95 protein-coding genes, 7 tRNA genes and 1 pseudogene (1 of these 103 only partly in view) are annotated in these 115343 nt (G+C 44.4%); 61 read left to right on the plus strand and 42 right to left on the minus strand.

What is annotated here, in order from left to right; all coding sequences use genetic code 11:
• Positions 1-12: 12 nt before the first annotated feature.
• The 6 genes from BUR09_RS02125 (at position 13) to BUR09_RS02150 (ending at position 7641) form a co-directional block, all read left to right on the plus strand.
• A tRNA-Met gene (locus BUR09_RS02125) sits at positions 13-89 on the plus strand.
• A 399-nt stretch (positions 90-488) separates the two neighbouring features.
• Complete coding sequence (gene ilvB / locus BUR09_RS02130) at positions 489-2165, plus strand: acetolactate synthase large subunit (RefSeq protein WP_074215303.1); 1677 nt, start codon at positions 489-491, stop codon at positions 2163-2165.
• Positions 2158-2469 (plus strand): acetolactate synthase small subunit, encoded by a 312-nt coding sequence (gene ilvN, locus BUR09_RS02135; RefSeq protein ID WP_074215304.1) that lies wholly within the window; start codon positions 2158-2160, stop codon positions 2467-2469. Before ilvB (BUR09_RS02130) ends, ilvN (BUR09_RS02135) begins: the two co-directional genes overlap by 8 nt.
• A 187-nt stretch (positions 2470-2656) precedes the next feature.
• A complete protein-coding gene (locus tag BUR09_RS02140) occupies positions 2657-4747 on the plus strand; it encodes a hypothetical protein (protein ID WP_074215305.1) in 2091 nt (696 codons plus the stop codon).
• 61 nt (positions 4748-4808) lie between these two features.
• The gene (locus tag BUR09_RS02145) at positions 4809-5813 is read left to right on the plus strand and encodes a glycosyltransferase family 9 protein (protein ID WP_074215306.1); all 1005 of its coding nucleotides are present in this window, start codon (positions 4809-4811) and stop codon (positions 5811-5813) included.
• Positions 5814-6018: 205 nt separating this feature from the next.
• Positions 6019-7641 (plus strand): sensor domain-containing protein, encoded by a 1623-nt coding sequence (locus BUR09_RS02150; RefSeq protein WP_074215307.1) that lies wholly within the window; start codon positions 6019-6021, stop codon positions 7639-7641.
• Positions 7642-7711: 70 nt separating this feature from the next.
• On the opposite strand, the gene nadD is transcribed toward BUR09_RS02150, so the two are convergent.
• Together nadD and BUR09_RS02160 are read right to left on the minus strand one after the other, a co-directional pair.
• Positions 7712-8395 (minus strand): nicotinate-nucleotide adenylyltransferase, encoded by a 684-nt coding sequence (gene nadD / locus BUR09_RS02155; RefSeq protein ID WP_074215308.1) that lies wholly within the window; start codon positions 8393-8395, stop codon positions 7712-7714.
• A 235-nt stretch (positions 8396-8630) separates the two neighbouring features.
• Positions 8631-9893: a glutamate-5-semialdehyde dehydrogenase gene (locus BUR09_RS02160; protein WP_074215309.1), complete on the minus strand. Its 1263-nt coding sequence runs from the start codon at positions 9891-9893 to the stop codon at positions 8631-8633.
• Between the two features lie 372 nt (positions 9894-10265).
• Between BUR09_RS02160 and BUR09_RS02170 the strand changes: the two genes are divergently transcribed.
• The 8 genes from BUR09_RS02170 to fliD all read left to right on the plus strand — a co-directional run bounded on the left by BUR09_RS02170 (position 10266) and on the right by fliD (position 21493).
• Positions 10266-10934, plus strand: coding sequence for a hypothetical protein (locus BUR09_RS02170; protein WP_074215311.1), 669 nt, complete (start codon positions 10266-10268; stop codon positions 10932-10934).
• A gap of 616 nt (positions 10935-11550) precedes the next feature.
• A complete protein-coding gene (locus BUR09_RS02175) occupies positions 11551-13134 on the plus strand; it encodes a sigma-54-dependent Fis family transcriptional regulator (protein WP_074215312.1) in 1584 nt (527 codons plus the stop codon).
• Between the two features lie 208 nt (positions 13135-13342).
• Complete coding sequence (locus BUR09_RS02180; protein ID WP_074215313.1) at positions 13343-13570, plus strand: anti-sigma factor family protein; 228 nt, start codon at positions 13343-13345, stop codon at positions 13568-13570.
• Between the two features lie 34 nt (positions 13571-13604).
• Entirely contained in the window at positions 13605-14303 is a 699-nt protein-coding gene (locus BUR09_RS02185) for a flagellar hook assembly protein FlgD (RefSeq protein ID WP_074215314.1), read from the plus strand.
• Between the two features lie 128 nt (positions 14304-14431).
• On the plus strand, positions 14432-16036 hold the full coding sequence (locus BUR09_RS02190; protein ID WP_074215315.1) for a flagellar hook protein FlgE: 1605 nt from the start codon (positions 14432-14434) through the stop codon (positions 16034-16036).
• An 87-nt stretch (positions 16037-16123) separates the two neighbouring features.
• The gene (locus BUR09_RS02195; RefSeq protein WP_074215316.1) at positions 16124-18166 is read left to right on the plus strand and encodes a flagellar hook-associated protein FlgK; all 2043 of its coding nucleotides are present in this window, start codon (positions 16124-16126) and stop codon (positions 18164-18166) included.
• Positions 18167-18181: 15 nt separating this feature from the next.
• Complete coding sequence (flgL, locus tag BUR09_RS02200) at positions 18182-19714, plus strand: flagellar hook-associated protein FlgL (protein ID WP_074215317.1); 1533 nt, start codon at positions 18182-18184, stop codon at positions 19712-19714.
• A 9-nt stretch (positions 19715-19723) separates the two neighbouring features.
• On the plus strand, positions 19724-21493 hold the full coding sequence (gene fliD, locus BUR09_RS02205; protein WP_074215318.1) for a flagellar filament capping protein FliD: 1770 nt from the start codon (positions 19724-19726) through the stop codon (positions 21491-21493).
• A gap of 555 nt (positions 21494-22048) precedes the next feature.
• Here the strand turns inward: fliD and BUR09_RS17145 are convergent.
• From BUR09_RS17145 to BUR09_RS02220, 3 genes and pseudogenes are all read right to left on the minus strand, one after another.
• Positions 22049-22702 carry a flagellin gene (locus tag BUR09_RS17145; protein WP_084539330.1) on the minus strand — a complete coding sequence of 218 codons (654 nt, stop codon included), beginning with the start codon at positions 22700-22702 and terminating at the stop codon, positions 22049-22051.
• A 357-nt stretch (positions 22703-23059) separates the two neighbouring features.
• Positions 23060-23482: pseudogene (locus BUR09_RS17120) on the minus strand (flagellin N-terminal helical domain-containing protein); the annotation flags it as partial.
• Between the two features lie 267 nt (positions 23483-23749).
• Complete coding sequence (locus tag BUR09_RS02220) at positions 23750-24349, minus strand: RNA polymerase sigma factor (RefSeq protein ID WP_074215319.1); 600 nt, start codon at positions 24347-24349, stop codon at positions 23750-23752.
• 278 nt (positions 24350-24627) lie between these two features.
• Here BUR09_RS02220 and BUR09_RS02225 point away from each other — a divergent pair, with 278 nt between their 5' ends.
• From BUR09_RS02225 to BUR09_RS02265, 9 genes are all read left to right on the plus strand, one after another.
• Positions 24628-25341, plus strand: a complete 714-nt coding sequence (locus BUR09_RS02225; RefSeq protein WP_074215320.1) for a response regulator transcription factor — start codon at positions 24628-24630, stop codon at positions 25339-25341.
• Between the two features lie 468 nt (positions 25342-25809).
• On the plus strand, positions 25810-26121 hold the full coding sequence (locus BUR09_RS02230) for a 4Fe-4S dicluster domain-containing protein (protein WP_074215321.1): 312 nt from the start codon (positions 25810-25812) through the stop codon (positions 26119-26121).
• Positions 26122-26123: 2 nt separating this feature from the next.
• Positions 26124-27269, plus strand: a complete 1146-nt coding sequence (locus tag BUR09_RS02235; protein WP_074215322.1) for a 2-oxoacid:acceptor oxidoreductase subunit alpha — start codon at positions 26124-26126, stop codon at positions 27267-27269.
• A 7-nt stretch (positions 27270-27276) separates the two neighbouring features.
• Positions 27277-28092, plus strand: coding sequence for a 2-oxoacid:ferredoxin oxidoreductase subunit beta (locus BUR09_RS02240; protein ID WP_074215323.1), 816 nt, complete (start codon positions 27277-27279; stop codon positions 28090-28092).
• A gap of 5 nt (positions 28093-28097) precedes the next feature.
• The gene (locus tag BUR09_RS02245) at positions 28098-28724 is read left to right on the plus strand and encodes a 2-oxoacid:acceptor oxidoreductase family protein (RefSeq protein WP_074215324.1); all 627 of its coding nucleotides are present in this window, start codon (positions 28098-28100) and stop codon (positions 28722-28724) included.
• A 75-nt stretch (positions 28725-28799) separates the two neighbouring features.
• Positions 28800-29090 (plus strand): hypothetical protein, encoded by a 291-nt coding sequence (locus BUR09_RS02250; protein WP_074215325.1) that lies wholly within the window; start codon positions 28800-28802, stop codon positions 29088-29090.
• 147 nt (positions 29091-29237) lie between these two features.
• Complete coding sequence (locus tag BUR09_RS02255) at positions 29238-29855, plus strand: TetR/AcrR family transcriptional regulator (protein WP_074215326.1); 618 nt, start codon at positions 29238-29240, stop codon at positions 29853-29855.
• Positions 29856-29867: 12 nt separating this feature from the next.
• Positions 29868-30953 carry an efflux RND transporter periplasmic adaptor subunit gene (locus BUR09_RS02260; RefSeq protein ID WP_074215327.1) on the plus strand — a complete coding sequence of 362 codons (1086 nt, stop codon included), beginning with the start codon at positions 29868-29870 and terminating at the stop codon, positions 30951-30953.
• A 9-nt stretch (positions 30954-30962) separates the two neighbouring features.
• Positions 30963-34007, plus strand: a complete 3045-nt coding sequence (locus BUR09_RS02265) for an efflux RND transporter permease subunit (protein WP_074215328.1) — start codon at positions 30963-30965, stop codon at positions 34005-34007.
• A gap of 66 nt (positions 34008-34073) precedes the next feature.
• On the opposite strand, the gene BUR09_RS02270 is transcribed toward BUR09_RS02265, so the two are convergent.
• On the minus strand, positions 34074-35882 hold the full coding sequence (locus BUR09_RS02270; RefSeq protein WP_084539293.1) for a DAK2 domain-containing protein: 1809 nt from the start codon (positions 35880-35882) through the stop codon (positions 34074-34076).
• Positions 35883-36285: 403 nt separating this feature from the next.
• On the opposite strand from BUR09_RS02270, the gene glpA reads away from it, so the two are divergent.
• The 4 genes from glpA to BUR09_RS02290 all read left to right on the plus strand — a co-directional run bounded on the left by glpA (position 36286) and on the right by BUR09_RS02290 (position 41359).
• A complete protein-coding gene (gene glpA / locus BUR09_RS02275) occupies positions 36286-37830 on the plus strand; it encodes an anaerobic glycerol-3-phosphate dehydrogenase subunit GlpA (protein WP_074215330.1) in 1545 nt (514 codons plus the stop codon).
• Between the two features lie 8 nt (positions 37831-37838).
• Entirely contained in the window at positions 37839-39122 is a 1284-nt protein-coding gene (glpB, locus tag BUR09_RS02280) for a glycerol-3-phosphate dehydrogenase subunit GlpB (RefSeq protein ID WP_074215331.1), read from the plus strand.
• Between the two features lie 61 nt (positions 39123-39183).
• Positions 39184-40695: a glycerol kinase GlpK gene (glpK, locus tag BUR09_RS02285; protein ID WP_074215332.1), complete on the plus strand. Its 1512-nt coding sequence runs from the start codon at positions 39184-39186 to the stop codon at positions 40693-40695.
• Between the two features lie 133 nt (positions 40696-40828).
• On the plus strand, positions 40829-41359 hold the full coding sequence (locus tag BUR09_RS02290; RefSeq protein ID WP_074215333.1) for a type 1 glutamine amidotransferase domain-containing protein: 531 nt from the start codon (positions 40829-40831) through the stop codon (positions 41357-41359).
• 79 nt (positions 41360-41438) lie between these two features.
• Here the strand turns inward: BUR09_RS02290 and BUR09_RS02295 are convergent, their stop codons facing one another.
• Positions 41439-42611 carry an MFS transporter gene (locus BUR09_RS02295; protein WP_074215334.1) on the minus strand — a complete coding sequence of 391 codons (1173 nt, stop codon included), beginning with the start codon at positions 42609-42611 and terminating at the stop codon, positions 41439-41441.
• A gap of 197 nt (positions 42612-42808) precedes the next feature.
• Here BUR09_RS02295 and BUR09_RS16780 point away from each other — a divergent pair, with 197 nt between their 5' ends.
• Positions 42809-42961, plus strand: a complete 153-nt coding sequence (locus BUR09_RS16780; protein ID WP_175565970.1) for a hypothetical protein — start codon at positions 42809-42811, stop codon at positions 42959-42961.
• A 105-nt stretch (positions 42962-43066) separates the two neighbouring features.
• Here BUR09_RS16780 and BUR09_RS02300 read toward each other — a convergent pair whose 3' ends face one another.
• The 4 genes from BUR09_RS02300 to BUR09_RS02315 form a co-directional block, all read right to left on the minus strand.
• The gene (locus BUR09_RS02300; RefSeq protein WP_074215335.1) at positions 43067-43669 is read right to left on the minus strand and encodes a 3D domain-containing protein; all 603 of its coding nucleotides are present in this window, start codon (positions 43667-43669) and stop codon (positions 43067-43069) included.
• Between the two features lie 327 nt (positions 43670-43996).
• Positions 43997-44416, minus strand: coding sequence for an rRNA maturation RNase YbeY (ybeY, locus tag BUR09_RS02305; RefSeq protein ID WP_074215336.1), 420 nt, complete (start codon positions 44414-44416; stop codon positions 43997-43999).
• 5 nt (positions 44417-44421) lie between these two features.
• Positions 44422-46713, minus strand: coding sequence for an HD family phosphohydrolase (locus BUR09_RS02310; protein WP_074215337.1), 2292 nt, complete (start codon positions 46711-46713; stop codon positions 44422-44424).
• Between the two features lie 11 nt (positions 46714-46724).
• Complete coding sequence (locus BUR09_RS02315; protein WP_074215338.1) at positions 46725-47723, minus strand: PhoH family protein; 999 nt, start codon at positions 47721-47723, stop codon at positions 46725-46727.
• Between the two features lie 263 nt (positions 47724-47986).
• Here BUR09_RS02315 and BUR09_RS02320 point away from each other — a divergent pair, with 263 nt between their 5' ends.
• The 6 genes from BUR09_RS02320 to BUR09_RS02345 all read left to right on the plus strand — a co-directional run bounded on the left by BUR09_RS02320 (position 47987) and on the right by BUR09_RS02345 (position 55196).
• Complete coding sequence (locus BUR09_RS02320; protein WP_074215339.1) at positions 47987-49087, plus strand: glycosyltransferase family 4 protein; 1101 nt, start codon at positions 47987-47989, stop codon at positions 49085-49087.
• Between the two features lie 111 nt (positions 49088-49198).
• A complete protein-coding gene (locus BUR09_RS02325) occupies positions 49199-50221 on the plus strand; it encodes a threonine aldolase family protein (RefSeq protein WP_084539294.1) in 1023 nt (340 codons plus the stop codon).
• 347 nt (positions 50222-50568) lie between these two features.
• On the plus strand, positions 50569-51507 hold the full coding sequence (locus BUR09_RS02330) for a DnaJ C-terminal domain-containing protein (protein WP_074215341.1): 939 nt from the start codon (positions 50569-50571) through the stop codon (positions 51505-51507).
• A gap of 37 nt (positions 51508-51544) precedes the next feature.
• The gene (locus tag BUR09_RS02335; protein WP_139296719.1) at positions 51545-51874 is read left to right on the plus strand and encodes a chaperone modulator CbpM; all 330 of its coding nucleotides are present in this window, start codon (positions 51545-51547) and stop codon (positions 51872-51874) included.
• Between the two features lie 54 nt (positions 51875-51928).
• Positions 51929-54544, plus strand: coding sequence for an ATP-dependent chaperone ClpB (gene clpB / locus BUR09_RS02340; protein ID WP_074215342.1), 2616 nt, complete (start codon positions 51929-51931; stop codon positions 54542-54544).
• A gap of 70 nt (positions 54545-54614) precedes the next feature.
• The gene (locus BUR09_RS02345; RefSeq protein ID WP_074215343.1) at positions 54615-55196 is read left to right on the plus strand and encodes a peptidylprolyl isomerase; all 582 of its coding nucleotides are present in this window, start codon (positions 54615-54617) and stop codon (positions 55194-55196) included.
• Between the two features lie 225 nt (positions 55197-55421).
• Here BUR09_RS02345 and BUR09_RS02350 read toward each other — a convergent pair.
• Positions 55422-55498, minus strand: a tRNA-Pro gene (locus tag BUR09_RS02350).
• 335 nt (positions 55499-55833) lie between these two features.
• On the opposite strand from BUR09_RS02350, the gene pnuC reads away from it, so the two are divergent.
• The gene (pnuC, locus tag BUR09_RS02355; protein WP_074215344.1) at positions 55834-56466 is read left to right on the plus strand and encodes a nicotinamide riboside transporter PnuC; all 633 of its coding nucleotides are present in this window, start codon (positions 55834-55836) and stop codon (positions 56464-56466) included.
• Complete coding sequence (locus BUR09_RS02360; protein WP_074215345.1) at positions 56451-57020, plus strand: AAA family ATPase; 570 nt, start codon at positions 56451-56453, stop codon at positions 57018-57020. The genes pnuC and BUR09_RS02360 overlap by 16 nt, the downstream gene beginning before the upstream one ends.
• A 199-nt stretch (positions 57021-57219) precedes the next feature.
• Here the strand turns inward: BUR09_RS02360 and BUR09_RS02365 are convergent.
• The 9 genes from BUR09_RS02365 to BUR09_RS02405 all read right to left on the minus strand — a co-directional run bounded on the left by BUR09_RS02365 (position 57220) and on the right by BUR09_RS02405 (position 61194).
• Positions 57220-57296 (minus strand) — tRNA-Pro (locus BUR09_RS02365).
• A gap of 233 nt (positions 57297-57529) precedes the next feature.
• A tRNA-Pro gene (locus BUR09_RS02370) sits at positions 57530-57606 on the minus strand.
• Positions 57607-57761: 155 nt separating this feature from the next.
• Positions 57762-58448: a DUF554 domain-containing protein gene (locus BUR09_RS02375; RefSeq protein WP_084539295.1), complete on the minus strand. Its 687-nt coding sequence runs from the start codon at positions 58446-58448 to the stop codon at positions 57762-57764.
• Between the two features lie 172 nt (positions 58449-58620).
• A tRNA-Pro gene (locus BUR09_RS02380) sits at positions 58621-58697 on the minus strand.
• Positions 58698-58887: 190 nt separating this feature from the next.
• Positions 58888-58964 (minus strand) — tRNA-Pro (locus tag BUR09_RS02385).
• A gap of 233 nt (positions 58965-59197) precedes the next feature.
• A tRNA-Pro gene (locus BUR09_RS02390) sits at positions 59198-59274 on the minus strand.
• Between the two features lie 62 nt (positions 59275-59336).
• Positions 59337-59840 (minus strand): cob(I)yrinic acid a,c-diamide adenosyltransferase, encoded by a 504-nt coding sequence (locus BUR09_RS02395; RefSeq protein WP_074215346.1) that lies wholly within the window; start codon positions 59838-59840, stop codon positions 59337-59339.
• Complete coding sequence (gene amrS, locus BUR09_RS02400; protein WP_074215347.1) at positions 59827-60867, minus strand: AmmeMemoRadiSam system radical SAM enzyme; 1041 nt, start codon at positions 60865-60867, stop codon at positions 59827-59829. Before amrS ends, BUR09_RS02395 begins: the two co-directional genes overlap by 14 nt.
• A gap of 6 nt (positions 60868-60873) precedes the next feature.
• Positions 60874-61194 (minus strand): hypothetical protein, encoded by a 321-nt coding sequence (locus BUR09_RS02405; RefSeq protein WP_074215348.1) that lies wholly within the window; start codon positions 61192-61194, stop codon positions 60874-60876.
• A gap of 89 nt (positions 61195-61283) precedes the next feature.
• Between BUR09_RS02405 and purM the strand changes: the two genes are divergently transcribed.
• On the plus strand, positions 61284-62339 hold the full coding sequence (gene purM / locus BUR09_RS02410) for a phosphoribosylformylglycinamidine cyclo-ligase (RefSeq protein WP_074215349.1): 1056 nt from the start codon (positions 61284-61286) through the stop codon (positions 62337-62339).
• A 144-nt stretch (positions 62340-62483) separates the two neighbouring features.
• The gene (locus tag BUR09_RS02415) at positions 62484-63413 is read left to right on the plus strand and encodes a hypothetical protein (RefSeq protein ID WP_074215350.1); all 930 of its coding nucleotides are present in this window, start codon (positions 62484-62486) and stop codon (positions 63411-63413) included.
• 70 nt (positions 63414-63483) lie between these two features.
• Here the strand turns inward: BUR09_RS02415 and BUR09_RS02420 are convergent, their stop codons facing one another.
• Positions 63484-63678, minus strand: coding sequence for a twin-arginine translocase TatA/TatE family subunit (locus BUR09_RS02420; RefSeq protein WP_074215351.1), 195 nt, complete (start codon positions 63676-63678; stop codon positions 63484-63486).
• A 155-nt stretch (positions 63679-63833) separates the two neighbouring features.
• Between BUR09_RS02420 and BUR09_RS02425 the strand changes: the two genes are divergently transcribed.
• From BUR09_RS02425 to BUR09_RS02470, 10 genes are all read left to right on the plus strand, one after another.
• Positions 63834-65459 (plus strand): rhodanese-like domain-containing protein, encoded by a 1626-nt coding sequence (locus BUR09_RS02425; RefSeq protein WP_074215352.1) that lies wholly within the window; start codon positions 63834-63836, stop codon positions 65457-65459.
• A gap of 3 nt (positions 65460-65462) precedes the next feature.
• The gene (locus BUR09_RS02430; protein WP_074215353.1) at positions 65463-65879 is read left to right on the plus strand and encodes a hypothetical protein; all 417 of its coding nucleotides are present in this window, start codon (positions 65463-65465) and stop codon (positions 65877-65879) included.
• A 12-nt stretch (positions 65880-65891) separates the two neighbouring features.
• Entirely contained in the window at positions 65892-66752 is an 861-nt protein-coding gene (locus BUR09_RS02435) for a hypothetical protein (RefSeq protein WP_074215354.1), read from the plus strand.
• Positions 66753-67015: 263 nt separating this feature from the next.
• Complete coding sequence (locus tag BUR09_RS02440) at positions 67016-67684, plus strand: HAD family hydrolase (RefSeq protein ID WP_074215355.1); 669 nt, start codon at positions 67016-67018, stop codon at positions 67682-67684.
• Positions 67685-67821: 137 nt separating this feature from the next.
• Positions 67822-68127: a YggT family protein gene (locus tag BUR09_RS02445; RefSeq protein ID WP_139296720.1), complete on the plus strand. Its 306-nt coding sequence runs from the start codon at positions 67822-67824 to the stop codon at positions 68125-68127.
• Between the two features lie 330 nt (positions 68128-68457).
• Positions 68458-68688, plus strand: coding sequence for a DUF465 domain-containing protein (locus BUR09_RS02450; protein WP_074215356.1), 231 nt, complete (start codon positions 68458-68460; stop codon positions 68686-68688).
• A complete protein-coding gene (gene ilvB, locus BUR09_RS02455) occupies positions 68689-70380 on the plus strand; it encodes a biosynthetic-type acetolactate synthase large subunit (protein ID WP_074215357.1) in 1692 nt (563 codons plus the stop codon). It abuts the gene before it with no gap.
• A gap of 11 nt (positions 70381-70391) precedes the next feature.
• Entirely contained in the window at positions 70392-70880 is a 489-nt protein-coding gene (gene ilvN / locus BUR09_RS02460; protein WP_074215358.1) for an acetolactate synthase small subunit, read from the plus strand.
• 110 nt (positions 70881-70990) lie between these two features.
• Entirely contained in the window at positions 70991-71980 is a 990-nt protein-coding gene (gene ilvC, locus BUR09_RS02465) for a ketol-acid reductoisomerase (RefSeq protein WP_074215359.1), read from the plus strand.
• 230 nt (positions 71981-72210) lie between these two features.
• Entirely contained in the window at positions 72211-72879 is a 669-nt protein-coding gene (locus BUR09_RS02470; RefSeq protein ID WP_074215360.1) for a cysteine hydrolase family protein, read from the plus strand.
• Between the two features lie 184 nt (positions 72880-73063).
• Here the strand turns inward: BUR09_RS02470 and BUR09_RS02475 are convergent, their stop codons facing one another.
• From BUR09_RS02475 to BUR09_RS02485, 3 genes are all read right to left on the minus strand, one after another.
• Positions 73064-73279: a hypothetical protein gene (locus tag BUR09_RS02475; protein ID WP_074215361.1), complete on the minus strand. Its 216-nt coding sequence runs from the start codon at positions 73277-73279 to the stop codon at positions 73064-73066.
• 71 nt (positions 73280-73350) lie between these two features.
• Positions 73351-73659: an IscA/HesB family protein gene (locus tag BUR09_RS02480; protein WP_074215362.1), complete on the minus strand. Its 309-nt coding sequence runs from the start codon at positions 73657-73659 to the stop codon at positions 73351-73353.
• Between the two features lie 185 nt (positions 73660-73844).
• A complete protein-coding gene (locus tag BUR09_RS02485; protein ID WP_175565971.1) occupies positions 73845-74162 on the minus strand; it encodes an IscA/HesB family protein in 318 nt (105 codons plus the stop codon).
• Positions 74163-74614: 452 nt separating this feature from the next.
• Between BUR09_RS02485 and pyrR the strand changes: the two genes are divergently transcribed.
• Entirely contained in the window at positions 74615-75154 is a 540-nt protein-coding gene (gene pyrR / locus BUR09_RS02495; protein WP_074215363.1) for a bifunctional pyr operon transcriptional regulator/uracil phosphoribosyltransferase PyrR, read from the plus strand.
• 129 nt (positions 75155-75283) lie between these two features.
• Here the strand turns inward: pyrR and glpT are convergent, their stop codons facing one another.
• A complete protein-coding gene (gene glpT, locus BUR09_RS02500; protein WP_074215364.1) occupies positions 75284-76627 on the minus strand; it encodes a glycerol-3-phosphate transporter in 1344 nt (447 codons plus the stop codon).
• A 911-nt stretch (positions 76628-77538) separates the two neighbouring features.
• Here glpT and BUR09_RS02505 point away from each other — a divergent pair.
• Positions 77539-78816 carry a double-cubane-cluster-containing anaerobic reductase gene (locus BUR09_RS02505; RefSeq protein ID WP_074215365.1) on the plus strand — a complete coding sequence of 426 codons (1278 nt, stop codon included), beginning with the start codon at positions 77539-77541 and terminating at the stop codon, positions 78814-78816.
• 2 nt (positions 78817-78818) lie between these two features.
• Positions 78819-79586 (plus strand): acyl-CoA dehydratase activase, encoded by a 768-nt coding sequence (locus BUR09_RS02510; RefSeq protein WP_074215366.1) that lies wholly within the window; start codon positions 78819-78821, stop codon positions 79584-79586.
• A 114-nt stretch (positions 79587-79700) separates the two neighbouring features.
• Here BUR09_RS02510 and yqeC read toward each other — a convergent pair whose 3' ends face one another.
• From yqeC to BUR09_RS02525, 3 genes are read right to left on the minus strand one after another with little or no spacing between them, the layout of a single operon-like run.
• Positions 79701-80498: a selenium cofactor biosynthesis protein YqeC gene (yqeC, locus tag BUR09_RS02515; protein WP_074215367.1), complete on the minus strand. Its 798-nt coding sequence runs from the start codon at positions 80496-80498 to the stop codon at positions 79701-79703.
• A 3-nt stretch (positions 80499-80501) separates the two neighbouring features.
• Positions 80502-81311 carry a selenium-dependent molybdenum cofactor biosynthesis protein YqeB gene (yqeB, locus tag BUR09_RS02520; protein ID WP_074215368.1) on the minus strand — a complete coding sequence of 270 codons (810 nt, stop codon included), beginning with the start codon at positions 81309-81311 and terminating at the stop codon, positions 80502-80504.
• 8 nt (positions 81312-81319) lie between these two features.
• Positions 81320-81946, minus strand: a complete 627-nt coding sequence (locus BUR09_RS02525; protein ID WP_074215369.1) for a nucleotidyltransferase family protein — start codon at positions 81944-81946, stop codon at positions 81320-81322.
• A 427-nt stretch (positions 81947-82373) separates the two neighbouring features.
• On the opposite strand from BUR09_RS02525, the gene BUR09_RS02530 reads away from it, so the two are divergent.
• The 6 genes from BUR09_RS02530 to BUR09_RS02555 all read left to right on the plus strand — a co-directional run bounded on the left by BUR09_RS02530 (position 82374) and on the right by BUR09_RS02555 (position 93425).
• Positions 82374-83243, plus strand: a complete 870-nt coding sequence (locus BUR09_RS02530; RefSeq protein ID WP_074215370.1) for an FAD binding domain-containing protein — start codon at positions 82374-82376, stop codon at positions 83241-83243.
• Positions 83244-83259: 16 nt separating this feature from the next.
• The gene (locus BUR09_RS02535) at positions 83260-83760 is read left to right on the plus strand and encodes a (2Fe-2S)-binding protein (protein ID WP_074215371.1); all 501 of its coding nucleotides are present in this window, start codon (positions 83260-83262) and stop codon (positions 83758-83760) included.
• Complete coding sequence (locus BUR09_RS02540; RefSeq protein ID WP_074215372.1) at positions 83753-86092, plus strand: xanthine dehydrogenase family protein molybdopterin-binding subunit; 2340 nt, start codon at positions 83753-83755, stop codon at positions 86090-86092. Before BUR09_RS02535 ends, BUR09_RS02540 begins: the two co-directional genes overlap by 8 nt.
• Before the next feature lie 412 nt (positions 86093-86504).
• Positions 86505-88754: a glycosyl transferase family protein gene (locus tag BUR09_RS02545; RefSeq protein ID WP_074215373.1), complete on the plus strand. Its 2250-nt coding sequence runs from the start codon at positions 86505-86507 to the stop codon at positions 88752-88754.
• Entirely contained in the window at positions 88754-92428 is a 3675-nt protein-coding gene (locus tag BUR09_RS02550) for a tetratricopeptide repeat protein (RefSeq protein WP_074215374.1), read from the plus strand. The genes BUR09_RS02545 and BUR09_RS02550 overlap by 1 nt, the downstream gene beginning before the upstream one ends.
• Positions 92429-92438: 10 nt before the next feature.
• Positions 92439-93425, plus strand: a complete 987-nt coding sequence (locus BUR09_RS02555; RefSeq protein ID WP_074215375.1) for a DUF4434 domain-containing protein — start codon at positions 92439-92441, stop codon at positions 93423-93425.
• A 134-nt stretch (positions 93426-93559) separates the two neighbouring features.
• On the opposite strand, the gene BUR09_RS02560 is transcribed toward BUR09_RS02555, so the two are convergent.
• From BUR09_RS02560 to BUR09_RS02570, 3 genes are all read right to left on the minus strand, one after another.
• The gene (locus tag BUR09_RS02560) at positions 93560-95578 is read right to left on the minus strand and encodes a DUF1365 family protein (protein ID WP_074215376.1); all 2019 of its coding nucleotides are present in this window, start codon (positions 95576-95578) and stop codon (positions 93560-93562) included.
• A complete protein-coding gene (locus tag BUR09_RS02565) occupies positions 95575-96876 on the minus strand; it encodes an NAD(P)/FAD-dependent oxidoreductase (protein WP_074215377.1) in 1302 nt (433 codons plus the stop codon). Before BUR09_RS02565 ends, BUR09_RS02560 begins: the two co-directional genes overlap by 4 nt.
• An 89-nt stretch (positions 96877-96965) precedes the next feature.
• Positions 96966-97415 (minus strand): DUF2062 domain-containing protein, encoded by a 450-nt coding sequence (locus tag BUR09_RS02570; protein ID WP_175565972.1) that lies wholly within the window; start codon positions 97413-97415, stop codon positions 96966-96968.
• Between the two features lie 141 nt (positions 97416-97556).
• On the opposite strand from BUR09_RS02570, the gene BUR09_RS02575 reads away from it, so the two are divergent.
• Both BUR09_RS02575 and BUR09_RS02580 read left to right on the plus strand, forming a co-directional pair.
• Positions 97557-98330, plus strand: coding sequence for an SDR family NAD(P)-dependent oxidoreductase (locus tag BUR09_RS02575; RefSeq protein WP_074215379.1), 774 nt, complete (start codon positions 97557-97559; stop codon positions 98328-98330).
• A complete protein-coding gene (locus BUR09_RS02580; protein ID WP_074215380.1) occupies positions 98330-98860 on the plus strand; it encodes a DUF3833 family protein in 531 nt (176 codons plus the stop codon). Before BUR09_RS02575 ends, BUR09_RS02580 begins: the two co-directional genes overlap by 1 nt.
• 225 nt (positions 98861-99085) lie before the next feature.
• Here BUR09_RS02580 and BUR09_RS02585 read toward each other — a convergent pair whose 3' ends face one another.
• Entirely contained in the window at positions 99086-100171 is a 1086-nt protein-coding gene (locus tag BUR09_RS02585) for a DUF6765 family protein (protein ID WP_074215381.1), read from the minus strand.
• A gap of 303 nt (positions 100172-100474) precedes the next feature.
• On the opposite strand from BUR09_RS02585, the gene BUR09_RS02590 reads away from it, so the two are divergent.
• Both BUR09_RS02590 and BUR09_RS02595 read left to right on the plus strand, forming a co-directional pair.
• Complete coding sequence (locus tag BUR09_RS02590; RefSeq protein WP_074215382.1) at positions 100475-101137, plus strand: HAD family hydrolase; 663 nt, start codon at positions 100475-100477, stop codon at positions 101135-101137.
• A gap of 326 nt (positions 101138-101463) precedes the next feature.
• Positions 101464-102768, plus strand: a complete 1305-nt coding sequence (locus tag BUR09_RS02595) for a radical SAM/SPASM family putative metalloenzyme maturase (protein ID WP_175565973.1) — start codon at positions 101464-101466, stop codon at positions 102766-102768.
• Positions 102769-102978: 210 nt separating this feature from the next.
• Here the strand turns inward: BUR09_RS02595 and BUR09_RS02600 are convergent, their stop codons facing one another.
• The 9 genes from BUR09_RS02600 to BUR09_RS02640 all read right to left on the minus strand — a co-directional run.
• Entirely contained in the window at positions 102979-104148 is a 1170-nt protein-coding gene (locus BUR09_RS02600; protein ID WP_217694162.1) for a UxaA family hydrolase, read from the minus strand.
• Between the two features lie 2 nt (positions 104149-104150).
• On the minus strand, positions 104151-104489 hold the full coding sequence (locus BUR09_RS02605; protein ID WP_074215385.1) for a UxaA family hydrolase: 339 nt from the start codon (positions 104487-104489) through the stop codon (positions 104151-104153).
• Between the two features lie 72 nt (positions 104490-104561).
• A complete protein-coding gene (locus tag BUR09_RS02610) occupies positions 104562-106115 on the minus strand; it encodes a BCCT family transporter (RefSeq protein WP_074215386.1) in 1554 nt (517 codons plus the stop codon).
• Between the two features lie 20 nt (positions 106116-106135).
• On the minus strand, positions 106136-107257 hold the full coding sequence (locus BUR09_RS02615; protein WP_074215387.1) for a mandelate racemase/muconate lactonizing enzyme family protein: 1122 nt from the start codon (positions 107255-107257) through the stop codon (positions 106136-106138).
• A 286-nt stretch (positions 107258-107543) separates the two neighbouring features.
• Positions 107544-108905, minus strand: coding sequence for a sigma-54 interaction domain-containing protein (locus BUR09_RS02620; protein ID WP_074215388.1), 1362 nt, complete (start codon positions 108903-108905; stop codon positions 107544-107546).
• 212 nt (positions 108906-109117) lie between these two features.
• Complete coding sequence (locus BUR09_RS02625; protein WP_074215389.1) at positions 109118-110170, minus strand: ABC transporter ATP-binding protein; 1053 nt, start codon at positions 110168-110170, stop codon at positions 109118-109120.
• A gap of 10 nt (positions 110171-110180) precedes the next feature.
• On the minus strand, positions 110181-111773 hold the full coding sequence (locus BUR09_RS02630; RefSeq protein WP_074215390.1) for an ABC transporter permease: 1593 nt from the start codon (positions 111771-111773) through the stop codon (positions 110181-110183).
• Between the two features lie 57 nt (positions 111774-111830).
• Positions 111831-112847: an extracellular solute-binding protein gene (locus BUR09_RS02635; RefSeq protein WP_074215391.1), complete on the minus strand. Its 1017-nt coding sequence runs from the start codon at positions 112845-112847 to the stop codon at positions 111831-111833.
• A 355-nt stretch (positions 112848-113202) separates the two neighbouring features.
• Positions 113203-115343, minus strand: the 3' portion of a protein-coding gene (locus BUR09_RS02640; RefSeq protein WP_084539297.1) for an HD domain-containing phosphohydrolase. 283 nt of this gene lie beyond the right edge of the window; the window shows 2141 of its 2424 coding nt (coding positions 284-2424); its start codon lies off the right edge, out of view; its stop codon occupies positions 113203-113205.

A 115343-nucleotide genomic window follows, 5' to 3' on the forward strand; every position in this document is an offset into this window, starting at 1 on the left:
TTCTCACGATGACGCGGGGTGGAGCAGCTCGGTAGCTCGTCGGGCTCATAACCCGAAGGCCGCAGGTTCAAATCCTGTCCCCGCTACCAAGAATATATAAGGTTCAGAAGTAATTCTGAACCTTTTTTTGTGTCCATTGTATGGGAGTGCGTACTGTTTGCTTGCTCAATATGTTAGATTCACTGAATAAAATGTATACCGTGTTGACAGGAGAAGGACATCTGGTTATCAAAAGGAATAACAACTTTGTAAAACTTGGAAAACAATATGTGCAACGCAACCACGACAAGATTTTTGATTGCAACTAGCAGCGCGCTGCTAGTCTCCGTCATCGTGGTCGTCGTCAACGTCGTGAGGAACGTCGTCGCGTTGTAACGGGTTTTGCATATTAGTGAAACATGACTCCGCCAGCGCTTCGGCCCCGGCGGATTTTTTTATGATCCAGAATCTCCGCCGGTTATGAACCTTGGATCAGGGCAGGAAGAACAATGCAAGAAATGACCGGCGCAGAATGTACGGTTCGCCTTTTAGAGCGGCAGGGCATCACGACTATTTCAGGTATCCCGGGTGGGGCTAACCTGCCATTGTACGATGCGTTATCACGTAGTGAAAAGATTACGCATATTCTTGCTCGGCATGAGCAAGGAGCTGGGTTTATTGCACAGGGGATGGCACGAACAACAGGAAAACCTGCGGTTTGTCTTGCTACATCCGGTCCCGGTGCAACAAACATTGTGACTGCCATTGCAGATGCTAAATTAGATTCCGTTCCTCTTGTTTGTATTACTGGGCAGGTACCGACTCCTCTGATTGGTACTGATGCATTCCAAGAAGTAGACACCTACGGGATGTCTATTCCCATCACAAAGCATAACTTTCTTGTACGCTCGGCTAAAGAGCTCCTTAGAGTAATCCCAGAAGCGTTCCGTATTGCTGCTTCAGGTCGTCCAGGTCCTGTTCTGGTTGATATTCCACGTGATGTTCAGCTGGAAGAGATTTCCATTGATGCGTTTCCAGAACCAGCCGTAGCTGATGAACCACCGGTAGTTGTGGATGCAGATATTGAAACAGCCGCTAAAATGATCAATAGCGCAGCACGCCCGGTGTTGTGGGTTGGTGGCGGTGTTGTAGCAGCTCAAGCGGATGTTATGTGCAAAAAGCTTGCTGAAAAGGCCTCAATGCCTGTGACTATGACCCTGATGGGCTTGAGTGTTATTCCTCGGGATCATGATTTGAATATCGGCATGTTGGGTATGCATGCTGAGCGCTACACCAATATGGTTATGGAAGGCTGTGATTTGATTATTGCTGCCGGTGTTCGGTTTGATGATCGTGCAACGGGTAAAGTAAACGAGTTCTGCCCGAACGCGAAAGTTATTCATATTGATATCGACCATTGCGAACTCGATAAGCTCCGTTCTGCAAGTCTTGGCATTCTTGGCGATATTCGTGACGTATTTTCAAGATTGCTTCCGCAAATTGATGCTAAGTCACGAAAAGAATGGATTGGGTACATTGCAGCGCTCAAGTCAGCTTTTCCTCCTCATGCCCCGTCTGATAGTGGTTTTGAGTCCCCGCAGAAATTTATTCGCCTTGTGGGTGAACTTGCCGATGACTCAACTATTGTTACAACGGATGTAGGGAAGCATCAGATGTGGACCGCGCAAAGTTATCCGTTTACCGGCGGTCGTCAGTGGCTTACATCCGGTGGCCTCGGCACAATGGGGTTCGGTTTGCCTGTAGCTATAGGAGCTGCGCTTGCGGCGCCGGATAAAAAAGTTATCTGCTTCAGCGGCGATGGAAGTATCTTGATGAATATGCAGGAGCTTGCGACCGCGGTAGAGCACAATGTTGATGTGACTATTGTTCTGTTCAATAATCAGTGTCTTGGCTTGGTACATCAGCAGCAGGAACTGTTCTTTAAAGGTAACTGCTTTTCATCTGAGTTCCCTGTTGCCTTGGATTATGTTGCTATCTTACGCGGGTTCGGCTGGCATGTTTGTGACTTGGCAGAAGAATGTAGTGAAGAGATTGTTGCACAGGCGTTAGCAACCCAAGGTCCTTGTCTTATTCATATGCCTGTAAGCAGGGAAGAGAAGGTTCTGCCTATGGTTCCTCCGGGAGCTGCAAACAGAATAATGATTGGAGGCGATACAAATGGCTAATCATGCACGTACTGTTTTAGATATTCATGTAAACAACCATCCTGGTGTGATGGCACATGTGACAGGCCTTTTTTCACGACGTGCGTTTAACGTAGAAGCTATTTTGTGTCTGCCGGTAGAAGATAGCACTACAAGCCGAATCTGGTTGTTGGTGAACGAGGATGGTAGGCTTGATCAGATGATGCGGCAGATGCGTAAGCTTCAGGATGTGTATGAAGTCAATGCAATAGCTGAGTATACTAAAGTTTTTTCTGATCTAGCTTCTGTGATGAGTACTGAATCGAACCAAGTTGTAACAGAATAATAGCTCAGTTGTTTTGTTCGAGTGCTGCACCGAAACGCATTCGAGCATTAAAATCCCGTGTATGAGAACCATCGTACGCGGGATTTTACTTTTCCATTTTGTTCTGAATGGATGAAACCTTCTGTTTGCTCAAGTTTGAGAACTTGGGTACATACTTGGCGATGCATTTTTATCTTCGGAGTACTTCATGCGAATAGGATCCAAGCTCGTCACCGGATACGTATTGTTGTTAGGGCTCATGGGAGCTCTTGTTTTTTTTGGAATTAGCGGTGAGCAGCGGTTATCAAAAAATTATGATGCGCTTGTCAGACTTTCCCAGTTGGAAAGCAGCATTGCTATGGTACATAAAGCATCTCTTTCCGGTGCAGGGCATGAGGCCTTGCTTGCGCTGAGTGCTGAACTTGCCAAAGAGCTTAAAGAATTTGATGTAAAGAAAAATTCAAATGAAGCAGCAGTAATACGACGAGCCCAACTAGCAAACATGGGGTACAAAGAAAAGCTGGAAGCACTAAAGACTCTTGAAGCAGGAATTAACCGCTATATTCAACTTTCCAAAGAGAATGTGCAAAATATCGCTGAAGATGTTGAGCGGATCGCAGGTATCATTGCTGAGCAAAATGTTTCCTTGCTCAGCGTCTCATCTCTGGAAGCGCAAAAAAAACGTAATGCGCGGCTTAAATCTATGCAGACGAGTATCCAGAACGTGCAGGTTGCGTTGCGGTTGATGGAAGCAACAAATACGAAGAAGGACTACGATACTGCGAAGGAAAATGCAGAGTTGCTTCTTGAGAATTGTACTGCATTGCGTAACAGCATGAAAGCTATGGATCTGTTGGTGCTAGATCGAGCTATTGTTGCTGCAAAAAATTTAAATACAGATTTTATTCAGCTTGGTCAGCTTTATAATAGAGCATTTGAAGTTGACACAGATATTGGCTCAGGCCTTTCGAATGTTAACGTTGCTATAAGGCAGCTTGCGGATTCTCAGCGGGACAAGCTGGCATTTGTACGTGAGTCATCCATTATTCCGGGCGTTGCAATTGTGGCTGGTGCTGTCATTGTTGCATTAATTAGTTATCTGCTTATGGTTAGAGCGACAGGGAGCTTTGTATCACGTGTTGAGCAGGCTACTGCTGGGCTGATGTCAGGTGACCGACCTCCATCTTTTAGTACAGTGCGTGGTATGTCTCCAGTGGAAGTTGCGCTCTGGGATGCGTGGAGTAACGTTACAGAGCAGACTAGGGCTTTAGAAAAAATTGCAGTAGGGGAGCCTGTCACAGATCTTGAAAACAATCTGGGGCTTGATGCATTGAGTCGCGCTATTGGTGATGTAGAAGTTTCTCGCCGTGAAGTTGAGCGCAGCTTGCGGCAATGTCTTGAATCTGTAAATATTCCCGCAAGTGGTAATGCATCTGATATGTTACAGGCTTTAAAAACATGCGTGTATGACTCGTCTACTTCGCTTGCGTCGATTACAGAGAAAGTTCAGGAGTTGCGCGAATCGGGCTTTAAATTGGAAAAAGGGATCACCCAGGCTACTAAACAGAGTGAACAGGCTTTCGCGACATTGCATCGTGTAAATACTTTTAGTGAGTTATCCTCGGCGGTATCCTCCGCGCTGGATGCCCTTGTAACACCAAAGGGTCTACCTGTTTCTACTATTGCTGAACTTAAATCACAGTTTTCAGAAATTGAACGCGCTGTGAAGGTAATAGGATGGCAGGTTGCAAGTTATGAAGACGTTGCACGTCACCTTGAAACACTGGCAATTAACGTCAATGTTGAGGCCGCCCGTATTGGTGCGGATACTACAGCAATGGGCACTATTGTTGATGAAATTCGCGGCTTGTCTGAAAAGTGTCGCCATGCAGCTGAGGCGAGTGACAATGGTAAAACCCTTGGTTCGCGAGCATTGGACCGAGTGTTTAATGGGTTAAGTACTCTGGAAAAACAAGATAAGCCAGATGTTGCCACCGTCGATAGTGATACTGTAAAGCGTGCTGCACAGGTGTTGAGTCAGTTGGAAAATGTCGAATTGGCATTAACTGCAATTTTTACAAAAGCCGGCGTTACTTGTTCTCAGTTTGTTTCTGAAACAGAAGCCCTTGTTTCGGTTGTGGAAAATGCCTCTGTAACATCTGCAAAGCTTTCTCAAGAATTTGCCGAACCGTCTGCAAGCGACACTAATTCTTTTTTGGGACAAGAACCTATCGAGTTAACAGATCAGGTTATTGAATTTGAAGATGACGCTTTTTCGCTTCCGAAACTTGATTTGTAATGATTTTTTTGGGTTGTTGGGAAATAGTTTCTGCCTGAACGATACGATATAGAGTGAACATATGAATGTACCTAATTCGTGGTTAGTTATGCGATTGAGTGCACTTGGGGACGTAGTGCTTACTACGGGTGTGCTCTCCTACCTGCATAAAAAATACGGGTGGCGTTTTACTTTTCTGACATTGGAGCCTTGGGCTTCTGTGTTGGAAGGTCATCCTGCTATCGACAGTATTATTTCAATCGATAAAAAACAGCTGCGTTCCAGTAGTGGCTATTCGTTTTTTAAACAGCTTGCCGAAGATAATGAAGGCAAAGGCCTGCTTGATCTGCATGGAACTATGCGCTCCCGATTCCTAGCCCTGTGCTGGAAAGGTGCTGTCCGTAGATATCCTAAATTTTCCTTACAGCGAAGACTGTTTCTTCAAACAGAAGGCAAACTTGGCGGTGAAAAATTACTGCGTTTTAATGTTCCGCAACGGTATGCTCTCGCTGTTGAAGAAGAAGCGCCTTCCCGTCTCGAACTTCTTCCGCAGATTTTTTTATCCGAAGAAGAAAAACAGTACGGACTTAATATGTGTAAGCGTATTGCAGGCGAAAAGCCAATAGTTGCGCTGCATCCGTTTTCAACGCATCCGAATAAAGCATGGTTTAATGACAACTGGCGTGACTTGACTGCAAAGCTTGCAGATGCTGGTGTACATGTTGTGGTTCTCGGTGTTGGCAATTCTCCAGTTGCAGAAAACGCTAACGTTACTGATTTAACAGGAAAAACAACCATTCGAGAAACCTGTGCAGTCCTTGCCTGTTCACAGGTTCTTGTTACTGGTGATTCTGGCCCTATGCATCTCGCGGGTGGTGTACAGACTCCTGTTGTTGCATTGTTCGGACCGACACATCGGGCGTGGGGATTTTATCCGGAAGGATTGTCCGATATTGTGCTGGAAGCTGATGAAGATTGCAGACCTTGTTCACTGCACGGCAAGAAAGTATGTGAAAAAGATCAGGCATGCATGCGGGCAATAACGCCGGACAGAGTGCTGCAAAGCGTACTTTCGCTGCTTATGTAATCTCTTCCATGTGTACAGTTATCAGTAGATTCGGGGGGCTAAATCTGTATGTTGATAACTGTGAGAAAATATTAAATAAATAATAATATCTGTCGATTAATACACTCGTGCTGTTGAAGACGTGATGATCTTCATGTGTCATGACGTAAGGTGTCTGTATGGTTGGGGCGCTTTAATGAGGGTAATGAATAATAGGGGATGCTTCATGACAGCCACAGACAACATAAAGAATTGTCTTTTAGTTTTAGAACATGATGCGGATGCTGTATTGGGGAATGCTGAGTGTTTGAATCAGCAGGAATATAATGTCTGTCAGTGTGGTGTTTCTATAGATCAGGTGTGTTCTGAGCTCAGGCAGAATCCATATTCTGTATTAATTGCAAATACAGATTGTGATGCTACTATTACGCTTTTGCACGAACTAGCTTTATGTCCGGAAGCTTCCAGATTACCGGTTATTTGTTGTTGTAACAACTTAAATGAAGTTGACTTTGATCGTGCAGGACATTTACAGCCATTTGCCTGGCTTCCTCTTTCTTGTCCTGCGCAAATGTTTGAATGCACAGTTAAATCGGCTTGTTCGTATAGTCGGTTAGATGCACGCCATGATCGTGCTATCGAAAAATATAAGCTTATTGCGCAAAATATACCTGAAAGTGTTGTGATGCTGGATGAAGCATGGCGAGTTGATTTTGCTAATGAACATCTTGGTAAGCTTGTAGGTGCTTCAGATTCTTTTGAGGGCACACATATCAGTACGTTACTTGATGCAGAGACGTTAATGCGTCTTCAGGCTGTGTGCAGTACTCTTGATGGAACTGCAAAACAGAATTTTCAAGGATATGTTGTTACCTTTGAAGAAGAGATGGTTCCTGTATGGTTTTCTGTAAGCAAGGTGGGGGCAAGTAATAATATACTTTGCGTTATGACCAACCTGGAAGAGAACCTACAAGCTGAAGCTGCATTGCGTGAAGCCGAAGCTAAATATAGAGCACTGTATCTTAATGCTGCTGAAGGGATGTTTCGCATTGAGGAGTCCGGACAAATTATTGAAGCGAATCCTGCTTTTAACCGTATTTTCGGTTTTGAAGTTTTGGACTGGGCATCTGCGACAGATATTCATAACTTTTCTGACCGGTTTGTTGCAAGAGATGACTTTATCAACTTGATGGAGCAGGTGCAGACAGTAGGGCGTCAGTCTAAATTTAATGCTCAGCTTATGAGGCGGGATGGAACTCCGATTTGGGGGGAAATCTCTGCACATTGGAGCATTGATCCAAAGAATCAGATTCCATATGTCGAAGGTATATTGTCAGATGTCACCGAGCGGAGGTGCGCAGAATTGGATTTGCAGCGAAGGGCAACGCTGGACTGTCTGACAGGCGTGTTTAGCCGGGGCTCTTTTTATGAAAAGCTGAATAGTATTCTGGCAACAGCTCGGTATGAACAAAGTGCCTTTGCTGTGCTGTATATTGATCTGAATGATTTTAAAAACGTAAATGATACACATGGGCATCATTGTGGTGATATCGTCATTAAGGAGTTGGCAAAACGAATCAATGCTCAGATACGTGAACATGATGTGTTTGGACGTATTGGTGGAGATGAGTTCTGTATTGTCCTTGAAAACGTGCGTTCCACCTGCGATGTAGACGTTGTTGTTCGAAAAATTCACAGGGTTGTGGATGTTCCAATTCGAATTTCAGCCACGCTCTCTGTCAGTGTTGGAGTAAGCGTCGGTGTGGCAATGTATCCTGAAGATGGCGATACGCCGGAAGTGTTGTTGCAGCGAGCTGATCAGGCAATGTATTTAGAAAAAAGAAGCTAGCAACACAGTAATGCTGCTAGCTTCTTTTTTGTGAGAAGTTTTATCAAGTTGCAGGTATTGTTTTTTTACATTACCTGCATTTTTTTTCGTCGCTCCAACAGGCAGAAATAATGTCTGCATAGTCATTCATAATCTTAAGAACGCTGTCTGGAACCAGGTATGAGATGTCACGATCCTGCATCCAGCGTTCCCTGATAAGTGTTGCTGAAACATCGATTCGTGGTTGTGGTAAAAAGTAGATATTGTGTTCACCGACAGTGTACGCAGATTCAATATTACCTGCTGGTGGAAGCAGTTCTAAGTCTGGCCAGTATTCGGGACATAATTTGTTGAACTCTTCGACGTCAGAATCAGAGCGTGCCAGCACGATGATGTTAGCATGCTTGATAAGTTCTAACCCCTTGTACCAGTCCGGGAGGGTTGGCAAGTCAATTGATCCCATAATGAAAAAGAGTTCACACTCGCCTTCAGCTTCTTTGTAGTTCTGAAGCGTGTCATATGTGTATGATGGACCGGAGCGTTCAGCTTCCAGCTCGTTAACCGTAAACTTAGGGTATCGGTTGATAGCTGCCCTGATCATGCGGTTACGTAGTTCGAATGAGAGAAGTCCGTTTTCTGCTTTGTGCGGTGGGGTTGCACAGGGAACAAAGTCGACACGGTCTAGGCTGAAAGCTTCTTCAACTTCAACCGCTGGACGAACATGCATGATATGGGTGGGGTTGAACGTTCCCCCAAGGATTCCAATACGTTTCATAACAAGCTTATCTTTTTAGAAGTTGTAAGGATTGTATACACAAACTAGTGTGACTATACCATGTGATTGCATACCGTGCCAAAGAAAAAAAACACAAATTCAGGCTACTACTGTTTAGAAGGATGGTTGTTTTCTTAAGGGATAGTCTGGCAGCAAAAAAGATTATTAGTACGTATCCAAAAAAAAGATGGAGCATAACTGCTCCATCTTTTTTATTAAGCGTATGTTAGTATGGCTACTGGCGAACTTGACCCTGACCAAAGATAACAAACTTTGTTGTAGTCAGTTCTCTTACACCCATTGGACCGTAAGAGTGCAGTTTAGAAGTACTGATGCCGATTTCAGCACCGAGTCCAAGCTGTCCACCATCGTTGAAACGTGTAGACGCATTTACGGATACGCATGAGGCGTCAACTTCACGCATAAATTTCAAAGCACGGTTGTAATCCTGAGTGCAGATGATTTCAGTATGGTTAGAGCCGTTTTCTGCTATGTAGTCCTGTGCTTCCTGCATGGAGTCTACAACTTTTACCAGCAGGATAAGGTCATGGTACTCAGTACCCGGATCAGAGTCTCTCATGGCAACAGCGGTTGCGCCGAGTAATGGGAAAGAGCGTGGGCAGGCGCGGAATTCAACATTGCGTTCTGCACCTAGTTCTTTTGCCACCATTGGTAAAAACTGTTCAGCAACATCTTTATGAACAAGCAAACCTTCCAGAGCGTTACAAACGCCAGGGCGTTGTGTTTTTGCGTTGATGATGATGTTGATAGCTTCTTCAAGATCGGCACATTTGTCGATGAAAGCGTGACAGACACCTTCGTAGTGTTTGAGAACAGGCATGGTAGCAAGTTCTACAACTTTACGGATAAGCGTTTCACCGCCGCGAGGAATTATTACATCGATATGTTCTTCCAGCTTGCACATAGCGGCAATTGCTTCACGGTCAGTGGTTGGTACAACCTGAACACACTCTTTTGGCAAGCCGGCGTACTCCAGTGCCTCGTGGAGGAGCCTTGCAAGTTCGAGGTTAGAGTGAATAGCCTCGGAACCGCCGCGAAGAATGATAGCGTTGCCTGCCTTGAGGCAAAGTATACCGGAGTCGATAGTCACGTTAGGTCGTGACTCATAGATCATAGCGATAACGCCAAGCGGAATACGCATTTTACCTACGAGCATACCATTAGGGCGTTGCCACTGTGTTTCGATGGCACCTACAGGGTCGTCCATGTCTGCAATAAATTTACATGCGTTTGCCATCTCGGCAATAGTTTCCGGAGTAAGACGCAAACGGTTAAGACGGGGAGCATCCAGCCCTTTTTCTTCAGCTTTTTCTAAGTCGATTGCGTTCGCAGCAGTAATTGCATCCTGCTTTTCAAGAATAAGCTCGGAAAGGCGCATGAGCGCTTTTGCTTTCATTTCAGGGCTTGCTGCAGTGAGTTTACGGGCTGCTGCAGAAGCTTTTTTTCCCATATCTTCTAATAGTTGATAAGTATCCATGTGTCCTCCGGCTATGCATCAGAAATAGCCTGTGTAGTGTCGATTTACCGAGTAATATTAGTTTCTTGCACTTTTGTGTGCATGAGCAATTTTCTGGTTCAGATGCTGTGCTTCGCGGTTGTGTCTGTTTCAGGTACAGACGCAATCTGCAGCAATGCAAAGAAATACCTTTTTGATGCTGAAACTGCAAGAGATGCGCTAGCTCGTATCAAAAGAGTATGTACTGTATTTCTAACAGAAATTGGGCGAATTATAATGATACTCGATACGATGTAGCGTTATAAAAAACAATATATTTTGACAATTTCGTAATGCAGGCTTACAAAAAAAGCGTTTTTTCAATTGGATACTGAGAACAGTGTAGGAGCGAATATGACTGAACAAAAAGAACCGCATTCCCCGTTATTAATGGACTCTCTGCAGCAAAGTGTTTCTAAGGAAGCAGCACCGTTACTGAATTTTGTTCTGAAGCATATAAAGATGATTGCCTTAGGACTGTTTTTGCTTATCAGCGCAATAGCTGGTGCCGGTATCTATAGTTATATGCATGAACAGAGTATTCTTGTTGCTCAGCAACAGTTGATGACTCTTTCTCAGGGGGCATCTACAGAAGCAAAACTTAATGAGTTAAGAGCGTTTGCCGAAGCAGCTCCTGAAGATATCCGTCCGGCAGCATTACTTGCTCTCGCCAAGGCTTCCTTACGTATTAAAGATTATGTATCCGCAGCCGATGCATGGGGTACATTACAGAATCTTGGTGCAGACAGCATGCGTGATCTTGCTGGATTGGGCAGGGCAGATGCATATGCCCGTATGGGGGACTACAAAAAGGCTCAAGAGGTTCTGACTCAAATGCTCCCGACAGCAGCAGAGGCTTATAAGTTGCCTGCAAAACATCAGTTAGCAATTATGGCTGAAAAGAGTGGAGACGTAGAGACTTCTGTGAAATTATATAAAGAACTTGAAGAAAATGTTCCGGAAGCGAATAAGGCTTTTTATGCTCATAAGATAGCTGCCTTGAATCTCAAGCTTAAAAAATAGTGACAATATTGAGCATGAGAACAATATGATGCAGCAGTAATGTTGTATGTTTAATTGTTTGATATTTCTAGAAGATATGAAAGAGGTTGATTGTTGGCTCTTGATGTATTTCGAATCTGAATTCCCTGTTGCCAATGCCTTGCCAGCCTGTCGGGGTTGACCTTGTGTTGGCTGCTGAGTAAGAGATGCAGGCGCAAGCTGTGTGGTTGATCACTTTAATAGCATTGAATAAAGCTTTGAAAGTGTCATGAGCGCAGAGTGCAATTGAAGAGCAATACAATAGATAAAATTTTCGACGATACACTTTTGGTAGGCTATACCTGCATAAGACCTGCATACTAAGCGGTAATAGAAACAGCACGTTTTTGTTTCCTGTTATGATGATTACTGTAGTTACTGCTTTTAAAAAAAGGTACACTCTATACGTAGGTGAATATCGAACAGAAGAGTGTCGTCGGTTCATATGCGCGGATGAGATGCGTCACCATGCACATCTTGTATTGAAGCAGATGCTACCCCCTGTCTGCTTACGCTGTAAGATAATTGCTGAACCCGTTCCGGACTGCTGTACAACACATGACAGCTGGGCATGACCGGAGCTTAGGAATCAAATTACATGAGTGTTACTACGAAAAAAGACGACAAACTGCAGCCATATATGGGAACCCTTCAGTGCATTGTTTCTGAGCTTGGTTCACAAAAACCGTTTCAAACGACGCTTAAGTCCCTGCTGCAAACTTTGTCGGAAAATCACAACTTCAAAAGACCACATATTGTGATCTTTGATCCGGAAACCCGCACCCTCAAGCTGACTCTTGCACACGGTCTTGAGTCAGAAGAAGCCATTGAATACGAGCCGGGTGTTGGTGTAACAGGTCAGGTGTTTACTACAGGTGCTCCTGTTATTGTTCCAAGAATGAAAGACCATCCTGCATTCTTGAACAAAGCATTTGGTCGTACGGACGAAGAATTGGCAGAGCTGGCATTTATTTGTGTACCTATTACAGTACCAGGCATTGATGAAGATTCTGCCGGTGAAGTTATCGGTACGTTGAGTGTTGACTTGCCGAGTGATACTGCAGAGAGTCTTGAAGGTCAGACACGTTTTCTGGAAGTTGTGGCAGGTATGGTTGCAAACCATGCAACATACTTGCAGGAAGAAATTGCGCGACAGGCTCACATGATGGCACAGGGTATTGGTGGTGGAGAGGCTGTTGATGGCGGTGCTGCTCCTGCTGATATTGTTGTAGCCTCCAAGTCTATGAAACTTGTTCTTAATCAGGTTTCACAGGTTGGACCAAGTCGTGCGACAGCATTGCTTCGTGGTGAATCCGGTACTGGTAAAGAGCTGCTTGCAGAAGCTATTCATCAAGCAAGCCCTCGTCGTGATAATCCGCTTATTAAATTGAACTGTGCCGCTTTGCCTTCAGAACTTGTTGAGAGTGAACTCTTTGGTTATCAGAAGGGCGCATTTACTGGCGCAGTGCAGGATAAGAAGGGCTTATTTGAACTTGCTAATAACGGCACTTTGTTCCTTGATGAAGTAGGTGAGTTAAGCCCTACTGCACAGGCAAAAGTTTTGCGTGCAATTCAGGAACAAGAAATTCAGCGCCTGGGTAGTGAAAAAACAGTCTCTGTTGATGTGCGTCTTATTTGCGCAACACATCGTCCGCTGGAAGAGCTTGTTGAAAAAGGCGAGTTTCGTGAGGACTTGTACTACCGTATTAATGTATTCCCAGTCTTTATTCCGCCACTTCGTGAGCGTCGTGAAGATATTCTACCGCTTTCTGAGCATTTCCTTTCTACTTACGCAGAAGAGTACGAACGAAACATTAAGCGTATTTCTACCCCGGCTATTGATCTCTTAATGCAGTACCACTGGCCTGGAAACATCCGTGAATTGAAGAACTGCATTGAGCGTGCTGTTTTGGTTTGTGATGAGCAGGTAATTCGTACCTACCATCTTCCACCGTCCTTGCAGACTGCTGAAAGTACTGCAACAGATTCAAACCTTTCTTTTTGCGAAGCTGTAGCAAAGTTTGAGCAGGAGCTTCTTGTTGATGCTCTTAAGAAAGCTAGAGGCAATATGCTTCAGGCAGCTCGTGACCTGCGTGTGAGTTACCGTATTGTTAACTATAAAGTTAAGAAGTACGGAATTGATGCAAAGAAATTTGCGGTGACAAGAGGTCGCAACCGCTAAGTTATTTCATTTTTATTAAGAATATCTAAAGGAGCCACAGTGATGTGGCTCCTTTTTTTTGTCTAACAATCTGTTTTGCTTGATTGTTTTTTTGTATGAAAAATTGTTTAGATAACTTTAGATAACTTTAGAAAGCGTTAATGGATGATCTGCCGTTCTTGGCTCGTACCTATAGGTGAATATGCCAAGAAGTAAGGAGGGGGTTTTTATGAAACAGAAGAAATCTTCAACATGGCTTGAACTGGTTTACGGTGGAACAATTGAGGAAGGGCTTTCAACAAGCAAGGAAGCTTGTCCCGGACACAATGATGTCGCCGCGTATCTTGATAAGAAGCTTCCAATAGCTCGTAGAAAAGAAGTTGAAGGGCATATGGCATCTTGCCGTGAATGTCGTTCAGAAGTTCTTGAGTTACGAAGAATTCTTTCATCCTGTTAACCGCACGTCACTAATCTCAAGGAGGAGAAAACACATGCAAGTATCTACAACACAATATCTTAACTCAACATATTCAAGAGATCTTTCAGCAAAAGAGCCAAAGAGCTCTCTTGGAAAAGATGATTTTATGAAGCTTTTGACGGCTCAGATGTCTAACCAGAACCCGTTAAAGCCTTCTGATGATACTCAGATGCTTGCACAATTGGCACAGTTCACCTCACTTGAGAAACTGACTGAGTTAAATACAACGACAAAGCAGTCCAACGCAGTCCTTGGGGCAATTAATGTTACAAATGCTGTTGGTTATATTGGTACATCCGTTGTAGCCGGCGGTTCTAATATCTACAGAGGGCCGTCTATGTGCAGCGATGTATACTACACTGTTCCTGAAGGCGTTGAAACGATTAAGGCTCATGTCTATGACGCATCAAAACGAATTGTTGATACAGTTGTTTTATCTGGAACAGGCAAAGGTGAACATATCTTTGGATGGGATGGCACTAACTCACAGGGTAGATTACCTGAGGGACAATACACTGTCGGCTTTGAAGCACGCGATAAAAATGGCAAGTTGATCAAAGTTGGCTCGAAAGTTGCTGGTGAAGTTACAGGTGTTACTTCGAAAGATGGAAGAACAGTCCTTGAGCTTGAAGGCGGACGTAAGATTAATCTTGTTGATATTACTAGAGTTGAGCGTCCTGTATACCCAAGCGACAAAAAGAAAGACAGTTAAGTCTCTCACACGTATTGAATTGATTTTATTAAGATGGCGGCATTTTTTACCCTGCCATCTTAATAAAACTAAATAAAATTATAGGCAAAATTTACCCACAGAATTACTGCTTCCAGGGAGATATTTTTATGAGCGTTATGGGATCTATGTACACTGGCATTTCTGGTCTTACTACTCACGCAGAGCGCATGTCTGTGCTTGGTAACAACCTTGCTAACACCAGCACTGTCGGCTTTAAGAGCGGCAATGTGCAGTTTGAAGATATTTTTTATTCCAGTCGTTCTCTAGGTGCATCTGTAGGTCAGATTGGTCATGGTGCCCGTGTTTCTTCAATTTATCAGAACTTTGCACAGGGCGCTTATGAAAATACTGGCTCTGTAACAGATGTTGCCATTGGCGGCCGTGGTTTCTTCATGGTGAATGACTCTGTAAATGGTTCACAATATTACACTCGTGCCGGTAACTTTACCTTCAATAAAGAGGGATATCTTGTAAACCCGCAGGGTCTCCGAGTTCAGGGCTGGGCAGCAAGTGACTCTGAAGATTCTGTAACAAAAGGTGCAATCGGTGATCTTCGACTGGAATCTTTCCAGTCTGAACCTAAAGAAACGAGCATTGTTTCTTTGTCTGTTAACCTCTCGAAAAAAGCGGTTGATAAATCCCTTCCAGCAACTCCCCCGACAGGTGATAAGGGTACAGATCTTTTTGCACTCTTCTCTAAATGGGATGCAGTAGCATCACCTAAGAAGCCAATTGGTGACAACACATACTCTTATCAGAAGACAATTAATGTTTATGATAAATCTGGTTCTGCACATGAAGTGACAGTGTACTTTGATAAAGCACGTGACAAAGACGGTAAGCTTACATGGGAGTACATTGTAACAGCTAATCCAAGTGAAGATGGTCGTCAGGCGTTTAAGGATAAAAAAACAAAAGGCGTTCTGATGGCAGGTACCATGACTTTTAACAGTGCTGGTGCCATGGAGAATATGTCTGCATACACATATAAGAATGCTGGCACTCCAGCAGCTCCTTCAGATCCAGACGATAAAGCTAACTGGAAACCTGCTGAATTTGATGAAAATGGCTTCCCTATTTTCACTGCTAACTTCTCTAACTTAACTGGTGTGAACGATACTGATGATACACTTGGTGCGGAGAAGCCGGAACGAATTGCACTTGATTTTGGTATGAGTTCAAAAAATGCTGCAAGAAAATTTGAGAACTCAGATAAAACAATGGCGCAGACCGAGACTAACGTCGCAAACCTTGCAAGCATTGCAACCGCTGATCTTAATAAGACAAATAAGGCTGCAACATCATATGCTATCGCTTCTACAACTCACAGCATGAATCAGGATGGATACACTGCCGGGTTCCTGCAGGAAATTACAATTGATCGAAATGGTGTTGTCTCTGGTCGTTATTCGAATGGTCGTAAAGAAGAACTGTTTGTTCTTGGACTTGCTGACTTTAGAAACATGCAGGGACTTGCCCTTCAGGGCGGTAACCTTTTTGCTCAGAGCACCACATCAGGGCAGGCTATAATCAGTACAGCAAATAGTGGTCGTCTGGGGACTATCTCCTCAAATACACTGGAACTGTCTAACGTTGATATGTCTCGTCAGATGGTAAGATTGATTACAACCCAGCGTGGTTATCAGTCCAACTCTAAGGTTATTACTACATCTGATGAGATGCTTCAGGAAGCAATCAACCTTAAGCGATAGTTATCGATTCGATGTGCCGCTGCTGAAACGCAGTAGCGGCTTAGGAATGTAGCGGCACACCCCAGTTTGTTAAGAGGAGCACACAGAATGTCTATTTATGATCTTATGTCCATTGGTAACAATGCAATGATGAATGCCAAGCTTGGCATCAACGTTACCAGTAACAATATTTCCAATGCGGATACAAAAGGTTACGCACGTGCTACAGTGAATTATGCTTCACGAGCACCGATTATGCGCAATAGCTTACAGTTCGGTACTGGCGCAGAAGCGGTGAATCTTAAGCGTCATTACAATTACTTTGTAGAACAACAGTTCTTGGCCTCTAATGGGCAGCAACAGTTTTGGAATGCAAAAGCTGAGACTCTTTACAGCGTGGAATCTTTGTTCAAGCAGGGTGAGAAAAATTATGGACTTTCTGCTGCGCTCAATAAGTACTTTTCAAGCTGGAATGCACTAACTCAAGATGCTGACAGTTCTGCGTACCGTATGGAGCTTTCAGAGTACTCGAATACGTTGGCAACAATGCTGCATACAATGAATGATTCATTGAAGCATGAGTATGAAGCAACGAATAAGGCCATTGAGCTAGGTGTTGCTGATGCCAATGGATTAATGAAGGAGATTGCTGAGTTAAACCGAGGTATCATGGAGCAACCTGAGAACTTAGTGTTGCAGGACGAGCGAGATCGTAAGGTTCGCAAGTTAGGTGAGTTGCTTCCAATTAAATCAATTCATCAGACTGATGGGTCATTTTCTATCATTACCCAGGCAGGTCAAACTCTCGTTGATGGCGTTGACGCTTTTGAATTGGCGCAGAAAGGTCCGGAGGCAACTGCGAATCTGGCTTCAGGGTCTGTGTTTAAGGGTGAAATTAAGTTCGAGGGGCAGAGCTCAAAAGAACTTAAGGTTGAGATGGTTACAGCGGGTCCAGTTGGCACTGCGCAATATAGAGTTTCCATTGATGGTGGCAAGACATGGCTTACAAATGAAAACGGTGAAGAGCGTAAATTTACTGCAGGTGGTGCTGATAAGAAGGTGGTAGTTAACGGAGTTTCAATTTGGTTTGAAGATTCAACTCCAGCTACGAATTTGTCAGTTAACGACTCTTTCAACATTGTTGCTAAGGATGCTTTGTACTGGAAAAAAACAACCGCTCACTTTGTGAATATTACTCCTCTTGGGGGGTATGGTAATGAAGAAGGTCGTCTTAGTGGTGGTCGCCTTGGTGGATTGTTAGCTGCCCGTGACAGCGGCATTGCAAGTTATCGAGAGAGAATGGATGCGTTCACAAAGGAACTTATCTGGCAGACTAACTATCAGCATTCGCAGGGTGCAGGTCTTGTGCATTATCGAGAAACCACAAGTACAAATGCTGTTCTAAAGCCTACAATGGTGCTTAATAAGTCCAACCTGGAGTATGGCAACAAGATTACTGATGGAACTTTGCGCTTTCAGATGTATACCGCACAGGGTGCACCAGATGGCAGCAAGCTTGAAATAGCTATTACTCCTGGAATGACTATGCAGCAGCTTGTTGACAAAATTAATAATACTCCTGCAGGTGCCCCAAAGCTGCAAGCAAGTCTTGAAGGCGGACGATTGAAATTAAAGCCGAGAACTGCGGGGGCGAGTTTTGAGTTTGCTGGTGATACTTCAGGCGTACTCGCAGCTGTGGGGCTCAATACTTACTTTAGTGGTTCCGGTCTTGCTGATATTGCGCTTGAGGCTCGTATTAAAAATGATCCAAAACGCATAAATGCTGCTGTAGTAAATGGACTTGGATTGGTTAACAGCGGTGATAACACTAACGCAATTGCCTTACAGAAATTGAAGGATAAGGCTGTTAGGTTAGATACCATTCATACAAGTACTGCTGCGACATTCTCAAAACACCTGAGTTCGCTCACGGCGCTTGTAGGTTCTGACATGGATGGTGCTTCTCGTAACAAGGTTTACAACGAGACCGTAAGTAAAGACCTTGAAAAGCGCCAGCAGTCTGAGGCTGGAGTTAACATGGACGAAGAATTATCAAACTTAACTAAATTTAAACATAGTTTTGATGCTGCTTCCAAGTTGATTACCACTGCTAATGAAATGTTTGACACCATCCTTAGACTGAAGTCTTAGTGTAGGAGAATTACAATGCGTATTGCTCGTAGTATGTTATATACCCAGTCCATTAACGGCATGAATGGCTCAATGAATACTATCCTTCGTTTGAGCGAACAGGCTTCAAGCCAGAAGCGTATCAACCGTCCTTCTGATGATCCTAGTGGTGCAGCTATGGTGCTTGATCTTCAGGAGCACATCAACTCATTAGCTCAGTATGATGAGAATATTAACTCAGCAAAAGGCTGGCTTGATACTGCGAACGAACAACTTGGTACCATCAGCAAAACAATTATTCGCATGCAGGAACTGGCAAACCAGGGTGCAACCGGTACGCTTACAGATAAGCAACGCGGATTGATTGCTAAAGAGCTTCGAGAACTTCAGGTTCAACTTATTGGTCTTACGAATGGTGATTATGCAGGCAACTCCTTATTTGCAGGTGCTGCAATTGATAGCCCGGCATATGAAGTGGGGCTAGGTGCAACTGTTGAGAATGCAAAGCCAACTTTGGTGCATAGCGTCAAAGGTGATGCTAAGAAAACTATTGCTATTAAATTTCCAGTGCCTACAGCCACTACGAACGTAGGTGACGTAGCTATTCCATTTAAGTACTCAGAGGATGGAGGAAAGACATGGAAGGATGCAACTATTCCTGCCGGAGTTACTGATACACTTTCAGTTCGACTTGGAGGCGTTGAAGTAAACTTTAAAAAAGGTGAACAAATTAAGCAGGACACCACAATGAGGATCAGGCCTGCTGCAATTTACAAAGGCTCCATTGATGGTGAAGCAAAAGCATCATATTACGGTGTAAACCCTTCTCTTGATCCCGTAGCAAGGGGGGAATTTAAAACCCCTATTGCGATTCGTATTGAAAATGATCCATCAGTAAGTATTCCAGGAACTACCCCAGTCCCGACACCACCTGCCCCAGCAGTAGGAGATATTGAGTACTCTTATAGTCTTGATAATGGCGCATCCTGGATTAGAGCAACAGCTTCAGCAGATAAGTTTTTGAATATCCCTGGCGGCCAGCTTGATTTAGGTGGCACCGGTACCCTGACCAAAGGTGAGCAGTTTGTTGTAAAGCCGATTGATTCTGCAATTCGTATTGAGATTAGTGCAGGTAACAGTGTTCAGGTTAACAGTGTTGGTTCAAATTTCTTTGGCGGGTTGTATGCAGATAAGATGACAGGTGCTACTGGACCAGCAAACGGCCTTTCACCAGAAAAAAATATCTTTGAAGTTGTAGGAAATCTTATAGCTTCTTTAGAAATGGACGATCAGGATGGTGTGAAGAAATGTTTAGGTAATCTTAAGTTAGCTAACGAACATATCACCACTGAAACAGGCGTACTTGGTGGAAGGCAAAATCGTTTGAGTTTTGCGCTTGATGCACATGGAAAGAGCAAAATTTCCACTCAGTCACGAATTTCTGCTATTCAGGATGTAGATGTTGCCAAAATTTCAACTGAGTCAGAGCGGGCCCAATACATCTATAAATCAGTGCTTTCCACCAGTGCAAAAGTAATGAACTTAAGCTTGCTCGATTATTTGAGGTAGGAGTGAGTCATGTCTGATTATTGGTCATCCAAAACGGTATTTGCAGGCTGGGCAACAAAAACGGATTTTAACAAGATTATTGATGCAACGGTTAAAACCGAGAAGTATCGATATAACCAACTTTCTAAACAGGAAGCGGAAACAACTTTTAAAAAAGATCAGATTGAAGGGTTAAACCGGACTGTCTTAACATACAAGAAACAGCTTGAATCAATGGATACAATTGATGAGTTTCTTGTAAGAAAAGTTACTTCTTCGAAAACAGACGTAGTTACGGCTACCGTTAAATCTGGTGCTCAGGAAGGATCGCATACCTTAGAAGTAAAACAGCTTGCCTCGGTTGCGACGGTTTCTTCCCATGATATTGGAGAAGTTGCGTATACTGCAGCAGCTAAGGATATGACATTTACGTATGATGGTGAAACGTACACTGTAAATGTTAAGTCTGGAATGACGACAAAAGAATTAGCTACAGCTATAGCAACAGCTTCAGGTAATAAAGTTAAAACTTCAGTTATCGATCTTGGACATGAATCTAAGTATAAACTTCAGATTCGTGGTATGGAGCTTGGCGCTGGACACAATATAGGGTTGTCAGCAGAGTTGAAGGCAGTACTTCAAGGACAAAAAGACCCTGCGGTTCCCTTGCCACCAGAAACTAAGGACATCGTTCCCACTCCTTCCAAGAATGCAAAGTTGGTGGTAGATGGTGTTGATCTCCAGCGTGGTTCAAACTCTGTAAGTGATGTTACAGAAGGCGTGACTTATAATTTAAATGCAGAAGAGCCTGGAACAACCGTAACAATCAAAGTTGAAACAGATTTTGATGCAATTGTGGCCAATGTAGAAAAATTTGTTAAGCTCACAAATGAATTGCGAACAGGTTTTGATTTAGTCAAGAATTATAAAAATGAAGACCTTGATAAAAAAGGTGTGAATTATAGCCTTAAAGGCAATTCACAAATAAAATCCGTTGAAGATAAATTAAAGAATGTTTTAGCGACTCAAGGGGATGGTTTTATAGAAGGGAGTGGAGCGGGTAATGACTTGTACGTTACGCTGAGTGCCCTTGGAATTAAAACGATTGCACGTAAGGGTGATAAAAACTACGGCAAGCTTGAGTTTGATAAAAATGCTGCAGTGATAAAAGGCGGCACTAAAACTTTTATGGACCTTCTTAAAGCTGACCCAGAGGCTGTTGCAAAAGTTTTTGCTGCCGAGGGTGAAGGTTCAAGTAGTAATTCTAGTGTATTAGAATATAATAGCAGCATGTACTCATTTGGCTTCACAAAGCCTGGAACGTATGCCATTGAATACGATGGTGGGACATTACCGACCACTGGAGAGTCTCATGATATCACCATGAAGATAAATGGGGTTGAGCGTAAGGTTGGCTATAATGTAAGTACACGAATTGCGACTGTAAATGAGGGTGATGCTAAGGGACTTGCTTTTAAGGTGGTTGACACCTCGGCTGGTACGCACTCAGCTACAATTGCAATTAAGGAAGGGAAAGTAAAAGAGACGATAAGAGCCCTAGACGAGATTACTGAAGTTGAAAAAGGTACCTTTGTCGTTATGATTAAAGGGTACAAAAAGCAGATAGATGATCCCGCTAGTGGCTTAAAAAAGAAGATGGCTGATGAGCTTGCTCGTGTTACGGCTTTGGAAAAAAGGCTTATTGCACAATATGCTGCGACAGAAAAGACACTTGCTAATTATCAAAACATCCAGAAAATGTTAGAGTTCCAATTGAAGAGTCAGTTGGCAAAAGACTAGAAATAGGCACTGTATGAGAGGTGACATCGTAACGATGTCACCTTTTTTTGTGTATGCAGTATAGCACATACGTGTTGTCACCGTGTTTGGGTAGAGTCTGACTAAAAATAACTAGGGGTGAGCTTTGAATAAGTAAGAGAGCGCTTGGACACGTGCGTAGGAGAACGAACTCGTGCGGTAACGGAAAGTGGATGGTAATAGTGTTAACTAGGCGACGCCGGTGTTTTTTAGCTCTCAATCTAGTATTTAATAGTCCATGGGAGCAAATGTTTTCTTGCTAATAAGACGCACAGATGAGTCAAGGTTATGTCTGCTTGACGGTGAAGTTGGCTGTGTGTTTGTTTTTTATCTTTTTCTTTTGATGTTAACTTTCAGGTTTGTTTCATTTATTTAATGAGTAGGTGGTTATGATGAGTAAGGTGAAAAGAAGGTTTACTGATTTTTATGCTAGTTGACAGAGTTAGCTAAGGGGTTGTTCACATCGCATTGTAAAAAAAGAAAACCCCTGCCTCGTTTGAGGCAGGGGTAATGAGCGAATAAGAGCTGATGTTCTTACTAGCCGAGGAGTTTCTGAGCCATCTTAGGCAGGTTGTTTGCCTGAGAGAGCATAGAAACAGCTGCGTTAGCAAGGATCTGCTGCTTGTTGAATTCAGTCATTTCAGTTGCTACGTCTACGTCAGAGATACGGGACTCAGCAGCCTGAAGGTTTTCTTTCTGAACAGAGATGTTTTCAATGGTAGCAGAAAGGCGGTTCTGAGTAGCACCAAGCTCTGCACGGGATGCATCTTTTTTGGCAATTGCGTTGTTAATATTGTTCAAAGCAACTTTTGCCATTTCACGAGTGAGAACGTTGTCATCAGCAGCAGTACCTACACCCAAAGATGTTGCATCGGAGCGACCAATGTTAACGTTGTAGCTATCAGTTGAAGCACTGCTTGAACCGAAGTGAACGTTAGTTGTGGTGTAAGTGGTGCTTGTGTGAGTGATTGTGGTGTCAGCTCCTTTAGTTGTGAGGGCACCATCAGTTGTTATATTAAGTTTAGCTACAGACGCAGTAGTACCATCTTTTTGGAACTTGCCAAGAGTAAATGTGTCTACTCGTTTGCTGTTTTCTTCTTGTACGGTGATTCTTACCATTCCGCCTGCAGCAGAGTCTTCACCAAGTTTAACGTTAGTCCAGGTTTTACCACCGTCTGAGGACTGTTCCATTGTGAGTTTTTTGTCTGTAATGGCTTGTTTGTAGTATGCAGTCAGATCGGCAGAACTTTTAAGGTCAGTTGTTTCAAATGCAGTAGTTTCATCAGCAAGAACGCTTACTTTAGAACCAACCTCGTCTAATGCACCTTCTGTTTTAGATTTTGTCTGCTGAACTAAGGTCAGGGTTTTTTTGTCATCAAGAGCAAAGGTTGATTTAATTTCAAAACCCTGTGCAGTCTGGTTAGTAACTTCAACGCTTTCACCGTCTTTGTTACTTACAATGCTAACGCGCTCACCTTTTTGGGAAACAGTACTATCTCCAACGGTTGCGTATTTAATAGAGCCACGAACATCGTGAAGTTTGGTCTGGTCGCCGTTGAGAAGTTTGCTGCCGTTGAAGTCAGTATCAGAAGCGATACGAGTGATTTCTTTGGCCATTGCCTGATATTCTTGGTTGATCAATGTACGCTGATCAGCGGTGTATGTGTCGGTAGATGCCTGTTCTGCAAGCTCTTTCATACGGATGAGTTTGGAGTCAATTACGCCAAGAGCACCATCTGCAGTCTGGATCATGGAGATACCATCGTTTGCGTTACGAATACCCTGACCGAGAGCTGCGATATCTGAACGCATGAGTTCGCGAATTGCGAGGCCAGCTGCGTCGTCTGCTGCAGAGCTAACACGAAGACCGGAAGATAAACGCTGAGTGGACTGGTTCAGTTTACCGTAATGAGACTGAAGGTTACGGGTAACGTTGTTTGCCATCAGGTTGTTGTTGATTGCTAATGCCATAATAACTTCCTCCGTGAAGATATTGAATAATGATTTGTAGTTGGCTCTCATCCATGAGCGCCGTGTTACTTACCTAATCGTCCCCACCGGAAAAAGGTTTACAAAAAAAATAGATTTTTTTGCTTTTCTTGCGTTTTTTTTATCTTTTAAAAATATGTTCTTTATAAACAGCCAGTTATATATTTGGTTTTAGCAACAAAAAAGCTCTCATTTTGTTAAATGAGAGCTAAGGAATTCTTTTTTTATGGTTAAAAAGAATTAAAGTTCTTAATTGATAATCGCTGCACGAAGCTTTTGCAGGGCTGTGTGATGGATGCTTCGTACTGTTTGCGGGTGAATATCGAGCTGTTTTGCAGCTTCTACTGCACTCAGGTCTTCACCGTACAGGCACTGGAGTACGCTTTTCTGTCTGGTAGAAAGAACGTCCAGTGGCAATTCCGGCAAATCGAGGAAGTTTGTCATTTCTGCTTTAAGGTCTTCGTGCTCTTCAATTGCATCATATAAATAGGTGCGGTCGGTGCGGACAAAATCGATGGCAGCGCTGCGAGAGACAACTGCTAGCCAGGTTTTTAATGTGCCGCGGGAGCTGTCCCAGTTTTCGAGCAGTCTGTATTCAGATTTAATAAGTCGGAAAAAGATATCTTGCACGATATCGTCAGCTGCATCGGCGTTTGCACCATGGTGGTTAAGCGTCCAGGAAACTGCATGGCGGATGATAGCACTAAATTCAGAAACGAAACGGTTCCAAGCAGCCTGGTTTCCTTCAAGGCATAATGCAACAAGGTGTTCGTCATTAGAATTGGTTTTTGTTGATGCTGGGCACTGAGTAGAAACGATAGAGCGTTCTGTAATGATAGTCGGTTCCATGTAAGCCTCCAAGTGTGTTCTTTCCTGAGTAGAAGGCGGACGGAAAAAATTGCCACACAGAGAGGTGAAATTTCTAGTTGCTGTAAATAGAGCATAGAGCGTGCCAAGACGGGATAATCTTTCCCTTTCCTCTTCATTAATATTTCTTTAGAACGCAGAAGTGCCTGTTGACGCTGTTTTCCAAGGCTGAATGTTAAGATTTAGGTGATTGGCACTGATTTTGTATTATCTATATGCAGAAGGCGGGCATCGGAAAAAAATGCCCACAAGGACAGTATATGTATTCTCTATTGTTAGTTGACTCAGATAAAGAAGCGTGCAGTGCGTATGCAAACGCTCTGCGTGAAGAACGCTTTACGTGTACAGAATGTGAGAGCGCGGCAGAAGTTGCTGCACTGGAGCTTACTGGTGCGTATGATCTGCTGATAATGGGGATGAATTTGCCCGATATGAACGGGTTTGATTTTCTTGCTTCTTTGCGAAGCAATTCTCATATTCCTATAGTTGCGGTGTCTTCCCGTACGGATGCGATTGACAAGATTGTTGCACTTGAGATGGGGGCAGATGAATTTCTGTTCAAGCCAGTAATGGAACGGGAATTAATTGCCCGTGTGCGAAGTCTGTTGCGGAGAAGTCGAACTAACTATGTTGGTTCTATTTCACGTAGCCGTGCGTATATGTTTGATGGTGTGGAGATTGATACTAGTGCCAGACTTATTCGCCGTAACGGAGTGAACTTGGGGCTGACACATGTGGAATATGTTATTTTTGAAATGTTGATTAATGCTGCCGGACAAACTGTTCCTCGTGAACTCATGTCCATGAAAGCGCTGGGTAAAGAATTGGCGCCGTATGACCGCAGTATTGATGTGCATATTAGTAAGCTGCGTAAGAAGCTTGGTGAAGCAAGCGACAGGGCTGAGCGAATAATTACCGTGCGTGGTGTGGGATATTTTTACAGCATGCCGCAGGAAGAAAATGCCGCGGGATAAAACTGCAGACAACGGGCAGATTATTTTTACATCTATGCCCACATATATAATGTTACAATAATGCCACTAAGCTGAGGATGCTCGTCCTCAGCTTTTTTTTATTTGTGAAGTAATAAAAAGTTAGTGTGAAAAGGGTAGTAAGGACAATACGTGTAAGCTGCTTTTAATTGTTTGTTACACTGTACCCAAATGCAGTTTTTATTTGGAACAAAGAGCGAGTGATTGAAAAGTCAAACACTATAAAGTCAGTATTGTTTTCATAAAATTGCATTATTACTGACAAAAATTCCTAAATTGTCTTGCAGTGAGCTTAAGCAGCATGTAACAGCCTAGGTAAGTATTTTGTTCGAAGTCGTTCAAAATATGTGTCCTGAGCTTTAAGGTTTCTCTCTTTTTGCTTCGGCAAAGCGGAGAGCTTGGTTTCATCGGTGGTTATACCACCACAAGCTACAGGTGTCCGGTGCGGCAATGCCAAAGAAGACAAAAGGCCAAACTCTTGTGTGTGTGTACCCGGATTGGTGCAAAGGATGCGGTTTATGTGTTGCATTCTGTCCGGGAAAGGTTCTTGAACTTAATGCGCTAGGCAAAGCAGAGGTAGTACAGCCTGAAGAGTGTATTAACTGTGGTTTTTGCGAACTTCATTGTCCGGATTTTGCGATTGCGGTTAGACCCAAATTTACTGCAAACGGTGTGCGGTGTAGAGACAGCTGTGAGCCAGGCGAAGTTGGCGGGGCTGTGAAATCAGACTTAATTCCTCAAAAAGCAGTTGCAGAGGGCTAGATATGGCTCACAAAAGGCGTAGAAAAAGAAAGGAATTATTTGCTCAGGGCAATGAGGCAGTTGCTCAGGGCGCACTTTTGGCCGGGTGCACGTTTTACGCGGGGTACCCTATTACACCATCTACAGAGATTATGGAGATTATGGCAAATCGCCTGCCCCTCACTGAAGATGGTGTTTTTTTACAAATGGAAGATGAAATTGCGAGTATGGGAGCTGCAATTGGTGCCTCGTTGACAGGGCGTAAAGCCATGACTGCGACTTCCGGTCCAGGATTTTCACTTAAGCAGGAACTTATCGGGTACGCCTGTATGGTGGAAGCCCCGCTTGTTATTGTAAACGTCATGCGCGGTGGCCCAAGTACCGGTTTGCCGACATCACCTGCACAAGGTGATGTCCAGATGGCTCGGTGGGGAACGCATGGGGATCATCCTATTATCGTTCTTTCAGCATCCACTGTTCCAGAATGTTTGGAAATGACTGTTACAGCATTCAATATGGCTGAAAAGTACCGTACTCCAGTCATTTTATTGATTGATGAAGTGACGGCACATACCAGAGAGAAAATTACTATTCCTCACGAAGATGAGTTGGAAGTATTGTATAGAATGCTGCCTGCCGTTCCTCCTGAATGGTTTAAACCGTATACAGAAGCTGCACGTGGTGTTCCCGCAATGGCACCTATAGGTGAAGGTTATCGCTGTCATGTGACTGGGCTTACCCATGATCAGATGGGGTACCCGACTTCACGACCAGATGAAGTTAATGAGTTTATGACTCGTTTATTCCGCAAAATTGATAATTACTACCATGATGTCGTACTCGTAGATGAATATTGCCTTGAGGATGCTGACTACGCTGTCGTTGCGTACGGATGTGTAGCACGGTCTGCACATCATGCTGTGGATCTGGCTCGGGCACGCGGTCACAAGGTGGGGTTGCTTACTTTGAAGACGTTGTTCCCGTTCGCTCGTCCGGCAGTAGAAAGGCTATGCATGCAATGTGAGCACATCCTTGTTCCGGAAATGAATATGGGACAAATTTCTCGTGAGGTTAAACGTGTGAATAACGGGCGTTCCCGTATTCGTACATTGAACCGAGTGGATGGGCAGATCATTACTCCGTCTGAAATTCTCAAAGGCATATTGTAGGTGTAACATGTCTGACGTTACAAAACTTATCCACGAATATCTGCGGCATAATAAAAAATTCCCGCATGTGTTCTGCGCTGGGTGTGGGCATGGTATCGTTCTGGGTTCCCTTGTGCGTAGTGTGCATGCCTTACAGCTTCCTAAAGACGATGTTGTTCTTGTTGCCGGCATCGGTTGTTCCGGTCGTATGGCTGTATATGTCGATTTTAATACTGTGCATACTGCACATGGCAGGGCGTTGACGTTTGCCACTGGTATTAAAATGGCGAATCCTGATTTGAATGTTATTTGTGTGATGGGCGATGGGGATGCATTGTCTATTGGCGGTAACCATCTAATTCACGCCGCACGCAGGAATATTGGTGTCACAGCGCTTGTATTGAATAATCAGATTTATGGAATGACGGGCGGACAGTGTTCTCCATCAACACCAATGGGCGATATGTCTATGACTTCACCATTTGGTTCCCTAGAACAGCCATTTGATACGGTTGAACTGGCGAAAGCGTCGGGCGCAAACTATGTGGCGCGCAGTACTTCGTTCCATGCAAACCAGCTTGATGACTTGATGCAGAAGGCCATTAAGCATTCTGGTTTCTCTGTTCTGGAAGTTCTTACACCGTGTCCAACTCAGTATGGACGTAAGAATAAATTCCGCCATGTTGTTGATATGTACACTTGGCTAAAGAAGAACACCGTGAAAGTTGAAAAACTTAAGGAAGGTGACACCAGAATTCCGACGGGTATTTTCCAGAATCTTGATAGACCGGGGCTTGAAGAGCGTTATGTTGAACTTCGGCAGTCCTTGCAGGCAGAGGAGTAGGTCGGATGAAAGAGCAACAAATTATAGATCGCTTTGAAATTCGTCTGTCTGGCACTGGTGGGCAGGGGCTCATTACGCTGGGGCGTGTTCTTGGTCATTCTTTGGCGTTAGGGCATGGTTATAATGTTACGCAGACACAAAGTTACGGACCTGAAGCACGCGGTGGTTCAAGTAGGGCGGACGTTGTTATAAGCAGTTCTGATATCAGTTTTCCGAAAACTGAAAATCTTGATCTGCTTGTGGCATTGTCTCAGCCTGCGTGTAATGCCTACTATCGTTTTCTTAAGCGTGGTGGTGTGCTACTTGTTGATTCAGAACTTGTGCAGCATGCTCCTACAAACCAGTATGTTGGTCTGCCGTTTACCAAACTTGCCAAGGAAAGAATTGGTAATGAATTAACATTAAACACAATAGTTCTCGGAGCGGTAACGCATCTGCTTTCATTTGCAGAGCCGAGAATAATTCGTAAGTCTTTGGAGGAAACCTTACCGCCAAAGATTTTAGCCTTGAATATAAAGGCTTTTAATCTGGGATTGCGAGAGGCTAAACGGCATTTGGGAGAAGCTCCTGATATTTGGCAGACAGCAGCAGAAAACGGTGCAGAGGAAGAACTTGAAGGGTTCGAGGATTAGGTTCTTCTATTTTCTTGCACCGAAGTCGATAGCGTAGTACGCCAAGCTCAATATTTCTAGATTGCGAGGAGTAGCATGAGCAGTACAATTGAAGAACTCACTATTAACTATGAAGAGGGTGACCTCCTTGTTGTAAAAGAACTCGATAAAGAAGTTCTTACAAAAGGTGCATGGACTACCATCATTTTCCGTTACCAGCAGTGGGACAATAAAAAAGATGATTACGGACCTGAGAAATACATGATCCGTCGTTACCGTAAAATGAACGGTGAATATCGCGCTCAGTCCAAATTCAATATCTCTAGTCCTGATCAGGCTAGAAAGATCATCGCCACATTAACTAAGTGGCTAGAAGATGCTGAATAGTCTGTCTGACACGTTGTAAACAAAAAACTCCTGTTGATTAAAACTCAGTAGGAGTTTTTTTATTTGCATTGAATTTATTGAAAATTTATGGAAAAAAAGTAGGTCTACAAATAATGAATGACGATTCATAGAATGAATGAGGAGTGTATGAGCGCAGTTTCCCCACAGCTATCTCGAAAGGAACGAGAGAGAGAACGGCACAGACAAGAGATTATGGATGCGGCGATGCGTCTGTTTGCAGAGCAGGGGTATCACTCTGTTTCTATGCAGGAGATAGCTTCAGAGGCTGAATTTGCAACCGGTACTCTCTATAAGTTTTTCCCGAGTAAGAGGGAATTATTCAGAGAGATTATGGTCGGGGTAATTGAAGATATTGGCAGCGAGTTGAGCGGCGTTTTTCAAAGTGATGCCGACCCACTGACTATTATCGGGAATTTTTTACAGATGCGACGGGCAGCATTCAAGAAGCGGTTTGAATATATCAAGCTCTACAACATGGTCGGGAATGGGTTTGGTTCTTCTGGCGATGAGATTGTAGATACCATGATTGCTGAACGTCGGAAACTTGTTGAGCAGAATTTGATAATTCAGTTTACCCGTGGGATTGAATCAGGACTTTTTAAGCCGGTAAACGTAGAGGTGCTTGCCCGACTGTTTGAAGATTTTTGCCAAACAATTGTGCGTAGTGAAGCAATAAGGGGAGAGCTTGACGACGAGACAATTGACTCAATCAAAGATGTATTTCTTAACGGTATCTTAGCGTAACAGGATGTCTTTATGGTACGGAAAATTTTGTTTATTGCGTTGTGCCTGCTGCCCTTGTTGGCAGGATGTAAAGAAGAAAAAGTTGCAAAGGTTATTCGTCCTGTAAAAGCAATGAAAGTTGTTGCTTCTAATCAGGGGGCAACAAGAGTTTTTCCGGGGAAAGTGGAGGCAAGCTCGGAAGTCGCTTTGGCTTTTCGTGTTGGCGGTCAGCTTACAAGCTATCCGGTTTCAAAGGGACAGTTTGTTAAGAAAGGGAGCTTAATCGCTGCTCTTGATACAACGGATTATAAAATTCAAGTGCGAGGACTTGAAGCGCAGCTGTTCGGTGCGAAGGCTGCACTTAAAGAAGCACAGTTGAGTTACAGCCGTTACAGTACGCTTGTTGCTAACGATACTGCTGCAAAGGCATCGTTTGATCAGGCTGAAGCAAATTATAAGACTGCACAGGCAAAAGTAAAATCTTTGACTGAACAGTTGAATAAAGCAAAGACAGATCTTGGTTATGCTTCTCTCAGGGCTCCATTTAGTGGATACATTTCCGAAAAATATATGGATAACTATCAGACTATCCAAGTTGGTCAGCCCGTTGTTAAGTTACAGGACATTGAGACGCTTGAAGTTACCATTGGGCTTCCTGACAATCTCGTTATTCGTCAGAAGGATCTTCAGAGTATTTCTGTAGAACTTGAGGCGTTTCCCGGTAAGTACATCGAAGCAAAGGTTAAAGAACTAGCGCTTGATGTTGAGCCTGTAACGAGAACATATCCGTTAACTGTCCAGTTTATCCGTCCGAAAGATATTAGTTTTTTGCCTGGCATGGCTGCTAATGTGACACTGCATTTTGCTCAGAACGGTGTAAGTGCCCAATATGTTCTTCCTGAGACAGCAGTTGTTGGAGATCCTGAAGGGCGGTCTGCTGTGTGGGTATATGATTCTTCATCTTCGTCGGTTGAACACCGTTTAGTTAAAACGGGTCAAATATTCTCAGAAGGAATTGAAGTCACTGACGGTCTGAAGCAGGGAGAATGGGTTGTTACTGCAGGTGCACACTACTTATCTGCCGGTCAGAAAGTACGTTTGCTTGATCCCGTTAAGTAGGTAAGCACCATGAACTTAGCAGAATTATCCATTAAAAAGCGTGCGATAACTCAGTTTATTGTACTGCTTCTTTTTGTTGCGGGTGCATATTCCTATTTCCAGATGGGTAAGCTGGAAGATCCTGAATTTACTTTAAAGACAGCTATAGTAATCACTCAGTATCCTGGCGCCAGCACTATTCAAGTTGAAGAGGAAGTTACTGATGTGCTTGAAACTGCAATCCAGCAGATGGAAAGCTTAAAGCACGTCCGTTCTATGTCTCGTTCCGGTTTGTCAGTTGTATGGGTGGATATTCAGGAGAGTAGACGCAAGCATGAGTTGCCCCAAATATGGGATGACCTACGCAAAAAAATGCGTGATGTGACGCCCTCCCTCCCTCCGGGGGTTAAGCCTTCGATTATCCGTGACGACTTCGGTGACGTGTATGGTGTATTTCTTACCGTTACAAGTGATGGCTTTTCGTATGCCGAATTGAAAGATCAGGTTGATGAGCTTCGGAAGGAGCTTTTACTGGTAAAGAATGTTGCGAAAGTAGAGATTTGGGGCGCATTGCAGGAATGCATTTATGTAGATGTTTCCAGTACGTCTCTATCCGAACGTGGTATTCCTCCAGCTTCTGTTTTAAATGCATTGGATAAGCAAAATCTGGTTGTTGATTCTGGTTATGTGAACCTTGGTCGCGAACGTGTTCGTCTTGCAGTAGATGGTGAATTCAATAGCGTTGAGGCTGTTGGTAATTTGATTGTAAGTTCTGGTGCTTCTGACAAAATGGTGCTCCTTAGGGATATTGCTACTATTCGCAAAGGATATGTGGAGCCTGTTACAAAGCAGATGCGTTTCAACGGAATGCCGTCATTGGGGCTTGCTGCGTCAACTGTTTCGGGCGGTAACGTTATTGAAATGGGTGAAGCTGTAAAGCGCCGCGTTGAAGAGCTTAAACAGTTTCTTCCTATTGGTATGGAAATTTCTGTTGTAGCCATGCAGTCTGACCTTGTTCAAACAGCTATTGATGAATTTATGATGAACCTTGGTGCGGCCTTACTTATTGTTGTCGGGCTGTTATTCATCTTTATGGGTATGCGAAGCGGTATGCTGATTGGACTTGGCTTACTGCTAACAATCGCAACGACTTTCCTCATTATGCGCGTGCTGCATGTTGACTTACAGCGTATCTCACTTGGTGCATTGATTATTGCACTGGGGATGCTGGTTGATAATGCTATTGTTGTGACCGAGAGTATGCTTATTAAGCTGCAAATTGGTAAAAACAGAATGCAGGCTGCGAAAGAAACATATTCTGAAACTGCATGGCCGCTTCTTGGTGCAACAATCGTTGCTGCATTAGCATTTTTGCCTGTGTACCTCGCAGATAATAATACGGGCGAATTTTGTGAATCGCTTTTTGTTGTAGTGGGTGTTTCCTTGTTGGTAAGTTGGCTGCTTGCAATGACTGTTTCAGCGTTGTGGTGTTACATTGGATTAAAAATACCAGAGAACATGCAAGGTAAGGACCCATATGCAGGAATCTTCTTTATCACATATAAAAAGGTACTGGATTTTTGCATTCGCCATCGTTGGGTAACGCTTGCGATCATGGGCTGTTTGCTTGTTGCAGCCATTGTTAACTTTAAGTATGTCGATAAAACATTCTTCCCTGAATCTCGTCGTCCTCAACTTATTGTTGATTACTGGTTACCGGAAGGGACAAATGTTGAAGTTGTTTCTGATGACTTAGGTAAGCTGGAAAAAATGCTTTTGGCGTACCCAACAATAGAGGGTGTGGCCACATTTGTCGGTGGTGGTGGAACGCGATTCTATCTTTCTTTGGAGCCGGAGTTTACTAACTCATCGTACGGTCAGATGATTCTTAATATAGATAGTGCTGACCATCTTGATGAGACAATCGGCTTTGTCCAGAAAGAGCTGGATGAAAAGTTTTTGTATGCTGAGCCTCGAGTGCGCAGATTTCCACTTGGTGCTGCTTCTAAGTTTAAAGTTGAAGCTCGGTTCAGAGGGCCGGACAGAGCTGTGCTGCATGACCTTGCAGAGAAGGCTAAGTACATCATGCGTTCTGAGCCGACAGCTAAGTATGTGCGTGATGACTGGCGTCAGCCTGTTAAGGTTATTGAAGCAGAGTACTCTCAGGCGCGTGGGTTACGTGTCGGTGTAACCCGTAAAGATGTGGCGATGGCTATGAAGCGCGGGTATGATGGGGTGCCTATGGGCGTATACCGCGAAGACAACAAACTGCTCCCAATTATCTTGCGTCCGCCGGAAAATGAACGTCATCGTGTAGAAGACATGCGTATGCTTCAAGTACTCAACATGAAGTCTACACAAGGTGTTCCTTTGGGACAGTTGGTGTCTGATGTAACGACGAAGTGGGAAGAGTCTACTATTCATAGAAGGGATCATCAGCGCACAATTACTGTGCAGTGCGATCCGCGAGTAGGGACAGCAGAAACACTACGCCAGAAAATTAAACCCGCAATTGAAGCGCTTGTCTTGCCTGCCGGATACACTTTGGAATGGGGGGGGGACTGGGATAAGTCCAATGAGTCACGTTCATATGTGGCAAAAGGACTTCCTGTTACTTTCCTCTCAATGGCTCTTGTGGTTGTTATGCTGTTTAACGCATACCGTCAGCCATTGATTATTGCGCTTACTGTTCCACTTTCTATCATCGGTGTGACTAGTGGTTTGTTGCTGACAAATCAGCCGTTTGGTTTCCTTGCTTTGCTCGGCTTCCTTTCACTTTCAGGCATGTTGATTAAGAACGCGGTAATTTTGATTGATCAGATTGATGTTGAAATTGCTGACGGTAAAGAACCATATGCAGCTGTACTGGACTCATCTGTAAGCCGTATCAGACCTGTGCTCATGGCTGCCATGTCCACAGTACTTGGTATGATGCCGCTTGTTATTGATAGGTTCTGGGCGTCTATGGCTGTAACAATCTGCTTTGGACTAACCTTTGCGACAGTCCTTACGTTGATTATTGTTCCGGTGTTGTACACGCTGTTCTTTAGGATCAGACCTGTTAAACAGTCATAAAAAGTAAAATACAAAAAAAGCCGCTCAATTTTGAGCGGCTTTTTTTAGTATGTTTAATCTTTTCAATTAGGAATCACATAAAACTGATACTGCACATGCTCCCGGTCCACTGTAGCAACCGAGAACCGGAGATGCCTGTAGTTCAAATTCAACCTTGGCATGGAATTCTTTTTTGAGCATAGCTGCAAGACGTTTCGCTTTTTCAGGTGCTTCAACGTGGGTGATAGCAAAGCGAAGATTGGTTTTGCCTTTAACACGTTTTTTGAGCAGTTTGATAAGGCGTGCTTCTGAATGACGAACACCAAAGCATTTTGCAGCAATACCGCATAGGCCTTCGTTGTTTGTATCAAACTCAAGTACTGGTTTGATATTAAGTAGCTTGGCGATGGCACCGATATTTTTGTTTAAACGGCCACCTCGAACAGCAAAGTCCACAGTGTCCATTGCAACAAGGACAAAAACATTGTCACGCATAGCTTCTACACGTTCTGCAATCTCTTTTGCGCTTTTTCCTTGCTGGGCAAGTTTAGCAGCTTCAAGAATAACCAGACCGAGACCACCGGTAACGGTGTAGGTGTCTACTGCATGCGGATCGTCGAGAATGGAAGCACCCATGTTTTTGGAAGACTGGAATGTGCCGCTATGTGCTGCCATAACATGGAGCGCAACGACTTCTTCGTAGTTAGCGTTTAAGGCTTCGTAGAGTGCTTTGTAATGCCCCGGAGAAGGCTGTGATGTTTTTACAGACTTGGATTCCGGAAGCATTTTATTAAATTCTTCAGTGGAGATATCCACTTTATCCAGCATTTCCTTGTCATCCATGTACAGCTTGAGTGGTGCTACATGAATGTCATATTTTTTCAGCAACTCGTCTGGAAGGTCACAGGTGGAGTCGGTGAGAATGCCAGTGCGCTGTTCTTTAACGGTGAGAAGATTTCTGTGCTGCTCGAGCATGTCTTCTTTTTTCTGATGAGAAACTTCACCGTATTTATTCGCGATTTTGAAAACGGTTTCAGGTTCATTCGTATGAACATGAACGCGAACTTTAGTGGAAGTACCTGCAACAACAAGTGAGTCACCAAGTGCACCGATTTCTTCACGCAGGGAGTCACGGTCAATGTTTTCACCGGAAACCATGCACTCGGTACAGAAGGAGTATGTGAGGCTGTCAACAGCTACACGGTCATGCACGCCTTTGGAAGTTTCAGGAATGATGTTTTGTTCTTCCTGTCTATTTAGGCTGCCGCGTTCAGTAAATTCTACAATACCTTCGAGAAGGTATACAAAGCCCAGTGCGCCAGCATCAACTACGTCGGCTGCTTTTAAAGAAGCGAGTTTTTCTTTGGTAGAACGAACAGACTCTTTTGCATGCTCAAGGGAATCATACAAGAGGTCGTGGAAGTTGTTGTAGTTCTGATGGTTGGCAGAGAGGTGATCTGACCAGTCACGAATAACGGTGAGGATGGTTCCTTCTTTCGGCTCAGATATGGCTTCAAGAGCACGTCTAGATGCGTTTGAAGCTGCGTCAGAAAAATCTTTAAGAGTTACTCGCTGCAGACCTTTTACACCTTCAGAAAAACCGCAAAGGAATTGGGCAAGAATAACACCGGAGTTACCGCGGGCGCCGAGGAGAGCACTTTCCGCAATAATTTCACTCATTTTACCGATTGATTGGTCAAGGGCATTGGCAGATTTTTTAACAACGTTATCCATTGTTCCTGCCATGTTGCTGCCAGTGTCTCCATCCGGTACAGGGAAGACATTAATGTCGTTCAGATGCCCGTGTTTTTCAATGAGACGTTTCGCAGCTGCGTTTACAACGCGTTTAAAACGAATACCGTCTAAATATTGAATTCTTGTAGTTGATGCCTTCAAGCTTATCTCCTTAAGCGGCCTAATAAAAAAGCGCATTAGCCACACTGCTATAATGGAGAAAAGCAATTTAAGCAAGGTGAACAGTGTCCACGTACGTAGAAAGTGGGTTTTATGGCTCCGAATTGTCACGATATCTGCCTAGTCACAGCTGGACATTATAGGTTCGATTGCATACATATAGTCGGTACTAGTCGAGAAGTGTCTTTTTTATAGTTTTGCAGGCTAAATATTGCTTTGCAGAATTTTTTACTCTGTCTTTTATTTCAGATTGTTAGGCTGGTGCGAATGTGAAACTGTACGGTAGATAATAGTGTTTGTCCCGTCAGTGAGCAAAGGGTAGTTCCTTTGCAGTGTTTTTTGTTGTTGATAATTGTTTTGTGATACATGAAGTCTGGAGGTTTTTTTGCAGACTCAAGTACTGATTATCGGTGCAGGTGCAACTGGTACCGGTATTTTTCGAGACTTAGCCCTTAGGGGCGTAGAATGCATGCTTATTGAGCAGCGTGATGTGAACGCCGGTGCATCCGGTGGTAACCACGGCCTGCTTCACAGTGGTGCCCGTTATGTGTCCACTGACCCGCATTCTGCTAACGAGTGTAAAGTTGAAGGGGATATCATCAAAGAATTCGCCCCTCACTGCATTGAAAATACAGGCGGTTTGTTTGTAGCAGTGAAAGGTGATGATGAAGAGTACATCAACCAGTTCCCTATCAACTGTGAAAAAGCTGGAGTGCCATGCAGGGAAGTAAGCCCTGAAGAAGCATTGGAACTCGAGCCTAACCTTAACCCTGATGTGATCGCTGCTTATGAAGTTGAAGACGCATCAATCGATCCGTTTAAGCTCTCTTTGGAAAACGTTGCAGACGCTGAAGCACACGGGGGTGTGTACAAGCGCTACATGAAGTTGCTTGGTTTCAAAAAAGAAGGCGGAAAAATTACCGGCGCCCGCGTGGTTAATACCCGTACCGGTAAAGAGTCTGTTATTGAAGCTGAACAGTATGTAAACGCAACCGGAGCATGGGCTGCTAACGTCGCAGAAATGGCAGGTGCTAACATTCGCATGACATATGCAAAAGGTAGCCTGCTTGTAACCCTTTCTCGACTGAACCATCGTGTAATTAACCGACTGCGTCCTCCGGGAGACGGTGATATTCTCGTTCCTGGCGGTACGGTTTCTGTTTTAGGTACCACTTCTGTTCGTGTTGAAGATCTTGATAACGTGGCTCCATCCATCGACGAGATCAACCGCAACATTGATCAGGGCGCCCAGATGGTACCTGTTTTAGATACCTGCCGTTATGTTCGTGCCTATGCAGGCGTTCGTCCGCTTGTGCAGCTTGGTGATGCTTCCAGTGACCGTGCTGCAAGCCGCGGCTATGCATTGCTTAGTCATGAAGAAGAAAATCTTGAGAATTTTATCACCATCACTGGTGGTAAACTCACAACCTACCGCCTTATGGCAGAACGTTGCGCTGACCTTGTTTGTAACCGACTTAAGGTTGACGCACCTTGTCTCACCCGCGGTACTGTCCTTCCTGATTATGTTCAGACTGAATGGGCGGAGCCTTCCATTCTCACTAAACGCGAGTGGATGCGTCGTCACAATTCAGAAGACTACCTCCTTTGCGAATGTGAAATCGTACCTAAGAGTGCTGTTGACACTATTCTTGATTCTTTCGGTGAGGGCGAAAAGCCTGGTATTCAGGCTGTCGGCCTGCGTAGCCGTGTGGGTAAAGGCTCTTGTCAGGGCGCATTCTGTGGTGCTCGTATTGCTGCTCACATGTACGATCGAGACCTCTTTAAAGGTAACGAAGGTGTAGAGAGCATGCGTGATTTCCTTTCCAAACGTTGGAAAGGTCAGCGTCCTATTTTGTGGGATGCTCAGTTCAATCAGGCAGAACTTAAAGAAGCACTGTACTTCGGTCTTCTTAATCTGGAAATGGATTAGAGGGTGATATGAGCAACTTGCCAGTCACTGAACGTGATCTTTTTGTAGTAGGTACCGGTATTGCTGGTATGTCCGCTGCTGTGTATGCAGCAAACCGCGGACTGTCTGTTACTCAGGCAGGCAGCACCGGTGAAATTGTATTTTCCAGCGGCTTATTCGACGTAATGGCCGTTCATCCTGTTGAAGAAAAAAAGCTTTGGGATAACCCTTGGGAAGCAATGGCAGCAGTTTCTGCCGATATGCCGAACCATCCTTACGCACATGTAACCCGTGAAGATGTAGAAAAGGCGTATGGCGAACTGTTCGATTTCCTTTCTAAATTCGGTCTTGAATACCGTATGGAGAAAGATGCGAACAGCAAAGTGCTTACCCCGATCGGTACAGAGAAAACCACTTGGGCTGTTCCTGCTACCATGTGGGCAGGTGTAGAAGCTTTCAAAAACAATGCTTCGACATTGCTGATTGACTTCGAAGGTCTTCGTGAATTCAGCGCAAAACAGGTAGCCACCACCATTGGTGATAAGTGGTCTAACCTTAAAACAATGCGCCTGACATTCCCGGATTCTGCATCTATGAAGCCTATTCTTACAGGTATAATGGCTCAGTCCATGGAGCTGAAAGAAACCCGTGAAAAGCTGTATGACCTTATCAAGCCGCACCTTGATGGTGTAGAGGCTGTCGGTGTGCCTGCAATTCTGGGTATCTACACAGCAGATGAAATTCTGGAAGAAATGGAAAAAGAGCTTGGCGTAAAAGTTTTCGAACTCCCGACGTTACCGGCTTCCGTACCGGGTATGCGCCTTAAAAGCCTTTTTGAAGGAAGAATTAGTACCTTAGGTGTTGATTTAAAGTTACAAAATAAGGTATTTTCCATAACCCCACTCGAAGATGGTCGCTATGAAGTGACCTTCGGTGTACAAGCACCTACCGAAAAAGTGGTTGCCAAAGGTGTTGTGCTTGCCACCGGTCGATTCCTCGGCGGCGGACTGTTTGCTGACAGACATCACATTGTGGAGACTGTGATGGGCCTGCCAGTATCTCAGCCGGCTGACCGTGAAGAGTGGCATCGAACCGACCTTCTTGACCCTCGTGGACACAAAGTAAGTTCCGCAGGTGTAGAGGTCGATTCTTCGTTCCGTCCAGTTGATGAAAACGGAGAGGTTGTACACGAGCGTGTATTCGCTGTCGGCTCTCTGTTGGCTCATCAGGACTGGATGCGAATGAAATGTGGAACTGGCATTGCGGTTGCTAGTTCACTCCGTGCTGTTGAAGCGTTTGTTGCTCAGCAGTAGGCTTACTGTTTAAGCATTAATCAGTTTATTGTTAGCCTTACCTTAAAAGTGGAGGATCACTATGGCTAAGTACATTGGCGCTGTTGACCAGGGAACTACAAGCTCACGTTTTATTATTTTTGACAAGAAAGGCCGCATTGTCGGCATGGATCAGAAAGAACATGAGCAGATTTTCCCTAAACCAGGCTGGGTAGAGCATAACCCAATGGAAATCTGGGAAAATACCCAGGAAGTAATTCAGGGTGCTTTAAAGAAAGCCGGCCTTAAAGGTTCCGACATCGCTGCTATCGGTATTACCAACCAGCGTGAAACTACCGTTATCTGGGACCGCAAAACTGGTAAGCCTTTCTATAATGCAATTGTTTGGCAGTGCACCCGTACTGACAAGATTTGTAAAGAATTGATGGCTGAAGGCGGTCAGGATCGTTTCCGTGAAAAAACCGGTCTCCCGATTGCGACTTACTTCTCTGGTCCAAAGATGAAATGGATCATGGATAACGTACCGGGTGTGCGAGCTGCTGCTCGTAACGGCGATGCTCTCATCGGCACAATGGAAACTTGGATCATCTGGAACCTTACTGGTGGCGCAAAAGGCGGCGCACATGTAACTGACGTATCCAACGCTTCCCGTACTATGCTCATGGATCTCGCAACCCTCCAGTGGGATAAAGAAATCCTTGATATCATGGATGTTCCTGAAGCAGCTCTTCCACGTATCGTGTCTTCTTCTGACAACGAAACATGGGGTTCTACTGATGAACATGGTCCTCTTGGCGCACGTGTACCTGTTTGTGGCGCTCTTGGTGACCAGCAGGCTGCACTTGTTGGTCAGGCTTGCTTTGATACTGGTGAAGCGAAAAACACATACGGTACCGGCTGCTTTATGCTTCTTAACACCGGTACTAAACCAATCCAGTCTAAACAGGGCCTTCTCACTACCGTTGGCTACAAGTTTGGTAATGAAGAAACTGTATACTGCCTGGAAGGCTCTATTGCTATTGCAGGTGCTCTCATCCAGTGGCTGCGTGACAACCTTAATCTCATCAGCGCAGCACCTGAAGTTGAAGAACTTGCTAAGTCCGTGGAAGATAACGGCGACGTTTATGTTGTTCCTGCATTCCAGGGCTTGTTTGCTCCGTACTGGCGTTCTGACGCTCGCGGCGTAATCGCAGGTCTCACCCGCTTTGCAAACAAAGGCCATATTGCTCGTGCTTGTCTTGAAGCTGTTGCTTATCAGACTCGCGACGTTATCGAAGCAATGAACAAAGACTCTGGCGTTGACCTTACTACCCTCAAAGTTGACGGTGGCATGGTAATGAATGAACTGCTCATGCAGTTCCAGTCCGATTGTCTCTGCGTACCTGTTATTCGTCCTCAGGTTACTGAAACAACATGCCTTGGTGCTGCATATGCAGCTGGCCTTGCAGTTGGTTACTGGTCTAGTATTGACGATCTTCGTTCTAACTGGGCTGTTGATAAAACCTGGGATCCGCAGCTCGGCAAAGAAGAGCGTGAAAAAGGATACGCTGGTTGGAAAAAAGCTATTGAGCGTACTTTCAACTGGGTTGACTAGTCTTAGTTCATCTTCTGTAATTACAAGCGCACAGAGCACATGCTCTGTGCGCTTTTTTTATGTCCGCTCACAAGGTAATAACAGAATAATTCCCTTTACATGGTACAGTAGAACGTAACGTAGGAGGCACGTTATGGGCTTAATGAATGGGAAAAAAGTTTTAATGTTCGTGGAAGATCTGTTTGAAGATCTCGAACTCATGTATCCAAAACTACGCCTCATTGAAGAGGGGGCGGCAGTAGTTCTTGCCGGAAAGAATACGGACACTGTATACAGAGGGTACCATGGATATCCTGTTAAGGCGGATATTCGACTTACAGATGTAAATCCTAATAATTTCGATATATTGGTTATACCTGGTGGTTTTGCTCCGGATAAGTTGCGTCGTTGTATGGATGTTAAGAGTATAACGCGGGCAATGCATGAACGTGGGAAGATCATAGCGTTCATATGTCATGGTGGATGGATTCCAATTTCTGCCGGTATTCTAAATGGGTATACATGTACCTCAACACGCGGCATCACAGATGATCTGGAAAACGCAGGAGCCAAATGGGTGAACGAACCCGTTGTGATAGACCGTAATCTTATAAGCAGTAGAGCACCGGATGATCTCCCTGCATTTTGCAGAGCCATTATTCAGTGCAGTAGCAATCAGGACTAATTGAAATAGACAAAAAAGTCCCCTGACACCTAGGTCGGGGGACTTTTTATATGCATAGATTAGCGGTTGGGTGTTGAAGTTAGTTCTGAGTGTGTGCGTCTGAGGGACAATTTAATGCCAGAAAAAACATGACTGCACCGACAAGTGTAGCGCTGTAGAAGACGGAAGAAATACCACCAAAAAGTAGAGGGAGTGAAAAGAGTGGTGGGCTTATTGTTTGTGCAAGTCGCAGCACTGTACCATTTACAGCCATGACAGCTCCGCGTTTTTCGATGGAAGCAATGCCGGTGAGTTTTGCTGCAAGGTTTGGAAAGGATAGCCCTTGCCCCATGCCGAAGAATCCAACAGGAATAGCAAGTAGCCAAAAATTGCTAGGTATAGGCATGGTAACCATTGCAGCAGAGAAAAAGACAGCAGCAAAACATAGCATGGTGCGAACCGGTATTATTCTACGTAAGCGTCCTAGTTGTGAGGCTGCAGCACCTGTAAATACGGAAGATATAGCGAACAGTAAACCGATACGGGACGGGCTTGCGTTAAAGACGGTGTCCGAAAGGATAGGCACATAGGTGATGATCGGGCCGTAAAGGATTGTGAAAGTACATAGTGTCATTCCAAAGAGGACAAGCGCTCTTTTTGATGAAACAATTTGAGCTGTCTTTTTAAAGTAACTTGTGATGGTCTCTTTTGATTTCGGATTTGGTATGTCTAAGTAGATTGCACAGAGTACCGCAAGTGGCAGCGCTAAGAGTGGAAGCATGAATGGATATTGCCAGCCAAGTTCTCCAAGCAGGCCCCCGATGAAAGGGAAAAGTGCAGTTCCAAGACTGAGTACAGTTGCGTTGTAGCCCATGACCTCAAGGCGTCTCTGGCCAGAGTACAGGTCGCCTGTGATGGTTGTGTAAAGCAGGCTGATTGGTGCTACTCCAATACCTTGCAATACTCGTAGGAAAAGAATGAGTTGATAGTCTGTAGTCAACGAGCATGAAAAACCAGCGATCCCAAAGAGTATGAGTGACGGAATGAGCACAGCCTTTCTACCGTATCTGTCGGCTAGGATTCCAGCAAATGGCGTAAGAAAAATACCAGGAAGGGTAAAGCTTGTGAGAAGCAAACCGATCTGTGAATCTGGAATATTCAAGGAACGTCCAGCACTTGGCAGTACTGGAAGGATACTGGAAACACCCATAACGACGAAGAGGGTGATGCCAAAGAGCAGGAGTAAGTTTTTGTCTTTAAAGAGGTTTTTCATGCAGTGCTCGTGGGTGAAAAATAATGAATGCCAGACTTGTTTAGTTGTTGCGATACGTAAGGTCAAGGAACACTACAGACTCTGGAAAATTGTTGGTACTGTGTGGGCTTGCCTGCGTGAACCTCCTTTTAGAGTTGCATCCCTTGTTATTCCTATATAATGTGTAGCTTGTGGGTGGGAATAGAGGAGATATATGTATGGAAAAGAAGGTTCGATGCCCCTATTGCGGTAAAGTGTTTCGGTGCAGAATTCGTTCTATTAGTGGTGAAGGACGTGTTATCGATTTGACTTGCCCATATTGTAAGGAACAGTTGATCTTAAAGACAGATATGATAACTGAAGCAAGTTAGTTACTGTTTTTTATTATTTGATCTTACAAGCAAAACGCCTCTGAAAAACTCAGAGGCGTTTTGTTTTATATACCCGATGCGTTCAGTAGGGCGTATGAACGTGGGTCAGTTCGTGCGTCTGCAAAGGTCTTCCGAAGCCAGAAGAAAGTCTTTATGCGGAGTGGGATACAATTGGGTATAGGTTTTATCTGAAATTGGTGGAGAATTGAGCAGATAAGCCTCTAGATTTCTTCTGCCGAATGAAAGAGCCTGAGTTGTTTCAGGCATAAAAACATCAATTTGATTTTTTTTGCGTTTTGCCATTAGGTCTTCAATGGTGAATACGCCAAGTGACTTGATGTATACTTTTTTCCCGAATGTCCAACCCTTCGCAAAAAGGTCACGGGATACGGCAATAATACCAGGGCGAACTTTTGTATTAGATGCTGTGATGAACGGTGTGGAGTCAGTTTCGATGCTTCGCGGGCTATAGGCAGTAACTTTAACAACTCGTTTTGCACGTGAATCGTGTAAGGATTGCTGTGTCCTGCGTCCTATTTCAAGGGCTAATTCTGATTGAACTGAGTTGTTGCGCAGCACTACTTGCATGGCATGAAGTTCTTGATTCTGTGAATCAATTAACTGCCTGAGTTGCTGTATCTCACGTTGGTGCTGAATGAAAAAAGCTCCAGCAGCAAGGAAAAGAAGTAAGTATATACCGTTTTTCATAATTACCCATGCCGATAAATGTATAGTGTCGAGTATCTACTATACAATAGAAACAATATTGGGCAATAATCTTTTACGTTAAACTGTGTATACTAAGTCGAATTAACGTCGCTAATTTATTGTCTTAATGGGAATGTTTTTTGTTGTAGTATATGGTCCCCACAGGATGAGGAGTTTGTGATGTGTTTAGTTGCATTAAATAAGAAACACCATGCAGTATAATTTGCATGGTGTTAGTTTTTTACATTGAATACAATGTATATTTCTAGAGAATTGATAGAGAAAAATTGCTGGAATTATTGTTGGATAACGTGTTAAGTATTTTTGCTAAATAGAAGCAAAGCCTGCGTCAACAGCAACATCGGTCAGCGCAAACATTTCGTCGCCGTGATCGTATCCTGCAAGGTGCAACATGCCGTGAGCAATAAGGCGTAATGCGTGCTCTATTCTGTCCTGTCCGTATAGAAGGCATTCTCGTTCAAGGGTGTCCATGGATAAAGCCAGCCAGCCTATATTATGTGTGCTTCCATCCTCTGTGGAGGGAAAAGACAGAATGTTAGTCGGGCCGTCACACTGCAGAAAAGATGCATTTAAGTCTGCAATAGTGGCATCATCCACGAGATTAATTTCAACGTCCTTTCCTTCATGTCCAATGGCGGAAAGCATTGCATTCATCCCACGGGTTAATTCCGTGCGGGAGAAGGGAAGAAGCCAGTCGACTGACTGGCTTTTTTTAATTGTAATCATATATCTTACGCTGCTTCAGGAGCAGTACCGTTTTTAGGTTTTTCAGGCCTTTCATGGTGTCCATTTTTCTCTTCATGGTTCTTGATGCACCCATTTCGTTGCTCCTCCGGATATTCAATCCTCCTATGGAAAATGCCGGTAAGCACTCGATGGAAGCTTTCACCAACTTTGGTTAAGTCAGAAAATGTAAGCTCAGAGTCATCCAACTGACCTTCAGAGAAGATGCCTTTCATAATAGTATCGATATGTCCGCGCAAACGACTTGGAGTTGGGTCGGCAAGCACGCGGCTGGAAGCTTCAACAGCATCCGCCAACATTACAATTGCTGCTTCCCTGCTTTTCGGCTTAGGGCCAGGATAGCGGAAGTCGTTTTTGCATAAGGTTTCATCTTGTTCTGCTGCTTTTGTATAGAAGTAGCGAATTACAGATGTACCATGGTGCTGCTGGATAATATCTTCAATCTCATGACCAAGACGATGTTTGCGGGCAAGACCGACGCCTTTTTTTACGTGGGAAATAAGAATGAGCGTACTCATGGCAGGGGTAAGCTTGTCATGAGGGTTTTTTGCCCGTCCTTGGTTTTCAATAAAGTATTGAGGCTTAGCCAGCTTCCCGATGTCATGGTACAGCGCAGCAACTTTACAGAGCAGGCTGTTTGCCCCGATGGATTTGGCACCTGCTTCAACAAGGTTGGAAAGGATGAGTGAATGATGATAGGTGCCGGGGGCATTCATCATGAGTTCCTGAAGCAATGGCTGCTCAAGGTTCATCAATTCCATCAGCTTAAAGCGGGTGGTGTAGTTGAAAATGAGTTCGATGATCGGGCTGAGAGCAAATACGACCAGTAAAGAAATGATTCCATTAGCTGCAGCAAAGACTGAACCTACAGCGAGTTCTGGTATATCAAGTTGCTGGTAAAGAGCCAGACCAACCCATGTAATGAGAAGACCACCCATAAGCGGCAACCCACTGACTGCAATGTCTTTACGGCTTTCTGCATGCTGCACGAGCCATACATTGATCATGCCACCGAGGAAGTAGAACAGGAATAGTTCAATTGATCCACTCATCATAACAGTGCAAAGGAAGCTGATGATTAGCGCAATAACGCTGCATCGTCTGATGCCGAAGATTAAGCCTACCAATCCAAGTGCACCCGGTACAGGGTAGAGGATTGGAAGTAGTTCTGCGGCATGCTGAGCACCATCAAAACTGCTTTGTAGTAGCGTGAATGCTTTTGCGCCACCGGCAAACAGGATTACTAGCATTGTTGTGAGTAGCAAATCCTGGTTTCGCAAAGAACAGAGCCTGCGACCTCTGCGCTCAAACGCCAGTCCGGCACCAAGCAGCAGGGTTGTCATAAAGACGCCGAGCATCTGGTATGGGAAGAATCGCTGGTTCTTATGTGCTAGCAGCGCCTGTAGCTTTATCTGGATAGGCAAGGTTACGCGCTCGCCTTTGCGGACAATGCTTTCACCTTTTTTAATGCTGTAATACACAGGGTCAACTGCATCTACAGCTATTTGTTCGCGAAGCTGAGTCTCTACTCTGTTAGGAGTAACTGTCGGTGTCAGCACCGGTGAGATAAGAGCTAGAACTGCATTACGTGTACGTAATGGTGCTTTGCCTTTGCTGCGCAGCTCTTTCAACAATCCTTTTTTGGTGGTTGAAAGGTCACCAATCTTAAAGGCAACGGAATGCAGTGTTTCATTGTTTTGCGCAAGGTCGCGGATAACGTAGCCGTTCCTGTTTTGCAGGAGTAAAGTACGGTCTGCCACAATGCCCTTGTTGAGCATGTCTACAATGTAGGGCAGTGCTTGTGTGTAAAAAATGGTCTGGAAGCGTTCTTCTTTCCAATGGTTGTAGGTCTTACGAGACACTTCAACATTAAGAAGTTCTTCAATTTGCCAGCGGATAGCGTCTTCTTCACTTACGGAGGCTCGTGGAGAGTTGATTAAATCAAAAATCAGTCGAAATTTGTCTTGAATTTTGGAAATCGGAGAACGGTCGAGATCGTATATAGGCGGTTGAAGTTCCGCCACTTGTCTGCGTTTGGCGAGAGTGGAACTGGTATCTTCAAAGAGTAAGTTCTGTGTTGCGAGCACGTCCTGTGCCGCCACTTCCCCTGCAACGTACAGTGGTAGAGGGGGGCGCAGATTAGTTCCGCTAAGAATGGCAAGGCAGATCAGTGCAGTAAGGAATACGAAAAGCCCAAGTTTTGGAAAAGTTGAAATGGCATTACGTATTTTGGCAGACCCTTTTTGTCCTGAACCGCGCGCTTTACTTTTAGAAGTCATAGCCTGCTCGGTTAATCTTTTTTTGTCAGTTCTGTTGAATAACGCTCATACGCGTTAACAACTTTTGCAACCAGTGGATGACGAACAACATCCTCATGGTGAAAATGTATGAAACGGATTCCCTTGATATTTGCCAAGACCCTCTGAGCCTCGATAAGACCAGAGCGGGGAGTGCGGAACTCACCACATACCGGTAAGTCAATTTGTGTTACATCTCCGGTAACTACCATGCGGGAACCGTACCCCATACGTGTTAAAAACATTTTCATCTGTTCAGGGGTAGTATTTTGCGCTTCATCCAATATAACGAAAGCATTATTGAGGGTTCGTCCGCGCATAAAAGCTAACGGGGCTATCTCAATTACTCCAGTTTCAATCATGTGCGTCACTTTCTCTAAATCCAGCATGTCATGCAGGGCATCGTAGAGCGGACGCAAATACGGGTCGACTTTTTCCACAAGGTCACCAGGTAAAAATCCTAATTTCTCACCCGCCTCAACAGCCGGTCTTGTAAGAATGATTTTTTTTACCTGTTTTGTGAGAAGCATTGATAATGCCATAGCAACAGCAAGATACGTTTTACCAGTTCCCGCTGGCCCAATCGAAAAGACCATTTCGTTTTCGCGTAATGCAGTCAGGTAGTCTCGTTGGCTTAATGTTTTTGGCGCAATAGTTTTCTTAGGGGAAACAACAAAAACAGAGTCTTTAAACAGTTTTTGCAAATTTAAGTTTGGTTCACGCTGGAGCATGCCGTAAGCATAGGTGATATCTTTAGCGTATAAGGGGTTGCCTGCTTTGAGCAGACCGTAGAGTTGCGTGAGGAGATTAAGAACCGTATGTAGTGCGTCCGGATCAGATGAGCTGGCAGAAAGACTTGTCCCTTTTGTATCCAGCTGTACGCCACTTGCTTTGGTGATAACGGAGAGATGTTTGTTTTGTGGACCAAAGAGAGCGTTCGCAAGATGAATGTCATCAAAGTCCAATGTCTTCGTCACAAATGTTTTTGTCATATACGTTCTGGCCGCGTTGTCGCGGAAAAGTTAATGTGTATAATCTGCCCGTGTGGTAGCCTGTTTTTCGAAATGAGTCCACTCGAGTGCTATTGCAAAGAGTTTTTTGCAGTTTTCTAGTAGCTTGATAACGCTATATATTCGGACAAGGCACTTGTTGACGCATCAAGGCGTTCGGTGTCATTGATTTGAATTCTCATAAAAAAATATGAAATAGAACAGTACACTTGCGTTCTGAGCGTGTAGCTGTCATGAGTCCACACATGAAAACGATACAGATAATAAATGTACGCTGGTTTAATGCCACTGCCTGGTATGGGTTGTACCTTGCCCGCTTGCTGCGCGAGGCAGGTCATGAGACATTGGTCATTACTCAACCGGGTACAGAAGCGGACGATAAAGCGAAAGAATGGGGTTTTACCCCGTTGCATTTTGATTTGAACAGTTCAAATCCGCTTAAGCTCATACGTGCATATGCGCAATTGTATAAGCTTATTAAAGAATTTTCTCCAGATGTTGTCAATTGTCATCGTGGTGAAGGATTTATTCTCTGGGGGCTACTGCGCAAGTATCTTGGATCGTTTAAACTTGTACGAACAAGGGGAGACCAGCGTCTTCCTAAGAATAATCTTCCTAACCGCTGGTTACATACCAACGTTGCTGATGCTGTTGTTGCTACAAACAGTGTAATGGCAAAGCATTTTATTTCTAAGCTGCATGTGCCAGAACATAAAGTATCTACTATTTTTGGTGGGGTAGATACAGGAAAGTTTATGTTTAAGGCTGAAGGGCGTGCTGATTTTCGTAAAAAACTTGGGTACGATGACTCTCATTTTGTCGTGTCCATGCTCGGCCGTTTTGATGAAGTAAAAGGGCAAAAAGAGCTTATCGAAGCTGTGGGCAAGCTGTACAATGAAAAAGGTATGAAGCATCTTCGCCTTATGTTGCTTGGCTTCGAAACAGCAACGTCTCAAGTAGAAGTGGAATCATGGATTGCTGACAATAATATTCAGGAGATAACCCGCATCACCGGTGTGGTTCCTGATGTGTCTGCTGCTATTTCTGCTATGGACTTAGGTGTGATTGCATCCAAATGGTCAGAAACAATTGCCCGTGCCGCTTTTGAAATTATGGCATGCAAACGTCCTCTTATTTCCACTGGTGTAGGCGTTATGCCGGACTTTATGGATGAGGAAGCCATGTTTGAAGCAGGTAGTGCTGATGCCTTGGTTGGAGCCATTGAGCGTGCGGCAAAAGATGAAGTTTACCGTCAGCGGATTCTTGAATCACAACAAAAAGAGATTGCTGAACTTTCCGAACAGCATTTTCTGGAAAAAACGCTCGACTTGTATTCAAAACTGTAGCGTTGAGTGTTGGTTGTAAGCAAAAGGACGTTGCAATCTGAAATTTTACGGAGCCGCTTCTTTCGAGAAGCGGCTGTTCTTCGTGTTTTATAGCGATAAAGGAGCTAAATCGTGATTAACTTTGCCAGTGATAACTATTCTGGAGTGCATCCACGTATCATGCAAGCTCTTACGGCTGCAAATACAGGCTGTGCCTGTGCATACGGTGATGATACATATACAGCAGATGCTGATGCTGCGTTTAAGGCATTATTCGGCGACGATATTGCTTCTTATGTAATGGTTAACGGCACGGGTGCGAATGTACTCGGATTGGCTGCGCTTATGAGACCATATCATGCAGTTGTGTGTTCAGAGATAGCACATATTAATGTTGACGAAACAGGTGCGCCGGAAAATGTGCTTGGCAGTAAGCTTCTTACTGTAGATTCGAAAGACGGTAAGCTTACGCCGAAAGATGTTGAGCAGTTCCTTTTTGCAAAGGGAGTTGTGCACCATAGCCAGCCTAAAGTTATCTCTATTACTCAGTCTACAGAATACGGTGCTGTGTATACGCCTGAAGAAGTAAAAGCGCTTGGTGATTTTGCCCGTGAACATGACATGTATTTGCATATGGACGGTGCTCGTATTGCCAATGCAGCCGCAGCGCTTGGGGTGGATGTTGCTTCATTTACCCGTGATGCAGGCGTACATGTACTTTCCTTTGGTGGCACTAAGAACGGTATGATGTTTGGCGAGGCTGTTGTTTTCTTTGATAAAAAGCTTGCGGAAGGCTTTGAGTATCTGCGTAAACAGAATCTCCAGCTGCTTTCAAAAATGCGCTATGCTTCTTGCCAGTTTGTTGAGCTACTGCGTGATGATCTGTGGTTACAAACAGCTCGTAATTCCAATGCAATGGCAAAACGTCTTGCAGAAGGCCTTGCAGGTATTCCGGGTGTCGAAATTTGCAACAAGGTTGATGTAAACTCTGTGTTTGCGATTATCAGCCCTGAGCATCAGGAAGAATTGCATAAGCAGTTTGCATTTTATGAGTGGAATGAGGCCACACATGAAGTGCGACTTGTTTGTTCATTCGACACAACTGAGCAAGAAGTCGATAGTTTCATTGCCGCAGCAAAAGCTATTTGCCGATAGTTTTTTTGTAAGAAAAATAAGTGTGTTATTGAGAAGCAGCACGTTGCCTGAATAAAGTAAACGGGCAATGTGCTGTTTTTTATTGTCAATATTACAGTGGGGCGGGGTTGACTCAAAAAATCTTGAACCTATTGTAGTGTTGTATCTATTTGTTCAGCATATAGAAAATGGCTGTTGTTCTCAGGACGCTGGGGAGCAGTAGTTTTATATATGATTCGATTGCGTTGAGGGACAATAAATAAGAGTCCTTACACATTGTTTGCGTAATACTAAAACGGTGTGCACAGCGCCCATATCGAATTTTATTGTTTAAAAAAATACGTATTTTTATATAGATAGGGGTGATCATGGCTGTTGAGTACAAAGATTACTATAAAATTTTAGGTGTATCCAAGACCGCGGGAAAAGATGAAATTTCTCGTGCGTTTAAAAAGCTTGCGCGCAAATACCATCCTGACTTGAACTCTAATAATCCTGAAGCAGAAAAGAAATTTAAAGAAGCCAATGAAGCGTATGAAGTGCTTAAGGATCCTGAAAAACGACGCATGTACGATCAGCTTGGTCCAAACTGGCAGCAGGGTCAGCATTTTGGTGGAGCTGGTGGTTTCCAAGGTCAGCAATTTGGTGGCTTTCAGGGTGGCGGTGACTTTAGCGACTTCTTTGAGACTATCTTTGGCGGTGGTGGCTTCCAGGGTGCTGGCGGTTTTCAGGGCTTTGGTGGACAGGGTGGTTATGCAAACCGTCCACAGCGTGGACGTGATGTTGAAGCCTCTTTGTCCTTAACACTGGAAGAAGCTTACCATGGTGGCCGCAAGTCTATCACTCTTTCTGAAGCAGGTGGCGGTACCAAAGCTTTGGAAGTGAATATTCCTGCTGGCATTAAAGACGGTGCTCGTATCCGCTTATCTGGTCAGGGAGATCAGGGATATGCTGGGGGGCCTGCTGGGGATTTGTACCTTAAAGTTACCATTGCACCGCATCATCGATTCACCCTTGATGGTTTGAATATTATTCTCGACCTGCCGCTTTCTCCTTGGGAAGCAGCTTTGGGAACAGAAGTAACCGTGCCGACCTTGGATGGTAACGTTAGCTTACGGATAGCACCAGGTACCGGTAGCGGACGCAAGCTGCGTTTACGCGGCAAGGGGCTTGGTGGCACCTCCAATAAAGGCGACCAGTTTGTACGAATTAAAATTGTTGTTCCGGAATCTGCTACAGATAAGCAAAAGGAACTATGGGATGAGCTTGCAAAAGAATGTGGAAGCTTTAGCCCGCGTGACTTTTAATATGATGTAATATCTTCGCAAATACGGGAGGCTTGCAATGGCACGTACCATTATAGAGATACAGGCTATATCTGAAGAATTGCCCGTTCGATCGGATCGCATTGCATGGGCTCAGTTTTTGGAGCTTACGGGAATTCATCCTTCAAGGTTGGGCGAGTTGCTCGAGATGGAATGGATTATTCCTGCTAAGGCTGCGAATAAACATTACTTGTTTACTCGTAAGGATGTGTTTCGTGTACGTAAGCTTATCCGTATTTGTGACGATTTTAATTTAACCCCGACAGGTGGTTCGATCATTGTAGATTTGCTCGAACGCGTTGAGGAGTTGGAGCGTAAAGTACAGGAACTTGAATCCGCTGCGGAATAATACCGTACCTGCGATTAGATATTTCAATATGTTCAATGATTCGGAGAATGCAAGATGGATTTAAATCAGTTCACTGAAAAATCTCAGGCAGCCATCAGCGAGGCACAGAACATTGCAATTCGTTTCGGACACCAGCAGGTAGATGTTGATCATCTCGTACTTGCTTTGGTGGATCAGGAGCAGGGACTTGTTCGACGTATTTTAGAGCGTGTGAATGTTGATCCTGCCCGCTTTGGTTTTGCATTAGAGAAAGAAATTCGCAAAAGACCTTCCGTGAGTGGTCCGGGTGCCAGTCATGATACTATTTATGTGACCCAGCAGTTGAATCAGCTGTTGGTACGTGCGCAGGATTTTGCAAAGCGCATGAAAGACGAGTTCGTTAGCGTTGAGCACTTGTTTTGCGTAGCATTGGAACCTCCAATAGCTCCTGCTGTTGCGACTGTTATTAAGGATATGAACGTTTCTTATGAGGACGTGTTAAAATCTCTTAACGAAGTTCGCGGCGCACAGCGTGTCACATCACAAAATCCAGAAAATACGTACGAGGCACTGATCAAATACGGTCGTGACCTTGTTGATGAAGCTCGCAGGGGTAAACTTGATCCTGTAATCGGGCGAGATTCAGAGATCCGCCGTATTGTCCGTATTCTTTCCCGGCGTACTAAAAACAACCCTGTAATCATTGGTGAGGCAGGTGTTGGTAAGACAGCTATTGTAGAAGGGCTGGCGCACCGTATTCTTAACGGTGATGTACCGGAAAGCTTGAAAGACAAGAGCTTGTTTGCGCTTGATATGGGCTCCCTGATTGCGGGTGCCAAGTATCGTGGTGAGTTTGAAGAACGTCTTAAAGCGGTTCTTGCAGAAATTGAAAAGTCTGAAGGCCGTATTTTAATGTTTATCGATGAGCTTCATCTTATTGTTGGTGCAGGTAAAACGGAAGGTGCAATGGATGCAGGTAACTTGCTTAAACCAATGCTTGCCAGAGGCGAGTTGCACTGCATCGGCGCTACCACACTGGATGAATACCGCAAGTACATAGAAAAAGATCCTGCTTTGGAACGTCGATTCCAGCCGCTTCTTGTGACACAGCCGTCTATTGAGGATACTATTTCTATTCTTCGCGGATTGAAGGAGCGTTTTGAAGTACACCATGGTGTGCGCATCAGCGACTCCGCTATCGTAGAAGCGGTAACGCTTTCCGATAGATATATTTCTGACCGTCAGCTTCCGGATAAGGCTATTGACCTTATTGATGAAGCAGCGGCTATGATACGTACAGAAATCGATTCCTTGCCTGCAGAGCTAGACGAAGTAAACCGCAAGATTATGCAGCTTGAAATTGAACGTGAGGCTCTTCGCAAAGAAACAGATGATGCATCACATGAGCGTCTGGAAAAACTTGAAAATGAGCTTTCTGAACTGCGCGGCAGCCATGCTGATCTCATGTCCAGATGGGAAAAAGAAAAGGGTGCAATTGATTCGCAGCGGGAATTGAAAGAACAGATTGAAGAAACCAAACGTAAGATTGAAGAAGCTGAACGTAATTATGATTTGAATACAGCAGCGCAGCTTAAATATTCTGTACTGAATGATCTTGAAAATCGCTTGAACTCTGAGCAGGAAGAAGAAAAAGACGAAGAACGTCTGTTGAAAGAAGAAGTTCGTCCGGAAGATGTTGCTGACATTGTGGCGCGTTGGACAGGCATTCCTGTAACACGGCTTGTTGAATCTGAGCGGGAAAAGCTTTTGCGCTTGCCTGATGAGCTGCATCAACGTGTAGTAGGGCAGGATGAAGCGGTTGAAGCTGTTTCTGAGGCTGTTTTGCGTTCACGTGCCGGACTTTCTGATCCTAACCGACCTATTGGTTCCTTTATTTTCTTAGGACCTACTGGTGTTGGTAAAACAGAGTTATGTAAGTCTTTGGCAGAAGCCTTGTTTGATTCAGAAGACAACATTGTACGTCTCGATATGAGTGAATACATGGAGAAGCATACGGTGGCACGTCTTGTCGGCGCACCTCCAGGTTATGTGGGATTTGATGAAGGTGGGCAACTTACAGAGGCTGTGCGTCGTAAGCCATACTGCGTTGTGCTTTTTGATGAAATTGAAAAAGCGCATCCGGATGTATTCAATACTCTGTTGCAGATTCTGGATGATGGCCGTCTGACAGACAGCCATGGACGAACAGTTAATTTCAAAAACACAATTATCATTATGACCTCCAACGTCGGTGCGCCGTTGTTGCTTGAGGGTATCTCTCCGGATGGGCATCTCGCTGATGATGTGCGGGATATCGTAATGCAGGAACTTCGCAAGTACTTCAGACCGGAGTTTTTGAACCGCGTTGACGAAACTGTACTCTTTAAACCGTTGTTGCGCGAACAGATCAAAGAGATTATTGATCTTCTTCTGGCTCGACTGCGTGGTAGACTGGAAGGTCGTAAGATTACGTTGGAACTTACAGAAGCTGCGCGTAATTTTATAGCAGACAATGCCTATGACCCAGTGTACGGTGCTCGTCCACTGCGACGCTATTTGCAGCAGAAAGTTGAGACGACGCTTGCACGCAAGCTTATCGGTGGTGAGTTACGAGAAGGTCAGCATGTTGTTATTGACGTTGTTCAAGCGGATGATGAGTTCGAAGATTTGCAATTTACTATTTCATCATAGGAATATTGCAGATAGATGCTGCTTTTGATAATGCACCTGCAATCAATTTAAGAATATGGAGAGAGTGCACATGCGACTTTTAAAATTACTTGGCGCAGTAGCGCTTCTTTTTGCAACATTCACCTCCAGCGCAGCGCTGGCTAAAGGGGAACCTGTTTTGATTAAATTTGAAACTACAATGGGCAACTTTGTTGTTGAACTCGATACAGAAAAAGCTCCAGAAAGCTCTAAAAACTTCGAACAGTACGTTCGTGACGGTTTCTACGATGGCACTATCTTCCATCGTGTAATCGACAACTTCATGGTTCAGGGCGGTGGCTTTGACACTGAAATGAACCAGAAGCCAACCCGTGAGCCAATCAAAAACGAAGCTGACAACGGTCTTGCTAACGATAAATACACTCTCGCTATGGCACGTACTCAGGATCCTGATTCTGCTACTGCTCAGTTCTTTATCAACGTTAAAGACAACGCATTCCTTAACCACACCGGTAAAACCGTAAGTGGCTGGGGCTACGCAGTGTTTGGTAAAGTTGTAGAAGGTACTGAAGTTATCGACGCAATGAAAGGTGTAAAAACCGGCAGCTTCGGTTTCCATCAGGACGTTCCTGTTGAGCAGATCGCTATTTTGAAAGCATACGTTGTAGAATAGGGTGTAACGCATGTTGCTGCATTCGTTGCGGCGGGGTGCTGATTCCTAGAATACAGAAAGGAGTTTCAGAGAAATCTGAAACTCCTTTTTTTATGCTGAGTGCAAGCGGGAGTAGAAAAAGTATTAAAGATTACCCGAGGCGGTGCTTGCTTTGCTGGGGGAGGCAATATGATAAAAATTGGATACAAAAAAAGCTCACAGCATTCACTGTGAGCTTTAAATTCGTGGTCGGAGAGACAGGATTCGAACCTGCGACCCTCTGGTCCCAAACCAGATGCGCTACCAACCTGCGCCACTCTCCGTCGCGAAGAAGTAACTAAGGAAATCTGGCGTTACTTGCAAGTAAAAAATGCAAAAAAGCGCTTTTTTTTCTAAATCTATGTATGACATAGTTGTGTCCCTCCACATATTGCGGTGTGGCTGTCGTTGGTTGGTGCGTTTACGATTGAAGGGTGTTGTACGGTAAAATGGATTTTGGTGACGAGTTGACCTTTGTACACTCAATCAATACATACATGCTTATGTGAACGAGAGTGTTGTCCTGTGGTCATCCACGGGCGCGCACAACTACTACCTTTTTACGCTACATTTATATGAGGTGCTTCTGCTCGTACCTGGCGCCTCAAAAGGAAATATAATGGAATTAGTAAACTTCATTCTCGGCTTTGTAGAAGCTATGAGTTGGGCTGAGCGTATTTCAATCGCAACAGGGTTAATTTATATTGTTCTGAGCGTTAGGCAAAAGCCGTTATGCTGGCCTATTGGTATCATTAGTGTTGGCATTTGGATGGTCGTTGTGTTTGACGGCAAGCTCTACATGGATGCCTTTCTTCAGTTCGTCTACGTAGTACTTGGTTTTTATGGTTGGTGGCAGTGGTTGCGTGGTGGTGAAAACGATACTCCGTTGCCAGTACGTACTGTTGATCGTGCTCTTGCGATGAAGCTCGCTGCCATTGGTGTAGTTGCAATCGCAATTTTTGGATATATTTCGCAAAACGTGTTACATGCTGCGTTTCCATGGCTTGATACCATTACAACCGTCATCAGTTTGATTGCCCAATACCTGCTGGCTCGTAAGTACTTGGAAAACTGGATTCTGTGGATTGTTGCGGACGCGATGTATATCTACATCTACTTTGCTAAAGGGTGGACTGGGTACAGCGGTCTTATGGCGGTATACACGATTATGGCTGTTGCTGGTTTCTATAGCTGGTACAAATCCATGCAGACAGAATCTGTAAGCGCAGAGGGCAAATGTCAGACTGCATAACTGCTAAAAGAGTGGGAGCAGGGGGCAGTTCTCCCGTTCGCATTGTGCTGACCGGTTCTGAATGTACAGGTAAATCTACGTTGGGTGCCATGCTCGCAGAGCATTACGGCGTTCCATATGTAGAAGAATATTTGCGTGAGTACTTTATTGCTAATGACGGGGTGCTTACGCTTGAAGACGCCGTTCCTATTGCAAAGGGGCAGTTGAAGGCAGAGCTTGCTGTAGAGACTCAAGAGCCTCGTTTTTTGCTCTGTGACACGAATATGTTGTCTTCTGCTGTGTATAATAAGTATTACTATGGAACAAATCCTGAGTGGATTGAATCTGCCTTATTGCAGCGTGAGTACACTTTGTACTTGCTCTGTGGAGTAGATATTCCGTGGGAAGATGATGGGCAGCGGGACAGACCTGAAGAGCGCGAATACATGCAAGGTTTATTTCAAAAAGAATTGGAAGACCGAAATCTTGCTTTTGTGAAGATTCAGGGGACACGGCAGGAGCGCTTTGCACGTGCAGTAGAAGCCATTGACGTTATTTTGTCAGCAGCCAATTAATTTCGAAATTGCGTAAAGAAAACGCCTTTGTGTGAAAACGCAGAGGCGTTTTTTTGTTGAAATAGAGTGTGGTGATTGGGGAGTGGCAGCAAGAGCGCTGTTTTTTACTTGCGTTAAGAGTTATCCGCTGAGCGGGATGTAACCGCTAGGTTGTTGATACAAAAAAAGCTCACAGTGTTCACTGTGAGCTTTAAATTCGTGGTCGGAGAGACAGGATTCGAACCTGCGACCCTCTGGTCCCAAACCAGATGCGCTACCAACCTGCGCCACTCTCCGTCGCGAAGAAGTAACTAAGGAAATCTGGCGTTACTTGCAAGTAAAAAATGCAGAAAAAACGAAATTTATGTAAAAAAGGAACGAGTTCCATTGATTCTCAAGGAGAAAACGAGTTCATGTCCTATGAACCCTTCATGAGATATAGAAAATTGAGGTGCAGAATCGAGCAGTCTCAGTTTTATGTCGCTGAAAACGAAAAAGCTCACAGTTTTCACTGTGAGCTTTAAATTCGGTGGTCGGAGAGACAGGATTCGAACCTGCGACCCTCTGGTCCCAAACCAGATGCGCTACCAACCTGCGCCACTCTCCGTCGCGAAGAAGTAACTAAGGAAAACCTGACCGACTTGCAAGTAAAAAATGCAGAAAAAACGAAATTTATGTAAAAAAGGACTCGTTTGTTTGGTTTTCAATATAAAAAAGTGGCTTTTTTCGTTTTCAGTCTTGGTAGTAGTGCTTATTGATTCGTTATCCTAAGAAATAGGTAAGAATCGGTGCAAAGAATAGAGCAGGCAGCATGTTGGTTAACGAAATGGTGCGAAGTTCGAGCAAGCTGATGCCAATTCCGATAATGAGTGCGCCGCCTGTTGCTGTGAGTTCAGTCATCATGCCTTCAGTCATGATTGGCTGCAGGTAGGTTGCAAGTTCTGTGAGGGTTCCCTGATAAAGAAAAACCGGAAGAGCAGAAAACAGAACACCAGCGCCGTAGGTGGCAGCAAAGGCCATAGCAGCAAATCCATCAAGGATGGATTTAGTGAACAGGATTGTATGTTCGCCCCGCAGGCCCTCTTCAAAAGATCCGAGTATTGCCATAGATCCGATACAGAAGAGCACAGACGTAGAAACAAATCCTTCTGTGAATTTTGAGTTGCTCGATTTTATGAGTGTTTTGAGTTTGTCTGCGGCTTTTGTGAGTCTTTTTTCTAAATTAAGCAGTTCACCTGTGATGGAGCCGAGAAGTACGCTGAAAACGAGAACTAATAGGTTCTTGCTTTGCATACCCATTTGAATGCCGATGATCAGAACGCACAACCCCAAGCCAGAAAAAACAATATGCCGTACCCGTTCTGGCAGGCGTCCGCCAAGGGCCAGCCCGCATACGCCTCCTACGATAATACAGGCGACATTAAAGAATGAACCAAGAGGAAGTATCACAGTTGTAACTCCAAAAAATGACAAGTTTGTTAATAAGGGGTTTGGTACGATGTATCTGCTCTAAAAGAAAGCGATATTTTTCGGGGAAGCTGTTTTTTGTAGAGGAGTGAGCTTGTCAGGGGAAATTGGGCACAAAAAAAGCTCACAGTGTCTACTGTGAGCTTTAAATTCGTGGTCGGAGAGACAGGATTCGAACCTGCGACCCTCTGGTCCCAAACCAGATGCGCTACCAACCTGCGCCACTCTCCGTCGCGAAGAAGTACTAAGGGAAACTGACGGAACTTGCAAGAAAAAAATGTATTTTTTTTATTTCATCACATTTTTTATTATTACTTGATGGATTCGGCTACATTTGATGCTTCCTTCATCTTGTAGGTACTTGCAGTTTTCATAAGATACGAAAAAAGCTCACAGCATTCACTGTGAGCTTTAAATTCGGTGGTCGGAGAGACAGGATTCGAACCTGCGACCCTCTGGTCCCAAACCAGATGCGCTACCAACCTGCGCCACTCTCCGTCGCGAAAGAAGTACTAAGGAAAACTCTAAAGACTTGCAAGTAAAAAATGCAGAAAAAATCAAATTTATGCATTTTAGAAACGAGTTCCATTGATTCTCAAGGAGAAAACGAGTTCATGTCCTATGAACCCTTCATGAGATATAGAAAATTGAGGTGCAGAATCGAGCAGTCTCAGTTTTATGTCGCTGAAAACGAAAAAGCTCACAGTTTTCACTGTGAGCTTTAAATTCGGTGGTCGGAGAGACAGGATTCGAACCTGCGACCCTCTGGTCCCAAACCAGATGCGCTACCAACCTGCGCCACTCTCCGTCGCGAAGAAAGTTTTTAGGGAAAAGTCCTCCCGTTGGCAAGAGGAAATTTATAAATTTATGTTAAAACTCTATTCCTTCCTGTGCCGGAACGCCTGCTTTATAATGATGCTTGATCTCTGTCATTTCGGTTACGAGGTCTGCTTCATTAATAAGCCATTGCGGGGCATTTCTGCCGGAAAGTACTAGATGGGTGTCATTGTTTCTTGCCAGCGCTATTAATTCTTCGAGTTCTTCACGCGTAATAAGCTTGGAAGAAAGAGCGTAGAGCGCTTCATCCAGCACAAGCATGTCAACATCAGGGATGCGTTCTTTTGCCCACCATATAAGCTTTTCAGAACTTGCCCGATGCTTTGGGAATTGTTCAGGCTTTGTAAGAAAACCATCTCCGGGAGCTAAAAAGAGGTCTCCTAATAATTTGTGGAGCACACGTTGCTCGCCCGCCTGATTGTCTCGTTTCATAAATTGCCCGAAGGCTACAGTGTGATCCTGCCCCAGTGCTCTAATAGCTTGACCGACAGATGCTGTTGTTTTTCCCTTACCGTTACCGGTGTTAACGAGAATCATGTATACTCCATACTCCTGGAATAGGTGTATCGCAGGTTGGACATTTTGAATAATCGCCTCTGGCTGCCGAGTAGCCTTTGCGTTCTATAACTATGGCGCCGCACTTAGGACACAGTGTGTCGCGTCCCTCGCGCCCTGGAATATTTCCTAGATATACATAATTCAGACCGGCTTCTTTGCCAATAGCAGCAGCTTTTCTAAGTGTTTCAATCGGCGTCGGAATGCGGTTTTGCATTTTATATGCTGGATGGAATCGTGAAATGTGCCATGGGGTGTCGCTGCCGAGTTCATCATTTATAAAACGGGCGATGGTGGAAAGTTCTTTTTCATCGTCATTCTCATCAGGAATAACAAGGGTGGTTACTTCCAGCCACCAATCCATTTCACGGATTATCTTCAGGTTACGCAGGACAGGACGGATGTGCGCCCCGCATATGTCGCTGTAAAATGATTCTGTAGCGCCTTTAAGGTCAATGTTGCAGGCATGGATAAGATCTTTCAGCTCTGCAAGGCATTCAGGGGATTGAAATCCATTTGAAACGAGAATGTTTTTTAACCCATGCTTGATAGCAAGCTTAGCTGTAGCCTCTACAAGTTCAAAAAATATAGTAGGTTCTGAGTACGTGTATGAAATAGATTGTGCGCCGGACTCAAGAGCAAGCTCAACAAGCCTTTCGGGTTTGGTGTGCTGTCCTAGAATTTGCCCTGTTAAACGTGGTGTTGTTGAGAGGGTGTAGTTTTGGCAAAATGAACATGTAAGGTTGCATCCAACTGTTCCGAAAGAGAATGAAGTGGTTCCGGGTAGAAAATGGTACAGCGGCTTTTTTTCAATCGGGTCAAGGTTGGCGGCTGCAACTTTGTCGAACACAAGAGTATACAGTTTTCCGTCAACATTTTTGCGCACACCGCATTTTCCGGTAGTGTCCGGTGCAATGTTGCAAAAATGGCTACATAATCTACACTGAACATTAACAGGTGTAGTGCCATCCGACTTTCCGAGTGTTTTCCATAATCTTGCTGGATGCATAACGACCTACTTTTTATAGTTTGAAATGTCTGGTTCTAATTTAATAATAACCGGATATTGACCGCTGGTGTATTTGTTGCAGTCCTCTTCTTTTTGCTTTTTCGGCTTAACACGTATGATTCTATCACCACTTAGGTAGTCTTCTTTGATAATGATCTCAGAAGAGTCAGTACCGATGACTCTGTCTTGCCTGTGCTCAATATGGTGCTTTTTGGCTGCAGATATTGAAGGTGTCAAAACTATTACACAAATTGCGATTGCAAAGAGCGTTAATAGCGCATTTTTTGGAGTAGATGAGGAATTCATTGTAATTGAAGTGTAGTGCATGTGTTTCTCCCTTGCTCTTTGTTTCGTAAAAGCCTATGTACGGGCTTCCCGAAGGATCTTGTTATCATACTAGTATCAAGGAGCAGATAATGTCTGAAGATCGTTCAAGAGCGTATACCGAAGCAGGTGTTGATATTAATGCAGGAAACGCCCTTGTTGATAGAATTAAGCACGTTGTAGCTGATACCCATACGAAAGGCGTACTTTCTGATATTGGCGGCTTCGGTGGCTTATTCAAACCGGATCTGTCGGGTATGGAAGAGCCTGTGCTCGTGTCCGGAACCGATGGTGTTGGAACTAAGCTCAAGTTGGCCTTCATGTTCGATAAACATGATACAGTAGGTATCGACCTCGTTGCCATGAGCGTTAATGATATTCTGGTTCAGGGTGCAAAGCCACTCTTTTTCCTTGATTATTTCGCCACAGGTAAGCTCGACGTTGATAAGGCCGAGCAGGTGGTTGCCGGTGTTGCAGCTGGCTGCCGTCAGTCCAAGATGGCACTGCTTGGCGGTGAGACCGCAGAAATGGCGGATATGTATGAAGAAGGCGAGTACGACCTTGCCGGATTCTGTGTTGGTATGGTGGATAATGCCAACATCGTAGACGGATCTGATATTCGCGTTGGTGACGCAATTATTGGTCTCAGTTCTACAGGTGTCCATTCCAATGGATACACCCTCGTACGTAAACTTTTTGAAAAGAGCGGACTTACCGGCGATGATATTATGCCGGGTACAGACAAAAAGGTGTCTGAAGTTCTGCTTGAGCCTACCGCAATTTACACAGAAACAGTGAACGTGCTCATGCGTGATTTCAACATCAAAGGCATGGTGCATGTGACTGGCGGTGGCTTCTACGACAATATTCCGCGCGTACTTCCTTCTTCTGTGCGTGCTTCTATCTCCTTTGGTTCATGGGATGTTCTTCCAGTGTTTAACTGGTTGAAAGAGCAGGGTGATTTGAGCTGGCCGGAAATGCTGCAGATCTTTAACTGTGGTGTTGGATATGTGCTTATTGTCAGCGCTGAAGACAAGGATGACGTTATGTCCCGTCTTGAAGCAATGAATCAGAAAGCATGGGTTATCGGCAACATTGAAAAGCGCGATGATCGGGAAGCAGAACAGGTTGATGTAGTTTTTGCATAACCCCTTTGCTACCTCCAGCTATTGCAATAAAGGCCGGTTCTCTTTTGGGAGCCGGTCTTTTTGTATATATAAAACTCTGGTGTTTTGCAGGGCGATACAGTACATTTGAACAACTGAAATTGTAAGGCATACAGTAGATTCAATATGATGAAACAAAAATTAGTTCTCGTTGGTTTAGCGTTTGCGGCTGTTCTTATGTTCAGTTCGCTTGTTCAGGCTCGCGTTGCGCAATCTGTCTGGTATGAATCAGTGCCTGAAGGTGCTGAAGAAGCTGCGTATTCGGTTCGCTCTCGTTCCGGTGCGTTGCAGGCAGCATTTGTAAATGCTGTGTTTGATGAGTCGCTGGAAATTATCGGCTATCCCATTACGGACGTGCGTAAAGAAGAGCTGCGTAAGTTCTTAGCTCCGAAAGCAAAAGCATATGTTTTAAGTTATCGTGAGTTGGGATCTACCCATATGGCAGACGGATACGGGCAGGAAATGTCAGTAGAAGTTTCTGTAAACAGTTCTTCATTAAGATCGGTGATAAAGCGTCTTGGGTTCTTTAAAACCAGGACGGCACCTGTTGTGTATAACCCGCAGTACTCAGGCGTACAGGACGCAACATGGGAAAAGTTGGGTCGTCTTCACCAGTTGTACGGTTTGCGTCCGGACCACAACTCATCGCTTATTTTGGTTATGAATCCTGTTGGTGATACGTGGGAACTGTCGCTTCAGGGCGAGGGTGCTCCGATTGCTGCTCAATCAAAAAATTTAGATGACGCATGGCATTCTGTGTGGGGGCAGTACTTCTCTCAGAGTACAAGTCCGCAGCCGATGGCTAATACCAGTAAAGGTGTGCTTCAGGTGCGTGGCTGGTTGTTCCCTGACGGAGTAGAAGCATTCGATAGAGTGCTGCGTGGCTGGGTGGGTTCTGCTTCCGGAGCGAGACTCGAGGCCGTGGTTATTCAGGCAGACTCTGTGTCTGCACGCTGGGTTGTGCAGACAAAAAATATTGATCAGGTTCTTACAAAGTTATCTGAGTATGTAAACGGGCGCGGGCTGACATACGAGTTTCAGCCAGCAGCCGAATAGGCTTTGATGAAATACAAAAAATCCCGAAGTACGATGTACTTCGGGATTTTTTGTAAGCCATAAGTGCTTGCTAGTCTTCTTTTTCTTCTTTCTTTTTTTCAGAAGAAGGAGTGACATCAATCTCATCAGGCTCGGTAGTAGCCTTTTTGAAGTTTTTAATGGCACGTCCAAGTCCGCCGCCGATTTCTGGAAGCTTGTTAGCTCCAAAAACGAGCAGAACGAGGACAAGAATAACTAATAATTCTGGAATACCGATACCGAACATAGTTCCCTCCATAGGATATGTTGCCGCTATACACACGGGGGGCTTACAGGTCAAGGGGTTGTTCTTGCGCTGTTTCCCGTAATATGTCGAATAACAAACGGAAAAAAGGCAGTACTCCGTTTGTTAAGTTTTTTAAGAAAAGAGGAAGTTTAAAAATGGAACGTATTGTTATTATAAGTTCTGGTTTGGCTGGTGCCAAGACCGCTGCGCGCATTAAAAGGCAGGCTCCGTCTGCTGAAGTTAACTTAGTTGTTCCTATTGAAGTTGAAGAAGGTTCTAAACAGGGAATATTTGGAAAAAATAATCCGCTGGCGCATGTTTCTTCTGTTTTGCTTGATGCTAAACAGATCAGCGTACTACCTATGACTTCCATGGAAATGGATTTTAAAAATAAAACCGTTCATGCTTCTTCTCCGCAGGGCAGCATTCCAATTCGTTACACAAAACTGATTATGGAAATTGATGCTGCTCCAAGATTGCCTCGTGCTGTCCGTGGGGCGCAGAATGTTATCCCTTGGCCGCTGGAGCAGGCTGGCCTTGTAGATGAATGGCTGGAAAGCTACAAGCCGCAGACTGCGGTAGTGTATGGTGGAGCTCACGCTTTATCACTTATTGATCCGCTTGTGCAGGCTGGAGTGTCTGTAACATGGGCGCGTTCAGAATGTGCCGAGTTTGATCCGGAATTCTGGCATGTTGTGAGCGATAAAGTTGAAGCAGGTGCGGAAGGCAAGGTTCGCGTTGTTCCTATGACAGAGGGACCCGTGACTCCTGAATTGACTCCTGAAGGTGATATTCGTGCATTAACCTGCGGTTCCGAATCTGTTGAGGGTGAAGTATTCTTCTGGGCAGATGCTCCGCGTGCTGTACACCCAATTGTTGCAGAGCAGGGTGTTGACCTTGACCCATCCGGTTTTATTTCTGTTAAGGAAGACTTTTCTTGCGGCCTTGAAGATGTCTACCTTTTCGGCTCAGCTGTGGCTGTAAAACGTGCCGAAGTGGCTGGAAAATCCAATGCTCCTTACGAGGCAAGCTCTGTGGATTCTCTTGTCAGTCATGGTCGTGTGTTGAGTTCCATCGTGTTGGAACAGCCAGTAACATGGAATGGTAGCTGTGCTTCTTCTCGCTATCAGGCCGCTGATTGTGTTGCGTTTCGTACTGGTCTTACACAGGCTGAAGCTGTTGCTGCTGGATATGAACCGGAGTTCGTTATTTTTGACGCAGCTCCTGTCCTTGCAGATATTAAATCAGATGCTGTTATAAAACTTGTGTGTGACAAAGCTACAGACGTTGTGCTTGGTGCACAGGTTTGTGGTGCGTTAGAGGCTGCTTGGATTGATGCTGTAGCTTCCGGCACAGCGGTAGCTCTTGCAGGTAATATGACTGTTCAGGCTCTTTCCTGTGTGGATATGGCTGCTGGCGGTATGGTGCTTCGTAAGGCTGCTTCCATGCTCTCTAACAAGCTTGAAGAACGGATTTTTGGTATCACTCCAGATGAACTGATTGCATCTCGTGAAGCTGGTGCTAAGTTCTTTATTTTGGATCTCCGTGATCAGATTGCATGGCGTGCCGGACATATTCAAGACGCATATAATATTCCGTTTACCCAGCTTAAAAAGCGTTTGCAGGACGAAGTGCCACGCTTTACTCCGCTGGTAATCGTAAGTCATGATTCTGATATTCCGTACTCAATCGCTTGTTACCTCTATGGGCTTGGTGCAACCAGTCTGTATGTTCTTGATGGCGGAATGGAGTTGTGGCCGTACGATCTTGTTGCAGGGTAGCCTATGGGCGCTCAGGTTCAAAAACTTCCCGGCGTTCACTGTGCTTTTTATCAGCAGGGACGTTGCTTATATGAAGAACATATAAATCCTGGCGATCACGCAGAGTGGTCTTGTTCAGAGATTACCCGTTTTTTGAATGCATACGATGAATTCGTAGACCGCGCGGATAAGTTTTCTCTGGATGATGATCAAATAGCACAGTTGTGGGATTCGCATGAGGCGGAGTTGCCTCCGGCGGGAACAATGTGTCCGGATTTTTGTGTCGGAGCATGTAAGCAGTGTGCGGATGATAGTAATCTTACAGATTGTTGTTATGAATTGAACCTGATCTGCATTTTGAAATTACCTGTTTGTACCGGCGTTTGCCGCCGGTACAAACATTCTCAAACCTCCGAAGCAGCCTCTGGCTGTTCACGATAATTAGGGGACTTAATGAGCGCATCTGAATCGAAAAAAGTTACTCTTGTTATTCCAGCTGTGCAGCCGCAGCATGTGGCTGTTGACTTGCCGGAAGGAGTACTCTTTTGTTCTCCAGGGCTACGTGAGGCCACTGGTGCATCCTTTTTTGTTTCACCGGAGCTTCCAATGAATCCGTCAGAAGCTCGTGGACAGCTGCACGAATTGCTTCAATATGGTCTTTCTTTTCGTAGTGCCCGCGATATGTCCAGTGTGGTGTTAGCGGAGAAAGCTACACAGCATGATGCTCCTGAACCGCTGAACGATGAATTTGCCGATCTGGATGCTTTTGCTGCTACGGGTGAATTTGTACCGACAGAAAAAGAAGAGCCTGTTGTGGATGCGGTTTTGCAGGCTCGTATTGCTGCCCAGAAGACGTTGTTGCTTGCTTGGGATATGGAGCAGCGCATTGCCGAGCTTGGTGCTTTAAAAGATAAATTTACTGCTTCCAGCGCCAATATGGATGCAATTCTTGGCATTACGGATGAGGATGATCTGGAAGAACTCCCCGGAATAGAGCCTAAAGCGGCTTTGGTGGGGGATGTGGAAGAAGATTTGGGGATGCCATGGCGTGCTGTGGCAGCTGCAATTATAGAATTTTCGCCGAAAGATACCCGTTTTGTAGCGGTAAAAAAAGAACTGGCTGATGTTCTCACAGAAATTGGTGAGGATATTACACTGGATTCTATTACTGCCGAAGAATACGGTTTTTCATTGCCTGAGAATTTTGGTTGGAAGCTGTATTCTGTTAAGGCATATGAATTATTAGGACACACTCGTGTGCCGGAAGGCTGGGAATGCCTCAACCGGACAGTAGAAATTTTTACAGTAGCGTAGTTGTTAAAGGCACGATTTATTTTCTGCGTGTCAATATGGGACTGCTCTGTGACGTTCAGTAGTTAAGAGTTGGTTTGCTGGGGTTAGAAAAGATATATTCTCAAATACATTTATGTGTTTTTTAATGTAGTCTTTTTATACTGCTTATCGTACTCTTTGAACTAGTCAGATTTTTATTAGTTGCTGACGGCGCTGAAATCCTTTGTTGACAGCAAGCGATTGCTGCCAAGCTTGAGATTACGTGAAAAGTGGACGTAACAAGAATGAATTTTACGCCAGAATTATTGGACAACATGTTTCCAGACGGACTTGGTGGTCTTATCTTCGATTGTGACGGGGTAATGTTTGACACACGTGCCTGTAATATTGGATATTATAATCAGGTTCTAGATGTGTTGGGTATGCCTCCGTTGACCGAGGAACAGGAAGAGGTGGCGCATTATTCCTCAGTAATGGGGTTTTATGAAGCCATTGTGCCGAAAGAGAAGCACCATCTTATTCCTGAGGCACAGAAGAAGGTGAACTATGTCAAGACGGTTTTACCGCTCATGATACCGGAATCCGGTCTGTACGGGTTATTGGAAACGGCTGTCGAGCTTGGTCTTAAGCTTGCAGTATTTACTAACCGTTCCAACACAATGGAAATGGTGCTTGAACAGCATGATATGGATGGCTTTTTCCATCCTGTAATGACTGCTGCAAAAGTTGAGTGTAAACCTCACCCTGAGGGAGCGCTCGAAATCATGAAAGAATGGAACGAGTCAGCAGACCGAGTTGTATTTATTGGCGACAGTATTGTTGACGAAGAAGCAGCAAAACGTGCTGGAATTTCATTTTGGGCGTATAAAAACACGGACTTACGTGGCGTTCATATTAATGACTTTGAAAGAGTGAAGCAGATACTTATCGAGTGGTGTAACAGGTCTAAATAAAAGACTCTTTACAAAAAAATAAAAAAAATTGCCAATTTCGTCATTTTTTACTTGATAAGTAATCCATCATAATGGTTAAGTAGAACTTAGTGGAACTCCCCGAGATCTTTTATCCGTGGAGTGTAACCGGAGGCTTAATGGAGATTTTTGCCATGAATTTTGTAGTAGGGATTGCTGAAATTTTAAACGCAGTCTTAAGCATATACTTCTGGGTTGTTATTATTTCAGCGCTGCTTACATGGGTCAATCCTGATCCCTACAACCCAATTGTGCGCACATTAAGAAATCTTACAGAACCGGTATTTTACCGCATTCGTAAGTGGTTACCGTTCACATATTTCAACGGGCTGGATCTATCTCCCGTTGTGTTGCTGCTTGCAATTCAGTTTACACAGATTTTTGTTATCCGTTCCATGTACCAACTTGCCGGAGCTATTCACTAGCCTGGCAGTCCCTGTCAGAGCTAACCATGTGCCTGACAGTGGCATGGTTGGAAATGCGGGGCTGCCTTATTATCATAAAGGCGGCAGGAAATAATAACCTGATGAATACTCGCAGCAGGAGAGTTGGATAAAGTAGAAAGGAATTAACCTACAAAGCCGATTAAGCATAAAAATAGCTCGAAAAAGTAACGCTTGGAGAATGTTGTCATGAGTGAATTATCACTCTCAATATAAGAATCCCGTTACTCGTGGATGTGACGGTTTTCTATCCCTATGGGTAGTCTTTAACCGAAAAGGCTGCCGATAACCTCCAAAAAAGGAGAAGCAATCATGGAAGTACGTGACGTAGAATTACTCGAGAAACACTTGCCCCATGATGAGACCCTCAAGGCGCTTTGGGATGAGCACATCTTATTTGAAAAGCAGGTAGATAAGCTTGAGAGCAAAAAACTCTTAACTCCGCAGGAAGAAGTTTCTTTACGTGAGCTTAAGAAACAGAAATTAGACGGTAAGACTAAGATACAAATAATGCTTGATCGGTACAGGGAATTGGAGATGTAAATGGAGTATTCTGGGGCCAGAATCCTGTTAGAGAGTTTAAAAAAAGAGAATGTTGATGTTCTCTTTGGGTATCCGGGTGGCGCAGTTCTTGATATTTATCACGAGCTGTCTAACCACCAAGATATAAAACACGTGCTGGTTCGTCATGAACAGGGTGCCGTACACGCAGCTGATGGATATGCAAGAGCAACCGGAAATGTCGGTGTTTGCCTTGTAACATCCGGTCCGGGTGCAACCAACACCGTTACCGGTATTGCAACTGCGTATTCCGATTCAATTCCTCTAGTGGTTCTAACAGGTCAGGTTCCAACTCCTCTTATTGGAAACGATGCTTTCCAGGAAGTTGATATTGTAGGAATAACCCGTCCTTGCACCAAGCATAACTACTTGGTGCAGGACGTTTCCCAACTTGCAGCTACCATTAAGGAAGCATTCCATGTGGCTCGTTCCGGTAGACCGGGACCAGTTCTCGTGGACATTCCAAAGGATGTTCAGAACCAGATGCACGCGTTCCAGTATCCGGAACGTATTAAGATGCGTAGTTACAACCCAACGTACAAGCCGAATAACAATCAGGTGCGACGGGCAATTGAGCTGCTAAGCGAAGCAAAGCGTCCGTTAATTTTTACTGGTGGCGGTGTAATTTCTTCGAACTCTTCTGAAGAGCTTGGAACATTTGTCCGAACCATGCAGATTCCTGTTACCGGATCTTTGATGGGATTGGGATCTTTTCCGGGAGATGACCCGTTATGGCTTGGCATGCTTGGCATGCATGGTACCTATGCTGCGAACAAAGCTGTGAGTAATGCAGATGTTATCTTGGCTGTCGGCGCTCGTTTTGACGACAGGGTAACAGGAAAGCTTTCTTCGTTTGCATCAGGTGCAAAGATTATCCATATTGATATTGATCCAACTTCAATCCGTAAGAACGTTGAAGTTGAAGTTCCTATCGTTGGCGACTGTAAGCTTGCATTGCAGGGACTTCTCAAGGTGCAGTCAACAGAATTTGCAGATGTAGACTGGGCTGATCAGTACAATGAGTGGAATAGTCAGATCAGAGAGTGGGCGACCACCCACCCTGTGAGATATCATCAGGAAGATTCTCTGAAGCCGCAGCATGTTGTTGAAACAATTTTTGAGCTGACCAAAGGTGATGCCATTATCAGTACTGAAGTAGGGCAGAACCAGATGTGGACAGCGCAGTTTTATCAGTTCCGTCAGCCGCGCACGTTGTTGACTTCAGGCGGCCTTGGCACAATGGGCTATGGCTTCCCTGCTGCTATTGGTGCGCAGATGGCGTTTCCTGATAAACTGGTTATTGATATTGCTGGTGATGGTTCCATTCAGATGAATATTCAGGAGCTTATGACGGCTGTAAGCCATAAATTGCCAGTTAAGATTGTCGTGTTGAACAACTGTTTCCTCGGAATGGTTCGCCAGTGGCAGGAACTGTTTTATGATAAAAATTACTGTTCTACATGTATGGATGCACAGCCAGACTTTGTGAAGCTTGCAGAAGCATACGGTGCAGAAGGCTACCGTGTAACAGATCCCGCTAAGCTTAAAGAAACATTGAAGGCTGCTTTTGACTCACCGCTTCCATGTATTGTTGATGTGCGTGTTGAGACAGAAGAAAACGTGTATCCTATGGTGCCTGCAGGTGCCTCTCTTGAAGAAATGTTGTTGGTGTAGGGGATAGAGTAATGAGACATGTATTATCCGTACTTGTAGAAAACGAACCGGGCGTATTGTCACGAATTTCCGGTTTGTTCAGCGGACGTGGCTTCAACCTCGATTCTCTGAATGTAGCACCAGTTCTTGAAGAGGGTGTTTCTTTGATGACTATTGTCACACGTGGTGATCAGCAGATCATTGAGCAGATTGTTAAGCAGCTGCGTAAGCTAGTGACAGTTATTAAAGTGACCGATATGCATCACAGCTCTACTGTAGAGCGCGAAATGGCGTTGATTAAAGTTAACGCTACTGAATCTAATCGCGCAGAAATTCTACGTATTGTAGATATTTTCCGTTGCAAAGTCGTTGATGTCAGCCTGGACGAACTAACACTAGAAGTCATAGGCGATCATGGTAAAGTAGAGGCTGTCATTGCACTACTAGACCGTTTTGGCATTAAAGAAATTGCACGTACTGGTACCGTCGCGCTGCGACGCTCCATGCAACCTGAGAAATAAGAATCATTTGCTTGGCATGCCCCCGCTTGTGATTTCCCTCAGGCGGGGGTTTTTATATACAAACTGCAACCTAAACGTATGTTCCGTGCAAAGCACGGCAGGGAGTGGAGATGAAGGTTTATTACGAACAGGACACCAACTTGGAACTCCTGAAAGATCAGACTGTAGCAATCATTGGCTACGGTAGCCAGGGGCATGCACATGCTCAGAACCTTCGCGAGTCTGGTATTAATGTTGTTGTCGGGCAGCGTCCTGGCGGAGCAAACTATGACTTAGCTAAAGCTGACGGCTTCGAGCCGGTGTCTGCTGCAGAAGCTGCTGCGCAGGCAGATATCATTATGATCCTACTCCCAGATCAGTACCAGTCTTCTGTCTTTGAGAACGACATTAAGCCGAACCTCAAAGCTGGCAACTCACTTGTCTTTGCACATGGCTTTAATATTCATTTTGGTCAGATCGTAGCCCCGAAAGACGTTGATGTATTTATGGTAGCCCCGAAAGGCCCTGGTCATCTCGTTCGCCGTACCTACACCCAGGGTGGTGGCGTTCCTTGTCTGTTTGCTGTTCACCAAGACGCATCAGGTAAAGCTCAGGAGAAGGCTTTGGCTTACGCTGAAGGCATCGGCGGCGCTCGTTCCGGCATCATCGAAACTACTTTCGCTGAAGAAACAGAAACAGACCTCTTCGGTGAACAGGCAGTTCTTTGTGGTGGTATCTCTGCTCTTATTAAAGCTGGTTTTGAAACTCTGTGTGAAGCAGGCTACCAGCCTGAAATTGCTTACTTTGAGTGTTTGCACGAGACAAAACTGATCGTAGACCTGTTGTATGAAGGTGGTCTTGCTAACATGCGCAATTCCATTTCTGATACTGCAGAGTATGGTGACTATGTAACTGGTCCTCGCATTATCACCGAGGAAACTAAAAAAGAAATGAAACGAGTTTTGGAAGATATTCAGAAAGGTCGTTTTGCACGTGACTTCATCCTTGAGTCTCAGGCAAACTACCCATTCTTTACTGCAACTCGTCGTATCGAAGCTGCTCATCAGATCGAAGAAGTCGGTGGTCGTCTCCGTGAGATGATGCCTTGGCTTAAGAAATAAGCAGTTCTAAAATAAAAAAAAGCCGCACTCAGTGCGGCTTTTTTTTTGCGCTTGTTTTGTCTGAAGGCTGTGTGGGAGGGTATTCAAGCTTAGCTTACTAGCAGAGCGTTTAGGGACATTATCTTGATCGACTAATTCGTAAAAATTATCTTTGCTGAATGTATTTCGAAGCTGTTTCGAACCGTGATGTTGTTGGTTTGAAGTAACGTATATATAAGGATGTAACCACCATGTTCAGTCATTTTTCCAAATATACTCGTCCAGAGCCGGAAAAAAGTGCGCTTATCACTATTGATTTACAAAATGACTTTGTTTTACCCGGAGCACCTGCTGAAGGTGAGGGAGCAGCCCGTGTTGCTGCTATGACTGGTGCGATGGTGCAATACTATCGTGAATGTGGGCTACCTATTGTTCACATTGTCCGTATATATTCTCCGGAGAATAATGCAGTAAATGTCGATGCCTGTCGACGCGAAGCTATAGAGAATGGATTACAGTTGGTACTCCCCGGTACCGATGGAATGCAGCCTGTTTCTGACATAATTCCGGAAGGGGTGGTTGCAGATGGCGAGCTTCTTCTTACTGGCAAGCCACAGCGAATTTCAGCTACGGAACATATTTTATATAAGCCACGCTGGGGAAGTTTTTATGAAACTAAGCTTGATGTTATGCTCCGCGAGCAAGGCGTAACAACGGCTGTTATTGCAGGAACATGGTTTGCTAACTGCATCCGCACAACAATTTATGAAGCTACGGCTAGAGAGTATCGTGTTGTGGCACTACGAGATGCAATTGCCGGCATTCATCAGGCTGGTGAAGCCGACCTTGAAAAGATTCAGTGTGGGGTTTGTAACTGCGCAGAATGGAGAGAGCTTCTTAGTACGGTAACTCGTCCATAGTGTTGTTCTTCTTCGGGGCGTGCCTGTCCAGTACTTACTTTTTGAGCAAGTCTCTGTTGTCAGGACGCCCGATTCGTTTGAAATGCTGTAGGGGGGAGGCAATGTGTTGCCATTACCCTGCTAATGATAGGGCATTTCCGTTACTACAACAGTAGGAGACTATTTGGAATCGGAAGATGAAACGCTATGCGCCTTCTTCAATAAGCTGTGCGTAAAGGTACTCGTCATCCGGATACTTGATGCCGTTTCCGTTAACGATAATGCTTGGTGACATTTGGTCAGAACGAGGATCTGCTAGTTCACGAACTTCCCATCGCCCGTCTTCCTTGCCTACCACAAACTCTTTTTTTTCTTTGTGTGCAATTTTGATTGCGTACAGTACAGATTCTTTGAATGTCATGGTAGTTCTCCTGTGTATATAAAAAAAAGGCGGCTCAAAAAAGAACCGCCTGGATAGGTGTATTTTTTAGGTTAGCTGCCGCAACCACCGCCACAACTGCCACAACCTCCACCCATTGGGTTCTCGGACTCAATAACAAAGCCGTGACAGTGGATGTCTACAGTAAGAGCACCTGTTTTGTCGAGCAGATCCTTATTGATACAAAAAGAGTATGGGTCTGCTGCAAGAACAGTATCTTCATCGGACGGTTCATCCATGGCTAACGCAAGACGTGGACCGCTGCAACCGCCTGGTGCGAGGTAGATACGAATAGATGCCAGTTCTCTATCTTGAAAATGTGCATCGAGTGATTTTCGAGCATCGTCAGTTAATGTGAACATAAGTGTGTTCCTCCGAAGTTTATATGGAGGAACACTACCTGCTGGCGAGAAAAATAGTCAAATAGATGTGTGACTGATAGATAAAGTGCGATGCTTAGACCGAGTAGCTATCAGCTCTTCATATAGTAACGGCTACAAAAAAAGGCGACTTCAAAATGAAGTCGCCTTTTATAAGCTAAGCTGGTCTAGCCGCAAGAACCTGCGCTGGAGCAACCGCCACAAGAGCTGCCGCCGCCGAGAGGGTTCTCAGACTCTACAACAAAGCCCATGTAAGAAAGGTCGATGGTAATTTTACCGGACTTTTCAATGAGGTCTTTATTGATGCAGAAAGTAAATTCTTTCTCTTCAAATACGGAATCGTCGTCGTTTGGCTCATCCAGAGCCAATGCCAATCTTGGGCCGCTTCAGCCGCCCGGAGCCAGATAAATGCGGATAGGAGATTTTTCCTTATCTGCAAAGTACGCCGCAAGTTCTTTGTGGGCGTTTTCAGTCAATGTAAACATTGAATTTCCTCCACGTAGGTTGTTCATATCAAGTAAAGACAGTTATTAGCTTTGTCAATAGAAATGCAGCTGCTTCATCAGGGTTTCGGATGCCTTCAGATTGGCTTTCTACGGGCATTTCGGTGTGTGTTGCGTGCCCTGCAGGCCTACCGAATACGGGAAACAGGTGAGTCGTTTTTCAGTATTTCATATTACCACAGACACGGCATTAAGTAACCGAAAAGAATGTGCTGATACAAAAGCGTATAACTTGATTTTACAACTGCTTAATATGCAAGGAATATGATTCATCTGTATAATTTTAAGGGACATCATTTATAATAAAAAAACAGTATTACGCCCATGACATAGGTCACAGAATGCATATTGATGTTGTTTCTTTTATGAAAGAAAAAAGATAGGATACTCGGCATTAGTTCCTCATGGAATAAAGCAGAACAAAGGATATAAAAATGGGAAACGTGAAAACTGTAATGACTGAAGACGAAGTGCGGCGTACTATAGACCGCCTTGCGTTTCAGGTTATTGAGAATCATGGTGAGTGCGAAAACCTTGTTCTGGTCGGTATCCAGAGAAGGGGCGTAGATATTGCGGCACGTGTACGCACTGTATTAGAAGAACAGTTAGGAAAGACTATTGAGTTTGGTTCGCTCGATATTAACCTTTATCGTGATGACTGGACTACACTTGATGTGCAGCCAATGATTAACAAAACGGATATTCCGGTAAGTGTGGACGGGAAGTCTTTGCTGCTGGTGGACGATGTTTTGTTTACAGGCAGAACCATCCGTGCAGCTCTTGAAGCTGTTCTGGATTATGGCCGCCCAAGCCGCATTGAACTTATGGTGCTTGTAGATCGTGGTCATCGTGAGCTTCCAATTCAGGCAAACTACGTAGGCAAACAGATTGCTACCGCGCGCATAGAGCAGGTAGACGTCTTGATTGAAGAGATTGACGGTCGAGACGAAGTATTGCTTAAGCAGGAAAACTAGCTTGCTGAGCGTTCCTGTTTCGATTCTTGATGAATAAAAAAAGCCCCGCTTCATATGAAGCGGGGCTTTTACGTTTTTGTGGTGCCTATCTGCCCATGGTGGTGAACAGAGTCGGACTGTTAGAGCACGCTATTTGCCGTTGGACTCAGCTTTGTGGCCGAGGGTAAACGCGCTGAAGAGAATGGTGAGCACACAACATGCTACCATGGTGATGAATACACCACGCCATTCGAAGTGGTCAGCAATCCAACCTACACCGGAGCCAGCAATAGCGGAACCGAATACGTAACCGAAGAAGCCGGTGAAGCCAGCAGCTGTACCAGCAGCTTTTTTAGGTACGAGGTCAAGTGCATGGAGACCAATGATCATGATTGGGCCGTATACGAGGAAGCCGATAGCAACGAGTGCTACGTAGTCGATCCATTTAGGACCGCTGAGGTTGAACCAGTATACAATAACAAATACCAGAGTAAGAGCCATGAAGAGCATGGTTGCTGGAGCACGTTTGCCTTTGAAGATTTTGTCAGACATCCAGCCACACACGATTGTGCCAGGGATAGCTGCGTATTCAAAGAGGGACCATGCAATGGAGGATTCTTTAAAGGAGTAACCTTTAACTTCCTGAAGGTACGTAGGAATCCAGTCAACTACACCGTAACGTACGAAGTAACAGAATGCGTTCGCAATAGCGATTGCCCAGAGGTACTTGTTGGTAAGGATGTGTTCGAAGAAGATTTCTTTAAAGGTAAAAGTTTCTTCGTGTTTTTTAGCATCGTAGCCTTCAGGGTAGTCGTTACGGTATTCTTCAACGCTAGGAAGACCGCAGGACTGTGGTGTGTCACGCATAAGAATGAACACGAGAAGTGCGAGGGCAGCAGCAATAGCTGCGTTGAAGTAGAATTTTGCACCCCAGTCGTTGAACATCATAACACCAAGGAACGCGAGGTTAGCAACTAATGCGCCGCCGATGTTATGAGCAACGTTCCAAACAGCAACGGTCATGCCGCGTTCTTTGGTGGAGTACCAGTGTACCATGGTTTTACCACAAGGAGGCCAACCCATACCCTGAACCCAGCCGTTCAGAGTCATAAGTACAACGAGAAGGGTTACACTTTCAAATACCCATTTGTTCATGCCGGTAAAGGCAAGAATGGCACAGGAAAGAAGCAGACCACATGGGAGGAAGTACTTAGGGTTACTTCTATCAGAAATAGAGCCCATGATAAATTTAGATACACCGTACGCAATAGACAGACCAGTCATTGCAGTACCGAGCATTGCTTTAGAGTATTCTGGGTATTCTTTAAGAATATCAGGAATTGCGAGTGCAAAGTTTTTACGTACAAGGTAGTAGGCTGCGTAACCAATGAAAATACCAAGAAAAACTTTCATTTTGTTTTTCTTGTATTCTGCATCAATTCGCTCTTCAGGCACACGCTCAATGTGCGGCGCCGGCTTGAAAATACCAATCATCCTCTCTCTCCAAATAGGTTAAAGGTATAGAGCAGCAATTAATTAATAAAAGTTGGCAACTAAAGTGTGCATTTGACTATTTATGTCAATGCAGAAGACGAGCTACTAAAAAAAAACTGATGTTGCAACGCTTTTGTCTGTGCTATATCGCGTTCTGAAATTGATATTTTGTTTGTAATAAGATTGTAACCGGATACATTGTGCATTGTGTTTCGGAAATATAAAGAAAATACAGGATAAAGTTGTATTGTTAAATGCTGTAGTGATGTATTAATGTAGTGAAAACGGTTTCTTTTATAGTAAAACATCATGCAATAGTGTGAGTGTTGCGTGGTATGTATTTAGTTTTTGTTTTTTTGTGTAGATTTTATTGCAGGAGGCGTAGTTTTTACCTGCTATAAGGCGATGGCCTGTTGTGAGTAATGGTTGTGACGTGGGGTAATGAGTGTGACTGCAGTTTGTTACTGTCGTTATGGTGTTTATAATTGGTGTAATATATTCGGTATTGTCTCAAAGTGTCTCTTAATACTTTTTTGTATATTTTTTTCATGCCTAACCGGAAAAAAGTGTCTTTTTGTTAGATATTCAATCTAGTTTGTGGGGGTGATAAGAAGTTAGCTTCTATGGTGAGGGTGTAAAAAAAGCTTGGTAACTTCTTTGAATGTGATTCAGGGAGGACTGGGCTTGATTTTTTGAATAATGAGAAGTGCTTTTTTCGGTAACTGTATGACGTAGCAGCTCATTTAATTCGATAATGATTAAGGCAGAGTGCGGTAGTTTTAGATGGATGCGTACTGTGTCTGATATATTACGTTTTTCAATCAAGCCCTCATGAACAGATAGTTTTTATCAATTTGATTAAGGTGTTGCAGCGTGTGTATACATAAGCATTTCATTCTTAGGAGGTAGTAATGAGTGACGCTGCACATACAGAAATGTGGGAAAAGTTGAATCTTGATATTTCTGCTCATGATGGATTGCTTGAAGTACTTGGTAAATTTTATGGAGACATTTACCTTTCACAGGAAAATCGTTTGAAAGGAATGGAGTATCTGGATTTTGTCCTTTCAGAAGTTCACGGGCTTCGAATTAAAGAACTTCAGGATGCAAAGGCTGCTGGCAAAAAAATCATCGGCACATTTTGTGTCTTTGTTCCGGAAGAGCTTACATTAGCTGCTAATGCTGTTCATGTAGGGTTGTGTTCCGGTGCAGATGCAGGAACTGATGAAGCTGAAAAGCTTGTGCCGCGTAATACTTGTGCACTTATTAAATCTTTCATCGGATTTAAGCTTGCCCGTCTTTGTCCGTTCACGGAGTCATGTGATTTGGTTGTTGGGGAAACAACCTGCGATGGAAAGAAAAAAGCATATGAAGCATTCGGTAAGCTAGTGCCGATGCATGTAATGGAAGTTCCGCAGACAAAAACAATGGATGCCAAACAACTCTTTAAATCAGAGGTACTCCGTTACAAGGATACTTTGGAGGAGCTTACAGGCGTAGAAATTACTGCTGAGAATCTTCAGAAAGCTATTTCAATTGTAAATGAAAAACGTCGTGCTCTTCAGAGACTTTCCCGTCTTAGAGCAGCTGACCCTGCACCAATTTCCGGCCGTGATGCGTTGCTCATCAATCAGGTCTCTTTTTATGATGATCCGGAACGCTTTACTCAATCTATTAATACCCTCTGTGATCAAATTGAAGAACGCATTGCGCAGGGCGACGGTGTTGTTCCTGCGGGAACAAAACGTCTGCTGCTTTCCGGTTGTCCAATGGCTGTGCCGAACTGGAAGCTGCCATACGTTATGGAAAGCTCCAATGCCGTAATCGTGGGTGAGGAATCCTGTATTGGTTCCCGAAATACTCGTGACCTTGTTGATGAATCTGCTGACACAATTGAAGGTATGATTGACGCGCTTGTTGAGCGTTACATGAAAATCGACTGTGCTTGTTTTACCCCGAATGATGAACGTATGGTGAATGTGGCAAATATGGTTAATGAATTGAATGCTGATGGTGTGATTCACTATGCACTGTCATTCTGTCAGCCATATGCTCATGAAGCAATCAAGATGCAGGAAGTTCTGTCTGAGAAAGATATTCCTATGCTGAGTGTAGAGACTGGATACAGCATGGAAGACGTTGAGCAGTTGAAAACACGTGTTGAAGCCTTTGTTGAGATGTTAGACTAGCTATGTTTGGCGGAATAGATATCGGGTCTCGATCAACGGAACTTGTGTTGCAGCAGGACGGTGTTGTTGTACACCGTGCTCAGTTGCCGACAACGTTTTCACCGTTGGAACAGTGTAAAAAATTGCTTGAGGGGCATTCCCCTGAGTATCTGGTTGCAACGGGGTATGGACGTGAGTTGGTAAAGACTCTAGAGCTCTCATATCCGGTCGATACTATCACAGAGATTAAAGCTCATGCCTTAGGTGCTCATGCGTTGTTTCCTGAAGCTCGAACAGTTTTGGATATAGGCGGACAGGATACCAAGGCTATTTCATTACATTCCAACGGGGGAATTCTTCGTTTTGAAATGAATGATCGCTGTGCAGCCGGAACAGGTAAGTTTTTGGAGTATACTGCCAATGTGTTCCAGCTGAGTATTGAAGATTTTGGTAACTACGCGCTATGCGGGGACAATCCTCCACTTATCAATAGCATGTGCACTGTTTTTGCTGAGACAGAAGCGACTTCTTTGATGGCGCAGGGTGCTCAACCGGAGGATATTGCTCTGGCACTGCATACGTCTGTAGTCCGTCGGACAAGTACGATGCTGAAACGTGTGGGCCTTGAATTTCCGTTAGTCTTTTCTGGCGGTGTTGCAAATAATGCATGTATTCGTAGGCTGCTGCAGGAAGAATTCGGAGAGCAAAACACGATTTTTGTCGCGGATGAACCGGACATGTGTGGCGCTTTCGGAGCAAGCCTGTGGGCGGAGAAGCGTTGTGCTGGCTAACATATTGTTTAAATAAGGTATCAAAAAGCCCTGTAGATAGTCTCTACAGGGCTTTTTTTTTGTAACCCAAATGAAATTCTTAGTACTTTATCAATGCTGATAGTAAAGTTGTTTTTAATCACCTACGATAGTCAATAGTGTGTGCATGTCAGAAATGTTGAATGCTTTTCTCTTTCGGGCAGAACAAGCAATCCATGTGGGGCTCGATTGCTTTAGGTCTAGTTCTGAATAAATTTCTGCAACAGTATCAGCGGCTTCCGGTAAATCTATCTTATTAAGCAAGACATAACGCTGGCATGAGGGCGGACAATATTGAAATAGACCATGCTGTGATGTTGCCAGTGTAATCAGGTCGGATGGAGTAATACTTTCACCTTTTTGGAGACCCGTGAGCTTAGAAAATAGCTCATGTCGATGCACTGTGACATTAGTAAGTGGAGAATAGACCGCGTCCAGTCCCATAACACCGATGCAAACTTCTGTTTCGTGTGGAATAACGGGTTCGTTATCGTTTGGTGCTTTTAATGGCTTACGGGCAGCGCCGTCACCTTCCACGAGAATACAGTCTGTAATGTTTGACTGGTGGATGGTTGAAATCGTTTCTTGTGATAATCCAATAAGTTTTTTTAGTTCGTGATCATATCGGGAGGCGACGGTCACGGTCGTGTGAAGTTTCAACGCTGAATTGAGTTCGGCAAAAAAGTCGGATGAATCATGTTGGAGAATGACAGCACCGGAATCCGGCATAAACATCTTTGTTGTGGTTGTAATAATGACTCGTTTGCTTTTTTCCTTAATGACCGAAGCCAGCCAGTATATAATAGATGTCTTACCACCGGCTCCCGTAAGCGTGATCAATTTGGGAATAGTAGGGAATATAGCTGAGGGATGGGGAGGTGAACAGCAGGTCATTATCTACTCGTTAGAAAAGAGGTGGGCGCAAATTGCTTCCAGAACACCACCGCCAATAGCCAGCGCCTTATCTGAAACCTCATCGCAGTATTTTGGATTATTACGCGGGTCGACATCCGCTATTTTTGTGCCTTTTCGTACCGGCGTTCCGTCTGGAAGAAGACCTCGAAGGACACCGTCAATTGCTGCGGTGATTGGCTGGGTATTTACGTAGCCAATGAGTTCATTCTTTGTAATTTGTGTTCCGATATGCTGCTGTGTTGTAAATACTCCAGCTTCATCTGCCCAGTGAACACGTTCTTTTCTATATCCGTTCACAGCACCGGGAATACCAGTGTTGGGAATGGCTGAACCATTTGTAATAACTTTGCCTAAATAGTGTCCTCGCTTAGTTTCAACTACCGCGTGGACATCTTTTTCTGCCGTAAATCCAGGCCCAAGGCCGATAACAAAGGGGGCCATTGAAGTGTTTGTTCCGATGTTCTTTTTGGCGATGATGGCATCAATTAAGATGTCTGGTTTGATTTGTTCCAATAGCGCGGCCTTAGGGTCACAAAGAACAGGAATTACGTCGTCGCCCCATGCCGTTTTTATTTCTGATGGTTGAGTACAGTATGATGCGGTCACTTCTTCGACCTTTGCTACCTGATGATAGATCGTTTCTGAGAAAACAACATGTCGGCGAACGGCCAGTGGCTTGTCAGTTTCCAGCATAACAATGTTTCGCATTCCGGCTCGGTAAAGGCGAATGGCAACTCCTGTTGCAAGGTCTCCGGCACCGCGTATTGCGATTGTAGGCAGTCTTTTTTTCATACGGGCTCTCATTTTGTTGCAGTATCGTAATGGGTAAGAAGTAAGTCGTATTGTCGTGTCGTATCGATATCAAAAAAAGGGCCGACTTCGTCCATTTCAATAAGACGAACAGGAAGTGATGGTTCAATAAGTAATGGCCTTGCTCCGGTGTCACCTTTCAGTTCCAGTACATTACCGAACCATTTTTTCGGGATAGTCACAGGATTGCCGCGTCTTCCATTTCGCATGGGGATAATCCAGTGGTGCGGGGCCTGCCAAAATGCATGGATTAGATGGTTAATGGCGTCAGATGTGAGTAGCGGAAGGTCGCCTAGCAGTGTCATCGCACCCTGTGTCGTTTCAGACAGACTTTGGAGTCCGGTTTTTAGAGACTCTGCTTGTCCTTCCAGTCGTTTTCTACTGTATACGACTTCACAATCAGTAAGATCCAGCAATGCCTCCAGTGCGGAGTTTTCAGGAAGAACCACAATAGCTGAATCTAAAAGTGATTTTCGTGCAGCATCAATTACATGCTGTACTAACGGCTTTCCTTTAAATGGAAGAGAGAGTTTGTCTTTCCCCATTCTCGTTGAAGTTCCAGCAGCTAAGATAATACCTGCAATGGTCGTCTGTTCAGAAAGAGTGTGTTCAGTCATAGGTCATTGATGCTTTGTGTGTTTGATCTGGCGTGATTGCTCGCTACAAATATAATTATGATGAACAGGTTATTGAACTGAAATCAATGGGTTTTGAGAATCCTTTTTTATAAAACGTTTTTTTACTGTGATGACAGATATTGGCACGAATTTTTCGAGATTGTCTGGAAGTGCTGTCGATGGGGGATATTCTCATTAGTGTGGAGTGAGAATGGTTGTGGGGTGTGTGTTCGATATAGATATTTGCTAACTAAAGCATGGCATTAGCTGTCGAGTTATAATCAAAAAACTATACATATTAATTATAACTGCCTTATATCTAAATGTATATGTAAGGACGGTTTGTTTTCAATAGTCGTTAGCAGCCCTGAAAAAGTCTTCTTTTTACCGCTGCTAATGTTTCTTACCAGATAATTGGAGGCACTGTATGGTTCAGGATTATGTTTTTCCGGCAACAGTTGCGCAGGCAGTAGATATCTTAGCTGAGTCACAAGGGAGAGCTAGAATTATTGCAGGCGGGACAGACCTTGTTCTTGATATGCATGATGGTAAAATATCTGCGGATAAGCTTGTTGATTTACGAGCGATAGACGGTATGCAGCATATTGCAGAGGAAGATGACTTCATATCTATTGGAGCCAATGTCACACATGCACAAGTCGTAAAATCTTCTCTCCTCAGAAATCATGCACCGGGGCTGGTGGATGCTTGCCGGAAAGTTGGCTCGCTTCAGATTCGAAATGTCGCAACCGTTGTTGGAAACGTAGTCAACGGCAACCCTGCCGCGGATGCAGCTGTTGCGTTGGCTTGTCTTGATGCACAAGCTACGGTTGTTGATCAGCATGGTACTAAAGTTGTTCCGTTTGATGAACTTTATGCAGGTATCTGCCTTTCTTGTATTGATAGCTGCTGTCAGGTTGTTACTCATATCTCATTCCCAAAGAAAAAAGATGGAGAGGGTTCTGCGTATGTCCGCATGGAGCAGCGTAAGGCTCTTTCTCTTCCTATGCTTAATGTCTCTGCAAAAGTACGCGTCGTTAACAATACCTTTGAAGAAACTCAGTTGTTAATGGCTCCTGTTGGTGCAGGGCCACAACACGCTGTAACCGCAGAGGAATTTCTGCGGGGAGCAGAAATTACAGATGAAAACATAAAGCAGGCAGGGAAGCTGGCAAGAGAACAGGCTACATTCAGAAGTAGTGCTGTCCGCGGTTCAAAAGAATATCGCATAGGTGTTCTTCCTGTATGCATTGAACGAGTGTTGCGGGCGGCTATTGCTGATGCACAGCAAGGGTAGAAGGGAGGCTCTATATATGAATACTAAGCTTGTATCGTTTGTGTTGAATGGTGAACCTGTTTCTGTCCGTGTTGATCCGTTTGAACTGTTTGTGGATGTCCTGCGTGATAAGCTTCATTTAACAGGTACTAAAAAAGGCTGTGGTGAAGGCGGCTGCGGTACTTGTACCGTTATTGTCAACGGTGAGGCCGTGAATTCCTGCCTGATGCCGGCAATGCGTGCTGATGGCGCCATTGTAGAGACAATCGAAGGGGTAGAAGAGGATGGAGAACTGCATCCGCTTCAGACCAGCTTTATTGAAAAGGGCGCTGTGCAGTGTGGCTTCTGTACCCCTGGTATGATCATGTCTGCGAAAGCACTTTTAGATAAAAATAAGTCACCATCAAAAGAGCAAATTTTAGAGGCTGTTTCTGGAAACATATGCCGTTGCACAGGGTATGTGAAAATTGAAGAAGCAATTGAGGATGCTGCACGAACATTACGTGAAGCAGCGGTAAGAGGAGAGAGCCATGACTAAACTGAACGTAGTAGGCAAGAACGTTGATCGTCGTGACGGTGTTGATAAAACAACAGGTCGTGCTCTCTTTACCAGTGATATGTTTGTGCCAGGAATGCTGTATGCAAAGGTCTTGCGCAGTCCCCATGCTCATGCACGCATTGTGAACATAGATACTTCAGAAGCAGAAAAATTGGACGGTGTTAAGGCCGTTATGACGCATAAAAATGGCCCTAAAAACCTGTTTAATGCTGCAGCTCCTATGTTCCTCACCGTTTCGCATCTTGAACGTGTGCTGGATCAGTATTTATTTGATGAGGTAGTCCGGTATGTTGGTGATGAGGTTGCGGCGGTTGCTGCCACAACTGAAGCCATTGCCGAGAAGGCATTGTCATTAATTAAAGTTGAGTATGAGTTATTGCCTGCTGTCTTTGATTCTGAAGAAGCCATGAGTGAATCAGCTCCGGAACTCCATGGCGAAAAAGGGTGCACATCTGAAGGCAAGAATATTCCAGGTGAGATCATTAAGATTCCGTACGGTGATGTTGAAAAAGGCTTGGAAGAGTCAGATGTCGTCATTGAAAAAAAATTTACTTTGCCGATTGTAAAACAAGTTCAGATGGAAACACAAAGTGCTCTGGCTCAAGTCAGCGGCAGCGGGGAAGTTACTATCTGGTCTACAACACAAACTCCTCATCCTTCCCGTTCGATTATAGGCAAGATCTTTGATATTCCCGCCAGTAAAATTCGCGTGTTGGCCCCTCCATATATTGGTGGTGGTTTTGGGGTTCGCATTGGATTAAGCGGACTTGCAGAGCCGATAGCATTAGGTTTGGCTTTGTTAGCTAAGCGTCCTGTGAAAATTGTATATTCACGAAAAGAAGACTTCATTGCATCGGATACACGTCATCCGGCAACTGTAACGGTAAAATTGGGTGCCAAAAAAGATGGTACGTTCCAAGCTCTCGATATGAAAGGTATCTTCAATACTGGTGCCTACTGTGGTTTCGGTACTGAACTCCCGGGGGTGTGCGGAGCCATGACATTGGCAATCTACCGTATCCCTAATCAGCGTTACTATGGACACAGTGTGTATACAAACCGTACCAGCTCCGGTGCTATGCGTGGTTTTGGCAACCCGCAGGGTAATTTTGCTCTGGAACAGGTCGTGGATATGATGGCGGATGAGTTGGGAATGAGCTCATATGAGCTACGTATGAAAAATATCATGAAAGTAAATGATCCATGGTGCCTGCCGTTCCCTTGTTTAAGCACAGAGCTTGCAGAATGTATGAGGCAGGCTGGTGAGAGTATTGGATGGGAGAATAGAGAGTCTCTTAAGGCATCCGCACCACATAAGGTTCGTGGAATGGGTATGGCAGTTGGAACACACGTAAGTAATGCATGGCCATTCTGTGTAGATTACGACAACGCATACTTTACGGTTCAATCAGACGGAACCGTGCATGTTGCTTCAGGTGTGCCGGAAATGGGTACAGGTGTGTGTACTTCTCTTGTCCAGATTGCAGCAGACTCATTTGGAATCGATATGGATAATGTGTCGTTGTCTTTCGGGGATACATTGACGACCCCGTTTGACATTGGCAGCCATGCAAGCCGCACGTGTTATGCAGCAGGTCTTGCAATTAAAGAGGCTGCAGAGGATACAAGGCAGCAGATTTTTGAGTATGCTGCACCGTACTTTGATGTTAGCCCAGATTCTCTGACCTTGCAGAATGGATATGTGTTCCGGTCATCTGTATCTGCAACAGATGAAACGTCAATTGTGCTTTTAGATGACGTTAAAGCGCATCCAGAAGGTAAAGTTTCATTAGAAGATATCGCGTATCATGCTCATGTACGTAATAAGCAGTTCATGAGTACCGGAAAAATCGTTCCTAAAAACGCTCCACCTTGGCATGTGTGTTTTGCAGATGTTGAAGTAGATACTGAGACCGGCAAAGTGGATGTGCTGAAGCTTGTGGCCGCGCATGACGTAGGAACAGCCGTGAACCCGATTATTGTCGAAGGACAAATTGAAGGTGGTGTGGTTCAGGGGCTCGGCTACGCTCTAACTGAAGAGATTAGATACAATGATAAGGGCGTTCAGACACATAACCAGATGCATAGCTATATGTTGCCGACTGCCGAAGACATTCCTGTGATGGAATCCATAATCGTTGAATCTCATGATCCAACAGGACCGTTTGGTGCTAAAGGCGCTGGTGAGTGCAGTCTCGTTTGTCCTGCCTCAGCTATCAGTAACGCTGTTGCAAATGCCACTGGGGTTCGTTTTACAGAATTGCCTCTAACGCCGGAGCGAATCTTTGCTGGCTTACATCAGGAAGATTAAAAGGTAGCAATAATTTTACTATTTAATTTTATTAATTAATTTCTTATGCACACAATAGAGTGCTGAGCTTAAAGGTTCGTATTGGAAAAAGCCCTGACATTGTCAGGGCTTTTTTGTGCTCATGGGGGAAAAAGAGAGGGATATACCGGATAGTAGCGTGAGAAAATACTAGGTATCTATAATAGAAAAACATTGTGTTCATTGTATGTTACAGTATCACGAGGTGTTATATTCATACCAGCTTTGTGTTCTAGATTTATGTGTGTGCTGTGTTTGCGTGTACTTGTGCGAAGGTGGGGGGCTACTTGGATGTATGACAGGAAAGAGTACACGAAAGTGAGTTTCGAGAAGGGGTAACTATTAAGCCTAAGAGCAAACGGTTTTTTGAAAAACAAACAGCAGCGGGACGTATATGTTAAACGAAGTAGGAATCATTCTATTTTTGGTGCTCAAGATCGTCTTTATTTTTGTTGCGATTGTCTTTGTGATCAGTGGCATAGATGAATTCTTTATAGATCTTTGCTACTTCTTTCGAGAGACCTATCGACGGTTGTTTATCACCAACCATTACAAGAGGCTTTCGGAAGAACAGTTGCTGGCGAAGCCGGAGCAGTCTGTTGCCATAATGGTTCCCTGTTGGGATGAAGGTCTTGTAATTAGGCGTATGTTGGAAAACGCCATTAGGACCGTTAATTATTCCAACTACGTGATCTTTGTAGGAACGTATCCAAATGACCCAGCTACGCAACGCGAAGTAGATAAGGTGCGTGACAGGTATAGTAATGTAGAACGAATAATGACCCCGCATGATGGACCTACTTCTAAGGCAGATTGTCTGAATTGGTTGTATGAAGGCATTCTTATCTACGAAAAAGAGAACAATAAAAAATTTGATATCTTTGTCTTACAGGACTCTGAAGACATACTCCATCCACTTCAATTGAAGCTTTGTAACTACATCATTCCTAAATTGGATATGGTTCAGCTCCCAGTGCATCCTATGCCACGAGACTGGTCGGACTTTACTGGCAACCACTATCTAGATGAATTTGCAGAAAACCACACTCGAGATTTGATTGTGCGTGAAGCACTAACAGGTTCTATCCCCTCTGCCGGTGTGGGCACGGCTCTTAGCCGTAGGACACTAGAACTGACAGCTAAGAAGCAGAGAAATCTACTCTTCGATACTGCCTCTCTTGCAGAAGATTATGCATTTGGTCTTGGAATTAAGGAGCTTGGTCTCAAGCAGGCCTTTGTACGTCAATGGATTTGGCGAAATAAAATGGTCAAAAGCTTTTTCACTCGTAGGCCTAAGCAAAAACGCGTTCAGGAATTCATCTCAATCCGCGAGTATTTTCCTAATACATTCAAGCAGGCTGTAGGCCAAAAAACCCGATGGGTTATGGGAATAACCCTTCAAGGGTGGGAGAGTATGGGATGGCGCGGAGGATTAGCCTCAAAGTACATGCTTTGGCGTGACCGTAAAACCATTGTAACTAACCTTGTTAACTTTATAGGTAACTTCCTGTTTGTTCTTATTTTAGGGTTGCTTATCTATAACACGTTGACCAAGTCGTATAAACTTCCGCCGTTAGTAGATGATTCTCGAGAGTCTACTATTTTGATCTCCATCTGTTTGTTCTTTCTGGTTTGGCGAATTATTATGCGTGTTACGTTTGTTGTACGGACATATAACTGGTTCCAGGGACTCTTGTCGGTACCACGGTTGTTCTGGGGTAACATCATTAACTTTGTTGCAACTATTAAAGCTATCTCTAAATACACAAAAGTACGTATTACTGGTGAAACTCTTGAGTGGGAAAAGACCCGTCATGTGTATCCTTCTGAAGACGAACTGCGCGCTTACCGTCGTAGACTGGGTGACCTGTTGCTTGATCGACGTTTCTTGACAGTTGAGCAGTTGGATAAGGCTTTAAAAGAGAAAAGGAAAACAAAGAAGAAGCTTGGTGAAGTTCTTATTGATCTTGGGTACATCACTGAAGATCAGCTTGTTCAGACGCTGGGAATTCAGTTCAGAGTTGAGACGCAGGAAGTTGACCCTTACAGCACGCCAGCAGAGCTACTTGAGTTAGTTCCTACTAAATTGGCTGTAAAATACAACGTGTATCCACTGGTAATGAGAGATGGGCAACTCCTTGTTGCTACGAACGAGATGCTTGATGAAGCTTCCTTGCGTGAGCTTGAGCAGAAAATTGGACATGTAGTCAGGCTGCGTCTTGCATCTCGTAGTGATATTTCTTTTGCAATACGGAGAGGTTATGAGCGTAAGCTTACTCAGAAGGACTCTGGATTCCTGGGGAAAATGCTTGTTGATAAAGGGGAGATTACCTCAGAGCAGCTTACCGAAGCTCTTCGCGCTCAACGGCGTCAATATCTTCCACTTGGGGAAATATTGATTAGTCAGGAAGTGTTAACAAAAGAAAAATTCGAAGAGGCGAATGCTGCCTTTTTGGAACAGGATAAATTTAAACGAATTGGCGAGTTTTTGTTGGATAAAGGGTACATCGATGCCAAACAACTAAACTCTGCACTTACAGAACAAGAAAAGCATAGTCCGCTGTTGGGTGAAGTACTTATTGAACAAGGGGTGATTTCACCAGAAAATCTTGATCACTTCCTAAGCACTTGGGAGATCAATTAATGTACCGATTTATTTCTGTTCTTACCTTAATTGTGTTGTTCTCCATTCCTAGTGTGGCATCCGCACAATCCGTTGAAGATAGAAGTTGGATTCAACGGCAAATAATTCATCTTAAGGTCTACCCTCATAAGGGAAAAGCATATGAGCTGCTTAAAGAGGGTGATCGTAAAGGAGCGGCTGCTGAGTTTGCTAAAGTGTTGGAAATTGATCCTCAAGATACACAAGTTCGTCTGGATTACACACAGACTCTGTATGACTTGGGAGAGTATACCAACGCTAAGACTCAAGCCTTGGAAGTACTCAAAGTGTTACCGGATAATGCCAATGCATTAATGCTGGCTGTGAATTCAATGCAAAAGCTTGGGCGTAATACCAATGCGTTGGATTTATTACTTGATACCATTCACAAAGGTGTACTGCCCAAAAAAGCGCAGGAAGATGCTTTTGTCAGTGCTATTGATCTGTTAATTAAACAGAAAGAATACATGTTGTTGCTGGATGTTGTTAATAAAGAGGGTGACATTCTTTTTCCTGCAAAGCGCGATTACATCCTTGCTTTAGCTTACAAAGGAGCTGGACGTGATGCAGAGGCGAAAACAGCGTATGAAAAAGCATTGTCTTACACAGGAAGAGACTCTCTTACCGATAAGGATCGATTAGTTGCTCTTAGCGATTTAGCAGACATGTTTATGAAAGACCGTGAGTTTGATAAGGCGCAGAAAGTATTGCTCGAAGCGCATGCCCTTGCTCCAACTATGATGTCTGTTACCTATCGCTTGGCTGAACTTTCCTATGAGACTAAACAATATGATAAGGCTCTGGAATGGATTGAGTTGTCCTTGAAGAACGATCAAACATCAAAACAGCTATTGCTGAAAGCCTTTATTCTGGAAGGTTTAGGTAAGCATGATGAGGCGTTAGGGCTTTTTGACAGATTGACTAGGACTGCCGCAACCAAGAAAGAAAAGGCCCAATTATATACCCAGAAAGGGTTTGTAGCCCTGAAAGTAGGCAATAATGATGCGGCAATTGAAGCATTTGAGCAATCATTATCCATTCTGCCGACGAATGAAGCACTGCTGGCGTTGGCTACGGCTCAGGCGAAAAGTGATGAGTGGGCGAAGGCCGTAGAAACATACGAACTACTTTTATCTAAACTGGATGAAGGCCCAGACAAAGCACGTGTTCGTATGCAGCTTGGTATAGCTTACTTAAAAGTAGATAGAAACGATGAGGCGATGACTGAGCTTAGCAGCGCTCTTGAGTCAGGTTACCTTACTCCAAAAGAACAAGAAGACGCGCTACAGAATCTTGGTTTTCTGTATTACGGCTCCAAACAATATGAAGCAGCTAAAGAGGCATTTCTTGCTGCGTTAGAAAAACAACCTCATAACAATAAGACTCTGTTGGCGTTAGCTCGGGCTCAGATTGGAGCCGGGGACTATGAAGACGCTATTGCTACCTTAAAGGAAATGGATGCTCAGCAGCAAGATTTTGCTATCTCCATGTTACTAGCCTTTGCCTATGAAAAAAGCGGGCAGCATAAGCAGGCCATAGCGATCTATAAAACTATCTTAGAATCTGAAGAGCTTTATGGTGATGATACCATGGCGGTGCTTGAGCGCATGGCAACTATCGAAAGTCTCTCTGGAAGAAAAGGTCTCGCAGGGGATATGTATCTTAAAGCATATGAAGTTGCGGATACAAAAGATCCTGATTTACTTCTTCGTGCCGGAGAATCGTATTATGGCGCAAAACAGTATGACAAGGCTTTAAGCATCTTGGAGAGGTACCTGAAAAGCGCCTCTGATGTAGATAATTTTGAAGCCTTCAGCATGATAGGTTCAATTTATACGCAACAGGGTAAAGTGAAAGAAGCTGCAGCGGCATTCCGTAGAGCTCTTACATATCCAAATCTTACTCGGAAACAGCGCACAACTCTTCTTGTTAATCTAGGTTACCTCTACATCAACATGGATGAGGTTGATACGGGGATAGAGTTTATGCGCCAGGCTATAGCAGTAGGTGGCGACAGCCCTCGCTTGCGGATGGATATGGGTACGGCTTTGTTTAGTCGAAAACATTATCCAGAAGCTATTGAGCAGTTTAGGCGCGCGAAAGAACTTGGTGCAGGATATCAAGCTGATTTGTCACTAGGTTTTTGCTATGACAAGGTCAATAAGCCTGGTCTTGCACTCTACTATATGAAACTGGCAGAGCAGAATGCCCCAGAATCAGTACTTCAAAAGTCAGCTGATCTCTATAACCAGCTGGGTTACTTGTACGCAAGTGAGAAGAGTTACTGCGAAGCTATTATCAGCTATGAGCAAGCATTATGTATTAAACCTAATGATTCGACTGCGTTTAAGCTTGGTCAGGTGCTGCGTCTTGCTGGTCAGTTAGAAGCTGCTGAGGCGATGCTGTGTTCAGTTGACCCTGAGCAGTTGGAAACTGTAGATGACCGCATACTTTATTATGAAATCTTGGGACGCGTGTACAAAGAGACCGAACAGTATGATAAGGCTCAGGAAGTATTCCGTATGGGTATTGCCGAAAAACCAAGTGCAGAAGCATATTATCTGCTTGGACAGGCACAGGAAAGCTCAGAGGATCTTGAAGGAGCTATTAGTTCTTACCAGACCGCAGTAGAGATGAATCCTGCCGATGCCTATAAAATATCACTTGGGTATGCATATTATAAACATGAAGATTTAGAGCAAGCGGCAGTTATTTTTGAAGATCTTCTGATGAAAGATCCAGATTACGTTAACCTTGCAGAAGATCTGGCTTACATTAATAAGCAACTTTGTCGAAATGAGCTTTCTGTAGAGTGGTTTAAAAGAGCTATTGATAACGAACGGCTCTATCCAAATGAAACTGCTAAGTCCCTTAGAAGAAAGATCTATGACTTTAAGGAAGAGATCAGATTCATAACCGATAGTTGGGATGTTACCGGATTTTATAATTATTCACCTGATGATGCTAACTTTTATACAGATACACAGGGCATTGTGGTCGGTGTTCTTGATAACACCGCTGGTGTAGAGGTCGGCTATGCTCCTCCTAAAATTGGTTTCCGCGATGGCCGGATTTTCCAGATAATTGCACGAGTGAGTGTGAACCGTCAGAAATACGGTGTCTTTGATTTTGAAGCAGACGGCACTCAGGGTGCTGCCGGTGTGCGCTATAAGCCGTTTAAAGATGCAGACATAGCATTGGGCGTTGAGCGGTTGTTTAAAATTGGCGAAGACGCTGAAGATAACACGTTGTTACGAGCCATGGGTGATTGGAACGATGGCTGGGCAATGAAGGCAACTGAGAAAAATTGGAACTATACCTTTATTTATGGAGAGGTAGACCAATATGTTCAAGATGATGAACGTACGGTCTTCTTGGTTCATGGACGTCAGGGATGGACATGGAACTTCTATGATCAGTTGCTTCTTACTCCGCATGTTTATGGAACATTTAGAGAAGTTTCTCCAGATAGGAATAATCTGAGTCACTTCGAATTCGGGCCTGCAGTATCATTTCGTTGGCTTGAGGGAGAGGATCAGTACATTTCCTATAAGCGGGATTGGGAAATTTTGCTTCGATATACCTATGGCAAATATACCAAGGACATCAGCGACGACTATTCCGGCGTGAGTGTCTCGTTAAGACTTAACTTCTAGAGGGTGTAACATGATAAGTCGTCTTCGTATAATTCTGATGAGTTGTGTTCTGATGCTTGTTGTTTTGCCAAGTTCCAGCTTTGCTATTCAGGGTGTAGCAGGAACCTTTTTCCAACCCACAAATGATATGAAAACATGGGATGAAGCAAAGTGGGAGACGTTGTTCGATACCTATCACCGTCTGGGAATCTGCGAAATTATCGTGCAGTGGGTTGTGTATGAAGATGCTACGGATAATTCAGGCAACCCGACATATGAGTATGACATGTCAGTCATCGAAAAGGTGTTATGTTATGCAGAACAATACGGTATGTATGTTACCGTAGGCGGTGTCTTTTTAAATACATTCTGGAAGCAGATTCAAGCTGACCCGGAGGTGTTGAAAGTACACCTGATGCGTATTCGCAGGGGTACCACTAAGTCTATTGAGACTATTGCTCCTCAGCTCCAGTGCTCTCCAGCATTTGCGGGATGGTATATTTCTCAGGAAATCGATGATCGTACTTGGCTTGGTGAAACACATATGGGCATCCTTTGTACCTTCCTTAAGGATCTTTATAGTGACCTTAACGCTTTGGTACCAAATCAGCCGTTGTCTGTTTCTGCTTTTTCAAATGGTTGGGCTTCTCCGGAAAAACTTGGTTTGTTCTGGCGGACAGTTGCTGATGACGTTGGTGTAGGCCGCGTATTATTTCAGGACGGTGTAGGCGTTCGTAAGTTAGCAGTTGAAGAAGTGCCAATTTATCTTAAAGGACTGCATGAGCAGATGATGGGATCATGTTGTACTGTCCAGCCTGTTGTTGAAATATTTACTCAACTGGAAGGTGACACCTTTAAAGCAGAACCGGCACCATTAAAACGCATTCGTGAGCAACTGCGACAAGAGCTTCCTTATGCTCCGGATGGTGTTATGTTATTCAGTGTTGCAGAATACATGAGTCCTGTTGGTGGTGAAAAAGCAGAAGCGTTACTTCATCAGGTGCTTGCTGGGAAGTAATGGATAGTTTTTTGAAGGAGCCTTTTTTGTACGACATTTTGCCTGACCACTTATAAAGACAATTAGATGATTAGCAAAAGCCCTTGCAGTAAAGAGTACTGCAAGGGCTTTTGTCTGGAATCGATAACGTTTTTTTACGTGGGAGGACGAGACAGCAGGATATGTAGATCATTAATATAGCCCTGCAAGAAGGCAGCTTCACAACTAGCAAGATAATAGATCCAGGTTCTGCGGAAATAGTCGTCAAAACCCAGTTTGGTTATTTGGGGCCATTGTTGCTCAAAGTTCTTGCGCCATTGATTAAGCGTGTTGGCGTAATGCAGCCCAATAGCTTGTACTTTTTGCACACTGAGTGATGTTGTATCAGATGTGATCTCACAGATTCTGGCTAATGAGAGAAGCTCTCCACCGGGGAAAATGTGTTTGCGTACCCAGTCCACTCCCCATCGGTAATGGTCGTAATGTGCATCTTGAATGGTGATAGTTTGAATGGCTGCAAGACCGGAAGGAGCGAGCAGATCTTCCAGCTTTTGGAAATATTCCGCATGAAATTTGTGACCGACTGCTTCCAGCATTTCGATGGAAACAATTTTATCATATTGGCTGGAAAGTGTTCTGTAGTCCCGAAGTTGTATATCAACAAGATGATCAAGGTCGGCATCTTTAATGCGCTGTGTTGCATAGGTATATTGTTCTTGTGAAAGAGTAACACCTGTTATGCGACATCCGCGTTCCTTAGCGGTTTGCTCTGCAAAACCGCCCCATCCGCAACCGATTTCGAGCACATGATCGTCAGCAGTTATTTGTGCTTTGTCTGCAAGAAGTCGATTTTTACGAAGCTGAGCTTCCTCCAAATCTTCTGTCACATCGGCTGGATTGATAAAAACTCCGCTTGAATAGGTCATGGTAGGATCAAGGAAATGCCTGAACAGTTCATTGGAAAGATCATAATGGGCAGCTATGTTTGCCTTTGAACCAGCCTCATCATTTTGGGGTGCTTTGAGATGCAAGTGCCGTTGTATCGCTCCTGAGAGTATAGCTGCGGTGTTTGTAAGCGCATTATGAGTTCTTGTGTGTATTTTCCTGTTTTCGAGGAAAAAGCGTATGACATCAACAACGTCAGGTGAGTCCCATAGTCCCTCTGAGTAGCCTTCACCTAGTCCTATATCACCTCGGCAAGCTATCTTGCGAAAGAGAGAGGGGGAATTGACCGTAAGTTCGGCTTTGGAGCCTGTATGTTCATCACCATACCGCTTGCTGGAGCCGTCGGGCATGGTAAGAGTCAGTTGTCCGAGCTGCATACGTTGGAGTGCGGTTTGTACCAGCTTTGTTGCAAGTCTATCCGTAATTTTTGGAGTATCTTTATGGCGTATGGTCATATCACTAACTGGTTCAGGTTTTGAGTAAAAGTGGATGCCTTTGCCGTAATGTAGCTTTCCTGCTTCCCACAATATCCTCGGCATAGTCAGATGCGCGGTTAGCGGTTTTGTGAAAGCCGTTTTGAGCAGTGCCATGTCTGTTAGCGGGACGCGTGTTTCTTCTAAAAGGTTTGCTTTAAATGTCCTGTCGGTTCCGTGAAATAGCTCTACAGTGACATCGAGATGCTCTCGAACATCTTCGAATGTGAAATGATATTCACCAGTAAGGTCCATGAACGGAGAAACATGAAACTGCTTAGGATGCTGGTAGCGTGCAGGGAACGTGTTTTCTGTTGAAGAATCTGATGCGGGTATTCCTGAGCCGGGCAGTGGGTAGACGTGTTTTTCCCCGAACGTGTTGTTTACTTCAGCTACACACCCTTGCAGACAGTTATCACGGAATATCCAGTAAAATGAGACAGGGTTGAATGAGTAGTTTACAAAGCGGGCTGAAGTAACCAGATATATTATATCGCTTTCTGCTAATTCAATGTCTTGTTTATTAAGCAATTCAGTGAGCTTTTGACGAACTGAAGCTGGATTGTCTTGAAGGTAGTCCTTGTCATGGAATGATGCGAGGCGCAGCTTGTTGTACCCAAAGAGTATTCGTTTTTGATTCAGCTCTTGCAGTTCATCAATATCCAGTAGGTACGTATAAAGTGGGTATGAGAATGCATGTTTTTTTGGGGCGAATCGTTCGTGTTGAACCCTGCATGTGATTAGGGAGCTGTTCACATCGATACTCCAAATTGGCTGGCTACGCGGGTACCTGATTTAGCTCCGTCTTCATGGAATCCATAGCCCTGATAGGCTCCGCAGAAAAATGTACGGTTCACTCCGTCAAGTTCCGGAAGTTTTGCTTGTGTCTTAATCGCCTGCAAAGAGTATTGTGGATGGGCGAATTGCTTATCTTCTATAAGAGATCCAGAGATTGGTTCTCGTATCGGATTTAGTGTCACCGCATATTCTCGTTGCGCGCTGATATCTTGCAGGCGGTTCATGTAGTAGGTCACCCCCACCGTTCCGCCTTTGTTTTGTTTTGGGTCGCGAATGAAATTCCAAGATGCCCGTCCAGAGACTTTTGGGGGGAGAAAGTTTGTATCAGTGTGGAGTACGACACGGTTGTCGGTGTAGTGCCAAGGGGTCAGTAGATCTTTCTCGTGTTCACTGGGGTCAGAAAGAAGACGCAGGCTAATGTCCGCGTGAGTAGCCAGCACCACAGCGTCAAATTGCTCTGTTTCCTGATTTATAATTACCTGCACGCCCTTTGAGTGACGGGTTACCGAAGATACTGGTGAGTCTGTACGAATTTTTCCTGTGAATTGTTTTTTGAATGCTTCTACGTATGAGTAGCTTCCTCCGCGGACATAGTACCATTGTGGAAGTCTAGTGTGGGTTAGCAGCATATGGTTGTCAAAAAAACGCACAAGTGCTTCAGCGGGAAATTGGTGTGTGTTTTCGTCTGGAGCTGACCATATAGCTCCAGCCATGGGAAGCAGGTAGTTGTTTTCGAAGTCTTTGTTATATTTTTTTTCTGTCAAATATTCTTCAATGGTTTTTCCTGTAAGAGCTCCTGACAGTAAGTCTTGTTTAGCTTCACTGTTAAATCTTCTGATTCCGTTAAGCATTCGCCAGAAGATAGGGGAGATGAGGTTGCGTTTACGCGCAAGCATGCCTCGTATTCCTGTTCCGGCATACATAAATCCGGTTTCAGGGTCATGGAAGGCAAATGACATGTCAGAGTTGGCGTGTGAGACATTCAGTTGCTTGAGGAAAGTATTGAACGTTGGATAGTTGGCTTCATTGAAAACAATAAAACCCATATCTACAGGAATATATTGGGTGGGAGCATTACCTCGTGAAAGAGGGACCCTGGCGGTATAGGTGTGACCGCCTAACTGTGGCTCTTTTTCAATCAACGTAACATTGTGTTTACGCGAAATAAGATGAGCAGCCACGATGCCGGAAATGCCTCCGCCAATAACTGCCACACGTAAGGGCGTAGATTTGTAGTCTATGGATTGCTGATACATAGAACCATTTGTACTACAACCCGTTTGTTATAGGAAGGATGAGATAGCTATTGTTATGAAGTTGGTTCTTAGATTTCACACAGCCAATTTTAGGTGGTTGGCTCTTTTGCTTTAACCTGACGCGTAAGAAGGTACCTTATAGGTAGATAAAAGACTGGTGCCGCAACTGACCAAGTGGCAATCCACCCGAGAATTGCGTGGAGAAGAGGGATACCAAGAACCGCAAAAGATCCAATGGGGTCAGTGACGACAATGGTGATTATTTCCGGAACAGTAGTTGTGAAATGGGGGATGCCGAGAAGTGTTTCACCAAAACGCAAAAATGGAATCATCAGCACGTACTGAAATGGAGTGAATACTAGGCTGATTCCACTGGTAATGGCTTTATTACAACGAAAAATCCAAGAGAGAATTAATGCCATAATTGGGTTAGTGCCGATTTGAGGCCACGTAGCGGATACTAACCCTAAGATACAGGCAAGAGTCACCTTGGGAACAGACGTTCCCCTCGTCAGCTCTTGGATAACGGGTTTACGCACTTTTCGGTGCCAGAAGCGGACGGGCCAGCTCGCCCTTTGAGAAGTAGAGGTCGGCATCAAATTAGTATGCACTTTTTCCAACCAAAAAAACATGCTAGTGTTGTGATTGTCTCTTTACTATTTTGAAATGAGGGCAAGACTATGCAGCATGTACAAACTATTTGGCTTACAGGCGCTACAAGCGGTATCGGCGAAGCATTGGTGACTAAATTTATCGCCGAAGGAAAGCGTGTAGCGCTTACTGCTCGTAACGCACAGAAACTTTCTGAGATGATTAGCCAGTTCAATGCAGAAGGAAAATTAATGTATGTTGCAGCAGACGTCCGGAATGAGGATGCACTGCGGGGTGCTTACGAGCTGGTCCGCGAAAAGTGGGGCGTTCCTGATTTGGTAATGGCAAATGCTGGTACGCATATAAATATGCCAGCCAGCCAGATATCTATAGAGGCCTGCCGTCAGTTGTTTGAGATAAATTTGTATGGAGCTGTTAACACCTTGCTGGTGGCGTTACCGGATATGCTTGAACGTGGTAGCGGGCACCTTGTTGGAGTCGGGTCTTTGTCGTCTTATCGTGGATTGCCTTGGGCTGCTGCCTACGGTGCCACCAAAGCAGGATTGAATAATTTCCTTCAAAGTCTTCGGTTTGATGTTGAACCTTATGGGCTTACTGTAACAGCCGTTAATCCGGGGTTTGTAAAAACCCAACTCACGGATCTGAATCCATTCCCAATGCCACTGATCATCAGTTCGGAACGTGCAGCAGAATATATTTGGGATGGGCTTTCACGTAAGAAAATGGAAATACATTTTCCTCCATTGTTTTCATGGGCATGCAAGGCCATGCGAGTGTTGCCTTATCCGCTCTATCACATGTTGATTCGTCGTATAACTGGAAGTGGTAACAGGAGAGGGTAATGAACAAAATTATCTGGCCGTTGTGTGCAATGATGCTGGTAGGATGTTCGAATATTACACCAAGTGAGAATGCCGCAGGTGGACATCCTATAGTCTTAGAAAAATTTTTTACCGGTGAATTGAAGGCACATGGTGTGATTTTGGGGTTTGGTGGTAAGGTTAAGCGTTCTTTTAATGCTGTTATGCACGGCGAGTGGCGTGAAGAAGAGGGCGTTTTGAAAGGCGTGCTCACAGAAAAATTTATTTTTGATGACGGTGAGAAACTTGAACGTCGTTGGGATTTCACCAGTGTTGGAGATGGTCGCTTTGAAGGAACTGCTTCTGATGTGGAAGGCACCGCAAAGCTTGAGACTTCTGGAAATGCGTTACGTATGGACTATGCTTTGTTGGTTCCAGTTAGCGGCAGGACAATTTCTGTGCAGGTTGAAGATTGGCTGTGGCTTATGACGCCGGATATTCTTGTAAATAAGAGCACTATGCGCAAATGGGGATTTAAGGTTGGTGAGATTATTACGACTATTGTGCGGTAACAAGGCATCCCCTATAGAATTTGAGTGCGTAGTATTAGTAGACGTAGGAACTGTCAGGATAGTTTGGGCATAGAATGCCCTTGAACATAAATAAGGATCATAGATTTTCACCTATGATCCTTTTCTTTTTTGTTAGGTAGTAGAAGCGACAACGTAAGCACTAATGATATGATTTATCCGTGATCAATCACTGAGTTATCACGGTATCAAGTAGCAATAGGTAGATTAGGCTACTATCAGACCACGTTTTGGTAATAGATCTCTTAAGATGAAAGTACGCAGTGCTGCCGATGCTTGGTAGAAACGATATGGACTCTGCTCAAGAGCTTCATGGGAATGGGCTGTGTGGTTTAGGTCGTTTCTTTCATCATTCCAGCCTGACTCACTGTAAGTGGGAATACTTTCTTTTTTTCCTGTAATTTTTCCCTCTTCGCATGTTGATGTCCAGAGGGTTATTCGTTTTTCCATTTCAGCAGGTGTAGATATAATTGTTTTCACATGAGACCTGATTTCTTCAAAAGAAATAGGTTCATGAGTGCATAGATCTTTTCTTTCTGTTCCAAATCTAACAAAAAATTTGTGGAGTTCCTCGCAAGCCTCTAAGAAGTCTTCTTGGTTGTTATGTTCAATGGTCTCATCAGTCTCTTCTCTTACAAAACTCCATTTCAGATAAGGTCTGTCTGGGTAAGTGCATGCTGCCCCATGACCAAGTCCGCCTGAGAGAGTTTCGGCACTAAAACTTGTTAGGCTGTCCAAGCTGCAGGTAAAACCAAATTTTTTAAAAAAACTTTCTTTTCGTTTCGCAATATGTCCTTTTATTCCTTCTGAAAATTCGTTTTCATTGAGTATTGTTAAGGAACTATTATCAATATAGTTCATGCGACAACTTACGCCTGAAAAATCGTAATGAGCAAAAGTATCTGCAAAAATGTGAGCGGTTGCACCAATGAGTTCTGGAGCATAAGGGCGGTCACTTAAAGTTATTGCAAACGTTAAAAGTTCTTGTGCATTGCTGCTATTTTTTTTGCAAAGGAGTTTTTCTCTGTAGTGTTCACCATCACAACCAGGCAAAAAATGAAAAGGAACCCATACACTGCGCTGGTCATCTTTTATTAAGTTTTCTGCAGAAGTTACATGATGAGCAGTTGCTTCAGTTAAAAATTTTCCGCCATCTTTAAATTCAACAGCACTATCTGCTGAATTGTCGTCAACAAATTGTGCGGCTGTTGCAATAGTAGTTGCGGTGTCAGGCGCAATTCCTGCAGCACGAGCTAGCGCATAAGTACCATAGTAGTGCATATCTAGTTGCATAAACTTTCTCCTTTACTGGCTTGTGGTTACTCCTCATAGATATCCGTGTGAATTAGAATATAATGATGATTACAGTGGAGTAGGGAGGCTTGATCAAGCCGCTTCAGTTGAATCGGCAAAAAGAGAATAGCTCTATGTTTGGACAGTAGAATAATGTAGTTTGGAAAGTTCAAACGAGTTGGGTGTTGCAATTCTCCACAGTGGTTTTTACAGTGCGCCCTCACTGCGTTAATCAATGGGATTGGCAGTATGTTGAAGTAAATACGCCACAGCTAAGGCTGTGATCCAATAAAGGCAATATTCATGAGTAAATCTTTGGAGTTTTCTGCTGTTATTTTCGATCTTGACGGAACTCTTCTGTATACATTGGAAGAAATTGCAGTGGCAACTAACTCGGCCCTTGCTCGTCTAGGGTATCCCGAGCATCCTGTAAGTGCATATAGCCATTTTGTAGGTAATGGAGCGAAAACACTTGCATTGAGAGTGTTGCCTGAAGATAAACAGTGTGAGGAAGAGCACGAGGCTTTGTATTCTGTACTCATTGAAGAGTACGGGCGCTTGTTGAATACGATTGCTCGCCCTTATGAGGGAGTGATGGAGATGCTTGCGGCGTTTGTCGCAGCAGATAAGCTGCTTGCTGTGCTGTCCAATAAACCGGATGAGCTTACAAAAGTTGCCGTTAAAAAATTTCTTCCAGGCGTTGATTTTGCTGTCGTGCAGGGCGGACTTTCGGATGTTCCGCTTAAACCGGCTCCAGATAGTGCGATAGGAATTGCTGCTACGATGAAGCTTGAGCCTGAACAGATTATTTTCGTTGGTGATTCTGATGTGGACATGCAGACGGCTCATAACGCCGGTATGATTCCAGTAGGTGCGGCATGGGGGTTTAGAGGTGCTGAAGAACTAACAGCTGCTGGAGCTAAAGTTGTTCTAGATGCTCCGGCTGATTTGCAGTCGTTGCTTTAGTTATTAAAAACCGGACAGCCATGTTAATAGTTGTCCGGTTTTTCTTTGCCCGAATACATGTCGTGAATACAAGAGCTATTGATTTTGTATTGATCACATTCAAAACAGGAAGGACCGTGAATACAAAGTCTTTCTTTTCGTTTCTTCTCGTGAGCTACATCACTTGCTGACGTTCACACTTTTTTCCTGTCCACCCCTTAGTCTGGTGGTGGATTAGTTTGCCAAAATTCTTTATTCCTAAGTTATCCAGTTTGTCAGAAAGCCCCAATGGGGGAGCAACAAAAGTCGTTGTCTTCCAGATTGAACATTACAATATGAGTATAGAGATGAAAAATTTACAAAATTCATATCCTTCAAAGTTGTATGTAGAGACAACAACTCGCTGCAATTTGCGCTGCTCTATGTGCGTTAAACAGACGAAAGATGCACGAATTCCAGAAGTGGATATGTCGATGGAGGTCTTTCAAAAGCTGGAACCTGCTTTTCCGCACATCAACACATTACTCCTGAATGGTATCGGTGAACCTTTGCTTGCTCGAAACCTTGTTGCAATGATTGAGCACGCACGAAAATTGATGGCACCGGATGCAATTATCAGTTTCCAAACTAATGGTATGCTGTTGACATTTGAGCTTGCCAAAAAACTTGTGGCTGCAGGGTTGGATCGGATTTGTATCTCTATCGACATGGTTGATGAAAATGAGATCCTTCATGGTGGCGAAGACATCGGACGAATTAAATACGCCTTTGAGTATCTGCGTCGCGCTTCTGAAGTCATAGGGAGAAAGCTGTCAATCGGCGTAGAGTTCGTTTTAATGCGCAACAATGCAGCCTCACTTCCATATTCTCTGCAATGGGCGGCTGAACAAGGGGCAGAATTCGCCTTGGTTACACATATGCTTCCGTATAGCGATGCCATGGCAAATCAGGAACTCTTTAATCCGAATACAGAACGGTCGTTGACAGAGTTTGAGCGTTGGCAAGATGAAGCAAAAGAGCGCGGGTTTAATCTGGAAAAGTACTTTGATGTATTGTGGAAGGTCAAAAAGACAGAAGATGAAATGGAGTTTATTAACTTTGTTAATGAGCGCATGAAGGCTGCCTTATCTGACGGTATTCCAATGCATTTAGCATATCTCATACAATGGACGACGGAAGAAAAGCGCGTTGAACAAACATGGCTCGCAAGTATATTCGAGAAAGCTCAAGAGATTGCAGGAAAATATCAGCTGGATCTTACATTACCACCAATTACAGCTTCCTATGAAAGAAAGTGCGATTTTGTTGAGCAGGGCGTTGCTCACATAACTCCGACTGGTGATGTTCATCCTTGCTATTTCTTATGGCACGAATACTCGTGTTTTATGGATGGGGACAGCAAAAAGGTTACCCCTCAATCGTTTGGCAATATTAATGATTCTTCCATCATCGAAATTTGGAACAGTGAAGAGTATCAGAACTTTCGCACTCAAGTTTTGAAATATGAGTACCCATATTGCACGAATTGTTCTGTAGTGCCTTGTGTGGACGTAACGGGGCATAATGATCCCTTTGAAATGGATTGTTACGGCACAACTGTTCCATGCGGGCATTGTTTATGGGGCATGGGGGGAGTGCGGTGCCTCTTGTAACCTGCCGTGATATAATGACGTCATTCTTGACTGTGCACTACTGATTAATTGCAACTTCCTGTCGCTATAGAAAAAATATGGAGCGGAGACCGGTTAAGGTGTCCAGTAACGTATCTCAAAATAAATTAAAAAACGGCAAGTTGGCGTTAGGCCGACTTGCCGTTTTTGTCTTATTCAGAGGCAGAGCTTCTGCTGAATAGCTCTGTGTATTTACTTAAGCAAACCTAAGCACCCTTCAAGACGCTGATCTTTTTGGTAGATGCTGCAGTATGCATACCCGAGACCTTCAACAGCTGTTTCAGCACCGTTTGCTACTTCAATTACTTTAGCAAAAAGTTGTTCACCAACCTCATCGCTTGTTGCTTCACCACGCATAATTGCTCGTGCATCTATGTCCTGATCTTCAGTAAAAAGTTCTGCATTACCGCTGATGCGGATTACAGGAACAATTGCGTTGTTAAATCCGGAACCACCGCTTGTCCAAAGAATACACTGGGCGCCCATTGCTGCGAAATTAATAGCAGAAGCACCGCAAAGATGTGTTACTTCGCCCAAGTATAAACCTGGCTTGTCAGGTGTTTCAATGCCGTTTCTGTCGGCTTCAAGTACACCCTCTACCGGATGGGTGCCGAATTTATGCAATGCACCGAGAGTTTTTTCTTCGATAGTGGTAAGACCGCCCACGCTGTTACCGATAGACATGATTTCCACATCTGCCCCCGGAATAGACCAGCGTTTTTCTTCCGCCTTCATAATGCGGTCAAGTTTTGTGCGGACTTCATCATTACGGCAGCGTTCAAGCAGGTATTTCTCGCCGCCGATAAATTCAATAACTTCACCACCAATAACGGTGCCGCCGTTATCAATAATTTTATCGGCTGCAAAACCTACAACCGGATTGGATGCAAGGCCGGAAGATGCATCGGAACCGCCACACTTTACACCAACGGTAAGCTTTGAAAGAGGTACAGTTGTACGTTCACATTTGGCTGCTTCTTCAGAAAGTTGTTGGGCAAGGCTACGGCCATGCTCAATTGCCTTACGTGTTCCGCCTAAGTCCATAACACGCATGGAAAGACTTGCTTTGCCTGTTTCACGTATTGGCTTTGCAACAATTTCAGGATTAATGCTGCCACATCCCATTGCAACAACCAGTACGCCTGCAATATTCGGGTTTTTTCCGACCCCGATGATGTTATGTAGCAACTCTTCGTTGCCAGCCTGCATGCAAGTCACAAAGTTTGTAATGACTATTGCGTTATCATGGTCTTTAGCAATGGCGCGGCAAATTCCGTCACAGCATTCATCCACACCGACAATGAGAAGGGAATTTCGAATGCCTACAGAGCCATCAGGACGAATGTATCCGTTGAATTTCATGGTTATTCGCCCTCTCTGTAGTGCATTTGGTCTAAAATCTCTGTGATGATTGGGGCAGGGATGTCGATGCGATCACTTTTAACGTTATGCACATGGACAAAGTGTCCCTGCAGAATATTGGTTGTGATGGTGCCACATTCTACGCCGTATTTAACCAGCGGTTCACCTTCTTTTAAGTCATGCAGCGCGAATTTATTACCTGCCGGAATGGATTCGCATACACTTATTGATGGTAGCGTGTTGCCTTTTTTGTCGATGAGTTCAACGTCGATGCCTTTGTTGATGTTTTCAAGAGCTGTGGCGACGTTGTCTTTGGATGTCATTACGATAGCTTTTGCCATGGGAAATTCCTAATAAATACAGGCTGTGCTGTACATTTCAGCACAGCCTGTTTTTTGTCGTACTAAGAGAAACTACTTGCGACCTTCAGCAATAATTGTTTCCGCACTTTTTTCTGCGTAATCCTGTCCCATCCATTTTACGAAACCATACACCATGTAACCGATGATGAAGGAAAGTGGGATTGAGGTTACAATTGCACAGGTTTTAATGGTGTTCAGCGGAGCGTCGATGAACATCATTGCAAGAGGAACAGCGGCGAGCATGATGCACCAGAAGAGGCGGTGGAATGGTGCTGGGTCTTCACCTGTTTTGAGGCCAGGGGTAACTGTTGCAGCCATTGTATATGCTGCGGAGTCAAGAGTAGTCGCAAGGAAGAGGATAGAAATAATCGCGAATACAACAATAAAGATGGTGCTAAGTGGCAAGGTGTTCAACAGCTGAACAATCGCAAAGTTGCCTTTACCAGTGCTGATCAGTTTAGCTACTTCTACTACACCGTTGATGTTAGCGTGCTGTGAGAAGTTACCGATGATGCCGAAGAAGAAGAAACAACCTGCACTGCCGCTAAGCAACATGTTCATAATAACAGCACGGATGGTACGGCCCTTGGAAATCTTAGTAACAAAGAGACCTACAAACGGTGTATAGGTAATCCAGTAGAGCCAGTAGAAGATAGTCCAGCCTTCAGGGAAACCACTGTTATTTACAGGGTCTGTCCACAGACTCATTTTAACGAAGTTCTGGAACATGGTGCCGAGACCGTTAACAGTGGACTTGGCAATAAACAATGTTGGCCCGATCAGGAACACTGCAAGGCAGAACGCAATCGCAAAGTATGTGTTCATGGAGCTGATTTTTGCCATACCCTTGGCGATTCCGATGTAAGAACTCAAGGAGAATACTGCAGAGATTACGATGATGATGGTGAGGTTTACGCCGAATGTGGCTGGGATGCCGATAACGGAGCAAACGATTTCTGAAACCATTGGAACTGAAACACCAAGGGTGATGGATAAGCCGCCGAAGCAAGTGAAGATAAAGATGATGTCGATAACACGGCAAACGGCCTTCCAAAACGGGGTCATAGGCTTATCATCGCCGCGGATTGCAGTACATACAGCAGAAAGACTGAGGCCTTTGTTTTTACGTACATGGAAGTGATATGCCACTGGTAAAGAAGCGATGCAGTATGTTGCCCATGCACTGATTCCCCAGTGGAACAGGTTGTATGCGGTGCCGATTTCATATGCACCAGTGGTGTTGGTTTGGAAACCGAGTGGTGGTGCGTTGAAGTAGTATGCCCATTCAGTAAATGCCCAGTAGACTGTAGCAGAACCGAGGCCTGCACAAATCATCATAGATACCCAGCTGAATGTGGAATATTCAGGCTTTCCTAATCCAAGGCGAATATTGCCGTATTTACTGAAGCCGAGAATAGTAAGAAATACTACAGCAGCGAATACTGCCAGCAGAACAGGGGTTCCGAAGAGCATGGTAAATGTGCTGAAAAGTGTGTTAGCACCAGCTTTACCAGCTTCAGGGAACATCGTAAGGCCTAATACGATAGCTGTTACAATAGATAAACTTGTAATGAGCAGAAATTTATCAAGTTGTTGTTTTTGCATGTCTCTTCCCTTGTGAAAATTTAATAATCAATTCTGTATTGGTTAATAAGATCCCAGTTTAACTGTGATCCTAGCCCGATAGTGTCCGATACAGGCACATAACCATCTTCAAGCGGCACTAGGTCTCCCACAAGGTCAGTGAACAGCGGACTGTCGCTTTGAGAGTATTCGATAAGGGTGCCGTGCTTGCTTGCAGCCAGGAACTGCACTGTTGCAGCGAGCAGAATGCCTGTGCTGAAGCCATGTGGAACAAGTTGTACGCCATTCAAATCTGCAATGTCGCGAATGCGTGCCATCTCGGATATTCCACCACAACGGGTGATGTCAGGTTGAACGATGTCGGGACGACCCCGTTCGATAAAATCTTTAAACTCATAACGGGTGCTTAAAATTTCACCACCGGCGACCTTTTGTGTGGCTGCAGCTGCGAGGCGGCTGTATCCATCAAGATCGTCGGAAGGAATAGGTTCTTCCACCCATTCAAGGTTGTATTTTTCAAGCTTACGGCAAATAGAAAGAGCATTGCCGAAAGTGCGCCAGCGGGAAACAAGGTCAACCATCAGGGTTACATCATCGCCTACTTCTTCTCGTACGGCCTTAATGACGTTGAGGTCGTGGTCAAAATCGTTTCCGAACAAGCCACCGCCGAATTTCATGCCTGTAAAACCTTTATCCAGAAGTTCACGCGCCAGCGCTTTGTTGTCTTCTGGTTTATCCGCAGGAATAAAGGTTCCGTATGCTTTAATTCGGTCACGGTATTTACCGCCGAGAAGCATGTGGATTGGTTGTTGGTAGTGCTGGGATGCAATATCCCAGAGAGCTATGTCTACTGCACTGATAGCATGGATACCTGCGCCTCTGCGTCCGGCATAACTGGAACTTTCGTACATTTTGTCCCAGAGACGTTGGATTTCCAGCGGGTTTTCGCCGATAAGAAGTTCGCGAAGTCCAAAACAGGCGAGGTTGGAATTAGGGGTTTCGATAAAAGAACGAACCACCATAGGGGAGGTGTCGGCTTCACCAAAGCCAACTATGCCTGTATCGGTAGTAATACGTACCAGAACAGCATCTTCACCCCAGACACATTCCTCTCCGCGTGTTGGGATGCGTAGGCACATTACTTCAACATCAGTAATTTTCATCTATATCCTCCTGTCTGGTTGCGTGAGATGAGCAACCAGCCTTTATAAGGCAAGGGGCATGCCAAAGTTTATATTTTCATATAACGTGTTGAAAATATAAGCTTATAGATACTGTCAGGAGTAGGGAGATGATTTTAGAATAGCTTGGGCGAGTCGCTCTCGACTCGCAATATAAAGAGAAGTACGTAGTTAAAGGGAGGTAAGGTGGGTGAGTCAAAAATGACACGCGAGTCGCTGTCGACTCGCGTGTTGGTTTTCAAAACAGGGTGTTTTCCAGGTTGGAAGGCTATTGGTTAATTTTTTTATATTTTCTAAGTAACCGTGATGCCCGTGACTGGCTGATGTTCAGGGCCGCAGCAACCTTACGGGTGCTCTGTAATTTTTCATATGCCCCGAGGAGCATTTTGCGCTCAACATTCTCAAGTGCTCTGTCCAGACTATTCGAGGTTTGCCCGCGCTCACAAAGGTTAATTTCATATACAGATGACGGCAGGTGACGGGGTTCAATCACTTCACCTTCAGTAATAACCATGAGCCGTTCAATGGTGTGGGAGAGTTCTCGTACGTTTCCCCGCCAGTCATATCGCATCATAATGTCTATCGCGTCCTGCGAAAACCGCTTTGTTCGGCCGTACACTTTTCCAAAATGATTTAGAAAATAGTTCGCCAATGGAAGTAAGTCTTCCATGCGGTTGCGTAAGGACGGAAGCACTAGCTCAAATACATTAAGTCGATAATACAAGTCTTCCCTGAAAGCGCCGCCTTGAACCATACTGAAAAGGTTTCTGTTTGTTGCTGCAAGTAGTTTTACATCTGCTTTAACAGATGTAGTTCCACCGACAGGGCGGTACTCTTTTTCCTGCACAACATGCAGGAGTTTTGCTTGCATGAGAAGTGGTAGCTCTGAAATTTCATCAAGAAACAGCGTTCCACCTTCAGCTTTGGCAAAAAGCCCCATCTTATCTGTCGTTGCACCGGTAAAGGCACCTTTCTTATGCCCGAATAGTTCAGACTCAAACAAGCTTGGTGGTATAGAAGCACAGTTTACGACAACAAACGGTTTGTCTCTACGCGGACTGTTTTCGTGAATGTATTTGGCAAGTAAGCTCTTGCCACAGCCGGATTCGCCAAGAAGCAGGCATGGAGAGACAAGATCGCTAACTTGATCTGCCAGCGCAATAAGGCGCTTCATGGATTCACTGCGGAATACAAGGTTTTCCCTCAGTTTTTCACGCGGGGATTCATAGGTGTTTTTTATGTCAGAAAGGCGTTGAATGTGGGCTTCATGGAAATCATCTCGTACACTCATTGGAACAAATTCAACATTACCTTTCTCATCAAAAAGGGGCGTCGCGATGGTAAAAATATCAACGCCAAGATGGGTCACCTGCTGTTCTTTAACAGGTTTCTTTAGTTTATACACCGTAGGCAGAACAGAACAATCCCAACAGCCGTGGTCTCCAACAAAGTGTGAAAAATGCTTCCCGATCATTTCTTGCTGTGTATAGCCGTAGTGCCGTTGACATGCCTTGTTAACGTACACAATCTTATAGTCATTATCGTACACAATAATCTCATCATGGAGTTCATCAATAATACGAGTAAATGTCGCAAAATCTAAACCAAAGTGTGTTTTTTTTTCCGGCATGTTTTTCCTGATCTTTTACAGCAAGGGTGAAACAAAATTTGAATGTAATATTCATACATAAGCTTCAATTATACAAAGATTAGGTTGCTTTAACAAGGCAGTGTTTTTTTGAGTAGGATGAATCGATAACAAGACGTTTAAATTTCGCTAAGGAGATGGAGGTGATTAGCTAATAAATTTAGCTGTCCTTCAATAACAGAGTGCAGTTTTGCTTAATGGTTATGTCGATAGTGAATTGAGACAGCAGCGTTTAGTATTAGTTTTGTATCAGTTGGAGTGTTGACCGTAATAGTCTCATTTGAAGAGAGTCGAATAACACAACTATGATAGCCACCTTTGAACACAATTTGCTCTACAGTTCCTTGAACAGCATTTTTTATATCAGGTAGATCAGGGGAGATGTTCAGCTTTTCAGGACGAACAAGCATCATTCCTTCGTCTGAAGATGTGAAAAAAGTTACTGAATCTTCAGAAAAACTACCCAGTGCGGTATGAATGAAAGCTTCTTTACGTTCTCCTTTGATTAACGTTCCTTCTCCTATGAAGGTCGACACGAAAGGAGTTGCTGGAGAATTATAGATTGTTTCTGGCGTATCCCATTGGTGAAGCTCTCCTTCATTCATAATGCCGATGAGGTCTCCCATCGCAAAGGCTTCGCTCTGGTTGTGGGTTACCATGACAGCAGTGATTCCTTCTTTTTTGATAATAGAACGCATTTCGACAGACAGATGTTCTCTGAGGGTCACGTCCAGATTGGAGAAAGGTTCATCTAGGAGTAGTAATTTAGGCTTTGGTGCAAGTGCACGAGCCAAGGCTACTCGTTGTTGTTGTCCGCCAGAAAGCTGGTGAGGGTACTTGTTGGTTGATTCCGATAACCCGACAAGACAGAGCATTTCATCAACGCGTTTTTTGTCAGCAGATGTGAGAGATGCCGAAAAGAGACTCTTCTTTTTCCTTTGTAACCCAAAGGCAATATTCTCTTTAACTGTCATATGTGGAAACAGCGCGTAGTCCTGAAATACCATTCCTATTTTTCGGTCTTCTGGCGAGAGTATGCTTTTTTTAGAGGACATGACAGTGTCGTTTATTCGTACTTCACCGGAGTCAATGGTCTCAAAACCGGCAATGATGCGGAGAAGTGTGGTTTTACCGCATCCACTAGCGCCAAGCAGGCAGCCGATCTGTCCTTTGGGTAAAGAAAGAGAAACATCTGAAAGGACGCGTTTTTTATCAAAGTGCTTTTGAACAAAAGTAATATTCAGCATAGCTTACTCACTAAACAGAATCTGTTTTTTGGTTGATACAAAGGACAGGAATAAGTCCGACCAGAATAAGGAGAATTGCGGGAATTGCTGCTCGTTCCCATTCTCCTTCGCTTGTCAGTTCATAGATTTTTACTGCAAGCGTATCCCAGCCGAATGGTCTGGTCATAAGAGTGATGGGCATTTCTTTCATCACATCGACCAGAACAAGCAAGGCTGCTGTGAAAATTCCTGTTTTCAGCTGGGGGAGGTGAACTTTGCGGAGCATTTTCCAGCCTGTTACTCCCATTAGGATAGAAGCGTCGTCCATGGAAGGAGTTATGCGCTGCATGTTGCTGTTTATTGAGCCATATGCGGCAGCCATAAAACGAACGGCGTATGCAATTAGCAGAGTAAGAATTGTTCCTTGTAGAAGGGGACGGACAGGCTGTTCCGTTATCCACGAAACAACTTGAATATAGACGTTATCGAAATATGCGACAGGAGCAATAATACCAACGGCAAGCACAGTTCCGGGGAGTGAATATCCAATAGTGGAAAGTGAAATAAGCCATTGGGTATTTTTTGTGTTTTGAAAGCGAGCGGCGTAGGCCAGAGCGAGTGCGCCAAGGCACGTTACGCCTGCTGCAAGGAGCCCGAGCATAAGGGTGTTTGTGCTAAATGTGATGTATCGACTTGATAACTCAATGGAAAGAGTATCAAGAGACCACAATGCAAGTTGAATGACCGGCAGCAAAAATCCAATAAAGAAAATTGTGCAGCAAAAAATACATGCTGCAATTGCTTTTGTTCCGGACAACGGGATGCGGTTAAATTGTGAGTGCTCTTGGGTGAACCGCATTTTTCTTCGCAAGCGTTGCTCACTGCTTAGCAGGACGAGAGCAAGAAGAACTAAAATAGAAGCAAGCTGAGAAGCTGTGGAAAGTGAAAAGAATCCGTACCAAGCTTTATAAACTGCTGTTGTGAATGTGTCGAAATTAAAGACTGAAACGGCACCGAAGTCTGCTAATGTTTCCATTAAGACCAATAAGATGCCTGTTGCAATCCAAGGGCGGCAAAGTGGAAGGGCAACTGAATAAAATACAGTTGTGGTTGAGCAGCCTAATGTACGAGCTGCTTCAAGGCAGCGTTGCCCTTGCGTGGTAAATCCGGATTTGGCCATGACGTACACGTAAGGATATAAAGCTAATGTCATGATGATGCATACAGTCCAGACTGAACGTACATCAAAAGGGACAGTCCCGAACCAGTCACGTAGTAACAGCTGGAGTGGGCTTGAAAAGTCGAAAAGTCCAAGAAAAACGAAGGCAAAAACATAGGTTGGAATTGCCATCGGAAGGAGAAGAGCTGTTGAAAAAAAACGTCTTCCGGGGAATTCACACGCAGCTATGAGCCAGCCAAGAACTACTCCCAGAATTCCTGTACCTATTGCAACCCCAAGACATAACGAGAGCGTATTTAAGGCAAGGGTAGGGAGAGATGTTTGCAGCAGGTGAGCCCAGAGGTCTCCTCTTGGCTGCAGGGCTGAAGAAAAGATGACAATAATTGGAGTCAGTGCCAGGGCTGCAACTGTAAGAGGAATAGCTTTGCTGTAGATTTTTTTCATTACTGTACGTCAATAGAGGATCAAGAGCGGCAGCGTAGTAGCTGCCGCTCTTGCTTTTTATTTGTAACCGGCACGGTCCATAAGTTTGATCGCATCGGCTTGTTTCTCACCATATGCAGTAACGTTCATAGGGTTTCCTTTGAAAGATCCCCATGATGCCACTTCTTCGCTTGGTGCAACCTTGGAATTAACAGGGAATTCCTGATTGAGTGCGCCAAAAGTATGCTGTGCTTCTTCAGATGCAAGCCACTCCAGCAGCTTGATAGCACCGGCTTTGTTTTTAGCGTGCTTGGTTACACCAGCTCCGGAGATGTTCATGTGCACACCAGTAGATTTCTGGTTAGGCCAGAAGAGCTTGAGCGGAAGCTCTGGAGATTCCTTCATGAGACGACCGTAGTAGTAGGTGTTCACGATGGCTACATCACCAATTCCATTTGCAACAGCCTGCATAGCTTTAGTGTCGTTGGAAGTAGGGTCGAGAGCGAGGTTACTTACCCAGCCTTTTACAATTTCTTCAGCTTTTTCGTCCCCGTGCTGCTCAATTAAAGATGCAACAAGAGATTGGTTGTATACTTTTTTTGATGTACGCAGGACAAGGCGACCTTTCCATTTGGAAGTTGCGAGGTCTTCGTAGGTAGAAAGCTCGTCAGCAGAAACTTTGTCTGCATTGTAAACGACAGTACGGGCTCGGATAGAGAGACCAAACCAACGATTCTGCGGGTCACGAAGATTTTCTGGAACAGCGTTTGCGAGTTCCTGAGATTCTACAGGCTGGAGAAGACCGCTCTCAGCAGCATGCCAGAGATTACCTGCGTCTACTGTAATAAACAGGTCGGCAGGAGTATTCTGGCCTTCTGCTTTTAGACGTTCAAGCAGCGGGTTTGCTTTGGCAGTGATGTAGGAAATTTTAACACCGGTTTTCTTGGTGTACGCATCAAAAAGTGGTTTGATGAGATGTTCCTTGCGGGCAGAATAAACTACAATTTCTTCCGGTTCTGATGCCTGCACAGGAGCAGGGCTAAGGAAGGAAATAGAGACAATAGCAGCTAACATGCTATAAAATATTGCTTTCATAATTTTTATCCTTTTTACGGGTGGTTGATAACGACATTGATTTTCGTTATCAACCACATGGTGCGCTGGATGTCAAAATAAAAAAATAAAAGTGAGTATGTGCTTGCCTCGGGTGGTGGAATTGGAGTTGAGCGTTAGATTATAACTGTGGAAGACAACATGTGATGATTCAAAATGATTTTTGTTCTTACATGAAAATGGAAGAGCATTTCAATGGTTTAATTTTGTTCGACATAATGCGTCAAAATTTGCTCAACAAGCCTGAACTGGTGTCTAGCAACTCGGTACAATTTCGTAGAGAAGTTTGGTTAGTTGAATGAGCATGCGGCTTTCTTTTTGTTTATGGAGCATCGCCTCAGTTCATTGTCTTAGTGGCTTCCATCTGTTTCACATAGGCATCCACATCCACTTCGTCGATTTGGGATGGCTCCAAAAACTTTTCGGCGTATTCCAAGTATACCCCCGTTTCCAGAAAGAGCTTGAAAAGGTCTGCATCAAGATGCTGCTTCTCGACCATGATACTCATAATGCGCACGGACTCGTTCAGGGTTTTGGCTTTCTTGTACGGCCTGTCTGAAGCGGTGAGAGCTTCGAATACGTCGGCCAGAGTCATAATTCGAGCCGGAAGGCTGATGTCTTTGGCAGTGAGCTTGCGCGGATAACCTGTTCCAATGAGGGTTTCGTGGTGCGCGCCCGCGTATTCGGGAATTCGTTTCAATCCTTCTGGGTAGGGCAGGGTTTCCAGCATGCGGATGGTGGTGATGATGTGTTCGTTGATCTTATATCTGTCTTCAGTTGTCAGAGTTCCGCGGGAAATACTCAAGTTGTATACTTCGCCGAGATTGTACAGATGTTCGGGGACCTCCATGGCAAACGGAGTTTTGGCGTCGGCAAAAAACTTGTCTGGAGTTCGTTCGATGAGATGCTCAGGTCGGTCGGAAAGGAGCGGTTCTTCGCAAGGTAAGTTAAGTGACGCTTCCGGGTAGCGCAGCCGTTCTATGTGTCCGAGCCCTAAGCAGTTATCCAGATGTCGGATCCACGTGCGTTTGGCGATCTGTTTCAAACGCTCAACTTTATCCTCAGCCATAACTTCTCCGCCCAAATTGCATTCTGCGATGAAGGCGAATTCATCGATGAGCTCTTGTTTTTTGGTGTCTCGTGCTTCGGCTAGCGTTGCAGGATCACCGCCTTCGGCAAGACCTTGCCAGTAGTCGATGTCCGCGTCGCGTAACAGGACCTCAAAGCGCATACGTACTTCGTGGATACGGTTGTAGATGGTTTCCAGTTTGGTTGCCTTGTCCACAATGTATTCAGGAGTGGTTACCTTACCGCAGTCGTGCAACCATGCGGCAATTTGGAATTCTCGCCATTTCTCTTTTGAGGTAAGATCAAAGTCTTTGAAGGGACCGTAATTCGCGATGTTGGCTTTTCTGGCGACCATGGTAGCGATTTCAGGCACACGGGCGCAGTGACCACCGGTGTAGGGTGATTTGTAGTCAATGGTTTTACTGATGAGCTTGATGAAGGAGTCCATCAAGTCACGTTGGGACTGTTCGTAGGTCTTAATAGAGTCGGACATGGCCACCATGGATTTCGATAGATTATTAAGCTCGGTGATTCTTGTGTCTACGCCTTTTACCTTGTCATATTGACGATGACGTACCTTGTCGTTCTCATCGGCGAGTAGCTTGATGGGGGCTACGAGTAGGCTGGTGAAGTAAAGAACCACCGGAGCTAGAAGCAGTACGAGTAGCAATGTCACCATCACGGAAAAGGTGAGCTTTTCCATATAGGGGCGCATGAGTTCTTTTCGCGATATGAGAAAGCCCAGAACTCCATCATCGAGATTGCTTGGATTGAGAGCTTCCACATGGGCTAAAAAAACAATGCCATTAATGGTTAATTCCTCATGGTCGTTTTTACTAGTTTGTTTGGCGACGAGTTCTATGAGTTTTTCAGGAAGAACTTTTATTTCTGAGTTTCTTTCTGATTCAGCAAGCCAGCTTGCCTGAGCTAGAACTTCACCGTCCATTTTGAAGAGAAAGACTTGACTCCCCGGTAGCATAGGCTGCCGGCTTAGATAGCTTTTTAGGCCTTCCAAAGATAGATCTACGGCCGCAACCCTTGTTCCTTGTTCTAGCTTCTTGGCAAAGGTGATGCCTGGCGCTTTAAGGTTGCTGAATAGGTACGGCTCAGTTTTGATAATAGTACTGGAGGATTGAGCCTCAATGTACCAAGGACGAACTCTTGGGTCATAATTTGAAGGTTCCGTGGTAAAGGTGCGGATTACGAAGTGTTGATTAAGAAAAAAGATACGCTTAGTGCGACGTTGCCCTTGTCCGGTGATTTTGATGACGATCCAGCGATCTTCCGCAGTTGCTCCGTAGGTGGCTCTTACCGAATTGCTGCTTTCAACGTTGATGAGTTCATAAAAGTCCCCGTTGTCGTAGGCAAAGTAAAGGGCATAGAGATCATTGTTTTGACTGATCACTTTGG

Origin of the sequence: Halodesulfovibrio marinisediminis DSM 17456, from assembly GCF_900129975.1 — a bacterium.
Lineage (GTDB): Bacteria > Desulfobacterota > Desulfovibrionia > Desulfovibrionales > Desulfovibrionaceae > Halodesulfovibrio > Halodesulfovibrio marinisediminis.

Coding starts and splice junctions, on each gene's coding strand:
- ilvB (WP_074215303.1), top strand. CDS start 489: ATGCAAGAAATGACCGGCGCAGAATGTACGGTTCGCCTTTTAGAGCGG.
- ilvN (WP_074215304.1), top strand. CDS start 2,158: ATGGCTAATCATGCACGTACTGTTTTAGATATTCATGTAAACAACCAT.
- BUR09_RS02140 (WP_074215305.1), top strand. CDS start 2,657: ATGCGAATAGGATCCAAGCTCGTCACCGGATACGTATTGTTGTTAGGG.
- BUR09_RS02145 (WP_074215306.1), top strand. CDS start 4,809: ATGAATGTACCTAATTCGTGGTTAGTTATGCGATTGAGTGCACTTGGG.
- BUR09_RS02150 (WP_074215307.1), top strand. CDS start 6,019: ATGACAGCCACAGACAACATAAAGAATTGTCTTTTAGTTTTAGAACAT.
- nadD (WP_074215308.1), bottom strand. CDS start 8,395: ATGAAACGTATTGGAATCCTTGGGGGAACGTTCAACCCCACCCATATC.
- BUR09_RS02160 (WP_074215309.1), bottom strand. CDS start 9,893: ATGGATACTTATCAACTATTAGAAGATATGGGAAAAAAAGCTTCTGCA.
- BUR09_RS02170 (WP_074215311.1), top strand. CDS start 10,266: ATGACTGAACAAAAAGAACCGCATTCCCCGTTATTAATGGACTCTCTG.
- BUR09_RS02175 (WP_074215312.1), top strand. CDS start 11,551: ATGAGTGTTACTACGAAAAAAGACGACAAACTGCAGCCATATATGGGA.
- BUR09_RS02180 (WP_074215313.1), top strand. CDS start 13,343: ATGAAACAGAAGAAATCTTCAACATGGCTTGAACTGGTTTACGGTGGA.
- BUR09_RS02185 (WP_074215314.1), top strand. CDS start 13,605: ATGCAAGTATCTACAACACAATATCTTAACTCAACATATTCAAGAGAT.
- BUR09_RS02190 (WP_074215315.1), top strand. CDS start 14,432: ATGAGCGTTATGGGATCTATGTACACTGGCATTTCTGGTCTTACTACT.
- BUR09_RS02195 (WP_074215316.1), top strand. CDS start 16,124: ATGTCTATTTATGATCTTATGTCCATTGGTAACAATGCAATGATGAAT.
- flgL (WP_074215317.1), top strand. CDS start 18,182: ATGCGTATTGCTCGTAGTATGTTATATACCCAGTCCATTAACGGCATG.
- fliD (WP_074215318.1), top strand. CDS start 19,724: ATGTCTGATTATTGGTCATCCAAAACGGTATTTGCAGGCTGGGCAACA.
- BUR09_RS17145 (WP_084539330.1), bottom strand. CDS start 22,702: ATGGAACAGTCCTCAGACGGTGGTAAAACCTGGACTAACGTTAAACTT.
- BUR09_RS02220 (WP_074215319.1), bottom strand. CDS start 24,349: ATGGAACCGACTATCATTACAGAACGCTCTATCGTTTCTACTCAGTGC.
- BUR09_RS02225 (WP_074215320.1), top strand. CDS start 24,628: ATGTATTCTCTATTGTTAGTTGACTCAGATAAAGAAGCGTGCAGTGCG.
- BUR09_RS02230 (WP_074215321.1), top strand. CDS start 25,810: ATGCCAAAGAAGACAAAAGGCCAAACTCTTGTGTGTGTGTACCCGGAT.
- BUR09_RS02235 (WP_074215322.1), top strand. CDS start 26,124: ATGGCTCACAAAAGGCGTAGAAAAAGAAAGGAATTATTTGCTCAGGGC.
- BUR09_RS02240 (WP_074215323.1), top strand. CDS start 27,277: ATGTCTGACGTTACAAAACTTATCCACGAATATCTGCGGCATAATAAA.
- BUR09_RS02245 (WP_074215324.1), top strand. CDS start 28,098: ATGAAAGAGCAACAAATTATAGATCGCTTTGAAATTCGTCTGTCTGGC.
- BUR09_RS02250 (WP_074215325.1), top strand. CDS start 28,800: ATGAGCAGTACAATTGAAGAACTCACTATTAACTATGAAGAGGGTGAC.
- BUR09_RS02255 (WP_074215326.1), top strand. CDS start 29,238: ATGAGCGCAGTTTCCCCACAGCTATCTCGAAAGGAACGAGAGAGAGAA.
- BUR09_RS02260 (WP_074215327.1), top strand. CDS start 29,868: ATGGTACGGAAAATTTTGTTTATTGCGTTGTGCCTGCTGCCCTTGTTG.
- BUR09_RS02265 (WP_074215328.1), top strand. CDS start 30,963: ATGAACTTAGCAGAATTATCCATTAAAAAGCGTGCGATAACTCAGTTT.
- glpB (WP_074215331.1), top strand. CDS start 37,839: ATGAGCAACTTGCCAGTCACTGAACGTGATCTTTTTGTAGTAGGTACC.
- glpK (WP_074215332.1), top strand. CDS start 39,184: ATGGCTAAGTACATTGGCGCTGTTGACCAGGGAACTACAAGCTCACGT.
- BUR09_RS02290 (WP_074215333.1), top strand. CDS start 40,829: ATGGGCTTAATGAATGGGAAAAAAGTTTTAATGTTCGTGGAAGATCTG.
- BUR09_RS02295 (WP_074215334.1), bottom strand. CDS start 42,611: ATGAAAAACCTCTTTAAAGACAAAAACTTACTCCTGCTCTTTGGCATC.
- BUR09_RS16780 (WP_175565970.1), top strand. CDS start 42,809: ATGGAAAAGAAGGTTCGATGCCCCTATTGCGGTAAAGTGTTTCGGTGC.
- BUR09_RS02300 (WP_074215335.1), bottom strand. CDS start 43,669: ATGAAAAACGGTATATACTTACTTCTTTTCCTTGCTGCTGGAGCTTTT.
- ybeY (WP_074215336.1), bottom strand. CDS start 44,416: ATGATTACAATTAAAAAAAGCCAGTCAGTCGACTGGCTTCTTCCCTTC.
- BUR09_RS02310 (WP_074215337.1), bottom strand. CDS start 46,713: ATGACTTCTAAAAGTAAAGCGCGCGGTTCAGGACAAAAAGGGTCTGCC.
- BUR09_RS02315 (WP_074215338.1), bottom strand. CDS start 47,723: ATGACAAAAACATTTGTGACGAAGACATTGGACTTTGATGACATTCAT.
- BUR09_RS02320 (WP_074215339.1), top strand. CDS start 47,987: ATGAAAACGATACAGATAATAAATGTACGCTGGTTTAATGCCACTGCC.
- BUR09_RS02330 (WP_074215341.1), top strand. CDS start 50,569: ATGGCTGTTGAGTACAAAGATTACTATAAAATTTTAGGTGTATCCAAG.
- BUR09_RS02335 (WP_139296719.1), top strand. CDS start 51,545: ATGGCACGTACCATTATAGAGATACAGGCTATATCTGAAGAATTGCCC.
- clpB (WP_074215342.1), top strand. CDS start 51,929: ATGGATTTAAATCAGTTCACTGAAAAATCTCAGGCAGCCATCAGCGAG.
- BUR09_RS02345 (WP_074215343.1), top strand. CDS start 54,615: ATGCGACTTTTAAAATTACTTGGCGCAGTAGCGCTTCTTTTTGCAACA.
- pnuC (WP_074215344.1), top strand. CDS start 55,834: ATGGAATTAGTAAACTTCATTCTCGGCTTTGTAGAAGCTATGAGTTGG.
- BUR09_RS02360 (WP_074215345.1), top strand. CDS start 56,451: ATGTCAGACTGCATAACTGCTAAAAGAGTGGGAGCAGGGGGCAGTTCT.
- BUR09_RS02395 (WP_074215346.1), bottom strand. CDS start 59,840: ATGATTCTCGTTAACACCGGTAACGGTAAGGGAAAAACAACAGCATCT.
- amrS (WP_074215347.1), bottom strand. CDS start 60,867: ATGCATCCAGCAAGATTATGGAAAACACTCGGAAAGTCGGATGGCACT.
- BUR09_RS02405 (WP_074215348.1), bottom strand. CDS start 61,194: ATGCACTACACTTCAATTACAATGAATTCCTCATCTACTCCAAAAAAT.
- purM (WP_074215349.1), top strand. CDS start 61,284: ATGTCTGAAGATCGTTCAAGAGCGTATACCGAAGCAGGTGTTGATATT.
- BUR09_RS02415 (WP_074215350.1), top strand. CDS start 62,484: ATGATGAAACAAAAATTAGTTCTCGTTGGTTTAGCGTTTGCGGCTGTT.
- BUR09_RS02420 (WP_074215351.1), bottom strand. CDS start 63,678: ATGTTCGGTATCGGTATTCCAGAATTATTAGTTATTCTTGTCCTCGTT.
- BUR09_RS02425 (WP_074215352.1), top strand. CDS start 63,834: ATGGAACGTATTGTTATTATAAGTTCTGGTTTGGCTGGTGCCAAGACC.
- BUR09_RS02430 (WP_074215353.1), top strand. CDS start 65,463: ATGGGCGCTCAGGTTCAAAAACTTCCCGGCGTTCACTGTGCTTTTTAT.
- BUR09_RS02435 (WP_074215354.1), top strand. CDS start 65,892: ATGAGCGCATCTGAATCGAAAAAAGTTACTCTTGTTATTCCAGCTGTG.
- BUR09_RS02440 (WP_074215355.1), top strand. CDS start 67,016: ATGAATTTTACGCCAGAATTATTGGACAACATGTTTCCAGACGGACTT.
- BUR09_RS02445 (WP_139296720.1), top strand. CDS start 67,822: ATGGAGATTTTTGCCATGAATTTTGTAGTAGGGATTGCTGAAATTTTA.
- BUR09_RS02450 (WP_074215356.1), top strand. CDS start 68,458: ATGGAAGTACGTGACGTAGAATTACTCGAGAAACACTTGCCCCATGAT.
- ilvB (WP_074215357.1), top strand. CDS start 68,689: ATGGAGTATTCTGGGGCCAGAATCCTGTTAGAGAGTTTAAAAAAAGAG.
- ilvN (WP_074215358.1), top strand. CDS start 70,392: ATGAGACATGTATTATCCGTACTTGTAGAAAACGAACCGGGCGTATTG.
- ilvC (WP_074215359.1), top strand. CDS start 70,991: ATGAAGGTTTATTACGAACAGGACACCAACTTGGAACTCCTGAAAGAT.
- BUR09_RS02470 (WP_074215360.1), top strand. CDS start 72,211: ATGTTCAGTCATTTTTCCAAATATACTCGTCCAGAGCCGGAAAAAAGT.
- BUR09_RS02475 (WP_074215361.1), bottom strand. CDS start 73,279: ATGACATTCAAAGAATCTGTACTGTACGCAATCAAAATTGCACACAAA.
- BUR09_RS02480 (WP_074215362.1), bottom strand. CDS start 73,659: ATGTTCACATTAACTGACGATGCTCGAAAATCACTCGATGCACATTTT.
- pyrR (WP_074215363.1), top strand. CDS start 74,615: ATGGGAAACGTGAAAACTGTAATGACTGAAGACGAAGTGCGGCGTACT.
- glpT (WP_074215364.1), bottom strand. CDS start 76,627: ATGATTGGTATTTTCAAGCCGGCGCCGCACATTGAGCGTGTGCCTGAA.
- BUR09_RS02505 (WP_074215365.1), top strand. CDS start 77,539: ATGAGTGACGCTGCACATACAGAAATGTGGGAAAAGTTGAATCTTGAT.
- BUR09_RS02510 (WP_074215366.1), top strand. CDS start 78,819: ATGTTTGGCGGAATAGATATCGGGTCTCGATCAACGGAACTTGTGTTG.
- yqeC (WP_074215367.1), bottom strand. CDS start 80,498: ATGACCTGCTGTTCACCTCCCCATCCCTCAGCTATATTCCCTACTATT.
- yqeB (WP_074215368.1), bottom strand. CDS start 81,311: ATGAAAAAAAGACTGCCTACAATCGCAATACGCGGTGCCGGAGACCTT.
- BUR09_RS02525 (WP_074215369.1), bottom strand. CDS start 81,946: ATGACTGAACACACTCTTTCTGAACAGACGACCATTGCAGGTATTATC.
- BUR09_RS02530 (WP_074215370.1), top strand. CDS start 82,374: ATGGTTCAGGATTATGTTTTTCCGGCAACAGTTGCGCAGGCAGTAGAT.
- BUR09_RS02535 (WP_074215371.1), top strand. CDS start 83,260: ATGAATACTAAGCTTGTATCGTTTGTGTTGAATGGTGAACCTGTTTCT.
- BUR09_RS02540 (WP_074215372.1), top strand. CDS start 83,753: ATGACTAAACTGAACGTAGTAGGCAAGAACGTTGATCGTCGTGACGGT.
- BUR09_RS02545 (WP_074215373.1), top strand. CDS start 86,505: ATGTTAAACGAAGTAGGAATCATTCTATTTTTGGTGCTCAAGATCGTC.
- BUR09_RS02550 (WP_074215374.1), top strand. CDS start 88,754: ATGTACCGATTTATTTCTGTTCTTACCTTAATTGTGTTGTTCTCCATT.
- BUR09_RS02555 (WP_074215375.1), top strand. CDS start 92,439: ATGATAAGTCGTCTTCGTATAATTCTGATGAGTTGTGTTCTGATGCTT.
- BUR09_RS02565 (WP_074215377.1), bottom strand. CDS start 96,876: ATGTATCAGCAATCCATAGACTACAAATCTACGCCCTTACGTGTGGCA.
- BUR09_RS02575 (WP_074215379.1), top strand. CDS start 97,557: ATGCAGCATGTACAAACTATTTGGCTTACAGGCGCTACAAGCGGTATC.
- BUR09_RS02580 (WP_074215380.1), top strand. CDS start 98,330: ATGAACAAAATTATCTGGCCGTTGTGTGCAATGATGCTGGTAGGATGT.
- BUR09_RS02585 (WP_074215381.1), bottom strand. CDS start 100,171: ATGCAACTAGATATGCACTACTATGGTACTTATGCGCTAGCTCGTGCT.
- BUR09_RS02590 (WP_074215382.1), top strand. CDS start 100,475: ATGAGTAAATCTTTGGAGTTTTCTGCTGTTATTTTCGATCTTGACGGA.
- BUR09_RS02595 (WP_175565973.1), top strand. CDS start 101,464: ATGAAAAATTTACAAAATTCATATCCTTCAAAGTTGTATGTAGAGACA.
- BUR09_RS02600 (WP_217694162.1), bottom strand. CDS start 104,148: ATGAAATTCAACGGATACATTCGTCCTGATGGCTCTGTAGGCATTCGA.
- BUR09_RS02605 (WP_074215385.1), bottom strand. CDS start 104,489: ATGGCAAAAGCTATCGTAATGACATCCAAAGACAACGTCGCCACAGCT.
- BUR09_RS02610 (WP_074215386.1), bottom strand. CDS start 106,115: ATGCAAAAACAACAACTTGATAAATTTCTGCTCATTACAAGTTTATCT.
- BUR09_RS02615 (WP_074215387.1), bottom strand. CDS start 107,257: ATGAAAATTACTGATGTTGAAGTAATGTGCCTACGCATCCCAACACGC.
- BUR09_RS02620 (WP_074215388.1), bottom strand. CDS start 108,905: ATGCCGGAAAAAAAAACACACTTTGGTTTAGATTTTGCGACATTTACT.
- BUR09_RS02625 (WP_074215389.1), bottom strand. CDS start 110,170: ATGCTGAATATTACTTTTGTTCAAAAGCACTTTGATAAAAAACGCGTC.
- BUR09_RS02630 (WP_074215390.1), bottom strand. CDS start 111,773: ATGAAAAAAATCTACAGCAAAGCTATTCCTCTTACAGTTGCAGCCCTG.
- BUR09_RS02635 (WP_074215391.1), bottom strand. CDS start 112,847: ATGAAAGCAATATTTTATAGCATGTTAGCTGCTATTGTCTCTATTTCC.